At 51.2% G+C, this 115343-nt stretch carries 91 protein-coding genes and 1 tRNA gene (2 of these 92 running past the window's edge); 48 read left to right on the forward strand and 44 right to left on the reverse strand.

Translation table 11 applies throughout. The features are described 5' to 3' along the window. From HJG54_RS01740 to HJG54_RS01755, 4 genes are all read right to left on the reverse strand, one after another. Nucleotides 1–2171: the beginning of a beta-ketoacyl synthase N-terminal-like domain-containing protein gene (locus tag HJG54_RS01740; RefSeq protein ID WP_316433005.1), read on the reverse strand. It extends 4177 nt beyond the left edge of the window; the window shows 2171 of its 6348 coding nt (coding positions 1–2171); the start codon lies at nucleotides 2169–2171; its stop codon lies beyond the left edge, outside the window. Between the two features lie 145 nt (nucleotides 2172–2316). Next, nucleotides 2317–4080 carry an SDR family NAD(P)-dependent oxidoreductase gene (locus tag HJG54_RS01745; RefSeq protein WP_316433006.1) on the reverse strand — a complete coding sequence of 588 codons (1764 nt, stop codon included), beginning with the start codon at nucleotides 4078–4080 and terminating at the stop codon, nucleotides 2317–2319. Nucleotides 4081–4205: 125 nt separating this feature from the next. Continuing rightward, nucleotides 4206–4829: a hypothetical protein gene (locus HJG54_RS01750; RefSeq protein WP_316433007.1), complete on the reverse strand. Its 624-nt coding sequence runs from the start codon at nucleotides 4827–4829 to the stop codon at nucleotides 4206–4208. Nucleotides 4830–5002: 173 nt separating this feature from the next. Next, nucleotides 5003–9865, reverse strand: a complete 4863-nt coding sequence (locus HJG54_RS01755) for a polyketide synthase (protein ID WP_316433008.1) — start codon at nucleotides 9863–9865, stop codon at nucleotides 5003–5005. Between the two features lie 2615 nt (nucleotides 9866–12480). On the opposite strand from HJG54_RS01755, the gene HJG54_RS01760 reads away from it, so the two are divergent. From HJG54_RS01760 to HJG54_RS01770, 3 genes are all read left to right on the forward strand, one after another. After that, the gene (locus HJG54_RS01760; RefSeq protein WP_316433010.1) at nucleotides 12481–13587 is read left to right on the forward strand and encodes an ABC exporter membrane fusion protein; all 1107 of its coding nucleotides are present in this window, start codon (nucleotides 12481–12483) and stop codon (nucleotides 13585–13587) included. A gap of 160 nt (nucleotides 13588–13747) precedes the next feature. Further along, nucleotides 13748–14923 (forward strand): ABC transporter permease DevC, encoded by a 1176-nt coding sequence (gene devC, locus HJG54_RS01765; protein WP_036001158.1) that lies wholly within the window; start codon nucleotides 13748–13750, stop codon nucleotides 14921–14923. A 9-nt stretch (nucleotides 14924–14932) separates the two neighbouring features. Then, nucleotides 14933–15631 (forward strand): DevA family ABC transporter ATP-binding protein, encoded by a 699-nt coding sequence (locus HJG54_RS01770; RefSeq protein ID WP_316433014.1) that lies wholly within the window; start codon nucleotides 14933–14935, stop codon nucleotides 15629–15631. Between the two features lie 23 nt (nucleotides 15632–15654). Here HJG54_RS01770 and HJG54_RS01775 read toward each other — a convergent pair whose 3' ends face one another. From HJG54_RS01775 to psb32, 3 genes are all read right to left on the reverse strand, one after another. Beyond that, nucleotides 15655–17307 carry an ABC1 kinase family protein gene (locus HJG54_RS01775; protein ID WP_316433016.1) on the reverse strand — a complete coding sequence of 551 codons (1653 nt, stop codon included), beginning with the start codon at nucleotides 17305–17307 and terminating at the stop codon, nucleotides 15655–15657. Between the two features lie 201 nt (nucleotides 17308–17508). Continuing rightward, nucleotides 17509–18117, reverse strand: coding sequence for a hypothetical protein (locus tag HJG54_RS01780; RefSeq protein WP_316433018.1), 609 nt, complete (start codon nucleotides 18115–18117; stop codon nucleotides 17509–17511). Nucleotides 18118–18488: 371 nt separating this feature from the next. Beyond that, entirely contained in the window at nucleotides 18489–19223 is a 735-nt protein-coding gene (gene psb32, locus HJG54_RS01785) for a photosystem II repair protein Psb32 (RefSeq protein ID WP_316433020.1), read from the reverse strand. Nucleotides 19224–19356: 133 nt separating this feature from the next. Between psb32 and HJG54_RS01790 the strand changes: the two genes are divergently transcribed. From HJG54_RS01790 to glcD, 3 genes are all read left to right on the forward strand, one after another. Continuing rightward, nucleotides 19357–19977: a DUF3038 domain-containing protein gene (locus HJG54_RS01790; protein ID WP_316433023.1), complete on the forward strand. Its 621-nt coding sequence runs from the start codon at nucleotides 19357–19359 to the stop codon at nucleotides 19975–19977. A gap of 17 nt (nucleotides 19978–19994) precedes the next feature. Further along, complete coding sequence (locus HJG54_RS01795) at nucleotides 19995–21422, forward strand: DUF4335 domain-containing protein (protein ID WP_316433024.1); 1428 nt, start codon at nucleotides 19995–19997, stop codon at nucleotides 21420–21422. A 62-nt stretch (nucleotides 21423–21484) separates the two neighbouring features. After that, nucleotides 21485–22966 carry a glycolate oxidase subunit GlcD gene (glcD, locus tag HJG54_RS01800; RefSeq protein ID WP_316433025.1) on the forward strand — a complete coding sequence of 494 codons (1482 nt, stop codon included), beginning with the start codon at nucleotides 21485–21487 and terminating at the stop codon, nucleotides 22964–22966. Between the two features lie 4 nt (nucleotides 22967–22970). Here glcD and HJG54_RS01805 read toward each other — a convergent pair whose 3' ends face one another. Next, nucleotides 22971–23573 (reverse strand): GNAT family N-acetyltransferase, encoded by a 603-nt coding sequence (locus tag HJG54_RS01805; RefSeq protein ID WP_316433026.1) that lies wholly within the window; start codon nucleotides 23571–23573, stop codon nucleotides 22971–22973. Nucleotides 23574–23863: 290 nt separating this feature from the next. On the opposite strand from HJG54_RS01805, the gene HJG54_RS01810 reads away from it, so the two are divergent. Continuing rightward, nucleotides 23864–24847: a glutathione S-transferase family protein gene (locus HJG54_RS01810; protein WP_316433028.1), complete on the forward strand. Its 984-nt coding sequence runs from the start codon at nucleotides 23864–23866 to the stop codon at nucleotides 24845–24847. Between the two features lie 157 nt (nucleotides 24848–25004). Beyond that, nucleotides 25005–25328 carry a hypothetical protein gene (locus tag HJG54_RS01815; RefSeq protein WP_316433029.1) on the forward strand — a complete coding sequence of 108 codons (324 nt, stop codon included), beginning with the start codon at nucleotides 25005–25007 and terminating at the stop codon, nucleotides 25326–25328. Between the two features lie 100 nt (nucleotides 25329–25428). On the opposite strand, the gene HJG54_RS01820 is transcribed toward HJG54_RS01815, so the two are convergent. Then, complete coding sequence (locus HJG54_RS01820) at nucleotides 25429–27564, reverse strand: TIGR00300 family protein (protein WP_316433030.1); 2136 nt, start codon at nucleotides 27562–27564, stop codon at nucleotides 25429–25431. A gap of 319 nt (nucleotides 27565–27883) precedes the next feature. Between HJG54_RS01820 and HJG54_RS01825 the strand changes: the two genes are divergently transcribed. Then, complete coding sequence (locus HJG54_RS01825) at nucleotides 27884–28732, forward strand: Tab2/Atab2 family RNA-binding protein (protein WP_316433031.1); 849 nt, start codon at nucleotides 27884–27886, stop codon at nucleotides 28730–28732. Nucleotides 28733–28752: 20 nt separating this feature from the next. Here the strand turns inward: HJG54_RS01825 and HJG54_RS01830 are convergent, their stop codons facing one another. From HJG54_RS01830 to HJG54_RS01840, 3 genes are read right to left on the reverse strand one after another with little or no spacing between them, the layout of a single operon-like run. After that, entirely contained in the window at nucleotides 28753–30819 is a 2067-nt protein-coding gene (locus HJG54_RS01830; protein WP_316433032.1) for a tetratricopeptide repeat protein, read from the reverse strand. A 40-nt stretch (nucleotides 30820–30859) separates the two neighbouring features. After that, nucleotides 30860–31768: a Gfo/Idh/MocA family protein gene (locus HJG54_RS01835; RefSeq protein ID WP_316433033.1), complete on the reverse strand. Its 909-nt coding sequence runs from the start codon at nucleotides 31766–31768 to the stop codon at nucleotides 30860–30862. A gap of 18 nt (nucleotides 31769–31786) precedes the next feature. Next, nucleotides 31787–32338, reverse strand: a complete 552-nt coding sequence (locus HJG54_RS01840) for a dTDP-4-dehydrorhamnose 3,5-epimerase family protein (RefSeq protein WP_316433034.1) — start codon at nucleotides 32336–32338, stop codon at nucleotides 31787–31789. Nucleotides 32339–32516: 178 nt separating this feature from the next. Between HJG54_RS01840 and HJG54_RS01845 the strand changes: the two genes are divergently transcribed. Then, nucleotides 32517–33392, forward strand: a complete 876-nt coding sequence (locus HJG54_RS01845; protein WP_316433035.1) for an S-methyl-5'-thioadenosine phosphorylase — start codon at nucleotides 32517–32519, stop codon at nucleotides 33390–33392. Between the two features lie 186 nt (nucleotides 33393–33578). Continuing rightward, entirely contained in the window at nucleotides 33579–34148 is a 570-nt protein-coding gene (locus HJG54_RS01850; RefSeq protein ID WP_316433036.1) for an alpha/beta hydrolase, read from the forward strand. A gap of 135 nt (nucleotides 34149–34283) precedes the next feature. Here HJG54_RS01850 and HJG54_RS01855 read toward each other — a convergent pair whose 3' ends face one another. Further along, a complete protein-coding gene (locus tag HJG54_RS01855; RefSeq protein WP_036001201.1) occupies nucleotides 34284–34481 on the reverse strand; it encodes a hypothetical protein in 198 nt (65 codons plus the stop codon). Nucleotides 34482–35032: 551 nt separating this feature from the next. Here HJG54_RS01855 and deoC point away from each other — a divergent pair. The 11 genes from deoC to HJG54_RS01910 all read left to right on the forward strand — a co-directional run bounded on the left by deoC (nucleotide 35033) and on the right by HJG54_RS01910 (nucleotide 47010). Continuing rightward, nucleotides 35033–35761 carry a deoxyribose-phosphate aldolase gene (gene deoC / locus HJG54_RS01860; protein WP_316433038.1) on the forward strand — a complete coding sequence of 243 codons (729 nt, stop codon included), beginning with the start codon at nucleotides 35033–35035 and terminating at the stop codon, nucleotides 35759–35761. A gap of 46 nt (nucleotides 35762–35807) precedes the next feature. Beyond that, nucleotides 35808–36731 (forward strand): DNA repair protein RecO, encoded by a 924-nt coding sequence (gene recO / locus HJG54_RS01865; protein ID WP_316433039.1) that lies wholly within the window; start codon nucleotides 35808–35810, stop codon nucleotides 36729–36731. Then, a complete protein-coding gene (locus HJG54_RS01870; protein ID WP_316433040.1) occupies nucleotides 36715–38490 on the forward strand; it encodes an MFS transporter in 1776 nt (591 codons plus the stop codon). The genes recO and HJG54_RS01870 overlap by 17 nt, the downstream gene beginning before the upstream one ends. 48 nt (nucleotides 38491–38538) lie before the next feature. Next, nucleotides 38539–39687, forward strand: a complete 1149-nt coding sequence (locus tag HJG54_RS01875) for a glycosyltransferase family 4 protein (RefSeq protein ID WP_316433041.1) — start codon at nucleotides 38539–38541, stop codon at nucleotides 39685–39687. Nucleotides 39688–40047: 360 nt separating this feature from the next. Then, nucleotides 40048–40398, forward strand: coding sequence for a hypothetical protein (locus tag HJG54_RS01880; protein WP_316433042.1), 351 nt, complete (start codon nucleotides 40048–40050; stop codon nucleotides 40396–40398). A 309-nt stretch (nucleotides 40399–40707) separates the two neighbouring features. Beyond that, nucleotides 40708–42213, forward strand: a complete 1506-nt coding sequence (locus HJG54_RS01885) for an AAA family ATPase (RefSeq protein WP_036001215.1) — start codon at nucleotides 40708–40710, stop codon at nucleotides 42211–42213. Nucleotides 42214–42376: 163 nt separating this feature from the next. Next, entirely contained in the window at nucleotides 42377–42730 is a 354-nt protein-coding gene (locus HJG54_RS01890; protein WP_036001218.1) for a DUF1257 domain-containing protein, read from the forward strand. Between the two features lie 375 nt (nucleotides 42731–43105). After that, on the forward strand, nucleotides 43106–43612 hold the full coding sequence (locus HJG54_RS01895; protein WP_316433043.1) for a hypothetical protein: 507 nt from the start codon (nucleotides 43106–43108) through the stop codon (nucleotides 43610–43612). A gap of 229 nt (nucleotides 43613–43841) precedes the next feature. Next, nucleotides 43842–44636, forward strand: coding sequence for an alpha/beta fold hydrolase (locus tag HJG54_RS01900; RefSeq protein WP_316433044.1), 795 nt, complete (start codon nucleotides 43842–43844; stop codon nucleotides 44634–44636). Next, nucleotides 44626–46257, forward strand: coding sequence for a glycosyltransferase family 39 protein (locus tag HJG54_RS01905; protein WP_316433045.1), 1632 nt, complete (start codon nucleotides 44626–44628; stop codon nucleotides 46255–46257). The genes HJG54_RS01900 and HJG54_RS01905 overlap by 11 nt, the downstream gene beginning before the upstream one ends. A gap of 3 nt (nucleotides 46258–46260) precedes the next feature. Further along, nucleotides 46261–47010 (forward strand): 4'-phosphopantetheinyl transferase family protein, encoded by a 750-nt coding sequence (locus HJG54_RS01910; RefSeq protein WP_316433046.1) that lies wholly within the window; start codon nucleotides 46261–46263, stop codon nucleotides 47008–47010. Between the two features lie 147 nt (nucleotides 47011–47157). Here HJG54_RS01910 and HJG54_RS01915 read toward each other — a convergent pair. Next, nucleotides 47158–47231, reverse strand: a tRNA-Arg gene (locus HJG54_RS01915). Nucleotides 47232–47448: 217 nt separating this feature from the next. Here HJG54_RS01915 and HJG54_RS01920 point away from each other — a divergent pair. Then, nucleotides 47449–48075 (forward strand): DUF3172 domain-containing protein, encoded by a 627-nt coding sequence (locus tag HJG54_RS01920; protein ID WP_316433047.1) that lies wholly within the window; start codon nucleotides 47449–47451, stop codon nucleotides 48073–48075. 559 nt (nucleotides 48076–48634) lie between these two features. Further along, nucleotides 48635–49114 carry a hypothetical protein gene (locus HJG54_RS01925; RefSeq protein WP_316433048.1) on the forward strand — a complete coding sequence of 160 codons (480 nt, stop codon included), beginning with the start codon at nucleotides 48635–48637 and terminating at the stop codon, nucleotides 49112–49114. A 60-nt stretch (nucleotides 49115–49174) separates the two neighbouring features. On the opposite strand, the gene HJG54_RS01930 is transcribed toward HJG54_RS01925, so the two are convergent. The 3 genes from HJG54_RS01930 to HJG54_RS01940 all read right to left on the reverse strand — a co-directional run bounded on the left by HJG54_RS01930 (nucleotide 49175) and on the right by HJG54_RS01940 (nucleotide 53642). Then, entirely contained in the window at nucleotides 49175–51463 is a 2289-nt protein-coding gene (locus HJG54_RS01930) for a Tex family protein (protein ID WP_316433049.1), read from the reverse strand. 176 nt (nucleotides 51464–51639) lie between these two features. Next, the gene (groL, locus tag HJG54_RS01935) at nucleotides 51640–53325 is read right to left on the reverse strand and encodes a chaperonin GroEL (protein WP_316433050.1); all 1686 of its coding nucleotides are present in this window, start codon (nucleotides 53323–53325) and stop codon (nucleotides 51640–51642) included. 170 nt (nucleotides 53326–53495) lie between these two features. Then, nucleotides 53496–53642 carry a hypothetical protein gene (locus HJG54_RS01940; protein WP_158672995.1) on the reverse strand — a complete coding sequence of 49 codons (147 nt, stop codon included), beginning with the start codon at nucleotides 53640–53642 and terminating at the stop codon, nucleotides 53496–53498. 405 nt (nucleotides 53643–54047) lie between these two features. Here HJG54_RS01940 and HJG54_RS01945 point away from each other — a divergent pair, with 405 nt between their 5' ends. Next, the gene (locus tag HJG54_RS01945) at nucleotides 54048–55154 is read left to right on the forward strand and encodes a Gfo/Idh/MocA family protein (protein WP_316433052.1); all 1107 of its coding nucleotides are present in this window, start codon (nucleotides 54048–54050) and stop codon (nucleotides 55152–55154) included. A 10-nt stretch (nucleotides 55155–55164) separates the two neighbouring features. On the opposite strand, the gene HJG54_RS01950 is transcribed toward HJG54_RS01945, so the two are convergent. Beyond that, nucleotides 55165–55944 (reverse strand): Uma2 family endonuclease, encoded by a 780-nt coding sequence (locus tag HJG54_RS01950; RefSeq protein ID WP_316433053.1) that lies wholly within the window; start codon nucleotides 55942–55944, stop codon nucleotides 55165–55167. 366 nt (nucleotides 55945–56310) lie between these two features. Between HJG54_RS01950 and HJG54_RS01955 the strand changes: the two genes are divergently transcribed. After that, nucleotides 56311–58137: an aspartate kinase gene (locus HJG54_RS01955; RefSeq protein WP_316433054.1), complete on the forward strand. Its 1827-nt coding sequence runs from the start codon at nucleotides 56311–56313 to the stop codon at nucleotides 58135–58137. Nucleotides 58138–58141: 4 nt separating this feature from the next. Here HJG54_RS01955 and HJG54_RS01960 read toward each other — a convergent pair whose 3' ends face one another. Beyond that, a complete protein-coding gene (locus tag HJG54_RS01960) occupies nucleotides 58142–58594 on the reverse strand; it encodes an SRPBCC family protein (RefSeq protein ID WP_036001253.1) in 453 nt (150 codons plus the stop codon). Between the two features lie 467 nt (nucleotides 58595–59061). On the opposite strand from HJG54_RS01960, the gene HJG54_RS01965 reads away from it, so the two are divergent. Further along, entirely contained in the window at nucleotides 59062–60738 is a 1677-nt protein-coding gene (locus HJG54_RS01965) for a mechanosensitive ion channel (RefSeq protein ID WP_316433055.1), read from the forward strand. Between the two features lie 686 nt (nucleotides 60739–61424). Here the strand turns inward: HJG54_RS01965 and nfi are convergent. The 5 genes from nfi to HJG54_RS01990 form a co-directional block, all read right to left on the reverse strand. Further along, nucleotides 61425–62156: a deoxyribonuclease V gene (gene nfi, locus HJG54_RS01970; protein WP_316433056.1), complete on the reverse strand. Its 732-nt coding sequence runs from the start codon at nucleotides 62154–62156 to the stop codon at nucleotides 61425–61427. Nucleotides 62157–62427: 271 nt separating this feature from the next. Next, nucleotides 62428–63813 (reverse strand): UDP-glucose dehydrogenase family protein, encoded by a 1386-nt coding sequence (locus HJG54_RS01975; RefSeq protein WP_036001256.1) that lies wholly within the window; start codon nucleotides 63811–63813, stop codon nucleotides 62428–62430. A gap of 270 nt (nucleotides 63814–64083) precedes the next feature. Continuing rightward, a complete protein-coding gene (locus HJG54_RS01980) occupies nucleotides 64084–65043 on the reverse strand; it encodes a UDP-glucuronic acid decarboxylase family protein (protein ID WP_316433057.1) in 960 nt (319 codons plus the stop codon). Nucleotides 65044–65180: 137 nt separating this feature from the next. Continuing rightward, the gene (locus tag HJG54_RS01985) at nucleotides 65181–65372 is read right to left on the reverse strand and encodes a hypothetical protein (protein WP_316433058.1); all 192 of its coding nucleotides are present in this window, start codon (nucleotides 65370–65372) and stop codon (nucleotides 65181–65183) included. 247 nt (nucleotides 65373–65619) lie between these two features. Next, nucleotides 65620–66213: a glyoxalase-like domain protein gene (locus tag HJG54_RS01990; RefSeq protein ID WP_036001265.1), complete on the reverse strand. Its 594-nt coding sequence runs from the start codon at nucleotides 66211–66213 to the stop codon at nucleotides 65620–65622. A 183-nt stretch (nucleotides 66214–66396) separates the two neighbouring features. Here HJG54_RS01990 and HJG54_RS01995 point away from each other — a divergent pair, with 183 nt between their 5' ends. Further along, a complete protein-coding gene (locus HJG54_RS01995; protein ID WP_036001268.1) occupies nucleotides 66397–67092 on the forward strand; it encodes a response regulator transcription factor in 696 nt (231 codons plus the stop codon). A gap of 29 nt (nucleotides 67093–67121) precedes the next feature. On the opposite strand, the gene HJG54_RS02000 is transcribed toward HJG54_RS01995, so the two are convergent. Further along, nucleotides 67122–69137, reverse strand: coding sequence for a serine/threonine-protein kinase (locus HJG54_RS02000; RefSeq protein ID WP_316433061.1), 2016 nt, complete (start codon nucleotides 69135–69137; stop codon nucleotides 67122–67124). A gap of 339 nt (nucleotides 69138–69476) precedes the next feature. Between HJG54_RS02000 and HJG54_RS02005 the strand changes: the two genes are divergently transcribed. From HJG54_RS02005 to HJG54_RS02025, 5 genes are all read left to right on the forward strand, one after another. Next, nucleotides 69477–70391, forward strand: a complete 915-nt coding sequence (locus HJG54_RS02005) for an alpha/beta fold hydrolase (RefSeq protein ID WP_316433062.1) — start codon at nucleotides 69477–69479, stop codon at nucleotides 70389–70391. A gap of 160 nt (nucleotides 70392–70551) precedes the next feature. Then, entirely contained in the window at nucleotides 70552–73272 is a 2721-nt protein-coding gene (locus tag HJG54_RS02010) for an NfeD family protein (protein WP_316433063.1), read from the forward strand. 22 nt (nucleotides 73273–73294) lie between these two features. After that, on the forward strand, nucleotides 73295–75106 hold the full coding sequence (locus HJG54_RS02015; protein ID WP_316433064.1) for a YbaK/EbsC family protein: 1812 nt from the start codon (nucleotides 73295–73297) through the stop codon (nucleotides 75104–75106). A 324-nt stretch (nucleotides 75107–75430) separates the two neighbouring features. Beyond that, the gene (locus tag HJG54_RS02020) at nucleotides 75431–78598 is read left to right on the forward strand and encodes an AAA family ATPase (RefSeq protein WP_316433065.1); all 3168 of its coding nucleotides are present in this window, start codon (nucleotides 75431–75433) and stop codon (nucleotides 78596–78598) included. A gap of 399 nt (nucleotides 78599–78997) precedes the next feature. Continuing rightward, a complete protein-coding gene (locus HJG54_RS02025) occupies nucleotides 78998–79405 on the forward strand; it encodes a hypothetical protein (protein WP_316433067.1) in 408 nt (135 codons plus the stop codon). A 148-nt stretch (nucleotides 79406–79553) separates the two neighbouring features. Here the strand turns inward: HJG54_RS02025 and HJG54_RS02030 are convergent, their stop codons facing one another. Continuing rightward, nucleotides 79554–80159, reverse strand: coding sequence for a CPP1-like family protein (locus HJG54_RS02030; protein ID WP_316433068.1), 606 nt, complete (start codon nucleotides 80157–80159; stop codon nucleotides 79554–79556). 433 nt (nucleotides 80160–80592) lie between these two features. On the opposite strand from HJG54_RS02030, the gene HJG54_RS02035 reads away from it, so the two are divergent. Then, complete coding sequence (locus tag HJG54_RS02035) at nucleotides 80593–81306, forward strand: response regulator transcription factor (protein ID WP_036001288.1); 714 nt, start codon at nucleotides 80593–80595, stop codon at nucleotides 81304–81306. Nucleotides 81307–81419: 113 nt separating this feature from the next. Here the strand turns inward: HJG54_RS02035 and HJG54_RS02040 are convergent, their stop codons facing one another. Further along, nucleotides 81420–82433, reverse strand: a complete 1014-nt coding sequence (locus HJG54_RS02040; RefSeq protein ID WP_316433070.1) for a type I glyceraldehyde-3-phosphate dehydrogenase — start codon at nucleotides 82431–82433, stop codon at nucleotides 81420–81422. A gap of 128 nt (nucleotides 82434–82561) precedes the next feature. Next, nucleotides 82562–83260 carry a nicotinate (nicotinamide) nucleotide adenylyltransferase gene (gene nadD, locus HJG54_RS02045; protein WP_316433071.1) on the reverse strand — a complete coding sequence of 233 codons (699 nt, stop codon included), beginning with the start codon at nucleotides 83258–83260 and terminating at the stop codon, nucleotides 82562–82564. Nucleotides 83261–83677: 417 nt separating this feature from the next. On the opposite strand from nadD, the gene murC reads away from it, so the two are divergent. The 3 genes from murC (at nucleotide 83678) to HJG54_RS02060 (ending at nucleotide 86858) form a co-directional block, all read left to right on the forward strand. Continuing rightward, nucleotides 83678–85165 (forward strand): UDP-N-acetylmuramate--L-alanine ligase, encoded by a 1488-nt coding sequence (gene murC / locus HJG54_RS02050; protein ID WP_316433072.1) that lies wholly within the window; start codon nucleotides 83678–83680, stop codon nucleotides 85163–85165. An 85-nt stretch (nucleotides 85166–85250) separates the two neighbouring features. After that, a complete protein-coding gene (gene murB, locus HJG54_RS02055) occupies nucleotides 85251–86291 on the forward strand; it encodes a UDP-N-acetylmuramate dehydrogenase (protein ID WP_316433073.1) in 1041 nt (346 codons plus the stop codon). A 219-nt stretch (nucleotides 86292–86510) separates the two neighbouring features. Beyond that, nucleotides 86511–86858 (forward strand): YbaB/EbfC family nucleoid-associated protein, encoded by a 348-nt coding sequence (locus HJG54_RS02060; RefSeq protein WP_036001303.1) that lies wholly within the window; start codon nucleotides 86511–86513, stop codon nucleotides 86856–86858. Nucleotides 86859–87115: 257 nt separating this feature from the next. On the opposite strand, the gene HJG54_RS02065 is transcribed toward HJG54_RS02060, so the two are convergent. Next, nucleotides 87116–88456 carry an N-acetylmuramoyl-L-alanine amidase gene (locus tag HJG54_RS02065; RefSeq protein WP_316433074.1) on the reverse strand — a complete coding sequence of 447 codons (1341 nt, stop codon included), beginning with the start codon at nucleotides 88454–88456 and terminating at the stop codon, nucleotides 87116–87118. Between the two features lie 344 nt (nucleotides 88457–88800). Between HJG54_RS02065 and dnaG the strand changes: the two genes are divergently transcribed. Next, nucleotides 88801–90756: a DNA primase gene (gene dnaG / locus HJG54_RS02070; RefSeq protein ID WP_316433075.1), complete on the forward strand. Its 1956-nt coding sequence runs from the start codon at nucleotides 88801–88803 to the stop codon at nucleotides 90754–90756. A gap of 33 nt (nucleotides 90757–90789) precedes the next feature. On the opposite strand, the gene HJG54_RS02075 is transcribed toward dnaG, so the two are convergent. The 5 genes from HJG54_RS02075 to HJG54_RS02095 form a co-directional block, all read right to left on the reverse strand. Then, nucleotides 90790–91590 (reverse strand): FkbM family methyltransferase, encoded by an 801-nt coding sequence (locus tag HJG54_RS02075; RefSeq protein WP_316433076.1) that lies wholly within the window; start codon nucleotides 91588–91590, stop codon nucleotides 90790–90792. A gap of 15 nt (nucleotides 91591–91605) precedes the next feature. Further along, nucleotides 91606–91878 carry a hypothetical protein gene (locus tag HJG54_RS02080; protein ID WP_316433077.1) on the reverse strand — a complete coding sequence of 91 codons (273 nt, stop codon included), beginning with the start codon at nucleotides 91876–91878 and terminating at the stop codon, nucleotides 91606–91608. A 199-nt stretch (nucleotides 91879–92077) separates the two neighbouring features. Then, the gene (locus HJG54_RS02085) at nucleotides 92078–92851 is read right to left on the reverse strand and encodes an acyltransferase (RefSeq protein ID WP_316433078.1); all 774 of its coding nucleotides are present in this window, start codon (nucleotides 92849–92851) and stop codon (nucleotides 92078–92080) included. A gap of 66 nt (nucleotides 92852–92917) precedes the next feature. Beyond that, nucleotides 92918–93307, reverse strand: coding sequence for a response regulator (locus HJG54_RS02090; RefSeq protein WP_316433079.1), 390 nt, complete (start codon nucleotides 93305–93307; stop codon nucleotides 92918–92920). Between the two features lie 132 nt (nucleotides 93308–93439). Further along, nucleotides 93440–94114: a response regulator transcription factor gene (locus HJG54_RS02095; RefSeq protein ID WP_036001312.1), complete on the reverse strand. Its 675-nt coding sequence runs from the start codon at nucleotides 94112–94114 to the stop codon at nucleotides 93440–93442. Nucleotides 94115–94268: 154 nt separating this feature from the next. Between HJG54_RS02095 and HJG54_RS02100 the strand changes: the two genes are divergently transcribed. Then, on the forward strand, nucleotides 94269–95702 hold the full coding sequence (locus HJG54_RS02100) for a sensor histidine kinase (RefSeq protein WP_316433080.1): 1434 nt from the start codon (nucleotides 94269–94271) through the stop codon (nucleotides 95700–95702). Nucleotides 95703–95726: 24 nt separating this feature from the next. Here the strand turns inward: HJG54_RS02100 and HJG54_RS02105 are convergent, their stop codons facing one another. Further along, nucleotides 95727–96257, reverse strand: a complete 531-nt coding sequence (locus HJG54_RS02105; RefSeq protein ID WP_316433081.1) for a pentapeptide repeat-containing protein — start codon at nucleotides 96255–96257, stop codon at nucleotides 95727–95729. A gap of 15 nt (nucleotides 96258–96272) precedes the next feature. Here HJG54_RS02105 and HJG54_RS02110 point away from each other — a divergent pair, with 15 nt between their 5' ends. From HJG54_RS02110 to HJG54_RS02145, 8 genes are all read left to right on the forward strand, one after another. Next, complete coding sequence (locus HJG54_RS02110) at nucleotides 96273–96620, forward strand: hypothetical protein (protein WP_316433082.1); 348 nt, start codon at nucleotides 96273–96275, stop codon at nucleotides 96618–96620. Nucleotides 96621–96640: 20 nt separating this feature from the next. Beyond that, the gene (locus tag HJG54_RS02115; protein ID WP_036007912.1) at nucleotides 96641–96985 is read left to right on the forward strand and encodes a histidine triad nucleotide-binding protein; all 345 of its coding nucleotides are present in this window, start codon (nucleotides 96641–96643) and stop codon (nucleotides 96983–96985) included. Between the two features lie 156 nt (nucleotides 96986–97141). Beyond that, a complete protein-coding gene (gene psbA / locus HJG54_RS02120; protein WP_316433084.1) occupies nucleotides 97142–98224 on the forward strand; it encodes a photosystem II q(b) protein in 1083 nt (360 codons plus the stop codon). Nucleotides 98225–98527: 303 nt separating this feature from the next. Continuing rightward, the gene (locus HJG54_RS02125; RefSeq protein WP_316433085.1) at nucleotides 98528–99106 is read left to right on the forward strand and encodes a hypothetical protein; all 579 of its coding nucleotides are present in this window, start codon (nucleotides 98528–98530) and stop codon (nucleotides 99104–99106) included. Nucleotides 99107–99130: 24 nt separating this feature from the next. Further along, nucleotides 99131–99793, forward strand: a complete 663-nt coding sequence (locus HJG54_RS02130; protein ID WP_316433086.1) for a cytochrome b/b6 domain-containing protein — start codon at nucleotides 99131–99133, stop codon at nucleotides 99791–99793. A gap of 373 nt (nucleotides 99794–100166) precedes the next feature. Continuing rightward, a complete protein-coding gene (locus HJG54_RS02135; RefSeq protein ID WP_316433087.1) occupies nucleotides 100167–101822 on the forward strand; it encodes a deoxyribodipyrimidine photo-lyase in 1656 nt (551 codons plus the stop codon). 371 nt (nucleotides 101823–102193) lie between these two features. Further along, nucleotides 102194–105472, forward strand: a complete 3279-nt coding sequence (locus HJG54_RS02140) for a phycobilisome rod-core linker polypeptide (RefSeq protein ID WP_316433088.1) — start codon at nucleotides 102194–102196, stop codon at nucleotides 105470–105472. 370 nt (nucleotides 105473–105842) lie between these two features. Next, nucleotides 105843–106424 (forward strand): hypothetical protein, encoded by a 582-nt coding sequence (locus HJG54_RS02145; protein ID WP_316433089.1) that lies wholly within the window; start codon nucleotides 105843–105845, stop codon nucleotides 106422–106424. Nucleotides 106425–106541: 117 nt separating this feature from the next. Here HJG54_RS02145 and HJG54_RS02150 read toward each other — a convergent pair whose 3' ends face one another. The 3 genes from HJG54_RS02150 to HJG54_RS02160 form a co-directional block, all read right to left on the reverse strand. Further along, the gene (locus tag HJG54_RS02150; protein WP_316433090.1) at nucleotides 106542–107678 is read right to left on the reverse strand and encodes a HigA family addiction module antitoxin; all 1137 of its coding nucleotides are present in this window, start codon (nucleotides 107676–107678) and stop codon (nucleotides 106542–106544) included. A gap of 198 nt (nucleotides 107679–107876) precedes the next feature. Further along, a complete protein-coding gene (locus tag HJG54_RS02155) occupies nucleotides 107877–108131 on the reverse strand; it encodes a type II toxin-antitoxin system RelE/ParE family toxin (protein ID WP_316433091.1) in 255 nt (84 codons plus the stop codon). Between the two features lie 223 nt (nucleotides 108132–108354). Further along, complete coding sequence (locus HJG54_RS02160; protein ID WP_316433092.1) at nucleotides 108355–109197, reverse strand: Uma2 family endonuclease; 843 nt, start codon at nucleotides 109195–109197, stop codon at nucleotides 108355–108357. Nucleotides 109198–109277: 80 nt separating this feature from the next. Between HJG54_RS02160 and HJG54_RS02165 the strand changes: the two genes are divergently transcribed. Beyond that, nucleotides 109278–111722 (forward strand): PhoD-like phosphatase, encoded by a 2445-nt coding sequence (locus tag HJG54_RS02165; RefSeq protein WP_316433093.1) that lies wholly within the window; start codon nucleotides 109278–109280, stop codon nucleotides 111720–111722. Between the two features lie 9 nt (nucleotides 111723–111731). On the opposite strand, the gene HJG54_RS02170 is transcribed toward HJG54_RS02165, so the two are convergent. The 6 genes from HJG54_RS02170 to HJG54_RS02195 form a co-directional block, all read right to left on the reverse strand. After that, nucleotides 111732–112250, reverse strand: a complete 519-nt coding sequence (locus tag HJG54_RS02170) for an ester cyclase (protein WP_316433094.1) — start codon at nucleotides 112248–112250, stop codon at nucleotides 111732–111734. A gap of 121 nt (nucleotides 112251–112371) precedes the next feature. After that, complete coding sequence (locus tag HJG54_RS02175; RefSeq protein ID WP_316433095.1) at nucleotides 112372–112968, reverse strand: GNAT family N-acetyltransferase; 597 nt, start codon at nucleotides 112966–112968, stop codon at nucleotides 112372–112374. A 46-nt stretch (nucleotides 112969–113014) separates the two neighbouring features. Beyond that, the gene (locus HJG54_RS02180) at nucleotides 113015–113446 is read right to left on the reverse strand and encodes a hypothetical protein (protein WP_316433096.1); all 432 of its coding nucleotides are present in this window, start codon (nucleotides 113444–113446) and stop codon (nucleotides 113015–113017) included. Nucleotides 113447–113505: 59 nt separating this feature from the next. Beyond that, nucleotides 113506–114078 (reverse strand): OsmC family protein, encoded by a 573-nt coding sequence (locus tag HJG54_RS02185; RefSeq protein ID WP_316433098.1) that lies wholly within the window; start codon nucleotides 114076–114078, stop codon nucleotides 113506–113508. A 98-nt stretch (nucleotides 114079–114176) separates the two neighbouring features. After that, complete coding sequence (locus tag HJG54_RS02190) at nucleotides 114177–115106, reverse strand: hypothetical protein (RefSeq protein ID WP_316433100.1); 930 nt, start codon at nucleotides 115104–115106, stop codon at nucleotides 114177–114179. A 64-nt stretch (nucleotides 115107–115170) separates the two neighbouring features. Next, nucleotides 115171–115343, reverse strand: the final stretch of a protein-coding gene (locus HJG54_RS02195; RefSeq protein WP_316433101.1) for a homocysteine S-methyltransferase family protein. 811 nt of this gene lie beyond the right edge of the window; only the last 173 of its 984 coding nucleotides appear in the window; the start codon falls outside the window, past its right edge — the gene reads right to left on this strand; it ends in the stop codon at nucleotides 115171–115173.

The following is a 115343-nucleotide window of genomic DNA, read 5'->3' on the forward strand; positions in this document are numbered from 1 at the left end:
CAGCCGCTAGTCTGAGTGTCAAAACCGGGAGTTGCGCCATTATTGATCGGGGCAATTTGTTGGCGCAGCAGCACATTCTCGATGCCGCCGGCCAGATCAACTGCTCCCACCACAACAGCATCAACTTTGCGGTCGGCTAAGAGAATCTGGGCGATTTCCAGGGCTTTGAACGTAGAGTTTTCACCACCAGAAATCGTCAACGATGGTCCGGTAAAGTCCCAGGCCGCCGAGATCCGGCTGGCCATAATGTTGCCGACATAGCTGATATAGCGATTCACCTGAGCCGGCCAGCATACACCTTCTCGAACGGTGTCTTGCAGTTCGGCTAACTTATCAGCGGGAATTTCCAAATGATGATGTGCTAGAGCTTCCGGCACCTGCCAGAGCGAATCGCAGCGAGCGCGGTAGAGGTGAGAATTGCCCTCGGTTTCCATTGCAATAATTACCGCCACGTTGCCCCCTTCCGGCATTTTGGCGTCTTGCAGTGCTGCATCGGCCACTTTCAGGATCAAAAGCTGCTGGGCAATTGGCTGTTCGTATAGATTAGGCTGGATCTTGAAGCGCAGAAAGTCAATCTCAAAGTCCTGAATATAGGCACCGAGGGGCGCTTGGCCGGACTCGAACCCGTAAGCCTGCATCAGTTCAGGCAGCTTTTCCATGCCTTGCCAGCGTTCCGGCGGCACTGGAATAAAGTGCTGCTTGCCTTCATAAATGCTGCGGTCAAAGGCATCCAGGCTGTTGCACTGGCCAAAGAAGGCGTCCATGCCGACAATCGCAATCGGCTCTAGCTGAGGTACCGACAGTTCCTGCTCTGGCTCGGTCGCTCCCTGCTCGACTACCAGATGGGCATTGGTACCACCAAACCCAAATGCACTAACTGCCGCTCGTTTGATTGGCTCCGGGCTGGGCCAAGGCGTCAGGGAAGTCACCACCTGCTCAGTGTCAATCACGCCATTCGCAGAGGCCAGCGGTTCACGCACATTGATCGTGGGCGGAATCACCCCATTCGCCATGCTGAGGATCACTTTGATCATGCTGGGCATGCCTGCGGCTGTCAGCAAATGGCCCAGATTTGATTTCACCGAACCGATCTTGGGTTTGCTACCATAGCGCCCAAAGAAGGCATCCATCGAACTCAGCTCAGTTTTGTCGCCCAAGTCGGTGCCGGTAGCATGACATTCCACGTACTTGATGCTTTGGGGATCAATGGCTGCATCGGCATAGGCCCGCTCAAACGCCAGCATTTGCCCCTTAGAGCTGGGCGTAAGGAAATGCTTGCCCTTGCCATCGTTGGACAGTCCCACCCCCAAAATCGTGGCATAAATTTTGTCGCCATCCCGCACGGCATCGCTGTAACGCTTCAGGGCCAACATCCCGGCTCCTTCACCCGTAATCATGCCGCCGGAATTTTGGTCGAGCGGTCGGCCTACTCCATCGCTGGGATAGGCCCGGTAGAGGGAAAAGCCGATATGGGTGACGAACGGATCCGAGCAGCTCACAGCGCCGGCTAGCATCAAATCCGCTTTGCGAGAAATCAGATATTCGCAGGCCAACTGTACAGCATACAAAGGCGAGGCACAGGCCGCATCCAACGAAAAGCTTGTACCCGACAAGCCCAGCGCTTGCGGAATCAAGGTAGACGGATAGCCAGCGGTAAAGAAATTAAAGGGCGAAACCTGTTCGGGGGTGAGGCGAGGCAGTTCTAGATCGGGCTGATCGAGCAGTTCGCGCAGGGCTGACTCCACCGTTCTGCGGTAAATTGGCGTCACTAAGCGCTGCGACAGGCGAGTTGGGGAAGACAGATTGCCCAGAATCACGCCACACTTGGCTAAAATTTCAGCCCGATTCAGGTAGCCACTGTCCTCTAGCGCCTGCTTCGCCACATAGAGTGACCACTTAAAAATAGCATCGAGACCGGCGAGAAAATCGGCTGGGACTCGATAGCCAGCTGGGTCAAATTGAAAATCGCGAATCAGGCCACCACGCAAACAGTAATAGCGATCGGGAGTACCCTTCTCCGGATCGTAGAAAATTTCAGGATCGACCCCGACCTGCTCCTTAGTGAGCTGGGAAATTACATCCTTTTCAGCAATCAGGTTTTGCCAAAATTGCTCTGGAGTTTGTGCTCCCGGAAACAGGCAAGATAGACCAACAACTGCAATTTTTTCCATGATCCGCTTTTGCTAGATATCCACAATTAAAAAATGATCAAGGTATTGATTCAGTGTGAATAATTTCATATAGGTCTTTGTCACACATCAAGAAAATCAGATTCGTTAGGATTAAAACAAACTAGTTGAACCAAATTGAACCAGATTAAGTAATATAACCAACTGAGCTGGCAAATGCACGATTGAGTTGCTGAGTAATCACTATTTTTATATTGGAGAAGCGAAAATAAATTTTCCCTTCAATATCGTGAGCAATTGCGTTAGCGATGATGCTAGTTTCTGTAGCCGATTGAATTTCAACCGACAGGTAATAGGATTCACCCGCGGTAAGGGACATGAATTGTTCAACTAACTCAAACTCAGACGGCAATCCAACTCCTCGGTGAGATTGCCGCATCCAAACTGCAATGGCCTGATAAACGCTGTCAGCAATATAGGGATCAAAGGTTTTGACAACGAATTGCCCCTTCTGAGCAGCACTCAGCTTCGGCGCGATGCAGTGCAACGTAATCCGCTCTGGGCTGATGTTGAGCACCTGCTGTAAACCCTGGAAACTCCTGCCCTGGAACAGGATACCTGGATAAAGCAACTGACCTGAAGTAGCGGTGGTAGCCAGGTCGGCACCCGCATAGGTTGGGAGCGGACTAGGATCAGATGGAGATGTCAACGAACCGAAGGGAGGAGCAATCGTTATCTGTCCCCGGTAGTGAACATCCACCTGATCGCGGTGCAGTTCGCTCCAAATCAGCACTTCTGAAACAATCTCGCCTGACTCCAGTTTGGCTGTCTCCTGCACATCTACCACAAATTCGTGGGGTTGGCTTTCGTCGAAAATAATCCCCTCTAGAACGTTGAACCGTTCGAGACGACGGAAGCGGTAGCCAGGATAGCGTTGCTCGCAGGTATTAATTAACCAAGAAGCGGCCACCGTAGCCGGTAAAACCGGGCAGTCACCCGTCACATAATCGTGCAGGAACGGGTTAGCTGCTAAGCTCAAGCACCGCCGAATGCGATAGCTGCTGAGCTTGGGGTTGGCGGGTGCCGCTGCCGGTGTAATCGGACTGCCAATCACGACTTGGGCATCGTTCTGATTTTTCTCCGCCAGCTCATTGACCAACATTTGGGCACCTACATCCAATGGGATCACCGCAATATTGCGCTGTGCAAAAGCCCGCTTTAGTTCCGGTGTCACCATACCGCTGTCCCACGGTCCCCAATTAATCGAAACCACATGACAGTCAGGATGCTGCTGCTTGATCAGATGGGCTGACTTGTTGAGAATCTCGTTAGCCAGCGCATAGTCAGACTGCCCAGCGTTGCCATAGAATCCGGCCACCGAGGAAAACAGCACCAAATGCTGAAGCTGATTGATTGGAATGCAGCTGAGCAGATTTTCTAGCCCCTGCACTTTGGCAGCATAAACGGTTTCAAAATCGCGTTCCGTTTTCTTTTCAATCAGCTTGTCTGCTAAATTGCCAGCCCCATGAATGATGCCGGTAATGGTTCCCAAACGCTGGGTGATATCGCTAATTGCCTGTTGAAGTTCGATTTTGTTTGTGATATCAACACTGATATATTCAACCCGACTTCCGGCTTGTCGTATGGCTGCCAATGTCGCCTGAATTTCTCGCTGGCCGATGATCTGGTTGAATACTTTCTGCACGCCCATCGGGGTAGGCTTTTCTCCCTGAGCAATCAACACCTGCATCACCCGCTTCTTCAATTCCGCCTCATCTTCACATCCCTGCGCCCATTCAGGTTCTTGTCCACTAATAGCGGAGCGACCCAGCAAAATAAATTTGCACTGACTGCTCTGCGCCAATTTCATCACGCATTGCGCTGTTACCCCCCGTGCACCACCGCTGACGAGAAAGACCGATTCTGAGCAAATTCGGGCAGTTGTGGTCATTAATGCTCCTCTCATTAGGACTGATTTACAAGAACGTGATGAACCAATTGGGAGTTGGATTGGGAACTGGTTGGGAATCAACTGGGTCGATGGATTCAGCTCAGCCTGTAGGTGATAGTCCAAGCCTAGATGGTCAAGGTCACCCGCCCTTGGGCACCGTAGGCGACTTCAGTCAAGCTGCGATCGGGGTCTTGCAATTCAGCCAAAATGCACTGGACCATCTGATCTGGCTCTAAGCTGGGGCTGAGGTCGATAGCGCGACAGGCCACTGCAGGCCATTCCATTGCCAGGGTTTTGGTGAGTCCAAACAAACCAGCCCCAATGCAGCCGAAGTTGGTTTGGCGAGTGAACCCAAACGCCCCGTCTAGATGAGTCACTGTGTAGAAACAGCTCTGGGCAGACTTGGCCACCTGGTTCAGAGATTGCTTCAGATGCTTAGCCAGGAAGAACACCTGTTTGAGGATAGCTCGGTCTGCGTCTAGGAAGGCAGGACCTTGCGACTGGAGCGCAAACAGCGGATGCAGATGGATAAACGCCCCGATTGTGCCTTTCTGTTGGGCGATCTCGGCTAAGCGCTGTTGCATGTGCTCTTCATTCAGATTGTCCAACATGACTCGACGCACTCCTGCTGGTAATGGAACTTGCTGGGGCAAAATGAACGGCGGAAAACTCAGAACTGTTACGTTCCAGCCCCGTGCCACTAACGCTTCTACAAGCTTCAAGGTGGTGAGAGAGCCATTGTCAGTCACTAAGCAGGTGTAGGACTCAGGCAGCGTGAACTCCAGAACATCGGGAACAGGTAGAGGTTGTAGTTTGACTCGTCTTCGTTCAATGCCATCAATGGCTTCAATGGCTTCGATAATGTCCTCAACCTGTTCCTCGATGGGTGCAACGATGGGTGCAACCGGTGATTCAGGCGGCGCTACACCGTTTTTTTTTCCAGCACCGGAGTAGCCAAAAGCTTTTGGATGACCTCAACTACTTGGCCCAGCGTGCGGATTTCTACCACCTCTTCTGGACTGGGCTTGGGCATCTCTGGCAACGACTCCTGCAGCGAGGTGAGAATCTCCACCCGCTTGATTGAGTCAATGCCTAAGTCCGCTTCCATGTCCATATCCAGTTCCAGCATCTCGGTCGGATAGCCGGTTTTGTCACTCACAATCTGCACCAGCATCTCGCTCAGCTTCGGATCTAGATCCGATGAGCTGGCGGGAACTACAACCGCATCGACAACCACTTCAGTGTGAACTTCCTGAGTCACGGTCTCCACCGAAGTAGCGGTCGTGACAGTCTGTGTGGATACTGTTGTGGTTCCAGCCAAAAGCTTTTGGATGACCTCAACTACTTGGCCCAGCGTGCGGATTTCTACCACTTCTTCTGGACTGGGCTTGGGCATCTCTGGCAACGACTCCTGCAGCGAGGTGAGAATCTCCACCCGCTTGATTGAGTCAATGCCTAAGTCCGCTTCCATGTCCATATCCAGTTCCAGCATCTCGGTCGGATAGCCAGTTTTGTCACTCACAATCTGCACCAGCATCTCGCTCAGCTTCGGATCTAGATCCGATGAGCTGGCGAGAACCACAACAGAGGCAGTATCGGCTGCTTCAATAATTTCAGCAGTTGTCATCTCGGTGTGGGAGGTTGTGACCTCAGTTGTAACCTCTGTGACCTCAGTTGTGACCTCTGTAGTGATCTCGGCATGAATTGTTACTTGGGCAGGGGCAACCGGTTCAACTGGTGCTGAAGTCGGCGCAGGCAGAACGGCAGTATGTCCGTTACGAGTTGAGGGTGCGGTCGTCACCGCTGCAGAGCCACTAGATATCACGGGTTCAGCCTTGAGAATCGGCTGCTGAAGCGCAGACTGCTGAGGGGCAACCTGCTGAGGAATGGGCTGCTGAGGTGCCGCCTGCTGAGGTGTTGGCACAACCGGATCGAGTGGAGCCACTGCCGGGGCTGCTAAGGGCGATTCCACCGTGACTTGATCTCCGGCTAGCAAACCATACTGCTGCTGCAGTAGCGTGAAAAATTGCTTGCCGCATTCAGCATGGTGCATGAGAGACTGTTCATGAATCCGCAGCGTCTCGGCCTGATGGTCGTGCAGTTTGAGAATACTGCGCTCCAGGTTGCCAGCTAAAGTAGCTTGAGTCTCTAGCGGCTGACTGGCAAACGTCTGATTCTGCTGCATCAACTGAAACACGAGCTTGGCATACTCCAGTTGATTACTCAGATACTGGCTATGAACTTTGAGAGCTTCAGCCTGGTGCTGATTAAACTGAGCAAGGTTCTGCTCCAAGCTCTCTAGGGCGCGTTGATAGTTCATGGAAGAATCCGGCATAGGCTGTGTGATAGGTTCAGGTGAATAGACAGAATTGCTGCTGCTGCCGTTCACAGTCACAGCAGCAGTGCTAACGACCGGAGCGATTGCAGGTTCTGTGGCAGATGCAGATATCACTGCCGTTGCAGGACGTTGATGATGCACAGAGCCATTGCGAGCAGCCAATTTATCTGACTGCAAGCCAGTACCATTTCCGTTGATCGCTCCATTAGCATGATTGGTATAGCTAGAGGCATACCCATTTTTGGCTCCACTTTGAGGAATCCAAGCATGTCCATTTTCGGATTTAGCCGCAGGCGTTGCGACAGCTGGGGTCATCAAGGTGATGGGTGAGGTGTTAGCAACCACGTGCCGTGATTCAGAGCTTGCAGCTACGGTTACTTTCTCTTGAGCAGCAACTTGGATCGTTTGCAGAGGTTGCAGCACCGGATGGAATCCATTGCCACCTTTTCCGTTGCCATGACCATTGCCGTTTTTGCCATGACCATTGCCATTTTCGCTAGCAACAAGCTGAATGCGGAATCCATCATTAAGGGCTTTCTCAAACGCCGACCTGGTTTTATCGCTGACGTAATTGCAGCCATTCAAGCGCACATAGAAACCTTTGGGGTTTTTTGGCTCCGGCAAAGGTTTCGGCACCTGATAGGGATCTACATCCTTCAGAGACAAACCGGCAACTCGTAGTCTCGCAATCGCTTCTCGAAACTGGTAGCTGCTATCTTTCTGCCGACTGCCGTTGAGGGCAATTGCCACATAGGGTCGATCGCCCAAAATTTCCTTCACTAAATTGGTCAGGATACTGCGTGGCCCAACCTCCACAAAGAATCGCCCACCCGCGTTGTATATATTTTCGATTTCCTGCTTAAAGGAAACCGGAGAACACATGTGATTTTGCAAATTGCGCTTCACTGCGGCTGGTTCACTGGGGTAGGGAGCAGCCGTCACGTTGGTGTAGGCGGTGATTGTTGGCGCTTTGAAGGTTACTGCCTCAATCGCCTTTGCAAAGGGCTGTTGGGCATGAGCTACGAGCGAGGTGTGGAATGCCCCAGACACCGGCAGCGGTACCGTTGAGAATCCTTTAGACTCTAAAATCTGCTGCACTTTAGCAATCTCAGGCTTGCTGCCCGCCAGCACGACCTGTTGATTCGAGTTCCAGTTAGCAATCGTGACTTGAGGATGAGCTTGCAATAGAACTTCTACCTGCTGAGCATCCCCCGTTACCGCCAGCATCGCCCCCGCATCAAAACCAGGTTGATCTGGAGCTGCCATTGCCTTGGCCCGTGCCTTGACTAGGAAGAAGTAATCTTCTTCGCTAATCGCTTCGGCAGCCCAGAGCGCCGTCAGTTCACCGAAACTATGGCCAGCCACAACATCAGGCTGGAAACCCGCTCGGCGCAGAATTTTATACAGTCCTGCACTCACAGCAGCAATGGCCGGTTGGGCATATTCGGTGCGGCGTAACATCCGCTCGCGCGCTTCCTGCTGCTCTGGCTCAAAGGCAGGCTGGGGAAACACAAGATTGGAAATGCGGTGCATCCGGTCTTTAGCGAGCAGGTCATCCAGATAGCCATAGGTTTGGCGCAGTTCTGGAAAGTCAATTGTCAGCTCGCGCCCCATCTTGAGATACTGGGAGCCTTGCCCAGGAAACAGGGCGACTACCTTGCCAGGTAATTCACCGCTCTGTTGATAGAAAATGCCCAGCGGATGCTCCCAAGCTGAGCCAAGCGGCTTAATCAGTAACCCAATAGCGGTTTGCAACTTGCGGCAAGCATCCTGGAGGGAAGTCGCGGCAAAGCCTAAACGGGCAGCTGCTGCTGGAATCTCTAGTGTCTGACACTCAGCGACTAATTCGGCATAGCTGCATTCACCGTTGTTGGACTTCAATTGGTGCAGGACTGCTTCACAGCGTTCAACTAACTCGGCCGGCGTTGGCGCATGCAGCAACACCACTTGGGCGGCCTGATGCATACGATAGGCCTGCTGATGTTCCTCCTGGTATTCTTCCAGAACAACATGGTAATTTGTGCCACCAAATCCAAACGAACTGACGCCAGCTCGTCGCGGGGGCGCTCCCACAGCTCGAATCCAAGGCCGAGTTTCGGAATTAATGTAGAACGGGGATTGATCCAGCCCAAAATGAGGATTGGGTTTTTTCACATTAATTGTGGCTGGCAAAACCTTGTGGTGCAGGGCCAATATAGTCTTGATTAAGCTGGCTACACCTGCTGCCGCCTTGGTATGACCAATTTGAGATTTAACACTGCCCAGCGCAATGGTCTGCTTTTCCACGGGCAACTGACCAAAGAAAAGCTTCAGAGATTCCAATTCAGCTGGATCGCCCGCCCTAGTTCCGGTTCCGTGAGCTTCAATTAATCCAACGGTTGCTGGATCAACCTGAGTATCGGCATAGGCATCTTGCAGCGCACGAACCTGACCGGCCGGACGGGGAGCATAGATACTCTTATATTTGCCATCGCTAGAGGTGCCTACTCCTTGAATCAGAGCATAGACTCGATCGCCATCTCGTTCCGCATCGCTCAAACGCTTCAACAGCACCATGCCAACACCTTCGCCCAGCATCATGCCATCTGATTCGGCGTCAAACGGGCGAGTTTGTTGACTGCGCGAGAGTGCCGGAGTTTCGCTAAAACACAGGTAGGTAAAGACCGAATTGTCCAAATCGACCCCACCAGTGAGGACCATGTCACAACCGCCCGTCACCAGTTCATTCACCGCCATCTTCACTGCTGCCAAGGAGCTGGCACAGGCAGCATCAATCGTAAAGTTAATTCCACCGAAATCAAGGCGGTTCGCAATCCGTCCGGCAATGACGTTAGACAACATGCCTGGAAAAGCATCCTCAGTCCATTGCAGATAAGCTGCCTTGATCTTCTCAATGATCTTTCGTGTATCTGCTTCATCCAGGCCGCAAGTCTTGAGCACACGTTCCCAAACAGGGTAATGCAATCGCGCCCCTAGCGGACCGCCCAACTGGGTTCCAGCCGCCCCCAAAATTACACCCACCTTATCTCGATTAAAGGATCGCCCTTGCCCACTGGCCGCTTGCTCGATCGCCCGGTAGCCAGCATGCTCCACTGCCCGTTTCGCAACGTAGAGTGACAGCAGTTGAGAGACATCGGTTGACTCCAGCAGGTTGGGCGGCAAACCAAATTCCACCGGGTTAAAGTCAATATCTGGAATGAAGCCACCGCGTTTACAGTAGGTTTTATCGGAAGCTTTTGGATCGGGATCGTAGTAAGCCTCTACGTTCCATCGAGACGCTGGCACATCTCGAATACAATCCGCTTCCTGGTAAATCTTTTCCCAAAATTCCTGCAGGTTTTCCGACTCAGGAAAGATGGCAGCCATACCGATAACGGCGATGGGATCATCGCGCAATCGCCGATTCAGCTGGTTGACATGTAACGACTTTCTGGACTGATCTGACATCGATTCCCCTCTTCCCTGAATAGTCTCCATCACAATTCTCTCAACAGCTTCAAGCTCCTCTTGTAGCTGCATTAAAGCAGCAGCAACTTTGTGAGCGGACATAGCTCATTCTTACCATCGCCAAAAGAGTGAACACAGAATACATAGCAGCTAAAACCTGATGAACATATGCTGAATGATACTCAGGCAGATCACTCAGGCAAATCTGCCAATCAGTCGCGAAGATTTCAACTAAATCCTCGCTTAAGCTCAAATCAGTAAGAGCTGCAAACCTTACAACATCCTGAGCTACATCGACTTCAATAATCTAGGTGACGTATGTGTATGCCTAGACGAGTCATCCAGTAAACAACAGATGCTCCTGTGTGGGAAAGACGTCCGCAAGCGAAAGCAGCAATGTGCGGACAATAACTTTATCGCAAAACCCTGTTAAATCAGTAGCACCAATGCTACATCTCACCAACAACCAAACCACAGGCTTCCTTACCCATGAAAATCTATATTGTTAGAAAACCTTGATATGAGTTAAAGCATACTTGCAGCCTTAGCTGGAAGTGCCGGAACCTCAACCCATTGGTCAAGTCTTAAATGGATGCCTGAAAACCCTGGATCTCAAAACTCGGAGTGAGGAAAAAAGCGATCAAACTTGGGTGTAGGAAGCGGAAGTACGTTAAAAACCTGATTAAAACCTTAACAGCGCCCAGATAACCTACCGCGACTAACGTAACCGAAACCGATCTACAAAGCACAAGGCGAATCGTATCGGACTAAAGCCGTACCGGGCAACATCGCATTAGTCACATCTAACTACAAATGCGAACCAACTCAACTCATAAACCCACTACCGCACCTCCAGCTCTAGAATCATCAAACAACGGAACAAACTACATGAAATCGAATCAGAACAGCAGAAACCTTCATCAGGATGCAGACACTACTGCGCTAAGTAAGCGTTGCCCCTCTGGGTGAGCAGGCGTCATACGTGAATCCACAACTACCAGATATACCTAAGACTCTTGCAAGTTCAAGCGAATGCACTGAACTTCATATACATTTTACATTGCATCCCTGACTTAAATAGGAAGATCAGCAAATTCGGATTGCGCCAAACATGAATTTTCAACACATTTACTTGCCCGTATTTCCACTTAGAAGTGCGGTTATTTGGCATCGAGAGAAAAATTGTTCGCTTCAAGGTGAGAGTGGGTGGTCCGTGACGTAGAAATCTGGGTTTTGTTCCCAGTTTGTCAAGCGGCTTCGCACTTTGTATCACTTATGAACAATTTGAGGTGAAAAATTTCTATCGCAACGGCTGGTCGAAAAAATTGCCGTAACTTATGTTTAAAGTTTCCGTATGATTCCCTATTTTGTACCCAGGATTACAGAAGTCAAATGGGTTGACATTGAATGCTCGTTTTGGGTAGAACTCGTTTGAGTGAGAACAATCTTGGTTCGGGTGTAGCGGTTTTACGGTTTTACTCTGGTTCGCTATTCTGATTCGCGTTTTCAGTTGGTTCTTTTGGTTCGGGTGTGTTCTATGCTTCGGTTACTGGAGACCCACTTGCCCTGTAGCTAGTTGCCCTGAGTGCCCTAGGCTGTTAGTGGTGTAGGAGTTGTTGGTACTGAGTTGACATTGAGTTGGCATCGAGTTGGCGTTGAGGTTGCAGCTATTGGCTTAATCGCCCGATTTTACCAAGCCCAGTTTGTCTTTCTAGACTTCGGCAGTGCCACTTTCGGTCTGAATATGCTTGACCTACTTGACCTATATGATCTCTTCCACAAGATTTCATGAGGATCCGGAAAAGTTTGCCCTTGTTCCTAAAGATTTCGTGATTTTGTCAGCACGGGCAGGTTACTGCCGCAGTGCAAAAGTTGGGGTAGGCCAAGCAATACGGTATCAGTTGCGGTTATTGGTTGATTGCTAATACACAGATCGGAGGTTAGTAAATTTTGCCTGATTGCGGTACTGTTAGGAGGAAATATTGCGTTTAGAACTAGGCCCGGATAAATTTGATATGGGTGCCAGTTGCCAATCTGCATTATCGTGGTGTAGATGTATTGGATTAAAGACCTGAGCTATAAGTTTTCAGGTATACGAGTCTTGAATTACCTTGAATTACTAGGATATTACGCTGGATATTGCACCAGATCGGTGTGTGCAATTCGTCTTGTACGGTTAGTTTTGAGCTGTTAGTGATGGGCCACAGCCGTTCCTCAAGCTAACAGGGATAAGTGGGAGCACTCGTCTTTTTTCGACCTGCTGTGCAGCTTTTTGACACTTTTTGACACTTTTTGAGAATTAAGACTTTAAAAAAAGGCTTTGGAAAAGAGTTTTGCAAAAGTACTTCGTGGAAAACATTGACGGAATTTTAGCAGGATGTTTTGAGGGGTGATGTTTGCGCGGGATTATGTGCAGTTTTGAGCCACCGCACAAATCTTTGACCGGGTTACTTGGACTACATTGATAGCAAAAGGCAGTTGGACTGGAGTGCAGAAGCAATCAAGGTGAACGGCTCGGGATTTAAACAGTAGTCGGAGCATGAACTGGAGCATGAACTGGATCGTGCTGTCTTACAGAAATTTCTAACCATAGCTTCTTTTTAGGAGGTGTCATCATGCCTCGAGATGGGGATCAATCGTTTCGCAGCAATGCCAGCCAGTGGGTCGCTCTGCTATCCGTGTCTGGGATGCTAGCCGTTGGAGCTGCCTACTTTTATAACAGCTACTTCAGGGTTGGATCGGCGGTTGAGAATGCGGTAGCAGCAGGCTCTGCTACACCTGAGCCGGTAGTAGCGAGTCCGGTGCCAGCTAATGTGTCAGCTCTGGGCAGAATTGAACCCCAGGGCAAAATTGTGCGTTTGTCTGCTCCGAGTTCTTTGCAAGGTTCACAGGTGAGGGAGCTATTGGTTCAGGAAGGCCAGCAGATTCAGGCCGGACAAGTGATTGCCATTCTAGACAGCCAGAGTAGCCGTGAGGCCGCGCTAGAGAGAGCTAAGACAAACGTAGGCATTGCCAAAGCTAAGTTAGCTCAGGTCAAAGCTGGTGCAAAGCAGGGGGAAATCGAGGCTCAGCGAGCAGCCATTGCACGACTAGAAGCCGAGCTACGCAACGCTGAGAGTGAATATCGACGAAACGAGCAGCTATTCACAGATGGGGCTATTTCAGAAGTCGATCTGGAGGAAAAGCGTCTGCGAGTCGAAGCAACCCAGGAACAAATCCGGCAGGCTCGCAGTTCGCTGGAAAGCATTGCTGAAGTCCGGCCAGAAGATGTTCAAATTGCTGAAGCTGAGCTGAATAGTGCCATTGCCGCTGTGCGTCAGGCCGAAGCCGATCTGGAGTTGACCTATGTGCGTTCTCCTATGACCGCTCAGGTGATCAAAATTCACACTCGTCCGGGTGAAGTAATTGGTACAGATGGCATCGTTGAAATTGGTCAAACTGATGTCATGAATGTAGTCGCTCAAGTATACGAAACTGATATCAAGCGCGTGCAGCTAGGGCAAAAAGCTACAGTTACCGGAACTGCTTTTTCCGATCAATTGAGTGGTAAGGTGTCTCAAATTGGGCTACAGGTTTCCCGCCAAGATGTGTTTGAAAATAATCCTCTAGCGGACACCGATAATCGCGTGGTTGAAGTCAAAATTCAACTAGACCCTGAAAGCAGCAAAAAGGTAGCCAGGTTGAGCAATCTCCAGGTTCAGGTTTTAATTCAAGGACAATAGGACTACCCTAAGCTGAATTTTCAGAGCTGAATTCTCAGAGCTGAATTCTCAGAAATGTAGCTGTTTAGTACTATATCGATTTGATCCCCATTAGCTTTGGTATTGTTTTCATGCTGCTTTAGACTCGGTTTATTTTTTAGTATCCACTAGGAATCTGGTAATGATTTTTGCGATCCCAGTTGCTTGGCTACAGCTCATCCATCAGCGAGTACGACTTTTCGCAACGCTAGCAGGATTGGCTTTTGTCGTGACGCTATTATTTATGCAGCTTGGGTTTCAAGATGCTCTATTTAAAAGTGCAGTTAGGGTACACCAAAACCTTGCCGGTGATTTATTTATCATTAGCAAGCAATACAAATCGTTGGTGGCCCAGCAAAGTTTTCCCAAGAGCCGCCTTTATCAAACTCTAGCCTTCGATGGTGTGGCAGATGTTACTCCACTCTATTTTCAATTTGGCAAATTGAGAAACATCGAAACGGGGCAAAAGTTTTCTATCTTCATGTTCGGAGTTGATCCCAGTAAACCGATCTTTAATGTTCCTGAGATCAATCAGAATTTGGACATCCTCAAACTCGCTAGCACCGCCCTATTTGATCGTGACTCCCGGCCCGACTTTGGTCCGATTGCACAGCGATTTGAGGAACAGGGTGAAGTTTCCCTAGAGATTACACCGTTTAATTCGATCACCACTGCTAACCGACTTGAAGTCAAAGGGCTATTTACGTTAGGAGCTTCATTCGGTGTAGATGGCAACCTAATTACTAACCTATCTACCTTTGTTAATATTTTTGCCGATCGCAGTACAGAAGCCATTGATATTGGCTCGATTCACTTGAAGCCGGGTGCTAATATTCAACAAGTTCAAAATAATTTGATCACTCATCTCTCACAAGACATTAGGATTTTAACACGACAAGAATTTATTGATTTCGAGAAGCAGTATTGGAATGAGCGTACTCCCATTGGATTTACATTCCGACTAATGGTTTCAATGGGATTTGTGGTTGGGATTGGAATCGCCTATCAGATTCTTTACAGTAATATTTCTAGTCATATTATCGAGTACGCTACGCTCAAAGCGATCGGTTTCACCAACTCGTATTTGTTGTTCGTTGTATTTCAGCAAGCGCTGCTCTTAGCAATTTTCAGCTATCTACCAGGATTTTTCACATCTTCAAGGCTCTTTAATCTCGCTAAAGAGGCGACCCGACTTCCTATCAATATGACTCTTGATCAGAGCTTGCTGGTTCTAGCATCTATTGTGCTTATGTGTTCTGTTTCTGGTGTATTCGCGGTGCAAAAACTACGCTCAGCCGATCCAGCCGACATTTTCTAGATCAATCCCATGCAAGTTGATAAAGTCACGCTACAAGAGCCAATCCTGAGAATCGAAAACCTGAATTTATTTCTGGGGCGACGATCCCTGCGGCGACAAATCCTGTTTGATATCAATTTAGAGCTACAGCCCGGCGAAATTGTAATCATGACTGGACCGTCAGGGGCTGGAAAAACCAGTTTGCTGACGTTAATCGGCGGTCTGAGAACTGTGCGAGAAGGTAGCTTGCAGCTAATGGGCCAAGAGTTGGCTGGCGCTTCATCTCAAAAGCTGGTCAAGATTCGTCGCCAGATTGGTTACATTTTTCAGGGCCACAATTTGCTGCCGTTTCTCACCGCTCGTCAAAATGTGCAAATGCCGTTTGAGCTGTACCGGATCCCGTCTAGGCTAGCTCGTAAAGAGGCCGAAGCGATGCTGCAAGCCGTCAAGCTGGGCGATCGGATGAATTACTATCCGCAGCAGTTATCGATTGGGCAAAAGCAGCGGGTCGCAATTGCGCGTGCGCTTGTTACCCAGCCTCGGTTGATCTTAGCTGACGAACCCACCGCCTCTCTCGACAGTAAAACGGGGCGAGATGTGATCGAACTGATGCAGCGCTTAGCCAAAGATCAGGGTTCGGCAGTCCTGATGGTAACTCACGACAATCGTATCCTCGACATTGCTGACCGTATTATCTCAATGGAAGACGGGCGATTATTAACTCAGTGAACCCTGCAGACTGGAATATCGGCTCAGCGGTTACCAGAACGCAGAATCGTCACAATCAACCACAGCCCCAACAGACTTGCTACGGCAAACAAAACATTGCTGACAATTTGTAATTGCGGCGTTTGTTGGCTAGCCGAAATAATTGCCGCACCAATAATGAGTGCACCAACTACTGTGCTAAACGAACGGCGATTGGCGCCATCGTCTAAGGTTTTACGCAGAGCATGGAGATCCTGTAGCGCTAAATTGAGCGTCAAGGTTTCAGAGGTGAGGCGATTTAGTAAGAAACCTACCTGACGCGGCGAGTCAAGCGAAAGCTGCTTAAATTCCAGCGCGGTTCGCAAGGCGGTTTGGGCCAAATTATTGCCGACCAGCTGCTGACGGAATAGATCGATCATTAAGGGACGCACTTCATCCATGATATTGATCGTCGGATCAAATTCCCGTCCGGCTCCCTCTAGATTGGCGAGGGATTTAGTCAGTAAACCGATGTTGCTAGGCCAGCGCAAGTTATTGCGGCGAGCAGCTTCGATAATCTGGCTAAATGCTTCACTGACATTTACACTCGACAAATTCAGGTTATGATATCGCCGCAGCAATCGATCATAGTCAGCCTGCAATTGGGCCACATTGATCGGCTGGCTGATATCCATCGGCTCAGCTAACTGCAAGGTCAGTTGGGCACAGCGGTCTGGATCAAAATCGACAATGGCCAGCACTAATTCCACCATGATCGACTGCATGCGGGGATTGAGAGTCCCCATCATGCCGCAGTCTAGAATGCCGAGCCGCCCGTCTGTTAGGTAAAACAAATTGCCGGGATGGGGATCTGCATGGAAAAAGCCATCCACTAGATATTGCTGTAAAAATACTCGAAAGGCGAGCGAGGTAAAGGTATGTCTGGCGGACTGCTCGGCCTCGGTTTGTCCAGTTGCCAACCGTGATTTGAGAATCGGCACGCCTTCAATCCACTCCAGCACCAAAATTTTGCGGTTTGACAAGTGGCGATACACCTTGGGAATCACAATCTGCTTTGGATCAAACCAGCGGCTGGTGCTGAGGTTTTGTCGGAGCCGCTCGGTGTAGTTGGCTTCTTGAGTAAAGTCTAGTTCGTTGCGCAGCGAAGCGCTAAATTCATCGGCTAGATCCACCACGTTGTAGCGTTTGCCAAAGTCGGTAGCCGACAGCAGGCCAGCAATTTGCCGGAACAGAGCCATATCTTGTGCCACAACTGCCGCGATACCGGGTCGCTGCACTTTTACGGCTACCGGCTCGCCGTTTTTTAAAACGGCACGGTAGATCTGAGCAATGGAACCTGCCGCAATGGTCTCATGCTCAAAACTGGAAAATACTGTTTCGGGTAGCTCGCCGAGTTCCTGCCGCAGCGTTACCTCGATTGCGTCCCAACCCACAGGTGCAACATTGGCCTGGAGATGGCTTAAGGCTTGAATATAAGCAGATGGCAATAGATCGGGGCGGGTGCTCAAAAGTTGCCCCAGCTTGACATACACCGGACCTAGATCGGTGAGAATGTTGCATAGCACTTCTGGGGCGGGCAACTCTGGCTCATCGCTTTTGCCGAGCGTCAAAAGCTGGCGCATATAGTCCCAGCCGTGGCGAATGAAGACTTCAACGATCTCTCGTTGGCGAGCCGCAGAGCTAACAAGGGCAATCATGGGGGATTTCATGCACGAAGACCAAGACTTTGCTAGGAATACCCTAACAAATTTGGGCTACTCCGGCTCTGGATCAGGCACTGGAGCGAATCCGCGATTGCAAAACACAAAAAACTCAGTGGCTGCTCAAAACAAACCACTGAGTGACCCGGTTAAAGTTCGTGGAATTTTAGTTGGTGCTGTGGTTCAGAGCAGCGCCAATTAATCAATAAAGCCCATCAGCACTTCGCTGTCATCAATCTCGTTAGATGCAATCGGACGGCCCCCCATCAAGAGGCTGGCTTCTAACAGTTTGGGGTCGCTTGCCACAATCGGACGACCGCCTGGCAGCGTCAGGTCATCTCGTACCACAATCTCGCTAGCAAAAATCGGACGATGGCCTGGAATCGAGTAATCCAGAACTCGCAGGTGGCTGGCCATAATCGGACGGTTATTCAAAATCGTGCCGAAAACCTCCATGTGGCTGGCAGCAATTGGCCGTAACCCGGCTGAAGTGAAGGTTTCTGCGACTTGAATATCACCCGACTCAGTCCGCAGGGCCAAGCCGCCGCTCTCTTCTCGTCCATTGGTCTCTGCCTCTGGCTTTTGGGCTAGCTCAATCTTGCCCGGTTTCGTTGCCGTATCACCGTTGCTCGTTGCCTTTTCTTGCTCAGCCATTGTTTCCTCCATTTCAACTGCTTCAACTGCCGTTTCAACTGCTGCTTCAGCTCTATTGCCGCTCGTCCTGTCAACCGTCTTATCAACGCTTGGTTCCCCGCCTGCTTTAGCGGTTCGGCTTCTGCGGCTACTCCTCGCGCCATTTGCTGCCATGTGCCACCAATCCTCAACCTTGCTTGCTGCTGACTCGTTTATCGGGTGGTTGGACCTGTTGTGCCATTAGTTGTGCCATTAGTTGTGCCATTAGAAGGACGATTCCACTCTCTACTAAGGCAAAAACCCGATATTTAATACGCCCTTTTGGTGATTTACCCCTCTAATTTCCCTTTAATTGAAATTGACTAGCTTGACTCGGACTAGTCCAGTCAAACTCATCTGATTAAAGTTCTTAGTTTTATTAAGCTTGATTGCTATTGATACTGAAACCCAACAGGATCGCAACCTAGCTAAATTATACGGGCAAATCTCCCCAACTCTGACTCTGAGTATAGTGGGGAACCAATAGGTATTTCTTAACTCTATGATTAGGATTGGATCGCTTGGTAGAGATAGTAGGTTGCCATTGGGATCACGGTAGCCAGCACCAGCAGCACAACGACTACAATCGTGGCGCTGCGGTCGTCGGTTTCCTCAGCTCGTGCAAAGGTCCCTTCCGTTTGCACCGTGTCGTCTACGACCGGAGGACCTGGATCGGGTTGACCCGACAGAACTGCCACTAGCCGCTCGCTAGCATCTAGAAACGCCTGATTGTACTTATTACCATCCCGTAGCGGCACCATCATAGTTTCCTGAGCCACACTTTCTGCCATCTGATCAGACAAGAGTGCTTTAACACCATCGCCTGTCTGGACTGCAATTGTGTTGGTGACATTGTCGAGGACTAGCAGCACCTGATTGGCTTGGTCCTCAGGCGTGGGAAACCATTTTTGAAACAGCTTTTGCGCAAAGTTTTCAATGGTTTCACCGTAATCAAGGCGGTGAATAGTGACAAACCGCACCTCGGCACCCGTTTGTTTAGCCAACTTGCCTAGCTCACCGCTAATCTGATTGCGCGTGACTCGACTCATCGTCTCGGCTTGGTCAATCACCCAAGTTGGCTCCCCAACTGCCACGTTTGGCATACTGTAAACTCCGGTGGCTCCGGCAGGGGTTGGGGTAAACACCCAGAATTGGAGCGTCAAAAATAGTCCAAAAGCGAGGGTGGAAACGGCCCGTACCAGCGTTCTCCAACCTACAAGCTGAGACAAGCACTTAACCATTGTCTGCATTTCCATACTTTTCTTGACAGTATTATAAGGAGAAACTCGACTGAAATTGCTGTCGTCTTGGTCGTCTGGTTACTAGAGTTGTAACAGCCTGCCCGTTTTCCGTCTAACCTCCTATCTTGGATCTATGCCCTCCTCTGTGAAGCCTTCCACCGACGAACCGTCTGCCTGGGCCGAACTGCCCCTGGCCCGTCAGCCCGATCCCAACCAGTTGGACAACATCAAAGCTCAGCTCGATCTGGTGCTGCTGGCGCTGGAGGCTTTGACGCAAATTAGCTCAGAGGCAATGTTACAGGCGGCAGCGGATTTGCAGCTCACCGATCTAGTGGCCGACCGGGTGGCCCTCTGGCGATTGCGGCAATCGAGTCCTTTGCGGCGAGGGCAGGGGCGCAAGCGGATGGATGTGGAGGAAGCGCGAGCGCTGGTGCTGATTATCTGCCATCTTGCCAAACAGCATCAGGAGCTAATCCGCCGAGCCGTTGCCCTGTTGGAGCAACTGACCGAACAAAACCGCGAGCCGTACCAGGCCGCCTTGCTGGGAGATTATCTGGATAACTTCACCAATGCCTATCAAGAACGCATGGAAGCCGGTGGTTCTCCAAATCGGGCGGAGCAAAATCAACCCCCTTCGACCGATGAACTCAGCTACCTGGCTCTCAAACTCCTGATCGACCTGCTATTTTACAGCGCTCCTGCGGGCAGCCGCCGCCTCTGGATGGCCCTGCTGGATCGCAGCCTCAATCAATAACCTTTCGGATTGGTCCTATGCCTACTGCTGTTCTGCGGCGATACACGCCCCCAACTTGCACGCTAGAAATTGCGGCAGCCCGCTCGGCCCTGTCCCGCTGGACCGAACTGACTGGCGGTCAAAAAAATTGGTCCTACAGCCAGAACAATCGGACAGTGCTGAAGGATCTGCGCTTCCACCTTAGCTTTGACGACCCAAAACTACCGCCAGAGCACCAGGTAACCGTCAGCGGTAACCAAACCCAACTTGAGGCGCTGTATGAGGTTGTGACGACCTATGTGCAATCGCTGCTGGCAACGGCTCCGGAGCAGATACCCTGGGAAACATCACTGCGGCGAACTGAGCCAACCAATGAACTGACAGGTGAGCCGACTGCGACTCTGAACCAGTCTGTGGCAACTACTCCAGAACAGATGGGTATTGCGCTCCAGCCCACAGGCTTGCTTTCCCACGACCTGAAGTTGGGCAGCTTGGCGACCGAGGAGTCGGGGCCAGTCGTGCATCTCACGACCCTCCAGCTATTTGATCTGGCCAATGCACTGGAAGCCTACAATGCTGAAGCCCTTACCTTACCTACCTCGCAGCGTCCAGCTTGGCTGAAGGTTCCTCAGGGCTGGGCCAGCATTGCGGCAGTGTCGGTATTGGCTTTGGCGGCAACGGGAGGCATTGCCAAATTTGTGATCGATGTGTCGCGGCCTACCCAAACGGCCTCTGCCCCCCGCGAACGGCAGGTCGATTCTGAACTCAACTCCGATCTATTTCCAACGCTTTCCCCGCCCCCGGTGGAAGCCTCTCCCTCAATCACGCTCCAGCCCCTGCCGCCGCCGCCACCCTCTGGCCCCCCTCAATCTAGCAGTCCCGGTTTGCCACCCGTGGGAGTTACCCAAGCCCCCCCAGCTCCGGCTCCGGCTCCGGCTCCCGCTTCCGATCCATCTGGCCAACAGCAGGTAACGGTGATTCCCGACCCCAATAGCATCGCGTCGGCTCCGTCCCAGTCCTTGGCAGAAGCAGGCACCCAGGCAGAACCGCAAACCGGCAATAGTGCGCCGCCGCGTTTAACCGGAACGGAAGAGGCTCCCGAAACGGCCAGCCGTGCCCTTGCCCCCAGTAGTACCAGTCCAGACAGCCGCAATACCACGACTAGCAGCACTGCCTTTGACACCATTCCGCAAGTGGCTGAAATTCGCAGCTATTTCCAGCAGAGCTGGCAGCCTCCCGAGGGCTTGACTCAGACGCTGGAATACCGGCTTTTGCTGAATGCAAACGGCTCCCTGCAACGCATCGTACCGCTGGGCCAAGCTTCTGAAAATTACCTGGACCGCACTAATATGCCGCTGATGGGCGAACCGTTTGTATCCCCAACGGGGGATGGCTCCACGCCTCAGATTCGCCTCGTGCTCAAGCCAAACGGCACCGTACAATCATTTTTAGAGTATGCCAACTGATTTTTCTGGCTAACGTTTTACCTGACTAACGGTCAGTATCCTGAATTGGGAGAGAAGATTTTATGGTAGCTGTAGACGCGGCATTGGGTAGTCAGGCGAATTGGCGAGCGATTGCCCGCGAGTTTGAGCAGGTGGTAGGCAAAAACAACGTGGTGCAGCGGCGAGAAGAACTGCTGGTATATGAGTGCGACGGGTTGACCAGCTACCGTCAGCGTCCGGCAATGGTGGTATTGCCCCGCACCACCGAGCAGGTGTCAGATATCGTGAAAATTTGCAACCGCCATCAGGTCCCGTTCATTGCGCGGGGAGCTGGCACCGGACTTTCGGGCGGAGCATTGCCAGTCGAAAACTGTGTCCTGATCGTCACGGCCTTGATGAAGCAGATCCTGGAGCTTGACCTGGAAAATCAGCGGGTGGTGGTGCAGCCCGGTATGATCAACAACTGGGTGACGCAGGCGGTGAGCGGAGCCGGATTTTACTACGCCCCCGACCCCTCCAGCCAGATTATTTGTTCGATTGGCGGCAACGTGGCCGAAAATTCCGGTGGTGTGCACTGTCTCAAATACGGTGTGACGACGAATCATGTGCTGGGGCTAAAGCTAGTTTTGCCCGATGGCTCAATCGTCGATGTAGGCAGCAAGATTCCAGAAATGCCAGGATATGACCTAACCGGACTGTTTGTCGGCTCGGAAGGCACCTTAGGCATTGCCACCGAGATTACGCTGCGGATCCTCAAAACAGCAGAATCGATTCATGTGCTGCTGGCGGATTTTACCAGCGTCGAGGCGGCTGGACAAACGGTATCCGACATTATTGGCGCTGGCATCATTCCGGGCGGTATGGAAATGATGGATAACTTCAGCATCAATGCCGTAGAAGACGTGGTGGCAACGAACTGCTATCCCCGCGATGCCACGGCAATTTTGCTAATCGAGCTGGATGGGTTAGCGGTAGAAGTCGAGGCAAATAGTCAACGAGTAGCTGCCATCTGCCGTCAGAATGGTGCCCGCAACATCACGGTCGCCACTGATCCGCAAGAGCGCTTCACCCTCTGGAAGGGCCGCAAGGCTGCTTTCGCGGCGATGGGAAAAATTAGCCCCGACTATTACGTCCAGGATGGGGTAATTCCCCGCACCAAGTTGCCCTATGTGCTGCGCCAAATTGAAGCCCTGAGCGAAAAGCACGGCTATTGTGTCGCCAATGTGTTTCATGCTGGAGACGGCAACCTGCATCCTTTGATTTTGTTTAACAACGCCATTCCCGGTCAGCTAGAGCAGGTCGAAGCATTGGGTGGCGATATTCTCAAGCTCTGTGTCGAGGTGGGCGGCAGTATTTCGGGAGAACACGGCATTGGAGCCGACAAGCGCTGCTACATGCCGGAAATGTTCAGTGAAACCGACTTAGAAACCATGCTGTGGGTACGGCAAGTCTTCAATCCGCAAGGGCTGGCCAACCCCGACAAAATCTTTCCCACGCCCCGCACCTGTGGGGAAGCAGCTCGCGCCAAAGCCCATGAGCAGTTCCCAAATCTAGAACGCTATTAGCATGCTACAAACCATCTAACGATAGAGCTAGAACTCGCGATCCAACCGATTGGCCCAATCGCAATGTTTTGGTTTCTATAACGTGAAAGCCCAGCGACTCATAGAGTTTTTGTGCTCTAGGGTTGTCGATGTCTACACTGATGTAAACGTGACTCGCTTTGATCGTGGCCGCCTCGGCAATGCAGGATTGAAGTAATTGGGTACCAATGCCTTGCCCTCGGTAAGCCGTATCAACGGCCAGATTAGCAATATAGAAGGTACTGGGAGGATAGTCGTGCCGCACCAATCGATTCAGGATCAAGGCATCAGCGCATTGCAAACGCAGTTGCTGCCAGCGATTCAAGCAAGCTTGGTAATCGGCTGTCTCCTTGAGGACTTCGGCTGCTACCAATGTGGCGACACCTAAAATCTGATTTCTCTGACCACCGGTTAGTTCACCGGCTTCGGCAACTCGTACATAGCGATAGCTAAACCGATTCTGGGAGCGCTGGACCAAATCAGTCAAGATAGGAATTGCCTTACTGCCGAACATTAACCCAAACATAGCGGGAGCAGATTGGTAAATCAGGTTTGCCACCGGTTTAGGCTGGTGAGCCGCAAGAGACATGGCAACGCAGTCAACAGGCAATGATGAAGACATCGATCTCGGAGTATCCTGAAGTTAATTCAGCATCCTGACTGAATGAAAGTTGAAAATTAAATTTCGGTGTCGTGGGCGTCTTGCCCGACGCAGGCCGGATGCTTACCCTACGGAACTACCGGACCATTTTCTTAACTTTGCATATAGTCAGACAAATCAGAGCCTATTTAATTATGGCGAAACAAAAGGGAAAAGCACTGCCATCCAAATTGATCATCCGGTCCGGGCGATGGGTTTGGACTACCATGTGGCATCTCATGATGTCTCAAATGGCTCCCCGTAGTAAAGCAGGAGAATATCTGCGGCCAGAAAGCCAATTTCGCAATCTTGTTCTGCAGTCAGAAACATTGGTCAATCCCTCTACCGATTCAGCCAATTCAAGTGCTGAGGTTTATCCTGCCGCCGCCGGGCGCTATCGCCTAGTGGTGGGCTGGGGCTGCCCTTGGGCACATCGAACGCTAGTGACACGGGCACTGAAGGGGCTAGAAGATGCCATTTCGGTCACATTTGTGGCTCCCTCGCCGGAAGCGGGCGGTTGGATCTTTGAACAGCCAGAGGAGGGCTGTCAGTCACTGCGGGATCTGTACCAGCTAGCGCAACCGGACTATACGGGACGCTGCACCGTCCCCGTTCTCTGGGACACTCAGCAGCAGCAAATTGTCAATAACGAGAGTGCAGAGATTATCGTCATCCTGAACGAGGCGTTTAACCAATTTGCCAAACAGCCTGAACTCGATCTTTATCCTGAAGACAAACGCGAGGAAATCAATAACTGGAACGAAAAAATCTATCACGCACTGAACAACGGTGTCTATCGCTGCGGGTTCGCTCAGAGTCAATCGGCCTATGAAACTGCATGTAATCAGTTGTTTCAGACCTTAGATGAGATCGACACAGTACTAGAACACCAGCGGTATCTCTGCGGTAATACCGTCACGCTTGCAGATGTGCGCCTGTTTCCAACCCTATTTCGCTTCGATAGTGTTTACTACAGTTTATTCAAGTGCAATCGTCGCCGAATTCAGGATTACCCAAATCTAAGCGGCTATTTGCGTGATCTCTATCAGCTTCCGGGCGTGGCCGCCACCTGCAACCTCGCAGCCGTGAAGCGCGACTACTACGGTAACTTGTTTCCATTAAATCCAGGCGGCATCATTCCGCTGGGACCAGATCTGAATCTATCTGAACCCCACGGACGCGACTCGCTGCATCAATCGGCTCAAATTCCTGTTTTAGAGTAGATTTCTCACGAAAAACCGAACCTGCTTTGCCCGATCTGCATTCGTCCCAAACCGAAAAGCTGAGCTAAACTTTCGGGAGAGATAAAATCGCTGGAACGATCAATCAGCAGGTCTGACGGGCAGGACGAGCCAATCACTTTGCAAATGGAAATAGAGTATGAAGCAAACGGCCTTGAACCTGCTTGGGTGTTCTAGTTTTTCAGCCCTTGTTTTGCTAGGGCAGACAGCCCAAGCCGACGTGATGCCCACCCAGGATGGCATGTCCGCTAGCCCACTGTATGCTGGCTATATTACGGCTCTGCAACCTGCTGTTTTAGAGTCATCCCTACCTCAGACGGGCTGTAGCTGCCAGGATGCGTTGTTAGATGCCAATAGCGATCAAGTTGGCGACCTCGCCATTGACCAGTTGGGCTGTGACTGTGCAGGATGCCGCAATATTGTGATGCAAATGGCACAGGCTGAACCGCAGCCTAACCCGTAGCGCTATTCAGTCATGGCGTAAACCAACCAAAAAGGGGCAGCCAACTGCCCCACAGAACTTGAACCAAGCTAGCTAGTAATTGAATTTCCAGCTAGCGCATCTATTGCACCGTTTGCACTATCTGAGCGAGCTGGTAAGGACTGGTCAACTTACCCAACTGCTGCACCAACAGGCTGAGGAACAAGCCGACATCGGTGACAATGCCTACAGACTCTACCGAACCTCGGTCGCTAAGTTTGGTGACTACTGCGGGGTTGATGTCCACGCAAACCATCTTCACACCCGCTGGGGTCATATTGCCAACGCCAATCGAGTGCAGCATCGAGGACAGCATCAGAATCATGTCCGCTCCTTGGATTAAGCGAGCATAGTCGGCTTGGGCTGCCAGAAGGTCCATTTGCGTATCCGGCAGAGGGCCGTCATCCCGAATCGAACCGGCTAGCGAGAAGGGGACATTGTGCTTCACGCACTCGTAAAAAATGCCGCTGGTCAGCACTCCCTGCTCCACTGCCTTGGCAATACTGCCGCAGCGCCGAATCGTGTTGATCGCCTTCAGGTGGTGACGATGCCCACCCCGGACAGAAACGCCCCGCTGCATATCAACCCCCAATGAGGTGCCCATCAGGGCTTGCTCAATGTCATGGACGGCGATCGCATTTCCACCCAGCAGCGCCTGCACATAGCCTTCGCGGATCAGACGAGACAGGTGTTCGGCACCGCCCGTGTGGATCACCACCGGTCCAGCCACCACCACCATCTTGCCGCCCCGGTCGCGGATTTGGCGCAGTTCCCAGGCAATTTGTTCAACGACTAGCTCCACGCGCCGCTCGCTGGAAACCCCCGAACCCATAAAGCTGAATTCCTTGTCGTTGGCAGTCCGCACTTCCCGCGATTCGGTCTTACGCACGGTGCGGATCCCTTCAACCCCAACTACCACGCGGTCTCCCTTACGCAGATCTCGCAGCAGCTTGCATTCCGCTACCACACCTTCTGGAGTTTGAGAAACCACAATTGCTCCGTCCATGCGCTGGTTCTGGACCCGCACCCACTCACAGTTGACCCGCACCTCGGTGGGATAAATCGTGGTGACATAGAAATCATCGGGTGCCACGCCATCCTGAGTCACGATTTCTAGCGGGTTGTCACAAACTTCTTGCGGCGGTGCTACCGCTCCCAGATCGATCAACTGCGACATGATTTTTTCCATCACGTCGTGGGATGGTGCCGTGACCCGGATCTCTGCAGAGGAGGTACTTTGCTTTTGTTCACCCAAATGGAAGTTCAACACCTGGAAGCTACCGCCGCCTTCACTGACCAGATCCAACGCTCGGCTGATCAACCCCGAATCCAGCAGGTGGCCTTGCAGTTGAATCGTGCGGCTCTCGATTGTAGCAGCGGCATGGTGCAAAGGCTGAACCGATTCGGTCACGCGCAGGGTTAGGCATTTGGCGGCTCCACCTGCTTTCAAGAATTCTGTCAGCGGCGTTTCTACGATGCGGAAGCCCACCTGCTCTAGCCGCTGTTTCAGGTCATCGCTGGCCTTGTTCATGATGATGACGCGATCGATGTTGACCGCATTACAAGCAAAATTCACCGCATCAGGTTCATCAACGGCAATTCGCTTGTGCTCAGGAACACGCATTTCGATCAGGCGATTCGAGTAAGAGTCAAACGCGGGCGGATAATAGAGCAAATAGCCATTTGCCAGCGGACAGAAGCAGGTATCAAGGTGATAGAACCGCTCGTCCATCAACCGCAACGACAGCACTTCGATATCCAACCATTTGGCCAGATAGGGATGGGAGTCGAGTTCAGAACGAAATCCATATCCAGCCCAGAGCCAACGGCCTTCGCGGTCGAGCAGGGCATCTCCAGCTCCTTCAAACGGCAAGTCTTTGGGCAGCGTATGAACCGTAAAACCATTCTGTTCAAACCACTGCTGGAAGAACGGTTCTTCGCCTTGACGCTCTTTGTGATAGAAGCGGCTCAAAACAACGGTGTTCTCTAGAACCAAACCAGCATTGGCCGTAAATACCATATCGGGCACACCAAGCTGCGGCTCAACCAAGTCCACGACGGCGTGTTCCTTCATCACATGGAACAATTTTTGCCATTGCTCCACAGCGCGATCGCGAGACGATTTATGCACATTTCCTTCCATCCACGGATTAATCACATAATCCACGTCGTAGTAGGTGGGAGGACACATCAGAAAACGGATTGAAGCTGTACTCATAATCAATTCAGTCGTGTAATGTGGAAGCAGTCATTTGAGAAGCAATGGAACCAACTTTCAAAGGGTCGTCTTGACAGAGACTCGCAGCCAAACTCTGTTACCCGTTTCCATTCATTTGCTTGCTATTCACTTAAGTACCTGAAATCTCGTCTAAGTACTTGAATTAGGAGTTGCAAATTGGTTAAAAAGCTGAGAAAGCCAACTATCTATCTTATTACGGTAGCGAATTTAGATTCGGATAAGATTAGCGTGACGAGTCAGGAATCCATGACGCTAATGGAACGCTGTAGCTGACCGGGAAACCGCGAGGAGTAAATGAATGAGCGTCTGGCAGGTTGATTTTTATCGCCGCCCTTTAAAAGATGAGATGGGAAACCCATTGTGGGAGCTTGTGGCCTGCGATCCGACCCGTAGCTTCACAGCCCAAGCCTTTTGTGCCCAGTCGGAAGCAACCGCAAACTGGCTGACCCAGCAGCTCAAGGAATTTGCAACGCGAACCAATGCCCTACCCCAACAGATTCAAGTGTTTCGTCCGCAGGCTGTGAGTTTGCTTCAAGCTGCCTGTCAACCACTGGAAATCAGCGTCACGCCAACTCGCCACACCCCAGACCTCAAGCAATTCCTGCATCAACGAGCAGCCCAATACCCTACTCTATCGGGCTATACCGGCCAACCCTACCATCCCACCGAACTGGAAAAGCCACCCCCCGTTCCTCTGCCAGAAAACCTTTGGGGAGATCGCTGGCAGTTTGCTGCCCTCGCAGCTGGAGATCTGGTACCCGCTTTTCAAAATCGACCCATTCCTGTGCGAGAAATGCCGGAAGCGCTGTTTCCCATCCACCTGCAAATTCCTTCGACTGCACCAGTTCCGGGAGTCATTATTGAAGCAGGCCGCCGCTCGATGCCGCTCGCTCGTTGGTTGCAGCAGATCCAACCCGTAGCCCTCAACTATATTCCTGGTGATCCAGATGGGTTGATCTTGGAAGCTGGGCTGGTGGATCGCTGGGTGCTAACTACCTTCACCGATGCTGATGTCATTACTGCCGCTAAGACCTTCCAATCGCGACAGCAGGTCGCCAAAGGTTTACATTTTCTACTCGTTCAACCCGACGACTCTGGTATGACCTACAGCGGGTTTTGGTTACTGAACAGCAACGAGGTAATTTAACCGTAGACTAGCCCTTTCCCTCAACCCTCAACGAACGCTTGCAGCACTTTATTATTTGGGAAATAGGATAATCCGACTTGGGCAGCCGCTTTTGCCCGGTCTGGTTGTTGCAACTGGGTCCAGGCTTGGCATTGAAGAATATAGGCGAGAAGTCGTTTAGGATTGGGTTTCAGGGCATGGTCAAGTTCCTGCAATGCGGCCTCATATTCCTCAAGCTGCACGTAACTGTTCGCTAGCTGTACCCGAATTCCCCCATCGTTAGGACAGCAGGATAATCCAGTCAGGGCAACCGCTTTGGCTTGTTCTGGTTGCTGTAAATGAATCAAGGCTAAACATTTGTGAATGTAAGCACCAGACCGGCCTGGATCGTGCTGCAAGGCTTGGTCAAAGGCTTGAATCGCCGCCTCATACTCAGCAAGATGAAAATGGCTAATGCCTAACTGCGTCCGAATGCCCGCATCGTTGGGATAGTAGGCCAGTCCAGTCAAGGCAATCGCTTTGGCCTGTTCTGGTTGCTGCTGCTTGTTGAGCAGTTGACAGGTGTGGAAGTAAGCAAGGGCTTGATGCGGATTCAGTTCAAGCGTTTGAGCCAAGAAGCGCAGCGCCTTTTCGGCCTCTCCGAGGTGAACTGCACTCAGTCCTGCTTGCAAATAGCTTGTTGGTTCATACGGCTGAAGCTGAATCAGTTGTTCATAGGCTACGAGAGCTGCTTGGTGATTGCCCAGTCGGACCTGCAGTTGGGCTAACTGTTGCAGCAGGGGAATCCTACGCTTCCGATCTCGTTCCAACGCTGTTTGAAGAACGGCAATGGCAGCCTCTGGCTGATTCATCTGAAGTTTAATTTCTGCCAGCCGCGTCAGCAAATTTGCCGAAAGGGGCGAACGAGCCAGCCTAGCCTCAAGCACGGGTTCTGCGATCGCCAGTTTGCCTTGGGCAATTAACGCATCGGCATATAGCTCAATATATTCCTCGGTATAAGCTTCCGGCGGTTGGCTGAGCAGCAGCAACTCTTCGACAACATCCCACTCACCCTTTTGTCCAAAGCATCGTGCCAGGGCTAGCCGCACTTTACTGTCCCACGGTCGCTGCCCAAATAGCTTCAACCAGCGGGCCTTGGCTTTGCCAGGACTAATTTGGCCGACATGCTGCAAGCAGTAAAGCTCCAGCGCTGTATGCTGCTCATCCGTGAGGCCAATCAGGGCAGTGCTTAGGTCTGCTCGCTCTAACCATGCTGTTGGAGGCGGTAGCTGATTCACGTCAATCCCCAAACTCTCCAGTCGATGCAGGGACAGCAAATCCGCTAAGGTTTTGACAGGAGAGGTATCAATGTGATTGAGCAGGATGGAGTTATCGTAGGACAGATTCTGCCATAGGTAGGACAGAAAACCATCAGCCCCGCTCTTTTCTAGCCAGTAGGTCAATTCGTTCAGGCGAAAGGCAGGTGAGTCCGTCTGGCGCTCTGGGGCTGCAAAATGAATACAAGTAGGAAACAGTAAGCTAGCACGGTTGGTTCCGGCACGCACAAACTTTGCCCACAGATAGAGATCGGTGTAGCAGCCAACTGGTGTGGTTTCCCAACCTTTGGGCAGGGCGAGGTAGGCCGCCCGCGTATGGCCCCCAAACGATAGACCAAACCCACTTTGAATCAGTTGTCTGATCAGCGTGTTTAAACTCGGTGAATGCAGGTTGGCCAATAGCCCATTTAAGGTGCCATCGACATGCACATTGATGTGCAGGGTATGCACAAAATCAACCCTTTGCAGCGCGCGTGTCATTACCTCTAAGTGATGCGGCAGCCAGATATCATCGTCCGCCAAGTAGCAGATGTAGGGCGTCTTGATCGTGGTGCGGATCAGTTCATCTCGGTAGATCTCACCGTGTCGTGGACCTTTGGGGTAGTCAATGTAGTGAATGCGGGAATCGGCAGCACACAGCTCGGTCATGATCTCCCGAGTGCGGTCGGGTACACCGTCACCCACCACAAATATCTCAAAATCTTGAAACGTTTGCCGTTGAATACTAGCAATCGAGACACGCAGTGTATCTTGATGATCGTGGGTCGGAATGATAACGGAGACAGTGGACATGGACGCTCAATTGAATTGGTGACGCGTGCAAAAACTCGGACTAGCGGGCCTGCCAAGCGAGCTGCCGTAGGATCGTAATCACCTCAATCGAATCAACTGCATCCACAGCAGACGTCAACGGTGGCTCTCCACCTTGCAAAAACTGGCAGAATTGACGCAACTCTAGCCACAGCGGCATTTCTGTAGAAATTGGCAGCATTTCAGGGGCATGATGCTTGGGCAACCCATTCCGGTACAGCTTAATATGATCTGCCAAGGATTCGTCTAAAACCGCAACTCCGGTCTCACAGGCCACACTCACGAGCCGATTAGCAACAGGCTGTCGGGCTGACACCTCAATCACAGCGCCGGGAGTCGTTCCCAAAAAAGCTGTTATGCCTTGCAGTTGTTCGCCAACAAACTCACCAAACGCCGCTCGCGGCGGCGGAATGGCACCCAAAATATGAGCCACGATCGACAGGTCATGGGGAGCCAGAATCCAAACCCCATCGACGTCTCGATGCGGATGGCCCCACTGCACACGCCGCGTTCGGATCAATTGCACCTTACCCAGCGTTGCTTGAGCCACGATCTGCCGCAAGGCTTCTACACCCGGATGATAGCGCCACTTGTCCATCACAAAAATCTGCTCAGGCGCTTTGGCAGCCAGAATCCGTGCCTGCTCCAAATCGGCGGTTAAAGGTTTTTCACAAAAAATTGGACGATTGTAGCCGAGCAGTTGGCTCACCACCTCAAAATGCAGACTAGTCGGAACCGCAACCACAAAGCCATCCAAACTGTCTGGCAGCTCTTGTAGATCTATGATCGCCTTCGCGCCAGCCTGAGTAGCCTTAGCAGCAGCGATCGGATTTGGGTCAGCAACAGTGACTTCACAATCTAGAGACAGCAAATCGCGCAGGATGTTAGCACCCCAACGCCCGCAGCCAATTAATCCAATCCGTAGTGCCATTGTCTGCTCCTCACATCCTCATACTGCTGCATGACAAGCGGCTGTATAATCTAAGCACATTTGCTCGAAGCTACTCGCGGTGGCATCGCGCGCTGACAGCGAGGGATTTTGAGCTGGCCAAGGCAGGTTCAACACTGGATCATCCCAGCGGCATCCCAGTTCATCCCTAATGTCCCAATAATGAGAGACGCTATATAACAACGTGGCCGGTTCCGGAAAGTAGAAACCGTGTGCCACTCCGTGAGGAATAAAAACGCCTTGCAGTTGTTGTCCAGTTAGTTCAATCAGCCAGCGAGCACCCCAAGTGGGGGAATCTTGACGGATATCGCATAGCCCCAACAGCATTCGACCCTGTATCACAATCAAGTAATCTTCATGGATTGGGTGGACATGGACACCTCGCAATACATCGGGTCTTGAATGGACCAAATTCCACTGAACCGGAGGCTGGCCGAGTTGCCATTCCAAACGAAACAGCTCGGTGAGATCGCCGCGTGAATCGGGATGGGTTGTCAATGGAGTAAAGGTCACACCATCAGGTTTACCCCAAGAGAACTGAGGCTGTCGCATGGTTGTTTCTGCTCAGGTCCGATAACAGATCACTACTACTTAATCTATTTAGTTTTACCAGAATCAATTACCGATTGAAGTCCTTTCAAAGCTTAATCAAAAGAGCCTTCCTCTGCCACCGCAGCAAACAAGCGTGTAAAATGACTTGGCATTACCTTGGCATTACAGGAAGAAACTCATGACGGAGCAGGTCAAGATCGGCATTATTGGCGGCAGCGGACTCTACAAAATGGAAGCGCTCAAAGATGTCGAGGAAGTGCAAATTGATACCCCGTTTGGACCACCGTCGGATGCGCTGATTTTAGGAACATTGGACGGAACGCGAGTGGCTTTTCTGGCGCGACACGGTCGGAACCATACCTTGATGCCATCAGAACTACCATTTCGAGCCAATGTCTACGCCATGAAGAGCCTGGGCGTCGAGTATCTGATCTCAGCTTCGGCCGTCGGTTCGTTGCAAGCTGAGGTGAAGCCGCTAGATATGGTAGTGCCCGATCAGTTTATCGACCGCACCAAAAACCGCGTTTCTACCTTTTTTGGGGAAGGCTTGGTGGCCCACATCACCTTTGGCGACCCAATTTGCCCCCATTTGGCTTCAGTCCTAGCCGACGCCATTGCCAGCCTGAACTTGCCCGACGTTGACCTGCATCGAGGCGGCACCTATGTCTGTATGGAAGGCCCCGCTTTCTCTACTAAGGCCGAGTCCAATCTGTATCGCAACTGGGGAGCTACGATTATTGGCATGACCAACCTGCCAGAAGCCAAGCTAGCCCGCGAAGCCGAGATTGCCTACGCCACCCTAGCGCTCGTCACTGACTACGACTGTTGGCATCCCGACCATGACAGCGTCACGGTGGAAATGGTAATCGGCAACCTAACCAAAAATGCCGTCAATGCCCAGCGGGTGATTCAGGAAACCGTGCGGCGGCTGAGCCAGAACCCACCAACCTCCGAAGCCCACTCAGCTCTGAAGTATGCCATCATCACTCCGCTCGACAAGGCTCCAGCCGCCACCAAAGACAAGCTAAAGCTGTTGTTGCAAAAGTATTTGTAGGAAGAGTATTTACTATAGGACTAATCAACTTGTCGCTTAACCAGCTATCGCTCAACCCACTGTCGGCAACAGGTTGAATTCCTTCACCTACCTAGGCTAGGGTGTAAGCTAGTCAACTGGGGGGATGTGGGGCCAGCCTTGGGTGTGTTACCCCAGATGAAGGGATTTACTGCGGAGAACAAAACCATGCTAAAGCTAGGGCATCGATTATGTTTGGCGTTGACTGGCTTGGTAACCCTAGGAACAGTCATCACGACAGCCTTGCCTACCCCAGCCGCTGAGACGGTAGTCTTGCGCTACGGCATTTTTCGCGGCTCGCTACCCGTCTCCGACTTAAACGAATTTGTCGAGACAGGAGAAACGTCCCGCCGGTTGCGGCGCTATCTCCGCTTGGCTGACCTTGAAGAAGAGCAATTCCGCCAAATCCTGACGGAAGAAGTTTCCACGAGTCCCAGGACCCTAAAGCTGCTGCTAGGCAGTCCTGCTGGCGATGTGCTGCTACAGGAAGTAAGCGAGTATCTGTATGTTCCTAATCGGCGCGATGATCAGGACAAACTACGCACAGCTCTCACCACCTCGGCTGAAGACAGCCAAATCAGCCTAATTGAAGTGTTGCAGAACTACCCCAGCGACCGGGTTTACATCAACGTCAATCGAGTTGTATCAACCTATCAGCAATTTGCCTCAATCCAAGAACGGTTTGGGGGAATTCTGAATGGTCGCCTCAGTGAGATTATCGAAGGGCTTGGTCTGTAGCCTGTCTGTAACCTCTGCAGCTTTTGACAAATGGCTGATTCACCCGCACAGGCGAGTCCTATCTATTGATCGTTTCAATGATCAGCATAGACTGACTTAAAACTGCCAGTCCCAGAGCTTCGTTACCTATTAAGCTCAATAGGCCAACGTCTCTAAGGTTTCTCGCAAATACCGGCTAACTAGCTGCTCCAAACTAGAGTTTTGCATCTGCCGGTTGGCCAGTGCCCGTTCTGCTAGCCAGCGTTGAAAACCGGAACTCGCTGCGATCACCTTTTGCAAGCTTTCCCAAGTAGCATCTTCAGATTGGGGGTGAGTGAGAGAAGTCGAAGCCATATAAACCTCAGTAAACGGGAAGGACAATAAACAAAAGTCTCAGCTAGAGAAGTTTAATAAAATTTAATAGATCTTTTTCTAGAATAAATCAACTGCCATTTTGGGCTGTGTTGTAGGACACTAAAGCCAGAGAATTTGGGCTAGATTGCTACAGTCAGCAGCAAAATACCAACCTTTGTACCAACCTTTGTACCAACCTTTGAAAGCATTTGAAAGCCTCAGCGTCTGATTCAAGCTGCCTACCTACAGCTTAGTACGGTCCAAACTAACTAGGAGAAATTTTGAAAGCGATTGAGATAGCAATTTTTATGCTTGCTATGGTTGATCATGCCTAGAAGCCGGCTAACGAACATCCACCAGTTGGATAGTTTTGCAATTCAACGTAGAGTGAATCAACAAGCCGGTGAATTTGTTGCGCCAAGAGCCGTGCTTTTCTGATAAGTAGAACAACATAATTAAACATGAAACCCAAAGGGGGTGTTGGCGCCGCCGAAGGGCGGACAACACCCTGATCTTGGTTTTAATTAAGTTGAATTACTTACAAGATTTTGATGAAAGCAATAGCGAGTAGCGGGGGCAGACAAATGGCCGAAGCCTATGCAGAAATTGACTTGGCGGAATTTATTGATCACGCGCTTCTCGATCCAGTTGCCACACCCAACCAAGTAGCCCAATTCTGTGCTGAAGCAGAGCGGTTTGGCTTCCCCACCGTTTGTGTTTACCCCTGCCATGTGCGTCAGGCGGTTGATTTACTCCTCCGCAAGCGGACTCAAGTCTGTACAGTAATTGGCTTTCCTACCGGAGCCACTACTTCTGCTGTCAAACTCTACGAAGCCCAAGAAGCAGTTGAGAATGGTGCTACCGAACTCGATGTTGTGATCAACTTAGGTTGGTTGAAAACCGGCAAAACCAACGAAGTGCATCGAGAGCTAGCTGAAATTTGCGAAATCACCGGCAAAACTGTCAAAGCGATCTTAGAGACCCATCTTTTGACCGATTCTGAAAAGCAGCTCGCTGCGGAAGTCTGTATGGATGCGGGAGTTGCGTTCCTCAAAACCAACACCGGTTGGTACGGGGCGGCATCGGTTGCCGATGTGCGGCTGCTGAAATCGATCACCAAAGATCGGATTGGCATCAAAGCTGCTGGCGGTATTCGCACAGCGGAGCAGGCGATTGAGTTAATTCTGGCCGGCGCAACTCGATTGGGTACGTCTCGCGGTCCCGATTTAGTCCGCCAACGCGATACCCTGGAAAAGGGGAAAAATTTTGATCCGGATTAATTTCTAGCAGCCCCCTCTAGCAGCATCCAGTTAAGTTGGCCCATTTATGAGCGGAACCTACAAGGCCATTGGTATCAACCTCAAGAGCACACCCTTGGGTGAGGCCGATCGCCTATTGACGGTGCTGACCGACGAATGGGGACTGGTGCGGGTAGTTGCGCCTGGCTCGCGCAAGCACAAGTCTAGTCTAGGAGGGCGCAGCAGTCTGTTTGTAGTGAATCAGCTTTTGTTAGCAAAAGGCCGCACCCTCGACAAAATTATCCAGGCCGAGAGCATTGAATCCTTTCCAGGACTCAGTCAAGACCTCTGTAAACTAACAGCAGCTCAGTATCTCGCCGAATTAACCCTCTATCAAGCCCTGAGTGACCAACCCCAGACCGAGCTGCTCTGTTTACTGCGAGAACATTTAGGCCGAATTGAGACCCTACCTGCTTCAACCGCCCTAGCGAGCCTCATTCATGCCACTTTTCATCTCCTGGCCCTGGCTGGTTTAACTCCACAGCTACATAGTTGCTGCATTAGCAAGCAGCCCTTAGCTCTAGAGCCGGATCTCGATTGGCAGGTAGGATTTAGCGCAGCCGCCGGCGGCACAATTTTGCTGGATCACCTGGATCGAATTCGAGCCACTCCCCCCTCAACCACCACACCCCGCGTGGCCGCTGCTACCGGAGAATACGGCACTCACGAACAGGTGCCCAAATCGCCTGAACTACTGACCCACCTCAGCGCTACAGACCTAGCCTTGCTACAGAAATTGACTCAGCCCAATTTAATCCCCGACCTACTAGAAACTGAGCCAAATTTACTGCACTCTCACTATCAGCAAAATTGGCTGACCATTGAACGAGCCTTGCGGCATTATGCCCAGTATCATTTTGATCGGCCAATTCGGTCAGCGGCACTCATCGATGTCTGCTTTGCTTCTGCCGATGCCCCTTCCTCCCGCGTGAACCATGATGCGATCGTTTAATTCTCACCTGAAATCTTCCAGTACTGAATCCTCTGGCCATCTCGTCTCCATGATGGGAAAGGACGAAAACAGGGGGCGCTATGGAACCGCATCTGGGTGGCGACCCCCGGCTTCCGATTTATCCCCTTCGGTCTGGCAGACAAACACCGAACGCAATGGCAACACCGATGAGACTAATTGGTCGGCCAAATGGCAAGCACCAGCCAGTGAGCAGCCAGCCCTTTCCCCTCCAGAAACAACTGAAACCACTCCACCAGCAGTAGGCAAAACCTACGATCTCGGTAGCTCCAACAATAGCTCTAACAATGGCCTGGTCAATACTGTTAATTCCAAGGCCGACACTGAATCAGATAACACTTTAGATAGCGGCTTTGATGGCCCTTTTTCCAACAATGGCCGAGCCACTCAAGTCGCTTCAACTGAGCCAACCACCGCATTGGAAGAACCCGAGCGAGGCTTACTGCCGGTCCTGCGCAATCGTAACTTTCTCACTCTCTGGAGCGGTCAGGTTTTTTCCCAGTTAGCAGATAAGGTTTACCTAGTACTGATGATCGCCCTGATTGCGAGCCGGTTTCAATCTGAAGGGCAGACGATTAGCGGTTGGGTTTCCTCCTTGATGATTGCCTTCACGATTCCGGCAGTCCTGTTTGGCTCGGTAGCTGGGGTGTTTGTTGATCATTGGCGCAAGCGAGCCGTATTGGTGACGACCAACTTGCTGCGGGGTGGGTTGGTGCTGGGACTCCCCGTTTGGCTCTGGCTCACCCACGGTTGGGCAACCATTGGCGGCTTACCGGTCGGTTTTTTGGTGGTATTGGGGATCACGCTGCTCGTGTCTACCCTGACTCAGTTTTTTGCTCCGGCTGAGCAGGCGGTGATTCCGCTAATTGTGGATCGGCGGCATCTTCTGTCGGCCAACTCCCTCTACACCATGACTATGATGGCCTCAGTGATTGTCGGGTTTGCCCTCGGTGAGCCGTTGTTGGCTCTAGCCGATCAGTTATTCGCGCCCTTGGTTCAGCAGTTGCATATCGGAGCTGACATGGGCAAGGAACTTCTGGTTGGCGGTAGCTACACAATTGCCGGACTGCTGCTGATGCTGCTGAAAACCAACGAGAAGAGCGTGGATGTCCACGAAGAACTGCCCGATGTCTGGCAAAACATAAAGGACGGCGTTTATTATCTGGGACAGCAAGGCCGGGTGCGGGCGGCTCTAATTGCGCAGGTAATTCTGTTTTCCATCTTTGCCGCATTGGCGGTACTAGCTGTGCGATTAGCCGAACTGATGCCGGAAATCAAATCGTCCCAATTTGGCTTTCTACTGGCTGCAGGCGGGGTTGGCATGGCAATTGGCGCAATTCTAGTGGGGCAATTTGGGCAGCGCTTCTCGCGGGCACAGCTCAGCCTCTACGGCTCAATTGGCATTGCTGGCACCCTAGCCGCCGTCTCCTTTTTTGCCCAACACCTTTTCCCGACTCTGCCACTGCTTGTGGTGATGGGAGCCTGCGCTGCGATTGCCGGTGTTCCAATGCAGACAGCCATTCAAGAAGAAACGCCTGAGGAAATGCGCGGTAAGGTGTTTGGGCTGCAAAATAATGCGATTAATATCGCCCTCAGCCTGCCGTTGGCTCTGGCTGGTATTGCGGAAACCTGGTTTGGCCTTCAGGCCGTATTTTTGGGCTTGGCGATCCTGGCGATTGGCGGCGGTATTTTGACTTGGTCCATCTCAAGAGGTCACAATTCCAGTAAAATAACGCCATGAACGCATAAAATCCTTAACATTAGCTAAATTTTCTACTCATTAACCTAAATGCATGTCGCTTGGCTCGGAAAGAAATCTCCGTTTTGTGGCAATGTTACCTATGGTCGGGAAGTAACAAACGCACTGCTGGATCGAGGCTATCAAGTCAGCTTCCTCCACTTTGCACAAGAAGATGTCGTCAGTGACGATTGGCGCGATTGCCAAGAGGTGCCGATTCCTTTCCTCTACAAGTCGCAGATTTATACAATTCCATCTCTTAAATCCAGTAAAGTTCTAACTCAGGCACTGCGCCAGCTCAAGCCCGATTTGGTGCATGCATCTCTGACTCTATCGCCGCTGGATTTTTTGCTGCCCGAAATTTGTGCAGAACTCGACATTCCCCTCGTCGCTACATTTCATCCCCCCTTTGCCCGCAAGCCGCGTAATCTTACCTCTGGTACGCAGCAGTTGACCTACCAAGTCTATGCCCCGTTCCTAGCCAACTACGACCGTGTGATTGTCTTTTCTCAAATTCAGCAGGATTTGCTAGTCCGATTTGGGGTACCGAAGACCCGCATCGCCGTAATTCCCAACGGGGTTGATCCCGACAAGTATTCTCCTGGTCTGTCTAAACTGAAGACCGAACTAAACGCCCAGCGGATTTTTGTCTACCAGGGACGGATCGCGGTTGAGAAGAATGTTGAATCGCTGCTGCGAGCTTGGAAACAGGCCGAAATGGGTGAACAAAGCAAGCTGGTGATCGTGGGCAGCGGGCCGCTACTGCCCGCCCTGATGAGTACCTACGGAGAAGAACAAGGCGTCATTTGGTTAGGCTTCGTAGCAGATGAGCAAGAGCGCATTCAGCTTCTGCGTGGGGCTGATGTGTTCATCTTGCCTTCTTTAGTGGAAGGACTGTCGCTCTCTCTCCTAGAGGCAATGAGCTGTGGTCTTGCTTGTATCGCTACCGATGCCGGAGCCGATGGCGAAGTTCTGGAAGCGGGAGCCGGGATTGTTCTAACCACGCAACGAGTTTCTGCCCAACTGCGCACCCTTTTACCCCTTTGCCAGGATCACCCCGAATTGACAGCTCTGTTGGGGCGCAAAGCCCGTCAGCGGGTACTGGATCGCTATACGCTCAGTCGCAACATTACTCGTCTTGAAGAACTCTATACCCAGGTTCTACAGCAGCACCGCCTCTACTCCAGTACGCCAGTGTAAGAGCGCCACATAAGACTAGGGGCTGATTAGAATTAGTGGTCTAGGTTCTGGTCTGTTGGGAGTCATCTGTAGCATCTACAGCGTTTTTCACTCATGTGAGGTATAGGGAGCGCGGGGGCGCTGCTCCACGCTCCGTTGATCGGGCTGCCTACTAATCAAGCTGCAACCGTTCTCTGACTCGTTTTTCAAAAGCAAACCTCTATCCTTAGCATGATAAATCCGCATCGTTTTCGTAGGTTTAAGCTGCTTTGTAAATAAGTGTAACAATCATGCTGTCATACCGTTCTGCTGTCTTGACAGCCCCCGAAAAAGCAGATTATCCTGTCATGCATACCCGGGTATTAATCACATAGTCGTTCTATGCAAGACAAGCACAAAGTTACCCTATATCTTCCTCCAGAGCTACACCGCCAGCTAAAGGTTCGCTCAGCAGTCGATTTACAACCCATGTCAGCCATTGCGGAGCGGGCGATTATTTTCTATCTGGAGCACCCGGAAGTAGTTGATGAGGTAGATGACGCGAATCACGGGCAAGTACATCGGGTTTACAACTGTCCTAGCTGTTCGACTTCGCTTGTAGTGCGTGAGGGAGAGATGGTTTCTCTTCAAGAGCAATCTACTGTTCTTGACGATGATGCTTCGGTTGCACGGGTGCAGGAGGATTGTTCGAATCCAGATCAGCACGACGAAGGGGAATTGGTTCCCTGCTAGTTCTGGCGGATAGAGCATGCTGAAGGTTAGCTAAGTGAAACTCGTTCACGCACAGTTCTTAAGACAGTTACTTAAGCTGCTGTGAGCCAGCACATATCAGGATAAGTTACTCAGGATAAGTTACATCAGGTAAGTTACAGCCGGGTTACTCAATCAATCGACTCTTGTAGGGTAGGTTTTATCTAGCAAATTGAATAGTAGGTGCTTGCTACTGGTACTTAGTTAAATAGACTTACCAGTACCTCGTACCCTATACCAATATTGAGCTTTTGTATTAGCAGCACCGTCTCTCAATTGGATTTACCGATCATGAAAGAAGAGCTTAGTATTCTTGTTCAGGCTCAATACCCTCTGATCTATCTCGTTACCTCTGAGGAAGAACGAGCTGAGCAGACGATTGCAACAATTGCTCAGACGAAACCTCAACGTCGAGTCTTTATCTGGACGGTGACTCACGGTATCGTTGAATATGGTCAGCCGCGCAACGTGACTCAGCATAACACAGTTTCGCCGCAACCGGCGATTGAATGGGTAATTCGGCAGCGTGAACCTGGCATTTACATCTTCAAGGACCTGCACCCCCTGATGGCTCCGGATGTGATTCGGTGGCTGCGAGATGCAGTTGCCAGCTTTAAGGATACCCACAAAACGATTATTTTGATGTCTCCAGTTCTAGAGGTGCCGATCGAGTTAGAAAAAGAGATCGCGGTTCTAGATTATGCGTTGCCCGACATGGCCGAGTTAAACCAGGTGTTGACTCAGCAGATTGAGCAGAACCGGATGCGTCGCCCCTCTACAGAAACTCGCGAGAAATTGCTGAAGGCTGCCTTGGGTTTAACGCGAGATGAAGCCGAGAAAGTGTATCGCAAGGCCCAGGTAATGGCAGGTCGCCTCACTGAAGCCGAGGTGGAAATCGTCCTCTCTGAGAAGAAGCAGTTGATTCGTCGCAACGGCATTCTAGAGTACATTGAAGAAGATGAAACTCTGGATTCAGTTGGCGGTCTAGAGGAGCTGAAGCATTGGTTAAGACAGCGCTCTAACGCCTTTACCGAACGAGCGCGGGAATACGGTCTACCCCAACCTAAGGGGATGCTAATTCTAGGCGTCCCAGGCTGTGGTAAATCACTAATTGCCAAAACAACAGCCCGCCTGTGGGGGCTACCGTTAATGCGCCTGGATATGGGCCGTGTTTATGATGGCTCCATGGTTGGACGATCAGAAGCCAACTTGCGTAACGCCCTGAAGACAGCAGAATCAATTTCCCCGGCGATTCTATTCATCGATGAGATTGACAAAGCCTTTGCTGGCAGCGTTGGTTCGGCGGATTCCGATGGCGGCACCTCCAGCCGGATCTTTGGTTCTTTCCTTACCTGGATGCAGGAGAAAACTTCGCCCGTATTTGTGATGGCGACGGCCAACCGGGTCGAGCGGTTGCCGGGTGAATTCCTCCGCAAAGGTCGATTTGATGAAATCTTCTTTGTCGATCTGCCCAATGCCGAGGAGCGCAAGGAAATTTTTAAGATCCACCTCTCGAAGCGGCGTCGCGACATTGCTCGTTTCGACCTGGATCAGTTAGTTAGCATTTGTGATGGTTTTTCGGGAGCGGAAATTGAACAGGCCTTGATTGCGGCGATGTACGAAGCATTCGCCCAAGAGCGAGAGTTCACTCAACTCGACATCATTGCGGCCATTAAGGCGACCCTACCGCTTTCCAAGACCATGAGCGAGCAGGTAACAGCCCTGAGAGACTGGGCTAGACAGCGAGCGAGACCTGCCGCCGCCTCTATCGCGGAATACCAGCGATTAGAGTTCTAACAGGCTTTCTCTCCTGCTCCCAACAGGAGGAAAGGCTAGCTCTTGCGGCTAGCAGCTTAACAGACAAGCCGTTGTAGTCGGCATTCCAACCGCTAGGCTGTACGGCGTTTAACACTTCAAACGTTGTCGTTTCTCTCAACTTCTCTACAGGAGGAAATCCGAAATGTCTCACTTTAGCACTCTGCGCACCAAGATCACCGATGCTGAAATCCTCAAGGCTTCTCTGCGGGACCTGGGCATCAACGTTAAGACCGAAGCTGACGTACGTGGCTACAACGGCCAGCGTGTTCGGGCTGACATCGTTGCTGTTCTGGAAGGCGAGTATGACCTGGGCTGGTCTCGTAACGCAGACGGTTCTTTTGACCTGATCGCTGACCTCTGGGGCGTTGCTAAGAAGCACAACCAGACTGAGCTGATCAACTCGATCAACCAGAAGTACGCTGTTAACAAGACTCTGGCAGAAGTCAAGCGCCCTGGCTTGCAAAACGCTAACGTCAAGCTGGTTCTGCAAAAGTAGTCCCTCTCAGCGTTCCCAAATCGGCGGGTTAATCCAGGCTAATAGCGGGTTAGCCCGTTTTCTATTCAATAGTATTTCTCTAAAATTTATTTCCCTAATCTTGAACCAGAGCGCAATAGCTCTGGTTTTTTATTCGAGATTCACAATTTGCGATACACAAACAGTCCAATCAGCTAATCAGAGCCTGCAATGAAACTTCACACGAATACGAGTTCACGGCAGAAAATTATGTATACTGTATACAAATTGTTTTGGATTCTGTATCAAGCAAAACCTACTGTAAATGAGTTTAAGCCTAGACTACTAGCCGCAGAGTGCTTTTTGACATGGCACGATTTGTTATTCGTCAATCTGGTTGAAAGGGATTAGTTGCTTATGTTGAAATTTTTACCTAAGTTCGGGGCATTAGTGTTATCAGCTGTATTAATGCTGAGTGCATTGCTAGGATTCTCCTTCAATGCACAAGCGGCTGCCGTATCAGTGCCCGTATCAGTACCGTCATTGTCTCAACTCTCAACTGGCTATGTAGTCGCTGCGGTTGCTGAGGCTGAGGTGGTCGCTCCAGACCTAGAGGATCCGCTTGCGGCCAAGGAAGCAGAAAAGGAAGCCAAAAAAGCAGCCAAGGAAGCAGAAAAGGAGGCCAAAAAAGCGGCTAAAGCTGAGGCCAAAAAAGCGAAAGAGGCTGCTAAAGCCGAAGCCAAAAAACTGAAGGAAGCCCAGGAAGCTGAAGAAGAAGCCCAAGAAGCGGCAGCGAAGGAAGCGAAGAAGGCTGCTAAAGAAGCAGAAAAGGCCGCTAAGGCTGAAGCGAAAAAGGCCAAAGAAGCCGCCAAAGCTGAAGCTAAGAAACTGAAGGAAGAGCAAGAAGTCGAGGATGCTGCCTAGCCCAATTGCTAGTTGATCGCTTAGCTGCCAATCAACTGACAGAGAAAATAAACTCAATTTTGCCTCACTCTGGTTGCTTCTATAGCACACTAAGAGCGAGGCATTTTCGAATAAGGACGCCTGAGCGATGCGCAAGTCAATAAGGCAGAAATTAAGTTTGACCTTGGGCGGATTGGTAGTTGGCTACCTAGCCCTCTGCCTATTATTACGTTGGGGACAGACAAGGCTAATGTTCTTTCCCTCAACGACGTTGAAGGCATCTCCAGACTTGGTTGGTTTAGCCTATGAAGAGGTTTGGCTACCGATGCCAGAAGGCCAAGTGCACGGCTGGTGGATTCCAGCAACAGATCAGGCTCCTGTCCTGCTGTACCTCCACGGCAATGGCAGCAACTTGGGCGATCTGGTAACGCGAGCCAAACGGTTCCATCAGTTAGGTCTATCGGTACTGCTAATCGACTATCGCGGCTATGGACGAAGTCAAGGGCCGTTTCCTAGCGAAGCGAGCGTTTACGCCGATGCCGAAGCGGCTTGGCAGTATTTGACCCAAACGCGCCAAATTTCGCCTGAACGGATTGTGGTGTACGGTGAATCGATCGGTGGGGCTGTCGCGATTGAGCTGGCTGTTAGACATCCAGATGCTGCTGCCGTAATTGTGGAAAGCTCGTTCACCTCTATGCGAGCTATGGTGGCGCGCAGTATTCCAGAATTTTTGCTGCCGGTTGACTGGCTCTTAACCCAACAATTTGATTCCCTTTCTAAGGTACGATCGCTACAAGTACCGATTCTGCTGATTCACGGTACGGCAGACACCACGATTCCTGCAACCATGAGCCAAGAATTGTTTGCAGCCGCTCCTCCCCCTAAGCATCTACTTTTGATTCCCAATGCCAATCATGACAACGTAATGCAAATTGGGGGTAAGCCATATAAGCAAACAGTCCAACAGTTTATTGTGCAAATGACTCAGCACCTGTCTTCGATTACCAGCCTATGGTTGTCTTTAGGGTTTGTTTATGAGATCTGAAGACAGTCATTGGCAAATTCCTGGAATTGTTCCACTAATTATTTTCTGTCTAATTCTAGGGTTGATCTTTCGGGTTGGCTATTTGGATCGCAAAGTATTTTGGGTAGACGAAGTAGCAACGGTTTTGCGGGCGGCTGGTTATACCAAACAGAAAGTCACTGCAGCACTAGCCACTGGCGCTCTGCATACGCCAGAAGACCTGTTGCGCTATCAGCAACTTACGCCCGAACGCTCCCTATCCGATGCAATAGCCGCCTTCCAAACCAGCCCAGAACATGCGCCGCTCTATTTTCTGTTGACTCGCGGCTGGATGCAGATATGGGGCAGTTCTGTCATCGCGATTCGGAGTTTCTCGGTGCTGTGTAGCTTGTTAGTATTGCCGGGAATCTATTGGCTGAGTCGGTTGTTGTTTGATCACAAGGGGGCGGCTTGGCTGACTGTGGGATTGATGGCAATCTCCCCCATTTTCATTGCCTATGCTCAAGAAGCGCGTCCCTACAGTTTGTGGGTGTTGCTGCTCGTCTTGAGTGGAGCAACGTTACTGCGAGCCATGCGGCACAATGCGATTGGGAACTGGGCACTCTACGGCCTGATGCTCAGCCTTAGTTTTTACACCTCCCTGCTGTCGCTGCTGGTAGCCGCTGGACAGGGGCTATATGTGGCAGCTACTGAAAAATTTCGCTGCAGTCAACGGACTCGACGATTTAGCATGATCTTGGCAGCAGCGCTAATTGCCTTACTGCCCTGGATTTGGTTAGCTGCCCAGTCCTGGCAAACGATCCGGTCCAATACCACCTGGATGCGGTTACCGCTTAGCAGTTTTGCCAAGGTTACAATCTGGTTTTACAGTGCCGCAATTCTGTATTTTGATGTGCCGGTGATTACCGAACCTTGGCTGATCGCAGCAGTAGAAATTACTGTGGCATCTGGTGTCGTAGCAGTGCTTCTCTATGCATTTTACAATCTCCGTCAACAGTCGAGGCAGCAATGGTTATTTGTGTTATCGCTGTCGTTGCCGGTACCATTTACGCTAATTGTGATTGATGCTATCAGCAACGGACGTTACTCAACTGCACCTCGCTATTGGCTACCCTTTCATTTAGGAGCACAGCTAGCTGTGGCCTATTTGATCAGTAATCGATTGAGTCATCAGCATCAGGGATGGAAATGGCAGAGTATAACAGTTTTTCTGGTCGGATTATGCGTATTGTCTAATTCAATTCAATTCAATAGTTCACCGCGCTATCTCAAAAGCCGTAGTTTGCATAATCTACCAATTGCCGAAATCATCAATCGAACTGATCAACCTCTGGTTCTTTCTGAGGCGGAAAATACGATTGATCTGCTTTCTCTCAGCCATGTGTTGAACAACAATGTTCAGCTTAGGATTCTACCCACCCCCCAGCTCATTCAACAGTTGGCAAACAATTTTACGGAGGCATCCCTCTTGACCACCGAACCACTGCACGGCAGCGAGGTGTTTCTGTTCAATCCTTCTGTCGATTTGCTGCAGCAGGTTTCCCGCACTTGTGCTCAGTTCCAACCTGCCTACTCTCCCAGCCTGTTGATGGGTGAACTTGCCCTATCGCTTTGGCAACTCAAACTATCCCATTCCTGTTGATCTATGGAATTTTGTCCATCTCCTGCCCCACTCACCTTACCGATTGATGAAGTCCACATCTGGCGAGCTGAATTACAGACGCTGCACAGCCTGATTCCGACCCTCTTACCGCTCTTATCTGAGGATGAGCAGGCACGGGCTAACCGTTTTTACTTCCGGAAAGACCACGACCGCTTTATTCTGGCTCGGGGAATTTTGCGTGTGCTGTTGGGGCGCTATTTGGATCTACCGCCCCAACAGTTGCAGTTCCAGTACAATCCAACCGGCAAACCCTTGCTCAATTCTCAGACCCAGCTCTGTTTTAACCTGTCGCATTCGCACCAGCTCGCTCTGTACGCAGTGGCCTGGAATCGTGACGTGGGTATTGACGTAGAGCAGATCAGCTTAGAGCGAGACTATGAGTCGATTGCCGCTCGTTTCTTTGCACCTCAAGAGCAGGCAACCCTGAATCAACTCAACCCCGACCTGAAGCTACAGGGATTTTTCAACGGTTGGACCCGTAAAGAAGCGCTGCTGAAAGCAATCGGTAAAGGATTGACTCTACCGCTCGATCAGTTTGCCGTTTCGCTCAGTCCGGGTGAACCAGCTCGGCTGCTGCAGGCAGCCTGGAATTTGCCGCAGTCGTTGGATGAGTGGACACTTCAGGATCTGCAAGTCGGTGAAGGCTATGCAGCTGCCGTTGCTGCTGTTGGCAAGGATTGGCAGTTGAGGGGTTGGCAAGTGGATGCGGAAGTTTTAATGGCGATAGGTTAATAGACGAGGTGAATACAACACTGAAACCATCTGACCTGGATACTGGCCTAAATCTCTGGCAGTTTCAGGAGATCTTTAGACATTCAGACTGTGCCAAAGCTTGCAACATGAAGGCTCCATCTGCTGTATGTCCAACTTTCAGGCCCACAGGGTTGGCGCGATTCGAACGCGCGGCCTACCGCTTAGGAGGCGGTCGCTCTATCCTACTGAGCTACAACCCCAGAATACTCGCCATGATAGCAGATTTGGCGAAAGCCGACCTTGTAGCAGAGCGAGGAGAACCAACCCAAGTCCGCATCCAGCCTGCGCCAAAGGCGGTAGATTGCAGCAGCAGGTCAAACACTTTGGTGAAGCCAAAGACCTTGCGCCTATACTAGAGGTAATGCCTGCTAACCTGTGGCAACTGTTTGTAGCATTTCGTTACCAATCCCCTTTTCTATGAGACGTAAACCCAAAGTGCCACCCCGTCCACCCCGTTACTCCGATTCGCGTGATCGCTATTCTGATATGCCTCGCTACTCGAATGACTACGACGATCGTCCTGCTGCGAGTCCGGCAAAGACTCCTCCGCTGTTATCAGCGCTGAATTGGGGCACGGGCGCACTATTGGCTGCCGTGCTGATTATCGGCATTGGCCTGGGAATTCTGTTCAGCTCTGGGACTACCTCGGATGTGGGGAACGTGGCAACCCGCTACGATATTGATCGCAGTGCCCCAAATCCAGAAATTTGCGTTCAGTTTGGGGCGAGTGCCATCGCAGTTGATTTGCGAGCATTTGTCACCCTCAACCCTTTTAGTGTGTTCATCTCCCAACCCACGATGCTGCCCGGATGCGTCTTGCGTAGCAGTAACTGGGAAGTGTTGCAGAGCCGCAATTTGATCTCGTCAGAAGACGTGAACCAATGCCGCAGACGCATGAATACATTCGGCTTCACGGGCGATATTACCAACGCTGCCGAAAAACCCAAGATTGACTGTATTTACCAAAACGATGCTGCTCGTAACCTGTTCCTGCCGCAGACAGGCAACAATGCCGCACCGCCAGAAATTGAGCGCTTCAAGTAAGGCCAGCTAAATGCTATGGGGTTTGAGCTAGTCAGCTAAGTAGCATCTAGAATACTGCGCAACGGGGATGTAGTAACGCATCCCTGTTTTTTGTTGATGTTGATTCTGAGCAGCCGATCAACCCAGTGATTTGACAAACTCCCAGCGCGGTTGTCTTGTTCGCCAGCAGATAGCATGTCTGCCCTAGATTAAGATTTGGTTTTGCGATTCAGTTGATTTGCTGTTCATTTGCCATGTTTAGTGAGCGATTTGTCCAGTCGGGTGATGCCGCAACTAGTGAGATCTTGAATCCTTAAAAGGGACACCACCGGTCAACTCAAATTCCGCCCAAAGTCAGCGGCAAAATTATCAGACAATGTAGCAAAACAATGTAGCGAATAGGGAACCGAACCAGTCAGTTTTAGTCATGGAATGCATCACCTCGGCATTCTTTTTGGTGGATTCGCAACTAGTTGCGGCTGAATTGAAAGCTGAATCAAACCATAACTTAATAACTTGCCATCCTTGAGGGCGATTCGGCTCTAATCTGATGAATTTGATGGATGTTAGGAGATTCAACATGAAGGATCGAACGCTGAACGATTTTTCTGCGCGTGCTTTGAATAGAAACTCGGCCTTGCTGAACACCAGAACCAGAAACCGATTGCGGGAAGACATTGGTACACTGCGCAACCGATTTCGCGCCTCTGGAGAAGTTAACAAAGACGAATTCGATACTTACCGATTTCAATTGAGGCAGACCGCTACGATCAAGGTTTCCCTAGAAAATGAAGAAAACCTTGGCTTTTTCGATGTCTTTGGCACTAAAAAGCGAGTGCAAGCAAAACTGCTCAATGGTAATGGCAGCACCCTGCGTTCTACCGATCGAGTCCGCCCAGAAGGAGAAGATGATTTCAGAATTCGCCTCCGGGCAGGCACCTACTCGATTAGGGTTACAGGTCGCAGCGAGAAGGATGTAGAGTACGAACTGGAACTCGCACGGAGTAACAGAAATAGCGACGATGATGACGACTTTGATGATGATTTTGATGACAACTAAGTATATTCACTTCCTAGTCAATCCAGAATCAAGTTAAGCATCATCTAGGAGTAGAATCAACTAAGTTCGCCGATTAAATTTGGCCTTTAAATCATCCAGGGTAGGGGCAGCCGGTTTCGCTTGAGAATTAGCCTGCGATTGCTTTTCCTTCGATTTTCCAGAGTTCCCTTGAGTCGGACGTTTCTCGTTGGGGGCATCGGCAGAACGCATCGACAGGCTGATTCGCTTCAACTGTTCGTTGACCTCTACAACGCGCACCTTCACGACCTGACCCACTTTGACAATTTGCTTCGGATCGCTGACAAACCGATCGGCGAGCTGGGATACATGCACTAAACCATCTTGATGTACGCCAATATCCACAAAAGCGCCGAAATTGGCCACGTTGGTGACTACGCCTTCTAACTCCATCCCTGGCTTCAGGTCGCTGATTTCCTTAATACCTGCTTTGAAGGTGGCGTACTTGAATTCGGCTCGCGGGTCGCGTCCTGGTTTTTCCAGTTCGGCCAAAATGTCACGCAGGGTCGGTTCACCGATGGTGTCTGTCACGTATTTTTTCAGATCAACCTTACGGACCTGCTCGGCTAGTTGGGTCACTTGCGTTAACGGTACATTCAGGTCTTTGGCAATGGCCTCCACGACTTTGTAACTTTCTGGATGCACTGCCGTATTGTCGAGTGGATTGTTGCCGCCCCGAATTCGCAAAAAGCCTGCCGATTGCTCAAACGCTTTGGGTCCCAGTTTGGGCACCTTCATCAGCTCGCGTCGGTTCTGAAAGGCGCCATTTTGGTTGCGGTAGTTGACGATGTTGTTGGCAACCGTGGCGTTAATTCCAGATATAAAAGTCAGCAGTTCCTTAGAGGCGGTGTTCAGGTCAACCCCCACATAGTTGACGCAGCTCTCGACTGTTTCATCCAGTTTTTTCTTCAGCAGCTTTTGATCCACATCATGCTGGTACTGCCCAACCCCAATCGATTTGGGATCGATTTTGACTAACTCGGCCAACGGATCCTGCAGCCGCCGACCAATGCTGATTGCACCCCGCACCGTCACATCCTGATCGGGGAATTCGGCAATCGCTACGTCACTAGCTGAATAAACCGAGGCTCCAGCTTCATTGACAATCACCTTGATCGGCTGGCGGTCCAGTATCTTGAGAACTTCGCCGACAAATTCGTCGGTTTCGCGGCTGGCGGTGCCATTGCCAATCGCAATTAATTCAACCTGGTACTTATTAATCAGGGTTTTCAATGTATTGGCAGCTTGGACTCGTTGCGCCTCGGCCTGATGAGGGTAGATCGTCTGATATTCCAAAAACTTGCCGGTCTGATCCAGCACACACACCTTACAACCTGTGCGGAACCCCGGATCGATTGCCAGCGTAGGCTTCATGCCAGCCGGAGCCGCTAGCAGCAGCTCGCGCAGGTTTGCTTCAAAAGTTTTGATCGACTCAATATCAGCCTCTTGCTTTTTCGCGGCTCGCACTTCGCTGATCAAAGAATTCTTCATCAATCGGTTAAAGGCATCTTGCAGCATCGCGCGGTAGAACTCGCGGATCGGGCGCTGTTTGCTGCGAATTTCCTGAGACTCCAGATACTCCAGCACCGCTTCTTGATCAAACTCTAGATCGAACTCCAAAATGCCTTCGGCCTCTCCCCGGTAGAGGGCTAGCAAATTATGGGGCGCAATCGCCTTCACTTTTGCCTGAAACGCCCGATACATCTCAAATTTAGTCGAGCCTTCTGGATAGTCGGGCTTCACCCGCGAGACAAACAGCCCTGACTGAATCAGGTAATCTCGCAAATAGGCTCGCAAATTGGCTTTCTCGGCCACTTCTTCAGCCAGGATATCTGACGCACCCTGAAGCGCGTCTGCGGCAGATCTGACGCCTCTTTCCTCGGAGACATACTTGGCGGCTTCCGGTTCTAGCGCAGTAGCTGGAGCCTGCGGCTGATTCAAGGATTTGATCCACTCAGCTAATGGTTCCAACCCTTTTTCGCGGGCAATGGTGGCTTTGGTGCGGCGCTTCGGACGATAGGGCAAGTAGAGGTCTTCTAGCTCGTTCTTTTGCAGGCAATTCTCGATTTGGGTTTGCAACTCTTCGGTCAGTTTGCCCTGCTCGGCAATCGATTTGAGAATAGCGGCCTTGCGTTCCTCTAGCTCAGTCAGATAGGTGTAGCGATCTAACAGATCCCGTAACTGCACCTCGTTCATTTCGCCGGTGCGTTCTTTGCGGTAGCGAGCAATAAAGGGCACCGTTGCTCCTTCGGCAAACAGTTCGAGGGCATTCTGAACTTGAGATGGCTTCAGGGACAGTTCAGCAGCGAGGAGTTTAGGAATATCGAGCATTGCCTATTGGGGATTTAGGGAATACGAATCGGCTTTTCTAGGATAATCCAATCCTTTGTCGGTGTTGCACTGGCGATTCAAAACAGAAAGGGCAGACCAATGTCTGCCCGATGCAATTCCTTAGATTGAGATAACACAGCTTAGGTTTGAGTCAGCTTAGGCTTAAGTCAGCGGGCCTACATCATGCCCATACCGCCCATACCGCCCATACCACCCATGCCACCCATACCACCCATGCCGCCCATGCCGCCCATGCCACCCATGTCGGGTGCAGCCGCCTTCTTCTTCTCCGGCTTTTCTACGACGAGTGCTTCGGTGGTAATCACCATGCCAGCGATCGATGCCGCATCCTGAAGGGCCGAACGGACCACTTTCGCCGGATCAATGATCCCAGCCGCGACCAAATCTTCAAACTGATTGGTCAAGGCATTGTAGCCGTGGTTGAAGTCCATTGCCTTGACTTTTTCCACCACCACCGAACCTTCGACACCGGCATTCTCGGCAATTTGCCGCAGCGGTGCTTCGAGTGCCCGAATCACAATATCGGCCCCAATCTGTTCGTCGGTGTCTAGAGTTTGCTTGAAGTCCTGCATTTTCTGCGCCAGATGCAGCAGGGTCGTGCCACCACCGGGCACAATCCCCTCTTCGACAGCCGCCTTAGTTGCATTGAGGGCATCTTCGAGGCGCAGTTTGCGATCCTTAAGTTCGGTTTCGGTGGCTGCTCCTACCTTAATGACCGCAACGCCGCCAACCAAGCGAGCCAATCGCTCTTGCAGCTTCTCAGAGTCATACTCAGAATCGGTTTCGGCCAACTCCCGGCGAATCTGGGCAATCCGGGTCTCCAGCGCATGTTTATCGGGCGCTTCGGCCACAATTGTGGTGGTGTCTTTGGTAATGGTCACCTTGCGGGCATTGCCCAATGTCTCTAACGTCGCCATATCGAGACTGAGGCCAATATCCTCTGAGATCATTTGCCCACCTGTCAGAACGGCGATATCTTGCAGCACCGCTTTACGCCGCTCGCCAAACGAAGGAGCCTTTACGGCCACTACATTTAGCACACCCCGCAGTCGGTTCACCACCAGTGTTGCCAATGCTTCGCCTTCCACATCTTCAGCGATAATCAGCAGCGGCTGACCGGCGCGGGCAATTTTTTCTAGAACGGGAACCAGATCTTGAATGTTGCTAATTTTCTTATCGGTCAGCAGAATCAGCGGCTTTTCCAGTTCGCAAATCATCCGCTCAGTATCGGTAACAAAGTAAGGAGAAATGTAGCCGCGATCGAACTGCATCCCTTCGACGGTTTCCATCTCGGTGGAAAGCGACTTCGATTCTTCTACCGAAATCACACCATCTCGGCCAACTTTGCTCATCGCTTCGGCGATCATCGCGCCCACTTCCGGATCGCTGCCAGCAGCCACGGTTGCCACTTGCTCGATCTCATTGCCCTCGATCGGCTTCGCGATGGCGGCAATTTCTGCCAAAATTTGTTCCACAGTCTTCTCAATGCCGCGCCGCAAACTGACCGGATTGCTACCTGCTGCGACGTTTCTCAGCCCTTCGCGAATCATGGCCTGAGCCAGCACCGTTGCAGTGGTCGTGCCATCTCCAGCCAAATCTTTGGTTTTAGAAGCCACTTCTTGAATCAAACGAGCACCCGTATTTTCCAACGGATCTTCCAGCTCAATTTCTTTGGCAATCGTGATGCCATCGTTCACGATTTGAGGGGCACCATACTTTGCCTCCAGAACAACGTTGCGGCCCTTAGGTCCCAGAGTAATCCGCACCGCATCGGCTAGGGCATTAACACCACGCTCCAACGCCTGACGCGATTCTTCATCAAATACAACAATTTTGGGCATAGATTTCGGTTCCGATCTCTCCACTGTAGACTTTAGCACTCAAGTCGATCGAGTGCTAAAACCCGACTGGAGGGAATCCCGAACTCCAACCACCCAACAGGATGTTGGTCCAGAAAATTCTGGGTTCAACCGCTTTTTAGCTCGAACACTGCCAGGAGCTAAAATAAAACCTAGTTTAGTTGAAGTACACAACTTAATGTTTTCTGCCCCATACTGCGACACACATCCAATCGCGCCTGAGCCTGCCCCACCAGAAACACCAGGCTGACTACCACCACCATCAGCAATACCTTTTCTCCATCAATTCTCAGCAGCATTTGGCCATGTCCAAAGGAAGAGCAACAAAGGTACACATAACTTTACCGATTGGTAACATGGCTTTTGTGAAGTCGAAACCCGATTGTTGTGAAGCTCTAGTAAAGAAGCGCTTAAATCGCCCAGAGGTGGATCGCTCAGTTTGAAACCTTATGCTTTTGGAGGAACACTGCACCTTAGCATTATTGAGCCATCGCAATCTTTTGGCTGTTGACGCAGTGCAATGTTATCAACTGTGTCAGCAATATTGAATGTCATGATGTTTTGTCATATTGTGCTGCCGAGGCGAGTATTTACAGTCATGCGTAGCTGAAATCCCACTGACTTCGTAGCTCCTGACTCCTGACTCCTGACTCCTGACTCCTGTTCTGCTGTACGATCGCTCTGATGATTGAACTAAATCAGGCATGGCAGATTCTCGAATTGGTGTTGCTGTCGTTGGTACCGGCTTTGGGCAGAAAATTCACATTCCCGGCTTGCAAATTCACCATCGTACAGAGGTTGTAGCAGTCTACCACCGAAATTTGGACAAAGCGCAGGCGGTAGCGCAGTCGTTTCAGATTCCCCATGCGGCGCAAACCGTGGAAGAAATTGTCTGCTTGCCAGCAGTAGACGCAGTGGCTATTTCAACGCCTCCTTGCTTGCATTACGAGATGGCAAAAACGGTTCTGGAAGCCGGCAAACACCTACTGCTCGAAAAGCCCATGACTCTGGATGTAAAAGAAGCCATTGAGCTGTACCAATTAGCTCAGGCTCAAGGGGTGGTGGCGATGATGGACTTTGAGTTTCGGTTTGTACCCGCGTGGCAGCACTTGGCAGAACTGTTGGCGGAAGGCTATGTGGGGCAGAAGCGGCTAGTGAAGATAGACTGGCTGGTTTCCAGTCGAGCCGATGCAACTCGCCCTTGGAATTGGTATGCTCGCCGGGATCAGGGAGGTGGAGCATTAGGAGCCATTGGTTCGCATCTATTTGACTATATAGCCTGGTTATTTGCTCCGGTTGCGCGGTTGTGTGGTCAGCTCAGCACTACGATTGCCACTCGTCCCGATCCCATTACCGGCGAAGCGAAGCCAGTTGATGCCGACGACACCTGCACACTGATGCTGGAATTGACCGATGGAACGCCCTGTCAGGCTTGTCTCAGTGCCGTCACCTATCAGGGGCGAGGGCATTGGGTAGAGGTGTATGGCGACCGTGGCACGCTGGTTTTGGGCAGTGACAATCAGAGTGACTATGTGCATGGCTTCAAACTGTGGGGCAGCCAAGCGGGTCAACCATTAACCGAACTGGAGATTCCAGCTCGCCTCGCGTTTCCCACTACCTATCCCGACGGTCGCTTAGCGCCGTTTATCCGAGTAGTCGATCAATGGGTCCAAGGAATCGAGCAAGGCCGATTACTAGCACCCTCGTTACAAGAGGGGGTGTATTCTCAGTTACTGATGGATTTGACTCATCAATCGCACCAGACCAAGACTTGGGTAGAGGTGCCTCCACTAGATTCAATCCTCTCCTAGAGATATCGGGCTAAAGCTGATTGGGATCGATACCACGTTGCTGCAATTGGTCCATTAGTGCTTGCAGCTTAATTTCAGCTTGTTCAGCTCGCTGGCGTTCTTGTTCAGCGCGTTGACGTTCTTGTTCAGCGCGTTGGCGTTCTTGCTCGGCTTGTTGCCGCACTTGTTCAGCCCATGCTTCCGCTTGTTCGGCACGCTCTTCAGGAGTGGGAATTCGCTGGCCAGACTGGTCATACCAATACAGCCATTCCCGCTCGATGCCTTGGTACACGCCCCGGTCCCGTCCTAGCCCCAACCCAACTTCGGGCAGCCAGACTGGTTCTCCAGTCAGTAAGTGATATTCCTGGTCCACAAGCTCGTACACCTCTAGTCGGGGCTTGCGTCGGCGTCGCGATGAGTAGATGGCGTAATACTTCACACCCATTTGGGCATAGAGGGCCTTTTTACTGCTGTATTCACCTCGATGCCGCCGCGAAACCACTTCTAGCACAAAGGTCGGTACCCGGCGTTCTTCCCACAGCACATAACTCAGCCGCAACTCTTCATCGATGACGCGAGGAATTCCGATGCTCAGAAAACCATCTGGCACAATCGCAGGCAGGTCTGGGTCATAGTAAATCCCCATATCCACCCCAAAGAACCAATCCCATCGATCGCGCCAGAGCCAGGCCAAAATTGATTTTAAAAGACCGGGAATCAGGTCTTGCAGCTCATTATCCACAGGAGTGTCGTCGGAATCAGGCAGTTCCTCAGAAGAAGGCAGGCAAAGAGTGGGATCGTAGAAAAACATCGCCAGTCACCAATCCTTCACCCGCATCATAGCAAGTGCTGCAATTAGAATCCCAGACACAGAAGCAATTCTGACTCCTGACTCCCGACTCCTGACTCCTGACTCCTGTCTTCTGACCCTGACGCACAACCTGATGATGAGAAGAGCCACCAGCAATTAGAGGCTCCACTTCACCCGACGCTCCCTGGGGTGAGGCAGAACCTCTGTAGAGATTATGCTCACAAGCCGGATGTTAGAGCAACCAGTCGCAGTTAAGTATAGTTAAGTGAACCCATAGAATCTAATAATTTATCTACGATTGCTCTTCAGGTCTGTTACCTTTATTAGGTTGTAGAGATTTAAGCAAAAGCCAGAGTAGGCGGCACTATGGCACTGATTGTCCAGAAATATGGCGGCACTTCTGTTGGTTCGGTGGAGCGGATTCAAGCAGTCGCTCAGCGAGTGATTCAAACGGCTCAAACTGGTCATGGGCTTGTGGTCGTGGTTTCAGCGATGGGAAAGACCACCGATGGCCTGGTGAAGTTAGCGCACGAGATTTCTGCCAATCCCAGCCGGCGGGAAATGGACATGCTGCTGTCTACTGGCGAACAGGTGTCAATTGCCCTGTTAAGTATGGCGCTGCAAGAGTTGGGGCAGCCAGCTATTTCGATGACCGGCGCGCAAGTGGGGATTGTCACCGAAGCAGAGCATACTCGCGCCCGCATTCTCAGCATTGAAACCGAACGGATCGAGCGCCACCTCCAATCGGGACGAGTTGTCGTCGTGGCTGGATTTCAGGGCATTTCCAGCCTCTCTGATTTGGAAATTACAACCCTGGGGCGCGGTGGTTCCGATACCTCGGCAGTGGCATTGGCGGCAGCACTGCGGGCCGATTGCTGCGAGATTTATACTGATGTACCCGGAATCCTCACCACCGATCCGCGCATTGTCCCCGATGCCCAGCTCATGGATGAAATTACCTCCGACGAAATGCTGGAACTGGCTAGCCTGGGGGCAAAGGTACTGCATCCACGCGCGGTGGAGATTGCGCGTAACTATGGTGTCACGCTGGTTGTACGCTCCAGTTGGACCGAGGATCCGGGTACGAAAGTGATTTCTCCTATCCCGCAGCCGCGCCCCTTAGAAGGACTAGAAATTGCCCACCCAGTTGATGCAGTTGAATTTGATACCGATCAAGCCAAAGTCGCCCTCTTACGGGTTCCGGACCGGCCCGGAATCGCTGCCCGTCTATTTGGTGAAATTGCCTCTCAGGATCTGGACGTGGACCTGATTATCCAGTCGATCCACGAAGGCAACACGAACGACATTGCCTTTACCGTCACCAAAAATTCCTTGAACCGAGCGGAAGCGGTGGCCGCTGCGATTGCGCCTGCCTTACGCAACCAAACCGATCCCATTGCCGGTGAAGCCGAAGTCATGGTGGAACGCCGGATGGCGAAAGTCAGCATTGTCGGCGCGGGCATGATTGGCCGACCGGGTGTGGCGGCTCAAATGTTCACCACTCTGGCCGAAGCGCAGGTAAATATTGAGATGATTTCCACCTCGGAAGTGCAGGTGAGCTGCGCCATTGCCGAAGAAGACTGCGACCGAGCCATCGCGTCCCTGTGTCAAGCTTTCAATGTCACCAGTTCTCCGGCCAAATCGGGAGCCGGACGCCGTGAGCCAAACACCGAGGCTGCTCATAACCTACTACCTCCGGTTCGGGGGGCAGCTCTCGACCTGAAGCAAGCTCGCTTAGCAATTCGGCATGTTCCAGATCGGCCAGGGATGGCGGCTAGGATCTTTACTCTGTTAGCCGAGCGCAACATCAGCGTCGATATGATCATTCAATCGCAGCGCTGCCGCTTGATCAACGGAGTCGCCAGCCGCGATATTGCCTTTACGGTGGCCGCGATCGATGCCGATGAAGCCCAGTCAATCCTTCAGTCCTCTAATTTGGGCTTTGGGGAAGTAATCGTTGATCGCTCGATTGCCAAAGTCAGCATTGTCGGCACCGGCATGGTGGGTCGTCCGGGCATTGCCGCTCGCATGTTTGAGGCGCTGGCCCAAGAGCAAATTAACATTCAAATGATTGCCACCTCTGAAATTAAGGTGAGCTGCTTAGTGGCCGAACAAGACGGAATGCGAGCCTTGCAAATTGTTCATGCTGCCTTTGGACTGTCGGGCAATCAGCGGATTGTTGTGCCAGCGTGAAACCTCAAACTTCAGTATCCCGATACACCTCTTCTGCCACTCGCTTCAGGCGTCGCAGTTGGGCTTGCATGTCTTGTTTAGTCCAATTGAGGGCAAAACGCTGAAAGCCGTAACGGACGATCGCATTAGGAATATCAAATTCAAACCGATTCAGCAACGTCGTTCCCTGCTCAGTAGGCTGGCATTCCCAGCGATCGCGCCCCTTAAAGAAACCCTTGAACTCCCAAACAACCAAGCCAGGCTGCCGCTCAACCACCGTACTATTGAGTGTGGGTTGCAGGAACGGAATCTGAATCACAAATCGGCTTTTGCTGCCCTTGGCCGTGCTCCAATCACCGATGGGTTCGCAGCGCAGCACTGGATTTAACCAACGGTGCATCAGAGCTAGATCAGTAAAGCACTGCTCGACAGCTGTGGCGCTGGCTTTGATGTGAATCGATTGTTCAAACACCTGCATTGACATCGAAAAGTTAATTTTTGTTCACATTGGTCTCCTGTACTCTAGCAGTCAAGCAGAGTGTAAGGAGGACCTATTTGAAAAGGGTAGATAGATGATCAGCCACAGGGCAATGCTGACTGCCAAGCGCTCTCATCAACAGGTACTGGACCTCATTTCTGCTTCTGGGATTTGCACTGGTATTTGTAATTGTTACAAACCATTTGCACGCTCTTCAAAACTCTCTCCAGGAACTTTATTCTTTAAGTGACCTGAATTAATCACCAAACTGCTAACTTACTTGACCTACTAACTCAGTCTAAAGTCTGAATATCAGCACCGAGATGCCGAACTAGAAGGCATTTCGTATTGCCGCAGACGATGTATTTCCCCTAAAGCAGTTTATTTTCGTTACTACCTGACTTTTTCACCAGACTCAGAGATATTTTTTCACAAGCCCAAACTTGTAATTTCTTACGAAGACGATCATGAATTCTATTTGGTGCGTCACCTGTGGACTGGGGCCAGCCAGAGCACAACTTCCCCCTACGTTGGCTCAGGCAAACCCGATTGAAGTCACAGTGAATACAACTGGACAGTTTCTTTCTAGCTTGGCTGCGTTTCTGCCTAACTTGCTAGGTGCCATTGCGATTTTGATCATTGGCTGGCTTGTTGCCTTGATCGTGGCCGCTGTGGTGCAAGGGTTGCTGAAACGGACAAATTTTGACAACCGCATTGCGGCATGGGCCGGCGGGGGTCGGGGAGCCGAGAATAGAATTCCCATTGAAAAATGGATTGGTACGGCTGTTTTCTGGCTGATCATGGCCTTTGTGCTAGTGGCTTTCTTTAATGCCCTACAGCTAACAGCCGTCTCTGCTCCCCTCGATTCCTTTTTGCAGCAGGTGTTTATTTATCTGCCGCGAATTGTTAGTGCTGCTGCCTTGTTAGGGGTAGCCTGGTTAGTTGCAACCTTAGCGAAAGCGATTGTGGTTCGTGGACTGGGACGATTCAACTTAGAGTCTCGAATTGCCCAACAAACTGGGGAACCACCAGGCGCTGCTCCCCTGATGCTGAATGAAACCTTTGGCAATGCGCTTTATTGGTTTATTCTGCTGTTCTTTTTGCCCCTGATTCTAGATGTTTTGCAACTGCAAGGGCCATTGGCACCGGTGCAAAATTTGCTGGATCAGATCCTGTCAGCCTTGCCTCGGATTCTGACCGCTATTTTGATTGGGGTAATCGGCTGGTTTATTGCCCGGATTGTCCGAACTATTGTCACTAACTTCCTAGCCGCCATTGGCACCAACCAGGTTGGAGCGCGGATTGGTTTGACCCAGACTACAGGGGGGCTGTCCTTATCGGCTCTTCTGGGCACAATTGTCTATGTGCTCGTGCTGATTCCAACGGCAATCGCGGCTCTAAATGCGCTGCAAATCGAGGCAATCTCGGCACCGGCCATTACGATGCTGGGCCAAATCCTGAATGCGTTGCCCCGGATTTTTACCGCCATTTTGATTCTGGCCATTGCCTATGTGATCGGACGATTTGTGGCGGACTTGGTGGCTCGCGTTTTGACCAGCATTGGGTTCGACAATATCTTTAACTGGCTCGGATTTCCGACCACTCCCCCGGCGGTGAATCCGTTCGCTGATGTGCCGCCACCTCCCGAAGATCTGTCCCTGGGACAGTCCAACGTCATTCCTCCAACTCCCAGCCTACCGAAGCAAACTCCATCTGAAATTGTCGGCATCATCGTGCTGGTTGGGATTATGCTGACCGGCGCTGTGGCTGCGGTTGAAAAGCTGGAATTTGCTGTTCTGACCGAAATTGTCAACGGGATTCTGGCGGTACTGGGTAATGTGTTGATTGGCCTGGTTGTGCTAGGAATCGGGCTGTATTTGGCGAACCTAGCTTTTAATGTGATTGCCCGCTCAGGTGGTCAGCAGGCGCGGATCTTGGGACAAACGGCTCGGATTGCCATTATTGCGTTTGCCGGGGCAATGGCGCTGAATCGCATGGGTGTAGCTCCCAATATTGTGAATTTGGCGTTTGGTTTGCTGCTGGGCGCGATTGCCGTGGCGATTGGAGTTGCCTTTGGTTTGGGTGGTCGCGGCGTAGCCGACGAGCTTTTGCGCGATTGGCTCAGCTCGTTTAGGCGGCAGTAACCCGTCCTCCAACTAAACTGATTCTGCGTTATGTGGATCCCCCGCTTTGGGGGATTTTTTTAGTTATCGCATGACGTAGCAAACAGCCGATTAATATCAGATCCGACTAAACACCCCAATTTAGACGCTGTATTGTACAGGCGTTTCGCATAGGTGTAGCCTTTCCGCAGGAAATAACGCCTCTACACGGATTCTGGCTGATTAACCAGATTCTGTATTGTACAGGCGTTTCGCAAAACGCCTCTACGCGGATTCTGGCTGATTAACCAGATTCTGTATAATTATCCCAACCTCTTCTCTCTGTGTCCTCTGTGCCTCTGTGGTTCAACCGTTTTGCAATGTTTGAAATGTCTGCAAGTTTTTGGTGGAATTGTTCTCAGCCAATTTTGTCACTTGTTCTGGTGGTTCAGGTTCTCAATTTCCTGATTTCACAACGTCCCAGCCCTTTAATGGTGGTATGGGCTTAAGCGGAGCAGCAGAGTGGTAGAGGCTGTTCTGAGATAAATCAGGTTTTTCTTCAAAGACATAGGGCTAAGTTCCATGATGCTGGTTCTTTCCCTGCTTCCTATCGATCTTGCCAGTCCTGGTTCATACTATGTACTGCAATAAAAGTACTACAGCAAAACCCGTATCGTTGCACTGCTGAACGCTTCCCAGCAGAATCAAGCAATCGATCTGCAATCGATCTAGAGATTCAGGCGCAACTGCTGATCGGCGATCACGGCATCAATCACTGCTGCAGGTGTCTCAGAGGCTAGGTTATGGGCCTGACGGGTGGTTTCCGGTAGGCGATACTTAGTCGTGCAGCGCATCACATACTCAATCGCCGTTGCTAGGCTAATCCGATGACCGGGTGAGATAAACAATGGCTTTGTACCCACTCGCGTCCGCACAACGGCTCCAATCGTTTCGCCTTTATGCTTCAGCGGTACCCAGGCTCCCTTTTCATCAGGTACCGCAGGATGAGTTCCCACTAACAGCGACTTGCCAACGCCAATCGCTGGCAGATTTGTCAGCAAACCGATATGGCAGGCAATCCCAAATCGCCGCGGATGGGCCGTACCCTGTCCATCACACAGCAGTAAATCTGGCAGTTGCTTTAGTTTCGCCAATGCTTCCAGCACCGCAGGCACTTCCCGGAATGACAGTAGCCCCGGCACATAAGGAAAGCTAGTCGGACGGCGAGCCACGGCTTGCTCGATTACCTGTAACTGGGGAAAACTCAAAACCGCAACTGCAGCGCGAGTGGTTTCACCGGCATCCTCGAATCCCACATCTACCCCAGCCACAGTCTGCACCTCGTCAAACTGATCAATCGTGATGATTGCTTGCCGCAGCGACTGCTGTAACGCCACGGCTGCCTCCGGCGTTAGGTTCCAATCATGCTGATGCTGAATTTCCATAACAAAAACAGGCAAGGCGTTTGTTGTTACCTTACCTGCTTTCAATGCGTGAGAGGAGAGCTTTAAGTTAGAAGTTTTGAGTTCTGAGTTTTGAGTTTTGAGTTAAGTCGCTAACCTCAGCATTCAGCAGAGTCTTATGGTTGGCGCTGAAGATACTTATGCTCCACATAGGCTACGCGAACGCACGCTATATTTGTGATTTGGTTCAGGACTTCAACAAATTGATAGTTTGGGTCAATTCAACCCTCAAAACTCAACACTCAAAACTCAACACTCAAAACTAGTTTTAGCTACAGCGTCCGATACCGACATACCGGAAACCAGCTGCCTCCAACATCTCTTGATCGAGGAAATTGCGGCCATCGATCATGACTGGGTTATTCATTAGTTTTGCCATCTTGGCGTAGTCGAGTGAGCGGAATTGCTTCCAGTCGGTCACCAGCACCAGAGCATCGCAACCATCGGCCAAGCGCTCAGCGTCAGTTTCGACAATCACGTTGGACAAGCCATGGCGCATACCGCTCTGTGACACCAACGGGTCAAAGGCTTTGATTTTGGTACCCAGGCGATGGAGCTGTTCGATTAGATCCAAAGCAGGCGCATCGCGCATATCGTCGGTGTCGGGCTTGAAGGTAAGGCCCAGCAGCCCAACGGTTTTGCCTTTGAGGATTTTCAGCACTTGCTGCAATTTCTCTAGCGCAATCAGGCGCTGACGCTGGTTTACGGTCACCGCTGCCTTGAGCAACTGCGCTTCGTAACCGTAATCATCTGCCGTGTGAATCAGAGCTGACACATCTTTGGGGAAACAAGAACCGCCCCAGCCAATCCCAGCTTGCAAAAACTTGCTGCCAATCCGAGAATCTAGACCAATGCCCTTGGCAACTTGGGTCACATCTGCCCCAACTCGGTCGCAGATATTGGCAATTTCGTTGATGAAGCTAATCTTGGTGGCGAGGAAGGCATTGGAAGCATACTTGACCATTTCTGCCGAACTGAGGTCGGTCACCACCACTGGCACAGTGGGCAATGACTTATCTTCTGCCATTTCACGAGAGATAATCGGGGCATACAATTCCCGCATCATGGCGATGGCTCGTTGGCTGTTGCTGCCCAACACGATCCGATCTGGATTGAAGGTGTCGTAAACAGCGCAGCCTTCGCGCAGAAACTCGGGGTTGCTAACCACATCAAAATCGATTTGCGGTTCAGTCATGGTGCCGCCGCTGGTAGAAACCAAAGCCTGTTGCCGCTCTGCAACGCCATCCAGAACCAGCATCCGCACCCAGTCACCGGAGCCAATTGGCACCGTGGATTTGTTGACAATCACTTTATAGCCACCATTCAGGTGAGTTCCAATCCCTCTTGCAACTGCTTCCACATAGCGCGTATCGCTCTCGCCCGTCGGCAGAGGAGGTGTGCCAACCGCAATGAAGAGAATTTCACCGTGATTCACGCCAGCCGCCAAATCGGTAGTGAACTCAATCCGTCCGGCTTCAATCACACCCTTCATCAGTTCAGATAGCCCAGGCTCAAAAATTGGAGATTGCCCGGACTGCATTAGCTTCACTTTCTCTTCGTTATTGTCAACGCAGATGACATGATGTCCAGTATGAGCTAAGCAAACACCAGTCACCAAGCCAACATATCCAGTACCGATGACACAAACACGCATAGGGATAAGTCCTTAACTACATTAAAGTGAATGGAACGATATCAGGGGCGATGGAATCGAAACGAAACATCATAGACACACAAAAAGGAAAATCAGTCAAAAACTTAACTGCTCCGGCTCCTGATATCAAACAATGGGATCTAGATGTAACTTGATTGTGCACACCCGTCTGTGCTTAATTGAGCTGCTTTACTGTTCTGCTGATTCGCGCTACCCAACACTCTCAGCACAGCCTACCTGTCAGCTTTGCGCCAAATGTGCAGATGCTGTTTAGATGATTTGCTCAGCTATGCTGGGAACCGTATCGGTCAACCGTGCCCGAAAATCTTCGATTGTGAGCTGAAGTCCTTCTTGCAACGGTACAGTTGGCTGCCAATTTAACCAAGTCCGCGCTCTAGTAATGTCTGGCTTGCGGCGACGCGGATCATCTTGGGGTAAAGGGCGATAATCAATTTCGATGCTGGGATTCACCATTTGCTGGACGGCTTTTGCAAGTTGCAAAATGGTGTATTCATCGGGATTGCCCAAATTGACTGGACCGATGTACTCTCCATTCATTAACCGCATCAAGCCTTCTACTAAGTCAGAGACAAAGCAGAAGCTGCGCGTCTGAGAGCCATCACCATAAACCGTCAGCGATTGACCTCGTAAGGCCTGCACTACAAAGTTGCTTACCACTCGACCATCATTCTCTAACATGCGCGGGCCGTAGGTATTGAAGATGCGAGCGACTCGGATCTCCACATCATTTTGGCGATGGTAGTCAAAGGCAAGCGTCTCTGCGACTCGTTTTCCTTCGTCGTAGCAACTGCGAATCCCAATCGGATTGACACTGCCGCGATAGTCCTCGGTTTGAGGATGAACTTCTGGATCCCCATAGATTTCAGAAGTAGAAGCCAACAGAAATCTAGCTTTGACCCGCTTTGCCAAGCCCAACATATTTAACGTTCCCATCACATTGGTCTTGATGGTTTTGACCGGGTTGTATTGATAATGCACCGGAGAGGCAGGACAGGCCAGATGATAGATTTGGTCAACCTCAAGCCGAATTGGCTCGGTAATATCATGGCGGATTAATTCAAAGTAGGGATGCTCGATCCACTTCAGAATATTCCGCTTATGGCCGGTATAAAAGTTATCTAAGCAGATAACTTCATGTCCTTGCTCCATCAATCGATCAATCAGGTGAGAACCGATAAAGCCCGCACCACCTGTAACTAGAATCCGCATAGTTTGACGCTTTGTATTGACAGGTAATTGCTCACAGCAGAGCCAGACCACCCTAGAGTTCCCTAGTCATTTTTGATTCTCTACATGCAAGCTAAGTTGCATAAAATCACACTGCCTCAAGCAGGCTAGCTTAGGACTCATAGAGTTATAGCTCCAAAACTAAAAGCTATTTTTGCAAACAGTTTATAGCTTGAAGCCACTTTTCGGTAGTTGTGCTGCATGAACTTGCTACAGAAAATATCAGCGTTCTGATCGTTGGCCAGTGATTCTGGAGCAAATTTCATTAAATCTTCAATTGCGGGCTGAATCACAACAGAAAAGCCTGACATCTGAGTCAGTTCAGTCTTCTAACACCTACTGGTTCTGGTTGATCTGGGTGTATTGTTTGATTTGATTGAATTATCCAGAGCAAAGAACTTAAGCACAAAAACGAGTGCAAAAGTCAGTGTAAAACGAGTGCAAAAACTGGAATAGAGGCCAGTGCAAAAACTCGTACAAAAAAAGGCACTCTAGAGGAATGCCTAGGAACAATTTACAAGATTTTGACACCGCCCTGAGGCTAAATTTGAGGCTCGATCAGTTGGAAACCTCAGCCATTTCAATAATCCGGCCATCCAGGTCTTTCACCAGGAAATTGAGGGGTTTGTCGCGGCGAATTTTGTGTTTTACCCCGTAGGACTGTACCCGCATCAGCAACTGCTCCAGACAATCGTGATCAAAGCAGACATGGCGCTGGCGGTTCTTCAGCCCCAGGCTAGCGCCCGAAATTACATGCAGTTGCGTATTTTTCTTCAACTGATACCAAAGTCCAGATGAAGATTGGTAGCTCTGGGTCATGGGGCGGCCTAAGGTCGCCGTAGAGGCATAGAGAGGATCAATACTGGCGGTGCCCAGGGTTTGCTCATAGTTGTAGTAGTAATGCAACGGCACATCGGCAACAGGTAGACCCAGCAGCCCTTCATAAAACTGTCGTGCCAGTTCTAAGTCCGACACCATGATGGTGTGAACTTTGGGGGCGCTAGTGAGAAACATCCACATGGCTCCGGCATAGGCAACCAGCAGCAGCACCATAATGCCTTGAGTCGAAAGCAGGCTATCTAACGGCAAGGAAGGCAAAAACGACCCCAGAATGGGCAAAGATGATGGTAAAACGTGACCTAGAATAACCATGAATACTAAACAGTGACTAATAGCGACAGATGATGGCCGAAGTTGTGCGAAATTATAGAGGCTTGGGAGAATTTGTCAATCTCTCTATCTTCCCTTCTAGTCTATCAACCTGCCACTGCCTCGTCTAACTCCCGCAGGTATCGCAAAACTTATAATTAGGGTGAATCGCAAGGAGAAAACCGCATGGCGACTGGACAATTGCTACTCGTCGATGATGAACCGGGGCTACGTCAAGCCGTTCAAGCCTACCTGGAAGATGAGGGCTTTAAGGTGCATGTCGCCAGTAATGCCCGCGAAGGGTGGGAGTTGTTGCAGCAGACCTCGCCCGATTTAGTGATTTCAGACATTATGATGCCGCAGGTAGACGGCTATCAATTCCTGAAACAACTCCGGGAAGATCCCCGCTACCAAGCTCTACCAGTGGTGTTTCTAACCGCACGGGGTATGACAACCGACCGAATTCAGGGATATAACGCCGGCTGTGATGCCTATTTGTCTAAACCGTTTGATCCGGATGAACTGGTCGCCATTGTCACCAATCTCCTCGACCGGCGGGCGGCTGTTACCAAAGCGGCGGGCGATGGCGAAACTCCTGATATTGCCGAAATGGCGCGGCAGATTGCCCAAATTAAGGCAATGCTAAGTCAGCGGAGCAGCATTGCCCAAACTCCAGCCCCAATTAACCTCGACCTGACGCCACGGGAACAAAGCGTGCTAGAACTGGTGGCCGAAGGCTTGATGAATAAGGAAATTGCCCGTCGGCTCGATACTAGCGTCCGGAATGTGGAGAAGTATGTCAGTCGGCTGTTCAGCAAAACTGGTACCAATAGCCGTACTGAGCTAGTTCGCTATGCTTTGGAGCATGGGCTGACCAAATAATCTCAAAATTAACCTAAATGCTCTTTTACCTAATTTGCCCGACGAGGCAGTTGAGCAATTTTGACTGTTGTTTCTACAGCTACCGCCACCGATTGCCAGTTGGGGCTGGGAGTAAACTGTTTGATGTGGGCATTGAACCCAGTCAGCGACCGCAGTAGATTTCCGGTCCTGAGATCCCACAATTTCAGGGTTTGATCGGCACTACCGCTGAGTAGGTACTGCCCATCGGGGCTGATGGCAATATCTTCGACAAAGCTGATATGGCCTTTAAGCAGGCGTTCCTCAGCTCCGGTTGCTGCATTCCAGACCCGAATGGTTTGATCGGCACTGGCGGTGATTAGATTCGCTCCATCGGGCGTAAACACAATGGCATTGACATAGCTGCTGTGGCCTTCGAGCGTGCGCAACAGTTCGCCGGTTGCCACGGCCCAAAGTTTGATAGTGCGGTCGGCGCTAGCGCTCGCCAACAGTTTGCCATCGGGACTAAACACCACCGAGTTGACATAACTACTGTGGCCGCTGAACAGGCGTAGCTCTTGCTTGGTGCTCAAATCCCAAAGGCGCATGGTTTGATCGGCACTGGCGCTAGCGAGCAGTCGTCCGTCGGGGCTGATGGCCACTGCATTCAAATAGCTGGTATGGCCCTTGAGGGTGCCGATTTCCTGGCCGTTGCCTAAATTCCAGAGTTTGATTGTCTGGTCGTCGCTGCCGCTAACCAGGGTTGAACCATCGGATTTGACAGTCAAGCTTCTAATGGCGCTGGTGTGGCCGGTGAGGGTAAATAGCAACTGGCCGGTATCCACATTCCAGACCTTGATTGTTTGGTCATTACTGCCGGTAATCAGCCGTTGCCCGTCAGGTGTAAAGGTTAAACAGCGGACCGTACCTGCATGTCCTTCTAGGGTTTTGAGCATAGTGGCCTGCTCGGTGCGAGTGGCCTGTAGAAAATGTTCTGGTTTGAGTTGCCAAAGGGTATATCCTCCTGCCACTAGCAACAGAGCCAGTGCTCCACCCCAGAGCCAGCGGCGGGATCGCAGACCAACTGGCCCTAGGTGAGTAGAACCCAATCGAGCCTGATCTTGAACCAGCGTCGATACAACAGCCTGAGGCGAAGCTGGTTTTTTTTCGGACTGCGCCTTCTCCACGCGGGCCAGCATTTGCAACAGTTCTTCTGTATTCTGGGGGCGTGCACTGGCCTGAGGTGCAATCAACCGATCAATCACGTAGGCGAGGGCGGGAGAAACCTGGGGAGCAAACCGGTGCCAGCGCAGTTCGTTATGCAGCGAGTCGTACATGTCTGGATCGGTGGGAGGCTTACCGGTCAACAGATAGATCAGGGTATAGCCCAGGGCGTAAAAGTCAGATTGGGGAACGGCTCGGCCTTTTTCCTGTTCGGGAGGTGTATATCCGGCAGAGCTGATGCGGGTGCCGCCGGTGTTACCCATCTGGGCCAGATAGGTATAGGTCATCTCACGAGCCGCACCAAAATCCACCAGCACCAACTGTCCGTTGGCCCGCAGCATGATGTTTTCTGGCTTGATATCGCGGTGAAAGTAGTTTTTGCCATGCACCAGGTGCAGAATTTCGGCCAACTGCTTCAGCCAATTGAGGGCTTGCTTCTCGCTGATTGGGTTATTGCCCTGCTGCTGCATCCATTCCTTCAGGTTGGGGCCTTCGATTTTCTCCATAATGATGCAGTGCAGTGGCTCAGAACTGCCCTTGGGATAAAACTCGAAATAGCTCTGGGGTTCAATTGCCGGAATACCCGGATGGGGCAACTGACCCAGCACAATCGCCTCTTGCCGAAACAGCTCGACCGCCTTGACATGATGGCTGTAGTGCTCCTTCAGTATTTTAAGAATCTTAGGCGTGCTGCGATCAAACGCCTCATACACCCGCCCAAAGCCGCTTTTGTCGCTCAGCAGGCGCATGACTCGGTAGCGTCCCAACAACAGTAAGTCAGACCCACAACTTCGACAAAATTGGCTACCATCATTCCCAGGATGATCGGACTGAGGGCAGTGAGGATTAATGCAAAGACTCATAGGGAACTCAAAGGTAAATGCATCCTTAAACAGCGAATCGCGGTCGCGCTCAGTTGGGTCTTGTGACGATTATGCCCACGTCAATCAGGCAATAGAGTAGAGCAGTTGCAGTATAGTCGCAGCCCAGTTTAGGATAGCAAACTGACTTTCTGACTCCCGTCGGCTGACGCTCTGGGAAGCCTGACTCCTGACTCCTAATTTCTAACCTGTCGCAGCCCAGTCCAAGATAACAAGCCCAAGGTAACCCTTAAACCACTTGAATCACCCTAGGATCACTGTAGGTTTAATTGGTCGATTCAACGCAACTTGAAAAAATTTCGTAAACCGTCGTAAACCGTGATGAAGTTGACGCCATTACAATCGGGGCATTTGCAGCTAGGATTTCAGCGCGACTGGATCTGGCGCGGCTGGAAAGTTCGCTATACGTTTGCCTGGAGCGGTCAGGCGCGATCCGGCGAAGAGGCCACTCCTCTGCTGCTGCTACATGGCTTTGGTTCTGCCCTAACCCAATGGCACGAAAATATTTTGCCGCTGAGTCAGGCCCATCCGGTCTATGCGCTTGATCTGGTAGGATTTGGCGTCTCGGAAAAAGCATCCACAACCTACAAGGTTGGGCTGTGGGTCGAGCAGATCTACGAATTCTGGCGCGTGTTTATCAATCGTCCGATTGCCTTAGTGGGACATTCGCTGGGGGCCTTGGTGGCTTTATCGGCAGCAGTAGCCCATCCAGAAATGGTTGAGCGTCTGATTTTGATTACCCTTCCAGCCGCGCGTCAGGAGATCTTACCGGGATGGTTGCAGCCGTTGGTAGCTTCGGTTGAAGGACTATTTACCACGCCCTTGCTGGTGCGTCCGCTGTTCAAGCTGGTCCTGCGTCCTGGCGTGATTCGGTCGGTGCTGCGCAAGGTTTACATTAACCAAGAGCGAGTCACCGAAGCCCTGATTGAAAGTTTTTTGCAGCCCGGATATGACCGTGGGGCGTCTAGAGCCTTCTGTCGCTTAGCGCAAGCCCGCACTCAGACGGATTTTAGCCGCGCTACAAAAGAATTGCTGCAAGAAGTAGACGTGCCAATTTTGCTGCTTTGGGGAGAGCAGGACCGGGTGATTCCCCTCACCTGGGGTAAGCACATTGCCAACGCACTTCACAGCCAACTGCAGCTCGTCGAAATCCCGGATGCGGGCCACTGTCCCTACGACGAATCCGCCGAGCGGGTAAATGCAGAAATTCTCGCCTGGTTGGCGACGGCAGTATAAGACCCAAACAAGACCTTAGCAATCCCATAGAAAAACGCTCCTGGCTTCTGACTCCTGACTCCTCAATCAATTTCACCTCTCATCTAGCACAGCTATATAAATAAATTTGCATGATTCTGTAATTTCACCGAGTTTGGGCGTAGAACTAAGCTAAATGTCGATGCCCCCACTCGTCACGGCAAGGATCACGGTGCAGATGAATCATCAGAATGCATTCAATCAGGCCCAGCATGACGCCCAATTGCCCTCATCAGGTCAGAAAGATACTAGTTCCAGAGATCTCCAACTCGCTTGGCGCAACTCAGCTCAAGCCAACCTGATCGGGCTGGAGGGACAAGCCATCGTTGAACAACCGATTCAGCCGGACAAAAAAGGCCGAGTCAAATTCAAAGCCTCCTGGTGGTCGGCCCGCTGTTTGGAACCAATTACGATTCCGGCTGGGGAACTGGTAGACATTGTGGCAGTGCAGGGGATTACGCTGATTGTAGAGCCAACCATCCTGCTGAAAGCCTCTCCGTCTGGGCTAGCTAAGATTCAGCAGGCATGGCAGCAAAAGGGGTGGACGCTACAAGCCGCAGAACCTAGAGCAAAAGCCGCGATTGTTGTGTTGGCAACTGGTAACGAAACGGCTTCCAACGACATTGCCCCCGAAACCTGGCAGCGGTTTATTCAGGGCAAACCGATTTACATCAAAACCTTCAAAGCCTGCTGCAAAATTCTGAACTTAACCTGGCAAGAAATTGTAGAAACCAGTGCTCAAACTGTAGCTCCAACCGTAGCTCCAACTGGGGTGGCCGATGGGGCGCAACCAACTGTGATTGATCATCTATTGCCGACCATCCACCCCAACTTTGTCGGACGCGCTCAAGCAATTGCCGATCTGCATCAGTTGGTTCAAGCCGGAGCTAAGCTGATTACGATTCTGGGTCCGGGCGGTTTGGGCAAAACTACCCTGGCGCGGCAATACCTGAGTCAGCAAGGCTTTGATCTGGTGCTGGAATGCTGGATGGCTAAGGAAACCCACAACCTCACTTCTGCCGAAAGTGTCGTGCAAGAGTGGCTACAGCGCTATTTCAGTGAACAGCCCGGACGCCAGTTTAGTGTTTCGTTGGAACGACTGCGGCAACAACTACGCCAAGCCACCGTGAACGGCAGGCCGGTCAAAATTGGCGTGCTGATTGACAATCTGGAACCCGCCCTCGACCGCAACGGTCGCCTAATTGAATCCCAGCGTCAGTATGCTGCCCTGCTGGAGGTTCTGACCGATCCGCATGTGCAATCAGTTAGTTTGGTCACGAGTCGGGAACCGCTGCATGAGGTGAATGTCACCCCGCAGCCCTATGTTTTGCCCAGTTTGGATGTGACGGCATGGCGGGAGTTTTTCAACCGCTGTCGGATTGCCACCACATCGCCGGCCCTAGAGCAAATGCATCGGGCATACGGCGGCAACGCTAAAGCCATGACCATTCTTAGCAGTGTGATTCGTGTCGATTGCGATAGCTGTCTAAATACTTACTGGCGCGAGCACCAGTCCGATCTACTGAGTGAAACCAGCTTAGAAGCCTTAGTAGACAGCCACTTTACCCGCCTGCAGCAGCTCTATCCGGAAGCTTATCAATTGTTGTGTCGTTTGGGCTGCTATCGCTATCAAGACATTGCCAACGTGCCAATCGCTGGGCTGCTGGCGCTTTTATGGGATGTCCCGGAAACCGAACAACGGCGGGTCATTCGGTTTCTCGGCGATTTGTTTCTGGTGGAGGTGGGCGATGAGGGATACCGTCTGCACCCCACCATTCAGGCCAGAGCAGTCGAACTGTTACACCGTAGCCAGGAATGGCAGCTCGCTAATCGGCAAGCCGCTCAATTCTGGCAAACCGTTCCGACGATTGCCACGATTGCTGATGCCTTGACGGCCCTGGAAGCATACCACCACTACGTCCAAATTGGTGATTGGGAAGCGGCGGCCGCCGTGATTCTGCAACAGCGGAGCGGGGACCAAATCGAGAACGAACCGCTGGGAGTTTCGTTTTATCGGCTGGGTTTGCTACAGCCAATGATCGCCGCCATTACTCAGATCCTTCAGCGGCTTCAGTCTGGAGGAACACTGGGCCACCTGTACCGGATTTTAGGCGATTTGCATTGGCTCACCGGCAGCGTGCATCAAGCAATTCATTGCCATGAGCAGGCCCACGCCATTGCCCTGGAGCATCGAATTTCAGATCTAGAGCTGGTTTCCTTGTTCAACATCGGCCTGTGTCGCATTGATTTGTGGGAACTCGATGAGGCACTTCAGCTCTTTAATCTAGTGAATACCCGTGCTGCCCAAACCGAGCACCATGTCTATGCGGTGGGTTCTTGGTTTTGTTTGGCACTCCTCCACTCCCATCAGGGCAACCGCAAAGCGGCGATGGACTTCATGGAGCATGTGTCGCAGGAATTCACCGCGATTAGCTTTAGCTCCTGGAGTCGCTGCTATAGCTTGCTGTTTTTAGGGTTAACAGCCAAAAATTTGGATGAACTGGACAACGCTCGGCGGCTGTATGAGTTGGCCCAGCATTTTGCCGAGCGGAGCTGTTATCCGCAGGTGAAGGCCAGAGCATTGAGCGGTTTAGCCGAACTCTGCCGGCAGCAGTCTGACTTTCAGGCGGCGATTGCCAAGCTACTAGAGGCCAAACAGCTGCTCGATCAGCTGGAAGCCCGCGGCGACTTAGCAGAAGTTCACTATCAGTTGGGCTTAACTTACTATAAGCTGAATGAACTTGCCGCTAGCCAAGCCAATTTTGCTGCCGCAATTCAGTTATTTGAACAAATGAATGCGCCGAAACAAGTCGAGCGAGTTCAAGCGACCCGACGAGCGGTGGCAGCTTCATCAGAACGCTGAAATTAAGCTATGAAACAAAGCAATGAAACTGAATGTTCCGCACATCGTATCGACGATTGAAGCCAAATTTGAAGCGGAAGGATTAGTCAATAAATTCTTCAAATTGAAGCCCTATCATACGAACGACCATAGCGGCTTATTATCATTACATGGCAAGAACTGTTTGTTGTTAGAATTCGCGACGCCCCAGGACGAATTTCCTGGCACCTATGCATCGTCGGTCTATCGAGTGCTGGTCATTTTTAGCCTCTATGAAGAGACAGATTTTCCGCCTGCGTTACAGTTTGCGTTTCGGCGTTTGCGGGATTACATTGACCGGATTGTGCTCTGGTCTACCGTAACGGTGGATCAGAATATTGTCCAGCTTTTCAAAGATGCCAGAGTTGACATTATTAGAACTGAAATTCCTAGCAAAGATGAGGTTCTCAAAACTAAAGCGATCAATTATTTTATTCCGATTGAAAGCGGTGATTTAGCCTATTCCTTAATGGTGAACATGATTGCAGAGCAGCTGATCAAACGCCTGCGCAAATTGTTTCATCTAGTTCTATCTGAGATGGCGGCACCGATTTATGACAAGTCCTACGGCAAAGCGAAAATTGCTACCCATGAGTTCATGGAGTATGAGAGCGAAAAACTGAATAAGCTGATCAAAAAACTAAAACAAGACGGCAACGATCAGATTGCCATTGATATTGGCTGCGGTACCGGAAGACACAGCTTTGTGATGGCACGGCATTTCAAAACTGTGTTTGCCTACGATTTTTCGCCGAACATGATTGATGAAGCCAATCGAATTCGCCGCGATCGAGAAATTCAAAACATCTGCTTTTTTGTCAATGATTTTGAGTATGAAAAGTTAATCGATGAGCAGCAGTTTTATGGAAAATGCGATCTGGTCGTCGCCAGCTTTGGTATGGGCAGCTTTGTTGAAGATAGCAACTCGATGCTACGGCGTTTTTATGATTGGCTTAAACCGGGCGGCTATCTGTTTATTTCCTTTTATAATGCCAATTCGATTACGCTGAATGTCACTCCAACCTGGCGCGATTCTGCTTTAGTAGCACAAATTGATAAAGACAATAATTCATTGGAGGTTAACTTAACTCCGAAAACTAGATTTAACATTTTTTGCAAGCTGTTTGATACAGGTATCGAAGGTCCAATCAATCGCATCTTTAATGTGGATTCCATCAGTACCTATCCGATGATCATGGCGCTGTTGCCAAATAATTTGTTAGAAAACGAGTTTGCTCATGCGGCCTTTGTTGCTGCTGACAAAACCCTAGCCGAAAACAAAGCCGGACAAAACGGTTACTATGTGATTGTTACGGCCCATAAGCCCCCTCAAGCCACCAGCGGTTACAGTAATGTAGAACGAATTCTTCAGGACTTGAACGCTGAATATGAAGTGTTAGAGCATCAGCCAGTTTTGTCGATGGAGGATGTGAAGCGAGAGGTTGGTCCGTTAACCAAATGCATTATCAAAACTCTTTTGATTCGCCATAAAGACACCGAAGAATTTGTGGCTGTGTTACTCCAATCCGAGAAGCGGCTTGATATCAATCGAGTCGCAGATTTATTAGGCGTGAATCACTATCACATTCACTTTGCCCGCGAAAAGGAGATTCTGCAATTGGGGTTTCCCCTAGGTGGGATTGCTCCCTTTGGGTTTGAAGCCAGCAACACGGTGCATAAATATGTTGATTCCGCCATCATTAGCCACCGCTGCAAATGGCTTTATACAGGCAGCGGCGATAACCGCAAAACTTTGAAAATTAGGAAACAAGATTTTTTGCGGATTATTGCAGATTATCAACGAGTTGACTTCTAGAAAGCAGCTTGATTGGTTGAGGCAAACGGCGAAAATTTTTAACCGCAAAGCCTAATTTTGCCGGAAAACAAAAAAATCGAGTTTAAACTGAAGCTTTGTTGATTTCTTGGCTTGATTTCTGCTGTTTTTGGCAAATTCCCCTGTGGGCTGAAGGTCAAGATTGAACCGCTTTGCTGAGTTCACTACAGGGCTGAAACCGAATTTTTGAACGAAAAACCGCTAGCTGCAGAAAAATAGTTCGTAAATACTAAAGTTCGATCGTATTAAAGTGCAACTGTACTGCTATCTTAAGATCACGAGTTAAACGATTGCAGCGATAACTTTGTGATTCCGCTCCAGATAACGCTGAAAAACTTTCTCAGTTACCGAGAAGCGTGCCTCGATTTTCGGGGCCTGCATGTCGCCTGCATTTGCGGTGCCAACGGAGCCGGAAAGTCTTCGCTATTAGAGGCAATGGCCTGGGCAATCTGGGGCGAAAGTCGGGCACTCACCGAAGATGATGTGATTCATCTGGGAGCCACTGAGGCGCTGGTGGATTTTAGCTTTGCTTGCCATCAGCAGACCTATCGCATCATTCGCTCGCGGCATCGCGGTCAGGTGAGCACGCTGGAGTTTCAAATCCAAACGCCAAATGGGTTCCGCTCTTTGACCGAACGCGGTATCCGCGCCACACAACAGTTAATTTTGCAACACCTGAAGCTGGACTACGAAACCTTTATCAACTCAGCTTATCTGCGGCAGGGGCGGGCCGATGAGTTCATGCTGAAGCGGCCCAGCGAACGAAAACAGATTCTGGCTGATCTGCTGAAGCTGGATCAATATGATGCTCTAGCGGAACAAGCCAAGGAGCAAGCCCGCCAGTTCAAGGCCGAATTGACCATGCTGGAACGTCAGCTCGACAGTATCAGCACCCAACTCCAGCAAGAAGCCACGCTAGCGGCCCAGCAGGATCAGCTCAGCGCTAGCCTGCAGCAAATGCAGCACCAGCAACAAATCGATGCCGAATTGCTGCGAGAATTCCAGATCGCTCAGCAACAGCACCAAGCGAGTCTGCAACAGTTAGCCTTGCACCAGCAACAGCAGCAGCACCTCAGCCAGGAATGTCAGAGGCTACACCAGGAACGACTAGCCGCCCAGCAGCAGCAGCAGCAATTAGAGGCAATTCTGCGTGAGGCTGATCAAATTACCAGTCATTACACGCAGCTGCAGCAGTTCCAAGCTGAAGAAGAATCCCAAACGGCTAAATTTCAGATCTATCAAACTCTGCAAGCCCGCAAGCAGCAACTCCAGCAGCAGCAGGCCGAGCAAGTGCATCAGCTCAAGGATCAGCTCCGCCAAGCCCAAACTCGCTGGGAATGGTTGCGGCAACAGCAGCAGGACATTCAGCAAACGCTAGCCAAAACCGAGGATGTGGAAGCCGCACTAGAACATTTGCGCCAAGCTCGCCTGCGGTTGAGCGAGTTAGATCAACGCCAGATGCAGGTAGCTCCTCTGATTCAACAACGCCAGCAGGTGCAAACCCAGATCGACCGGCAGCAAGCCCGCCTCACAGCCCGCCTCGAAGAACTGCAATCTCTGCGGCAGCAATTAGAACAGCAGCAGCAAATTCAACCCCAGCTGCAACAGGCTGCCATCACCATTGCCGAACGCATCGAGTATCTAGAACGGCGTCGCCTCTATCAGCAACAGGTACGCGAAAAAGGTATGGAACGCCGCACCTTTATGGAACGCCTGCACGAGCAACAGCGGAAATGCGAACGAGAAATGGCTGAACTCGATCACAAACTGTTGATGCTTCAGCAGGAGCGGGTTACCGCTGGAGAGGAACACCCCGGCGATGAGGAAATCGGCAATTGGCGAGATGGCAAGATGCAAGGAGAACTCCAGCTAGAGCGAGTTGAGCGGTCTGTGCCACAGGTTGTGACTCTCAGCTCGCCGCTGCTAGAGGCATCTAGCTATCCACCCTGTCCATTGTGCAGCCGTCCACTGGATGAGCAGCATTGGCAGTTGGTGCTGGAACGGCATCAGCAGGAAAAACAGGAGATTCAGGATCAGCTCTGGGTAATTCGCGAACAGTTGACCACCTCGGATCGGGAAATTCGCGTGCTGCGGCAGGAGTATCGGGAACTGGAGCACGAGCTGGCCGAGTACGGCAAAGTACTAGAGCAGCGGGGCCAGCTTCAGGAGCAGATCCAAGGGGCTTTGCAAGGGCACCAGCGGCTGCAGCAAGTGGTGACCGAACAGATCGAACTGGAACAGTCGCTGCACCACGGCGACTACGCGACAGACCTGTATGAGGAATTGCGATTGCTGGATGATAGCTTGCGCCAACTCAACTACGATGACCGCGATCATGCCTTAGTGCGGGGACAGGTGGATCGCTGGCGCTGGGCTGAAATTAAGCAGGCGGAAATTCGCCAAGCGCAACGCAAACAGGCGCAGTTAGCCGAACAGCAGCCCCAGCTCGAAGCCACAATCGCTGAATTACAGCAGCAGCTCGACAGCTTGCAGTCTTCTCCCTTACGGCAAGCGCTGGATCACCTCGACCGCCAGCTTCTCGAACTCGACTATAACCCCGATCAGCATACCCAGTTGCGCCAAGTTCTGCGCCAGTTCCAACCCTGGCAACTCCGCTACCAATCCTTGCTGCAAGCCGAGCAGCACTATCCCCAGCTTCAGCAGCGTCTGCAGGAATTGACCGACCTCTGGGTGAACCGCAGCCAGTTGCTAGAGGCGATGAATACCCAAATTGCCACCCTAACTCAACAGCTTCAGCAGTTCCCCGATCCAGCCGCTGCCATTCAAACTTTGGAGCAACAAATGCAGCAGCGTCGCGCCCAGCTCGATCAATGCTTGGCCCAGTTGGGACGATTGCAGCAACAGCAGCAGCAGTTTGCAGAGCTGCAGATCCAAGCCGTCCAGTTCCAAACCCGGCAGCAAACGGTGCGGCGTCAGTTGCGCGTCTACCAGGAATTGGCCCAAGCCTTTGGTAGAAATGGCATCCAGGCATTGATGATCGAAAATGTGCTGCCCCAGCTCGAAGCCGAAACCAATCAAATTTTGGGTCGGTTGAGCGCCAACCAGCTCCATGTCCAGTTTGTCACCCAGCGGGCCAGCCGCAAAACCAATCTGGCTGCCACCAAGATGATTGATACGCTAGATATTTTGATTAGCGATGTGCAGGGCACCCGTCCCTACGAAACCTATTCTGGCGGAGAAGCCTTTCGGGTCAATTTTGCAATTCGATTAGCGCTGGCGCGGTTGCTGGCTCAGCGGTCTGGCATGGCCCTACAGCTATTGATCATTGACGAGGGCTTTGGTACTCAGGATGACGCCGGCTGCGACCGCCTGATTGGGGCGATTAATACGATTGCGGCGGATTTTGCCTGTATCCTCACCGTTACCCACATTCCCCATCTCAAAGAAGCCTTTCAAACCCGGATCGAAGTTTGTAAGACCGAGCAGGGGTCTCAGTTGAGGTTGACGGCTTAGCGAGTCAGGAGCTAGACGTTAGGTTAGGTTTGATTGGTTTGGCGTCGGCTCAGTAAGGGCGAAGCATTTGCTCAGTAATTCAGAAGACAATCAGATAGATCTGGGAGCGAATGCTTCGCCCTTACCTGTGCCACGCACAGGCAATGCAAACGCATATGTGAAGGGTAAACCACTGCCTAAATTGCTGAGCTGCTGTACTCTGGATAACGCTGCTGAATTCTCCGTAAAAATCTGTAGAGCACCAGACAAGTTGCAAAACTTTCCGGAACAACTCCCGTCCGAAGTGCGTTAAGTTTACTAGACTGGTAGCTTGAGTGCTGCAACTTACTCGATCAAGTTGGGCAGTCTACATAGGGGATTCCACAGTGGATTCAATCGGTATTCATGAGGCTTGAGACTGTGAAACACAGAAGACATCGATCGTTTAGTGAAGCAACGAATGAACCAAACTGGCCACGCAAACAGACTGCTGTAGCGCTAACGGTTCAACCTGCTTCTGCTCTAGCAAAGCCCGTACTGGCAAAAACGAGCCAGCTATCCCAACTGCCACCCTCCCCCTCAGCGGTAGCGTTGCAATGGCTTGCTTCGGGTAAAAACCTGGATTTTTGTTTGTTAGCCTTCTGTTCCTGCGTGCTGGCAATCCTTTGCCATCAGACCGTTCACTTGCCAACCTCGCTGTCAGCTCCCGCTTCGCAGTTAGCGGCTTCTTCTAGAGTTCTGCCTGCCGATCTGGACTTTACCGTAAAAGCAGGATTGTTTACCTCTTCGCAGTCGCGTTCCGATCAAGACGAAGAGGCGGCAGAATAGAAGCGCAATAATTAGGGTACAAACCTGGATTTGGCCTGTACCCAGTAGAGTCGATTTTTCTGACTGGATGACAATTTGCAGCGTTTGCTGAGTAGAGTGCTTGCGTTAGGGTTAACTTCTAGAGCCGATTTTGAACAGTACGCGACAACTAGCGCAGGAAGCTGCTAATCAGCCAGAGGACAAAGAACGTAACCAGCGCTGCAAACGAATTCAAGTTCAACGAAATTTGCTGTAGTTGCGGAAGGAGGAATTGTCCAATCTGTAGACCCAACACGACCCCAACGATCAAGCCGATCAGCGTCAGCAGAAACGCCCGACCAAACTTGTGCTCTTTGCGATTGAGGAAATAGAGGCTAACGCCTACCCCCAACGCTAATGCTAAAGGCGGAGCACTCAAGCTCAGCAGCCCGGTACCCACAAAAATTGCCGCGGGCCAGAGAATATCAGCCCGACTGGGAGTATCAATCAGGCGCTGGAGCCAGTCTGGAGTCTGCTTTGGCGGAGTGGGAGCGAAGTCTGGCGGTGGTTCAACCAATCGTTCCGGGAAGCGGATCCGATCGGGAACTTTGATTTTGCCTTCTTGGCGTAACCGCAGGCGGTCCATCAAAATGGCTTCATAGGCCGCTTCAATGGCCTCAAGCTGCTTCCGGTCGCCCGCATGTTCCTGCACTAGACGGTTGCGAGTTGCTTGAATCTCATCAAACGGTGAATTTTCATCTATCCCAAGTGTTTCGTAGGGGTTTTTGTCACTCATCTACAACCTCCAGAAGACTCCCTCTGCACAATTCGATTATGATCGGCATAGAAATTCAAGAATATCAGCCAAGATAAACGGCATCTACCCACTTCTTCGCCAATTGATCCCACTAGCCAATAGTGTAACCATCCGGTTGAGCTTGATAAATAAAATTGATGAGAGAATTATGATCAGTAGGGCAACCGACTCTAAGACTCTAAGATTACTGTCAGGCTAACAAATATAGACGGTTTGCGTTACTAATTTCTAGATCGATAATGGTTTCAATAGCCACACCTGCGGCAAGTGTATATATTTATTGTGAATCCAAATCATGGCCAAGCTAGTCGTCCAGGCGGAATTTTTCACTTAGCTTTAAATATCGAAAGATTAACAAGTTCGATTGCCTACTCCTTATCCACGCTCACTGATTATCGCTAAGGTTATCCCTATGGCCCCAGCCAAGATTCTCGTTGTTGATGATGACCCCGCTATTCGGATGTTAATCCACCGTTTTCTCTCAAAGCAGAACTATCAGATGGAGTCCGCCGAAGATGGGAAAAGCGCGTTGGCTATTTTTGAGCAGTTCAACCCCGATCTGGTGATTCTGGATGTCAACCTGCCAGATGCCACTGGATATAACTTGTGTCAGGAAATGCAAAGCCGGACTGGGGTATTTGTGCTGATGCTGACTAGCCGCAGTGACGAAGCCGATAAGATTCGCGGGTTTTCGCAAGGGGCCGACGATTACTTGACCAAGCCCTTCAGCCTCGGTGAGCTAGAAGTACGGGTGGGCGCAATTTTGAAGCGGCAGCGTCCGGTGACAACGGCTGAGCAGCAATGTCTCACCTTCGACAATTTGGTGATCGATCCGGTGCGGCGAGAAGTCACCCTGAATGGCAACATTGTGCCCTTGACCGCTCTAGAGTTCGATCTGCTGCATTTTCTGGCCAGCCATCCGGGACGGGTCTGGCGGCGGGCCGAACTGATTCAAAAAGTATGGGATTACGAATATGTGGGCGACCAGCGGGTAGTGGATGTGCATATCGGTCAAATTCGCAAGAAGATCGAAATCGACACGTCACAACCTGCCATGATTCAGACAGTGCGAGGCGTTGGCTATAAGTTTGAAGCACCCTCAAAGGAAGGTGAATCTGAGTCCTAGTATCAAATCCATCTGACCTAAATCAACCGGCACAACGAAAAGGGTTGACAGGCATATCTCTGCTCATCAACCCCAGTGCTCACCAATTGGCCTTAACTCAATCAAATGCCAGGCTAAGCCACCCAACGCTGGGCGACCACTTCAGCCAAATCCACAACTCGCTGGCTGTAGCCCCATTCGTTGTCGTACCAGGCTACGACCTTCACCATGTCGCCGCCCATCACCATCGTCAAGTTAGCATCCACGATCGAAGACTCATCCGTGCCCCGATAATCGCAGGATACTAGCTCCAGATCGCTGTAGGCCAAGATGCCTTTGAGCGGACCTTCTGATGCGGCCTTAAGGGCTTCATTCACCTGTTCCACAATCGTTGACTTCTCAACCTGCACCACCAAATCCACAATCGAAACGTTGGGTGTGGGAACCCGCAGCGCGATGCCGTTCAGTTTACCCTTCAGATCAGGCAGTACTAGAGCAACCGCCTTGGCAGCGCCAGTAGTGGTGGGGACAATGTTGAGCGCAGCTGCCCGTGCCCGACGCAGATCTCGGTGGCTGGCATCGAGCAGACGCTGGTCACCGGTATAGCTGTGGGTGGTGGTCATTGTGCCTTTGATAATGCCAAAGCTTTCATGCAGCACCTTGGCAATTGGAGCTAGACAGTTGGTCGTACAGCTAGCGTTGCTAATAATCGTATGCTTGCTGTGGTCATAGTCGTCATGGTTGACTCCGACCACAAAGGTGCCGTCATCGTTTTTACCAGGTGCCGTAATCAGAACTTTTTTAGCGCCCGCTTCTAGATGCTTAGAAGCTCCTTCACGAGAGGTAAATACGCCAGTTGATTCAATAATTAGATCAATATCCCAAGCGCCCCAGGGTAAGTTAAGCGGATTGCGGTCGGATGTACATTTAATCGTTTTGCCATTCACCGTGATGGTGTTGTCATCGGCGCTAATATCAGCGCCGAACTTACCCAGCATCGAGTCGTACCTTAAAAGGTGAGCATTCGTTCTAGGGTCAGAAGTATCGTTGATAGCAACAACTTCAAAATTGCTGTTTGTTCTGGTTGCCCAACACCGCAAGAAGTTGCGCCCAATCCGTCCGAAACCGTTGATCGCTACTCTAATCACTGCGTCTCGCCCTCTGTTGTAATACTAAATAGGTAGTAATACTCCCCATAATACCGCTTAAGGGTATCGCTCTCAAGTTCACTGTGCAGGTTGGGGATCAAGAAAGCAGTGAAGGGTGCAGGAGGCGATTAAGAATGGGGATCAGAGGCTTCAGCGTAGAGCTGGTGCTGCAAAATGTAGAGCCGGACTGATTCGGGCACCAAATAGCGAATGGAGCGCTGTTGGCGGCAGTATCGGCGAATCAGGCTAGAGGAAATTTCGACCAGCGGCATTGGCAACACTTGCCAGTGCATCTGAATCGAGAGAGTCGCTAAAGCGTCAGCGACCCGCGCACAAACCGTTTCGGTAGATTTAATTGCGATGGATTCGACTCCATCTGCTGGCGACGAGCCTGCCGTTAACAGATTGGCATCGAGCCGAGGGGCCACCAGCCAACGGCAATGTTGAGCTAGCTCTCGCTGGCCATACCAGCGCGGCAAGCTTTGAAACGCATCTAAACCAATGATCCAGTACCAGAGCGCGTCGGGATAGAGCAATTGCAACCTGCGCCAAGTGTCAACAGCATAGGACTTGCTAGACTGCTCCTGTTCTACCTCTTCTATCTGGGAAACCTCAAAGTTAGGATGCTGATCGAGCGCAAGCTGGACCATTTCAAGGCGGTGGTCATAGCTCAGCAGCATTTCTGCATTTAGTTTGTGGGGCGGGTGATAGGTGGGAACCCAAATAATCCGATCCAGTTCGATCTGGCTCAACGCGGTTTCTGCCATCAGCAGATGCCCCCAATGAATCGGATTAAATGTACCGCCGAAGATGGCTATTTTTTGCATAGAAGCAACCTGGGTTGCTTTCCGGAATTGGATCGATTGCGAGTGAAGTTACCCGCTAATTCAATTTTGCTCAACTTTGATTGAGGATTTGCTTGAGGAATGGCTACAGAGATAACTTGCGACAGCTACTTGATTCGAGGCAAATCTATGATTTATCGGAGGAATCCGGTAGAATCCAAAGCATCCTAAGTATTTGGGTACAAAGATTGCTGAAAAAATGCTTCTAAATCCTGGATACTGGGTAAGATTAACCATCCGGTTCGGTTAACTGACTGACCGACTGGTTCAGCTAAATTTCGGACAAGGGGGTATACCACAACTGAGGAAATTTGAGCAAGAAAATATATCGCACAAAAAGCAATTCTTGCTATGATATCGCGTGTTGTTTGGTGTGGTGTGGTGTGTTAAGGAGCTGTGATGCTGAATTCCATAGACTTCAGCGGGAGACCCTTCCATTTCATCGGTATTGGTGGAATTGGCATGTCGGCTCTCGCGTACGTATTGACCAAACGTAAGCTGCCTGTTTCTGGCTCTGATCTCTGTTTGAATCATATTACGCAGCGCTTACAAGAGAATGGAGTTCATATCTTTTGGAGTCAAGAAGCGGCCAATTTAGCAGCGTTTCAAACTATCTCTCCAGCAATTTCTGCAAGTGCCAAACCGGAAGCAAAATCCACTGTTGCCCAGGGCTTGCTACCGCAGGTCATTTGTTCAACTGCCGTGAATGCAGCCAATGCGGAATATCAGGCCGCCCTGGATCTGGGTTGCCCCATTTTTCACCGCTCGGATGTGCTGGCGGCCCTAATTCGGGAGTCGGATGGGATTGCAGTTGCAGGCACCCACGGCAAAACGACAACCAGCAGTATGATTGGCTATTTGCTGTGGCAGGCTGGCCTCGATCCAACGATTGTGGTGGGCGGAGAAGTCAACGCCTGGGAAGGGAATGCCCGCGTTGGTCAAGGCTCCTACTTGGTGGCAGAAGCCGATGAGTCGGACGGATCGCTGGTGAAATTTGCTCCCAAGATTGGCGTGATCACCAACATTGAACTGGATCACCCCGACCACTACGCCAGCCTCGATGAAGTGATTCAAATTTTTCAAACTTTTGCGGTCCAGTGTCAGACGCTGGTGGGCTGTATTGACAGTCCTGCCGTGCAGCTCTTGAAACCAGCGGTGAGCTACAGCCTCCAGCCCAATTCCTCCGCCGACTACACTGTCGATCAGGTCAGTTATGGCGCTGATGGTACAACGGCCAGAGTTTGGGAGCGAGATGTCATTTTAGGAGAGTTGAATCTGAAACTGCTGGGGCAACACAACCTCAGTAATGCGCTAGCAGCCGTTGCGGTAGGGCGACTACTGGGATTGGATTTTGCTGAAATTGTCGCTGGTTTGGCGACCTTCGAGGGAGCACGGCGGCGGTTCGAGCGGCGAGGTGAAGCGAATCAAATTCTGTTTATTGATGACTATGCTCATCATCCCAGCGAAATTCGGGCCACGCTAGCAGCAGCTCGGCTGCGAGTTCAAGATAGCACCGGTTACAGGCGGGTCGTTGCCGTGTTTCAGCCCCACCGCTACAGCCGCACCATTGCGTTTCTCGACGAATTTGCTCAAGCATTTGCCGATGCCGATTTAGTCATTACGACCGATATTTATAGCGCTGGAGAAGCCAATTTGGGACAAGTGACCGGACAGCAGCTTGCCGATGCAATTGCGGCTCATCAGGCTTCAGTGATCTATCAACCAACCTTGCCAGAAGTTTCGGCCTACTTGATGGAAACGCTTGAGCCGGGAGATTTAGTTCTATTTCTGGGTGCAGGCAACCTGAATCGGGTCATTCCAGAATTAGTGACGTTTTATCAGCAGGTGGAACAAAGTCGCTCGCAGGTTTACTGTGGTTCGGCCTAGTGTCGAGTTATAGTCAGCCGATAAAGCGGTGATCTGAACTTCATTGACCTAATTTACTTGTTACATCATTTAATTCGATACGATCATGGCTCTTTCCCAAGACTCACCGAGCATTCATTCCTCTGCTGCAAAGGTAACTAAATCGCTCATGGTAGATGCGGGCCACTCCTGGTTTGCGCCGTTGGGGCGGCAGCTTCAGGCAATTCGCCTCCCTGGTACAGATTGCTTGATTAAGCCCCAGGTGCCACTTTCTACACTCACGTCCTTCAAGGTTGGTGGTCCGGCTGAATTATATGTTGCGCCTCGCTGTACTGAAGATTTGCAAGCCAGTTTGGACTGGGCCAACTCACGCGGCTTGCCGATTACCCTGTTGGGAGCAGGCAGCAATTTGTTGATTAGCGATCGGGGGCTACCCGGATTGGTAATTGGCACGCGGCGACTGCGCTACGCCTATTTTGATGAGGCTAATGGTCAAGTGATCGCAGCAGCGGGTGAACCGATTGCACGTTTAGCTTGGCGAGCCGCAGAACGGGGTTGGCGGGGTTTGGAGTGGGCTGTCGGCATTCCGGGAACCGTTGGAGGTGCGATTGTCATGAACGCAGGTGCTCACCAATCCTGTGCCGCCGACATTCTGGTTGACACAGAAGTGCTATCGATTGATGGCAATTCAACAATTCTAACCCCCAACCAACTAGACTTCGGCTACCGCACATCCGCCCTACAGCTTCAGTATCCTTCCAAAGCCCAGATGATGAAGCTGGTCGCTCAAGCGACGCTGCAACTCCAGCCCGGTCACAGCCCCGAACAAGTCATGACCGAGACGGTAGCCCACATGACTCAGCGTCGTACCACCCAACCCTATCATTTACCGAGCTGCGGTAGCGTCTTTCGCAATCCGACTCCCTATAAGGCCGGTTGGCTGATTGAGCAAACAGGGCTGAAGGGCTATCAGATTGGCGGAGCGCAAATTGCTCAGCGACATGCCAATTTCATTCTCAACTGCGGTGGAGCCAGCGCTAGCGATATTTTCCAGTTGATTCATCACATTCAGCAGAAGGTAGAACAACACTGGTCGCTGCAACTCGAACCAGAGGTGAAAATGCTGGGTGAATTTCAGTTGGCTTGAGTCGGTCAGCAGTTCACTTATGATTTGGCGGCTGTGGGCAAGCTGTCTGCGCTCTATTGGCTGCACTTTGTCTGCTGGCAATTGATAGTAAATAGGTAGTAAATAGCTAGTAAATAGCACTATTTCTTCCGTTGCGGTAAATTACACAATTTAGCGGGATCTGTCGTTCCGCGACGATCGTTGTTAAGATAACAGTCGAACCACACTCAGCAAAACGTTATGTCAAAACAAGGACAAGGCTTTGGCTTCGGTTTGGGCAAAATGAAGGAACTGACCGAAGCATTTAAAAAAGCGCAGCAAGTCCAAGAGGGGGCAAAGAGGCTGCAAGAAGAATTAGAAGTGATGGAGATCGAGGGCGAGTCTGGCGGCGGCCTAGTCAAAGTTGTTTTGAGCGGCAACCAAGAACCTCGGCGGGTAGAAATCGCGGCGGATGCCCTAAATGAAGGTGTAGAAGTGCTTTCTGACCTGGTGTTGGCTGCTATGAAGGATGCCTACAATAAATCAACCGCAACGATGCGGCAGCGCATGGAAGAACTAACAGACGGCCTGAATTTGCCTGGACTGTAGAGAGCGGGCTGCAGCTAGAGTTCGCGCTACTTCTTTAGCATCATTTTTAGCATCAGTAGTTTAATTGGGGCTGTTATGGCCCCCTATTTTTTGCGTTTGTTCATTGTTTGTGTCGCGGTACTGCATCACTCGCTCGTCAATGAATTGCGCACTAGCGGAGTAAGTCCACTCAAGCGCACTAAAGAAAGCGAGATAGTCACAAAATTCTAAACAGACTTGGGTTGCGCTGCATTCCCAGCTCGTCTCCCTGATAGGGGCTACAGGAAACCAGCCGATTCGTACAGCAACCGCAGCACCGCTTTGATCTTGTCCCCATAGTGCCGATCGGCAGACCAGCGCCCGCTCAACTGATCCAGCAACGGAGCTACGCCTCGCCGCACAAACCGGAAACGCGAATCGACGCTCTCTTGTACCAGCGGCTCCGTACTGGCATAGGCTTTGAGGTGCTGAATTTGTGCCCTTACCCCAATTCGAGCATCCCGGAAACTGGCTCCTTCAGGGGCATCACCGATGCCGCCCAGTCCAGCAAAATTATACTGCTCTGGTTTCATTAGCCGGTCGAATCGCAGAAAATCGGTCTCCACGCACATTTGCGCAAAGGCAATATCGGCATTCACACCCTCGATGGCTGCCTCTTCCCGATAGAGTTTGGGCAGTTCTACAAAAGGGGTGAACCCTTCTGAGTTATGGCTTTTGAGAAACATCAATAGCTGCACTTCCGAAGCAGAACCGCGCCCCATAATTCGATCCAGTTGTCCAGGGTAGGCGATTGGCATCGAGCGCAGAATCAGCGTGTGGCTATCTTTGTCAGGATGGAGCGATAGGTTGAATTCGCGTAAATCTATAGCGCGGACATAGACGATATTGCGGTAGCTGAGGCGGCGAATCGAGGCATCGAGCGGTAAATCAATCCCCAACTGATCGACGAGATCCATCGGAATATAGAAGTTTCCATTGGCAATGATCCCTTCCCCATAAACTAAGGCACCGTTCAGGTTGATGTTGATCGCCGGATAGGTGGGCACCGGATTCAAAGCTGCCGTCCCAGCCACCGAACGACTCCAAAGGGCCAATCCTTCTGCAATGCCTAACGCTACGTCCTGCCGCTGGGCTTGCAGAATTTGGTAGTCCTCCGGATTGGTCATATATCCAATGTTCAGGACCAGAGCCGGAATCACAAGCTGGCGACAAAAGGCTGCATATCCCAAAGAGCAAACGGTATCGGGCTTGACGCCTTGGCTGAGGATTTGAGGCGCACGGCGCAGCAAGGTTTGTAAGAGCTGGTCGGCTTGGGCACGGCGCTGATCGTTAGCTGTAATGTAATAAAGCCGAGTACCCCGCAGATTGGGGTTGATAGCGCTGCTGATTTGAAGCTGAATCGCCACATCGCCAGCCTCAGCATAGCGATTGATCCAGGCGATAGTTTGCTCTGGCGTCAGTTCTTGAGGTACGGTTGCGGCTTCGTATTGATTGGCTCGCAGATATTGCACCACTAGATCCTGCATCAGGCTCACGGCTTGAACGGCAGCCGCTAGATTGACGCCACTCAGATGCTCTCCAGGCTCCTCGTATCCCACGGCTACAAAAACTCGTCCCATCTGACTTCCTTCCACATCTAGAACTACCAATCTAATCCTTAAAGGGATAGCAGTTTTCCGGTGAATTGGCGCAAATGCTGCTGTTGATTTTGGCAAAATCTTGGCCGAAGTCTGGGTGAACCGCTCCTCGATCACGCAAAACTTCACAATCAATCTCCAACCTTGCCGCAACTGTGCCGTTCGATATCAGCGTGTTAATTGGCACTGCGAGCAGCGTTGAGTGCAGCTGTTGAGTGCAGCTGTTGAGTGCAGCTGTTGAGTGCATCATCCAAACTCTACAGATTTTAGACACTAGATGTAGTAGAATCCCAGTCTGCCTCTCCGATTTGCCACTAAGATGGGTTATGGACATTCCCCGCCTGCATCCAGACACGGTTGAAGCCGTGAAGCAACGAGTAGACATTGTTGATGTCATCTCGGAACATGTTGTACTGCGCAAACGCGGCAAAGACTTTACCGGGCTATGTCCGTTTCATGACGACAAATCGCCTAGCTTTAGCGTCAGTCCGGGAAAACAGTTCTATTACTGCTTTAGCTGTGGCGCGGGCGGCAACGCGATCAAGTTTTTGATGGAAATTGGCAAGCAGTCGTTTGCCGATGTGGTACTGGAGTTGGCGCGGCGCTATCAGGTGCCGGTGAAAACGCTAGAGCCGGCCCAGCGGCAGGAGCTTCAGCGGCAGCTATCCTTGCGTGAACAACTTTACGAAGTGCTGGCTCTGACAGCCAAATTCTATGAGCACGCCCTGCACCAAACCGATGGTCATGCCGCCCTCACCTACCTGACCGAGCAGCGGCAGCTAAACCAGGAAACGATCCAGCAGTTTCAGCTTGGCTATGCCCCCGCCGGTTGGCAAACCCTATATGGCTATCTAATTGAACAAAAGCGGTTTCCAGTGGAGCTAGTCGAACAGGCTGGCCTGATTGTACCGCGCTCAGAAGGGCGAGGCTACTACGACCGTTTCCGCGACCGACTGATGATTCCGATTCATGACTTACAGGGGCGCGTGATTGGATTTGGCGGCAGAGCCTTGGGCAACGAGCAGCCCAAATACCTGAACTCGCCAGAAACCGAACTGTTTGACAAAGGCAAAACCCTATTTGCCCTCGATAAGGCCAGAGCCGCAATTGCCAAACTAGACCGAGCTGTAGTCGTGGAGGGTTACTTCGATGTGATTGCCCTGCATGCAGTTGGAATTACCAACGCGGTTGCCGCCTTGGGAACGGCCTTGAGTGCAGTTCAGGTACGGCAGTTGCTGCGCTATACCGAATCGAAGCAAATTGTGTTTAACTTCGACGCTGATGCGGCTGGCACCAAAGCCACCGAACGGGCAATCGGAGAAGTTGCCGATCTGGCTTACCAGGGGGAGGTGCAATTGCGCATTCTCAACCTGCCGCAGGGCAAAGACCCAGATGAGTTTCTCAAAACCCACACTGCCGCCGAGTATCAGACTCTGCTCGATCAGGCCCCGCTGTGGCTAGACTGGCAGATTCTGCAGCTTTTGGCCGAGGCCGATCTGAACCAGGCGGACCAGTTCCAGCAGAGCAGCCAAGCCATCGTCAAACTGCTGGGCAACCTCCCCAATGCCACCCTGCGCACCCACTACATTCACCGCTGTGCTGAGTTGCTGAGCCAAGGTGATGCCCGACTCACTCTGCGGATCGAAGAAGATCTGCGCACCCAAGTACGGGGACAACGCTGGCACGGACGGTCCCAGAAATGGCAGCGACCGGGAGATCGCACCCTGCTGGAAGAATCGGAAGCACAGCTTTTGCGGCTCTATCTGCATTTGCCCGACTACCGAGCGCTGATCAAAGCCTCCTTAGAAGAGCGCGATCTCGACTTTAGCCTGTCGCATCACCGCACGCTGTGGCAGCAGATCCTCAACCTAGAACAAACCGAAACTGCCGTTGATCTAGTTTCTCGCCTACAGGATTATGATGCCGAACTGACCGAATCCACGGCTGCTCAACATCAACTTGCGGCAGTGCAGCCATTGTTTCAACTCGACGAAAAGAGTCAGCGGGATTTACTGCGGGCACCGTTAGTCGTGCGCACGGCAATTGCTAGCATGGAGCGGGTAATGTGCGAAAAGCGGCGGCGGCATTTCCTCGATCTGTGGAAGCAAACCGACGACAACCTTACATCTGATCTGGCTCAGTATTACCAGCAGCAAATTTATGCTGAGACCCAACGCATTGAAGAACTCGACCGTCAGCAGCGGCAAGTGACGTTTGAAGATCTAGCTCAAATTCCCTGGATTGGTGAGTTTCAGGAAGCACTTGGGCTGTCACAGCCTTGATTTGAACCACTACTCCACCTATTGCCTATTGGCCTACCAACTGGTAATCGACCAACGACGGGTCGGTGCTTGGAGCCAGGCAATCGTGTCCACTGCCACTTTCGCCAAACTGTAGCCCTGCTCAGCCAAAAACTGGAAGCAGGCTTGTTGCTCAGCAGGAGACAGAAAACTATGCTCAAAATGGATAATCGCAGGCTTAATATGCTCAAACGGCACCATCTTGAGAATCTCATAGTCGAAGCCCATCGTGTCAATCACCAGCAGGTCAACCCGATCCACTCCATGCTTGTTCAGCAGCGACTCGAGCGTCAATGCCGGTACAGCTATTTCCTGAATCATCGATTCTAGATCCTCTGGAATCGCCTCCAATTGCTTAACGTTGCGCCAGTAGTAGAGGGCACCCCACACCACCTCTTTGCTCAAGCTTGCAGATTGGGAGAGCCAAAACGGCAATTCACCTCTATCAGAACGAACCGTATAGAAGGTGACGGTGCCATCTTCCGCACTGATTGCAGCGTTCTCAAACTTTAACTGCGGCTGGTCTTGGTAATTCTGCTGCAAGCTCTGGAACGTCTGGGGTTGGGGTTCAACCAGGATGCCGCGCCATTGGCAGTTACGAACCAGTTGAGAGATGGGGTCAACCGAGGAGCCATCATGGGCACCAATCTGAATAAAGAACATCTCTGGATTGTGCTGCTGATAATCTCGCACAATTAAATCCAGCAGGTCGATAAAGGGAAGTTCGATAGGTGGAAAGCCAACCGCTGAGGCGGACTGTTTGGTAATCTGGTAGCCCAACCGACTAGCAAGCTTCGAGATGAATGGAAACAGCATATAGGTGGAGTGCCGCTAGCGGGCTGACATCATCGTTGAACCATCAATCATTGAGTTATTGAGCAGCAAATCACTCGCGGTAGATTCATCCAAAATTGGTGCTTGACCATCCAGCGGATAGATCGCGAATGTTACATTAGTGTAGCTACTTGCGTAGTACGCGACGGCTTCTTGAGCGGCCGACAAGGTCAGGTACACTGCTGCTAGAGAACGAAGCGGGGTTGTAGTCAGCCATCCCTTCGAGTCGCCTACGAGCCAATCTTGATGATCTACGCTGATGATATACATTCTGATGCCCTCTTGATTGTGTTGAAGTCGAGAATAGTGTGTCTAAATTGATATTGCGGACCGTGTTTTTTTGCTCTAAGCCGCGTTCTAGCTAATTAGATTAGTACGTTGTTGAGTGGAACTCAGGTTGAAGTTGCAAAAAAATCAATTTAATGTTTCCAACCGCCCTATTTCAGGATTGAATCGAAGGTTAAGTTAGCTATTTATTCCGCTGAGAAATCACCATGGCAGGAATACCGACCGCAACCGAATAAGGCGGGATATCCTTGGTGACAACAGCACCAGCCCCAATCACGCTACCCCGACCGATCGTGACCCCATCTAAGACCTTGACTCCTGTTCCGAGCCAGCAGTCATCTTCGATCACAATGCCTTCGTTTGTAGTGCCCTGATCCTTAATCGGAGTCATTGGATCGACAAAAATGTGATTATTAGCGTAGATGCCAGAATGGGCAGCAATCATGCAATTCTCACCCACTTTGATGTGGCCCGGCCCAGCTAAACAGACATAGGGACCAATATAGCTCCCAGAACCAATTTCAACCCGACCTCCATGGGCTTTGATATCCACACCCCGGTCAATGCCAACGTTCTCACGCACAATTATCTTGCCGTACTCAAGGTGGCAAAACATCCGCACATTATCGAGAATATAGGTATCATCATTGATTTGAATCTGGCCGCCCCGCACGTCAGCATCGAGACAGATTGTACGTCCTAGAAATACATTGTTGCCAATCTCGATTTGCTGTGTTCCCCGGTAATCGCTGCCCCATTCCACGCTGACAGCCTTGCCCATCCGAGCAAACAGCCGAGGATATAGCAGACGCCGCAGCAGAATACCTGGTTTTTTGGGCAGCCAGCCCGCCAATCCCGTAATTAGCTCCTGCTGCACTCGCGACCACCGGTTAGAACGAGTTTGCCGATGAATTTTAGGTGCGAATTGGGCCGAAACAGACTGAATAGTCACCATGATTTTTGATAGTTTCACTGCAATAAATTTCGAATTCTGTAACCTCGGTAAACCAAAACTGGCCTCCTAAGTTTGTTGCGCTGGAGTTGGGTTACCTTCGATTTGAGTTAAAACTGTGCGAATGAGTCGGACCAGATCAAATGGCTTATGAAGAAAAGCAGATGCACCCTGATTGAGAGCCAAATGATGCGTATTCCGATCGGTTTCGGAGCTACACACAATAAAAGGAATGGCGGCAGTGATCGGGTCTTGTTGCAATACTCGCAACATCTCTAAACCATTGAGGCGCGGCATGTCCAGATCTGAGATAATTAGATCCGGGAGTTGCTGTTTGATTTTGTGCAGCCCCATCATGCCGTCGTTGGCGCTTACGACTTGAAATCCGTAGCTTTCCAACATGTCGCACAGCAGATCCTGCACGAGCGGATTGTCCTCAACGACGAGAATGATTGACACCGAAACACTCCCTGCGAATTCCTTTACTCTCAAGGTATCGAGTCGAGGTTAGGAATTTGGGGGCGAAGTGGGAAGATTTCGGGGGGATATGCTTGCAAATCTAGATTCAGGCTGCAGACTCAGAACCGAGGTTCAATCAAGCTGCTTCATGCGGTAGCCCAAACCGTGAACTGTTTCGATGAGATCATTGGGGGCACCAGCAGAACGGAGTTTTTGACGCAGGGTTCTGATATGGGTTTTGACGGCTTCTTCGGTAGGCGGATCCTCTGAAGACCAGATGCGCTCAATAATCCCAGGCCGACTTAACACCCGCCGACCGCTAGTAATCAGCAGTTCCAGCAGGGTAAATTCTTTCGGCGTCAGCGTCACGGGCTGATCGTCGTAGGTGACTTCATAGGTGCTAGGGTTGAGACGCAAACTGCCCCATTTGAGGTTGGGTTGAATTGAGCCGCCGCGTCGCAGCAGTGCCCGCACTCGCGCCATTAGCTCTTCTAAGTCGAACGGTTTGACCACATAGTCATCCGCTCCAGCATCGAGGCCGACAATTTTGTCGGCAATCGTATCGCGGGCAGTTAGCATCAGAACAGGAATTGCAGAATTACGCTCGCGCAGACGGTGACACAACTGAATCCCATTCAGCTTCGGCAGGGTGACATCCAGCAAAACCAGATCATACTCAAAGGCCCTAACCCAATCCCATGCTTCTTCACCATCTTGAGCCACATCGACTGCATACTGACGGCTGGTCAGTGCTTCCGACAGCATATCGGCAATTTGGACATCATCTTCAACGACCAAAATACGCATGGCAAATTGGGGTTCCGGATCGGGGTTGGTCAGGATAGATCTTTCATCTAATCAGTTCTTTTTTGATATTGGCCTACTGATCATCAGTCTTTGATCTATTCTGCCGGTTTCTTCTGTACAGCGCCTATATTCTAAATCCTGATGCAGCAATCATATGTCTACTTACGGCCTAATTGAACGGATAAAAGCCAAACTGCCACCCAGACTATTAAGAATCTATCAGCGCTATTCTCTAGGTGGAAAGCGAGTCACCGTGGGTTATGCCGTAGCGCTGATGCTGCTCGGAGGATTGGGCCTGATTTCGCACCTCAATACGAGCCAACTCAGGCAAAGTGCTCGACAGGTCAACCAAACTCAGGTGGCGGTTCAAAACCTCAACGATCTGTTGCTTGCTCTTTCCGAAGCTGACTACAGCCGCAGGGGCTACTACCTCTACAGCGATACTACAGAACTAGAAACCTACCAAACTGCCGTAGAACCCATCAAGTTGCTGCTGGGCCAACTGCACCAGTCTCTAGGTCCCTTTCCCGATCAGCTAGAGCAATTGGAGCAACTCGAACCGCTCGTGGCTGAATATTTGACGCTGAGTGAACAGGCAATTGCCCAGTTTCAGCAAACTCAAGTGCCCCTGACGGCTCAAGATCCAGTTATCATCCAAATCCGGCAGAAGCAACGCCAAGTGCGGCAGCAAATTATTGCCCTCCGAACTGTGATTGAACAAACTTTACAATCTCAGGTGGAGCGTGCTCAGACAGATTTGCAGTCGCGTCTGTTGATCGAGACTCTAGGGGCTGCCCTGACGCTGCTGATCTTTTCTGGCATCTATCTCTTGCTTTACCGACAGAAGCGACGGCGAGAGTTTGCCGAAATGCAGCGACGCATCATGGCCCATGCCAAAGGGCTGAGTGAAATGAAGCTGCAATTTTTCTCCATGATTTCGCACGAGTTCCGCACCCCACTCAGCCTCATCCTCGGCTCGGCTCAACTGCTGGAGCAAACCCTGCGCCCTCAGCTTGAACCCACAAAGCTGAAACATCTACACCGAATTCAATCCTCGGTCAAAATGATGACCCAACTGCTCACGGATGTGCTGACGATCGCGAGGGCCGACGCAGGCGAACTCGAATGTGATCCGGTTCTAGTAGAAATGCAAACCTTTTGCCTCAACCTGATCGAAGATTTTCAAGCCGTTGCCGAAGGCAAGCGAACCATTCGGTTTGCTCAACGCGGGAGTGCCACCCATGCCAAAATTGATGAACGTTTGGTGTACTCTATCCTCAGCAATTTGCTTTCCAATGCACTGAAATACTCTCCAGCCGAGAGCACCGTTTACTTCACTTTGATCTGTGAACCAGGGGCCGTTAGCTTTGAAGTGAAAGACAAAGGCATCGGAATTTCGCTGGCCGATCAAGAGCTGCTATACGAACCTTTTAAGCGAGGTACGAATGCTGCCACAATCAGCGGCACCGGACTGGGCTTGGCTCTCGTGAAAAAATGCCTTGACCTGCATCAAGGCGAGATTGCGATTGAGAGTGAAGTTGGAGTTGGAACTACGGTAACTGTGACAATTCCACAAGACCAGCTTTAGGATTGCTCAGCTAGCACCAACCCGTTAAAAGCAGCCCAACGTTTCGCGGGTGGCTCGCCCGGTAGTGGGATTAACGCCCTTGGCCGTTTCGCACAATAGCTCCTGCATGTCTTCCCGCAACAGCACCTCTGTGAAATCGGCTCCTTCAATTTCAGCGCCATTGAATTTGGTGTTAAAGGCAAACGCGCCTTCCAAGACGGCATTCTTGAGGTTCGCATTCACAAATCGGGCCGAATCCAGCGTAGTAGAGCTGAGGTCGGCCCCTTCCAAGTTGGCCCCTTCCAAATTGGCTCCAAAAAAACTGACGCCGCGCAAATTGGAGGCACTGAAGTTGGCTCCGCGCAGGTTGGCCTTGGTGAAGCTGTTATCGGTTAAATCCTTGCCGGAAAAGTCGGCATTGACGAGAAACTCCCGATTGTAATCAACCGCGACGGCACTGGGAATGTAAAGCCAACCCCAAGCCAATGTCAGCGCCAGCAGCAGACTACCGAGCCAGGTGCAAACTCGCCGCCAGCAATGCTGCCATTGAATCCAATTCAATCCTTCAGGAATCATGCTAAATCGAGCGAAATGGCTGCCTTATTCAACGCACTGCTACAACGCAGACTCAATGCGCTCTCCAGTGCAAACACTTCACTAATCCTACCTGAAAGGCTGGCGCAGATTGATTTGTTAAGGAATGCTGCTGCCAACAAAAATTTCCCTAAATATCCCCACAAAAAAGCTCCCACACCGTTGTTCACCGCTGGAGAGCTTAAGCACTCATCGAAATATGAGACAGACCAGAGACCAGTTTGTCATCGCTCATCCCACGTACTTGCATCGCTTGGAGACCAGGAGAGCAAATTGACTAAAGTTCCAGTCTTCCTCATCTTTAGAATGGCAGCAAATTACCGTTTTTTTGGTTTAATTTTGTGAACTGCTATGAGCGAACTGCTATGAGCAATGACACGATTTTCGGCAAGATAATCCGCCGCGAGATTCCAGCCGACATTATCTATGAAGACAACCTCTGTCTGGCCTTTCGAGATATTAATCCGCAGGCTCCGGTGCATGTACTAGTGATTCCCAAACAGCCGATTGCTAAACTCTCGGATGCTGAGTCTCAAGACCATGCCTTAATGGGGCATTTGTTACTAACTGTAAAGCGAGTGGCCGAGCAACTTGGGCTAGAGAATGGCTATCGGGTGGTGATCAACACCGGCGAGGATGGCGGCCAAACCGTGTACCACCTGCATTTGCACCTATTGGGCGGCAGAAAGATGACCTGGCCTCCAGGCTAAATGATTGCAAATTGTTAAGGAAATCTTGGGAGTAGTAATAAAGATCCTGACGGTACTTTACAAATCTCAACATATTCCTTAATATTAAAGACATGAGCTGAGGCAACTCGCTCACATACATACATCTCAGTTGTTTATTAAGCACTCATCGGAATTATGACAACAACACTACAGCGGCGCGAAAGCGCCAACCTGTGGGAGCAGTTTTGCAACTGGGTCACCTCCACCGACAACCGCCTCTACATCGGCTGGTTCGGCGTGCTGATGGTCCCCACCCTCTTGACTGCTACCATCTGCTACATCATCGCCTTCATCGCCGCCCCTCCGGTAGACATCGATGGCATCCGCGAACCCGTGGCTGGCTCCTTGATGTATGGCAACAACATCATCTCCGGCGCTGTGGTACCCAGCAGCAATGCGATTGGTCTGCACTTCTACCCGATCTGGGAAGCTGCTTCGCTGGATGAGTGGCTCTACAATGGCGGTCCTTACCAGCTGATTGTGTTCCACTTCCTGATTGGCGTGTTCTGCTACATGGGTCGGGAGTGGGAGTTGAGCTACCGCTTGGGCATGCGGCCTTGGATCTGCGTGGCCTACTCGGCTCCGGTAGCTGCAGCGACTGCAGTATTCCTGATCTACCCGATTGGACAAGGGTCCTTCTCGGATGGCATGCCTCTGGGCATCAGCGGCACCTTCAACTTCATGTTCGTGTTCCAGGCAGAGCACAACATTCTGATGCACCCGTTCCACATGCTGGGTGTGGCTGGTGTGTTCGGTGGTTCGCTGTTCTCGGCGATGCACGGTAGCTTGGTGACGTCGTCGCTGGTGCGTGAGACGACCGAGACCGAGTCGCAGAACTATGGCTACAAGTTTGGTCAAGAGGAAGAGACCTACAACATCGTGGCAGCGCACGGCTACTTTGGGCGGTTGATCTTCCAATATGCCAGCTTCAACAACAGCCGCAGCCTGCACTTCCTCTTGGGAGCGTGGCCGGTAGTGGGCATCTGGTTCACGGCGCTGGGCATCAGCACGATGGCGTTCAACCTGAATGGGTTCAACTTCAACCAGAGTGTGTTGGATAGTCAAGGGCGAGTGGTGAACACGTGGGCGGATGTGCTGAACCGTGCGAACCTGGGGATGGAAGTGATGCATGAGCGGAATGCGCACAACTTCCCGTTGGATTTGGCAGCAGGTGAAGCGACTCCGGTAGCCCTGACGGCTCCTGCTGTCAATGGCTAATTCTGTCTCAGCTTTAGTCTAGACAATGCTTTCCTGAGCACTCCCTGCGGGGGGTGCTTTTTGCATCAATACAGACTTTTTCAGGCTAGTGAAGTATGAAAAACGGGGTGTGGGGGCAGTGCTCCCACACCTCCCATACCTCAAATAAGTGAAAAACGCTGTATCGTTACTAAGGTTAATAAGACTACATTTTTCGATCGATTTCCGATACGCTAGCAATAATGTCGGTTAGTCGCTGAACGAGTCGTTTAACCACGAAATTTAATGGCACAGCGAGTTTGAGGATTTGGTGGGAGTGGAACTATGGAAACGTTAGACACAGCATTGACCTATTTGATCGACATAGTGATGGCGTTGGGCGGCGGCTATATTGGCACCTCGTTAGTGCTTTATTTGGCCGATCGCTGGAATGAGCTAGAGCCCAGACCCAAACTCCAGGAATCCCAAAAGGTGAATATTCCCCTGACGCTGAAGGCGACCAATGCTGTGCCGTTAGAACTGGAGCAGGAATTAGCCGTGGCTATGCCGGTAGAACCGTTGGTAGCTCCAGCACCTGAGCGTCAAGAAATCCGGACCGTTGTACCTGACCAAACCGATTTTGAAGTGCTTGAAGCACCCACCCTACCGAAACCATCGCTGGCTGAAGAATCCGACCTGGAAATGGCGTCCCAACCTGTGACACCGGAAACTCCTTCGTCTGATGAAGCCGCAATTGCAGAATTAGAAGCAGAATTAGAACCAGAGACAGACACCTCTGCATCAGAAACGACTGAATCAGAACTTCACAATCATGAAGATGAGTCTGGAATTGAGGCAATCCCGGCTGAATTAGCTCCAGAAGAGGATTTGGATCGGGATATAGTTCAAGAAACATCTGATTAGAATTCTGATTGAGATTAGCTCTCTATGCGGCTCCCCTATCAACCTGCGCTTCTCCGGCTTCTTCATGGTGCTGCTGCGATCCTGGTCATTTTGGCATTGATTACCGGCTTTTGGGTCTACAACACCTACGACAAACGCTGGGGCAGTCTTGCCCTGCCTACCCTAGAAGATATTCAGGGCATTCACGGCACCATTGCGCTGACGTTTCTCCTGCTGCTTCCCGTTTTTGCCCTATATAGCTTCCGCCTCGGCCAGCGTCGGCTATTGGAAGAGCAATCGCTGCACCAGTTGAAACAAATGAATCGGCCCACTGGGTGGGTAGCCCTACACCGACTCGCAAATACCGTGATGCTGCTAGCCACCACCTTTGCCGTGATCACAGGCCGGATGATGAAAGAAGAATGGCTGCCGGCTGGAGAGATAAATCGCGCTTGGTACCAGGCTCATTTAGTCGCGTGGCTTTGTGTGTTCATCAGTCTGGCCTTGCATGTGCTGCTCGGCGCGAAAGTGGGCGGTGTGCCCTTACTGCTGTCGATGTTTAAATGGAACGTTCGGGATGACGATCAGCCCCGTTCCTGGTTGCGAGGCTTCAAACTTAACCCTGCCAGTTCGCTGCTCAAAGGCATTGAAATCATCGTGTTTGGCGGCATCGGCTTGGCCTTCCTGCTGCCGGTTTTCAACTCCTAGCAATCCGTTCGCAGCTGAGACAGGCGCTGAGACAGGCGCTGAGACAGCAATGGGGCAGCCAGTGGATAGCCAAATCGCCTAGGAATCGATTGGGTCCAAGGTTCAGTTCCAACAAACCTGAAGGCTCAGATTTGGGGGGCTGAAGGAACTGAGGGCGGCTGCACACCATTCTGCCTACTTCCTGTCGAGGTGAACTTCACCTAAGGGTCTATTGGATCAGGTTGGGTGGTTTATTCAGATCTGGTCAGATCTGGTCAGATCTGGTCGGGTGATTGTGCGAAATAGGTAAAGAAATCGTTAGTCGTCAGCCTGGTACAGCATGGATGCGATCGCTACAGTGAAAGGGTGTAGAAATCGCCTGAAACTGCCCTAGATGAATCGCACTATCGTCTGGTTTCGTCGAGATTTGCGGATTGCTGACCACGCCCCTCTGTATCGAGCGGCTCGCCGGGGTGCAGTTATTCCTGTATTTGTGCTGGATCGAGCCTTGTTGCACCATCCAGAAACGGCACCAGCTAGGGTGGCCTTTATGCTGGAATGTTTGCATTGTCTGGATCAAGATTTGCGGGAGCGGGGAGGCCGCCTGATTATTCGCTTTGGGGATCCGGTCGAGGTGTTGCCACAACTCATCCGGGAAACCCAAGCCGACGGAATTTACGCCTACATCGACTATGAACGCATCTATGGCCGCGTCCGCGATGCCCGCCTGCATCGAGTGCTGGCCGAGCAGCAGATGCAAATTCGCTGGTTTGAGCCAACCGCAGGTACCCCTGAGCTGATGCTGTATCCTCGGTACCGCGACTTCTGGTACCAAGAGATGCAAACCGATCTGACGCCTACACCGACTCGGATCGAAGTCCCACCAGACATTGCCAGTGAGTCGATTCCAACCTTAACCGAACTGGGACTGATTCCAGACAATAAACCCCTGCCACCTGCAGGAACCAATGCCGCTCGCCAACTGCTAGCCGAATTTCTAGATCAAAACATCGATCGCTATTACTGGCAGCTTTCCTATCCGGGAGCAGAAGCCACAACCGGCATTAGTCCCCACATCAAGTTCGGCGCGATTTCGGTGCGGGAATGCGTCCAAACGGCCCAGGGTTGGGAATTAAGCAACCCCAAAGCCGAGCGCAGCCGCAAACAGTTGATTTCCCGCCTCCGCTGGGGGAGCGGCTTTGCCCAACGCTTTCGCTATCTGCCGCAGCTCGAATTGCGCTCGCTTTACACGGTGTTTGACCAAGAAGGCTGGGAGATAAACGAAGGGCTGTACGAGGCGTGGCAACAGGGACAAACTGGCTTTCCGATTGTGGATGCCGCTGCTCGATGCCTTCAGGCGACCGGCGGCTGGAAGCAGCTCAACTTTCGCACACGGGCTATCTATGCTAGTTTTCTCAGCAACCTGCTTGGCATGGACTGGCGCTTGGGGGCGCTCCACTTTATGCGCCATCTAATCGACGGAGACTGTCCAATTGATCACTACCAATGGGCAATGCAGGCAGGCGTCACCCACTGCGTCGATAAATCCTGGACGCGGATCTATAACCCAGAGCAGGTCGCTGTGGATCGGTGTGATCCAGACGGCCAATTTATCAAACGCTGGGTACCCGAAGTCGCCGATTTACCACCAGAATTGCTCGGCAGCCCGCCCCGCGTATCGAATTACCCGGCCCCGATCTTGAACTACCGGCAAGCCCGACAGCGTCGTGTTAAGCAGCTAGAGCAACAGCGGCAGAGCTTTCGCCAGCAGCAGAACATCCTGCCCTACATTGCCCGTATGCCAGACTCCTGGGCACCCTTTGGCAGCGAGCGGTTTGCCAGCGAAATTGGCTGGGCACTCTCACCCCATCTAGACCTGTTTCCAGCAGCCATTGATCTAGACCAGCTAGACCTCGAAGCGGCAAAAATGCTGCGCACCTGGTTCGTGGCTCATGTGGAGATCAAACCTCATCCAGCGACCAAGCGGCAATCGAGACGTAGACACAAAAAGCAGGCGGATGGGTTTATTCAGTTGAGTTTGTTGTCTTAACTCCTTGGCTCACTGATCAACTCTCCCTCCATGTCAAGATCCCTTGAGAAAGTAACAAAACTTATACCGACTCTCAGCTTCTGCCCCGTAATCTTCTATGATCTGCTCTGTAAGGCTGGTGGGAAGGCTACACATTTTTTAACAAACGCCGTGTAGGATCCCGAAACATTCTAAGTTAGAAACTAGCCGGTTGACCCTGGGCAGTCGTTCTGGTGGAGCCTTCACCAAAGAGTGCTCGCTGAGAATCAAGCTGAGAATCACTTGGAGAATTACCCTCTAGCTCTCAGTTTGTGTGCAGCGGAGCGATCTGATGAGGCGGCTCCTTGGGCAGGTCTAAATGCAATCACTATTTAAGGAGCTTTTGAAATCCAATGAGTCTTAAAGCGAGTGGTGGAAGCTCTGTCGCGCGTCCGCAGCTATATCAAACCGTACCCGTCGCAACTATTTCCCAAGCTGAGCAGCAAGACCGTTTTCCCGGGCGGGGAGAGCTGAGCGAGCTATCCAGCTACTTTAGTTCTGGTCTGAGGCGTCTAGCAATTGCCCAAACTCTGACTCAAAACTCGGAGCTGATTGTTTCTCGTGCTGCCAACCGGATCTTTGTCGGCGGTTCGCCCATGGCCTTCCTTGAGAGACCCCAGGAAGAAGCTCCTATGCTCGTCCCCGCAGGTGGCGCTACGGCTGATACTAGCGAGGCCATGAAGTTGGGCACAGCAACCTATGTTTCTACGGGTGGCGGCTTTTTGGAGGGGCTGCGTTCCCTGTTTAGCGCCAGCGGCGGTGGTCCTGTGCCAGCTGGCTTCCGTCCGATTAACGTGGCCCGCTATGGTCCCCGCAACATGCAGAAATCACTGCGTGACCTGAGCTGGTTTCTCCGCTACACGACCTATGCGATTGTGGCGGGCGATCCCAACATCCTGGTGGTGAACGTGCGTGGGCTGCGGGAAATCATCGAGAATGCCTGCTCTGGCGAAGCCACGATTGTAGCGCTGCAAGAAATGCGGGCTGCGTCGCTCAACTACTTCCGCCAAGACCTGGAAGCTGCGGAAATTGTTAACCAGTACTTTGAAGTGCTGCTGAACGAGTTCCGGGCACCGACGCCCGCCAACAAACTGCGGCAACGGCCATCCATGGATGTACAGGGTCTGGAATTGCCCCAGATCTATTTCAGTGCCGCGGAGCGCCGACCCAAGTTTGTGATGAAGCCTGGTTTGTCGGCAACGGAAAAGAATGATGTCGTCAAGGCGGCCTATCGGCAGGTATTCGAGCGGGACATTACTCGCGCCTATTCGCTGTCTGTCTCCGATCTGGAGTCGAAGGTGAAAAACGGCGACATCTCGATGAAGGAATTCATCCGCCGCTTGGGCAAATCGCCCTTGTACCGCAAGAACTTCTACGAACCCTACTGCAACAGCCGGGTAGTAGAACTGGCCTTCCGGCACTTCCTGGGTCGCGGTCCTAGCTCGCAGGAAGAGTTCTCGCGCTACTTCGATATTGTCACCAAGGGTGGTCTGTCCAAGCTGGTTGATGCCCTGGTCGATTCGAGCGAATACTCGGATTACTTTGGCGAAGAAACGGTTCCCTACCTGCGCGGTCTGGGCCAAGAGGCACAAGAGTGCCGCAACTGGGGTCCCCAAATCGACCTGTTTAACTACAGTGCACCGTTCCGCAAGGTGCCCCACTTCATCACCACCTTTGCCCGCTACAATCAGCCACTGCCCGATCAGCATGTGTATGGCTCTGGCAACGATCCGCTGGAAATTCAGTTTGGGGCGATCTTCCCGAAAGAAACCCGCAATCCCAGCGCCAGTCCGGCCTTCTTCAACAAGGATACTCGCCGCATCCTGATCGCACGCGGTCCGGGCATCAACAACCAGGTCAGCAATCCTGGTGCCCGTGGTGTGGCTCCTGGTTCCCTTGGTCCAAAGGTGTTCAAGCTGGATCAGCTGCCTAGCTTTACGGGACTGCCAGCCAATACCGGTTTGTTCAGCACCAGCCGGTTCTCCGGTTCCGATACCCGCGGCGTTAGCACCAAGTTTTCGGAAAGCTCGACCCAAGCGGTGATCCGGGCAACTTATCTGCAAGTGTTTGGGCGGGAGGTGTATTCCGGTCAGCGGCAGACGGTGGCCGAAATCAAGCTGGAGAACGGCGAAATCACCGTGCGCGAGTTTGTCCGAGCGCTGGCCAAATCGGATGTGTTCCGTAAGATGTACTGGACGCCGCTCTATGTGGTGAAGGCAATTGAGTACATCCACCGGCGGCTGCTCGGTCGTCCTACCTACGGTCGGCAGGAGATCAATGCCTACTTCGATCTGGCGGCCAAGAAAGGCTTCTATGCCGTGGTGGATGCGATTATCGACAGCATGGAGTACAGCCAAACCTTTGGCGAAGATACGGTGCCCTATGAGCGCTATCTGACTCCGGGCGGTGTGGCGCTGCGCACGAACCGGATTGGCAGCATTGTTGACAAGAGCAGCAAGGTTGAAGTTGCAGAAACCCCGCGCTTTATGGAGCTGGGGATGGTGACGGAAAGCCGCACAACGCCAGATGTGGAATTCCGCGTCAACCAAGGTGTCAACCGCAAGCGCGAGCAGACCAAGATCTTCAAGCTGACAACGTTGGCCCCCACCGACGTGAAGAACGTGACCCGCGCTGCCTACCGGCAGATCTTCGAGCGTGACATTGAACCCTACATCATCACAAACGAGTTCAGCGCCCTCGAAAGTAAGCTGGCGAATGGCGAAATCACTGTGAAGGAGTTCATTGAAGGATTGGGCACGTCTAGCCTCTACATCAAAGAGTTCTACACGCCCTATCCGAACACCAAGGTGATTGAACTGGGCACCAAGCACTTTCTGGGACGGGCACCGCAGGATCAGGCAGAGATTCGCAAGTACAACCAAATCCTGGCATCTCAAGGCTTGGAGGCGTTTATTCGCGCCATGACCGGTACGCCAGAATATGCCCAGTACTTCGGTGAGGATACGGTGCCTTACCGGCGCTTCCCCACCCTGCCAGCGGCCAACTTCCCGAACACCAACCGGCTGTACAACCAGTTGACCAAGCAGAACAAAGATGTGGTCGTTCCCAGCTTTGAACCTGTGAAGTCGCGCATGGACATCAGCAAAATGCCGTTGATGAGCCAAGCCCTGGCAGATGCAAAAAAGCCGAATGAGCTGGTTGAATTGGGTCGTTCTTCCAGCTCGCCCCTTGCCCTTGACCTACGCCGTAAACCTTGCCGCATCCATCGTCTGCTGCCCTACAGCAGCCAGTCTGAAAAGCAACAGGTGCTTCATGCCCTCTATGCTCAGGTGATGGATGAGGTGGGTGATGTGATTCCCGACGAGGTACGCTGCCTCGATGTAGAAGCCAAATTCTACGGCGGCGACCTCTCGGTACGGGACTGTGTGAAAGCGTTGGCGACTTCGGCGGTCTATGCCCGACGCTACTACACCCCCTACCCCAGCGCTAAGGTGGTCGAGTTGCTATTCCGCCACCTGTTGGGACGCCTCCCGTCTAGCTCAGAGGTGGATCAGTATGAGCGGTTGCTGGCCTCAGGTGGCCTCAATGCAGCGGTTACTGTCCTCGTGGACAGTGCCGAATACGCCCGCTACTTCGGAGATGATGTGGTGCCCTACAAGCGCGAAGCCTAAAACCAGGAACGGTATTTGCCCTCCTGACTGCATTTAAGACCAATTAAATCTGGTGGTTCTCCCTCAGCTTCCTCAGGAGGTTGGGGGAGTTTTCATATGTTTTTACTTTGATATAAGTTGTTAGGGTTGTGTAGTTTGGATCTGAGGTTTTTCCCTTTGGTCTGCCTCGGCCACGTTTTTGCTCTTTCTGCTCTGCCATGTAACACCCTGAAACTCGTTGGGGTCAGAATGTCAGAATGTCAGATTACTGAAATGGTGAATTATCAGTATTTTGGCTAATCAAATTTTTAGAAAATCAGTGATCTAAAAAGCTGATTAAACTTTTTATCGCATTGGGCACTTTGAGGTTGTACTGGACAGCAATTCGACGATGAGTGCACTATTTGTTCTAACCTTGCTGGCCTCAGTGCCAGCGTTTGTTCTGGGACTGGTTAACCCCAAGTGGGTATTGCCTGGGGTGAAAGCGCCGACCCGGAAGCTGGCAGCGGGTATCTATAGCGGCAGCTTCTTTGGCAGTTTGATTTCGTTATTCGTTTCTTTGGCCGTTAGCAACCCACCAGAGTCAGTGGCAGAGCAGCCAGTGGTAGAGCCAGTGGCCTCGCCTCAAGCGGCCCCGGCTGCCAAACCCGATTGGAAAACCTACCTTCCTTCACCCGATGCCGAACTGCGAGCCAAATATGAGGCAGATCCCTATCTAAAGGGCTGGCTCTCGACTCAAGATGTGTGGATTGGGCGCAGCACCGAGGAGGATCTGCTAAAGAGTGGTTTCTTTGTCAATGCTCAATGGCGACACAATGGCATTGGCACAGAGCCAGAGGGCACTACTCGTGGCTCCTGCTCTGCGCTCGACTTTGAGGATGGGTTTATCTGCGGTGTGGGTGCGTTTGGCTCACCTAGCTGGGGCGTGCAAGACGAGACGACCATTCGCGCCTTTCAGCAGTACATGAACTGAGTGTATTTGGAGAAAACTGAGGTGATCAGCAAAGCCGCCGATCTGCTAAAGAAAGGCGGCCTTTTTGTAGCTTTTGGAATCAATCTAGAGTGCCCAAATCCGCAACGGTTGCGGGAATTAAGTCTGTATCTTCTGCTTTGTGTCGGATTGGTTTGCAATCGGAATGTCAATCCAACCTTTAAGATGATTTTTCACAGGAACCAACAATTTGCGGCGATGTTGATAGGGTACCTCGCCCTCAAAGTGAAGACGACCTAGAACAATGCCTGGATGCCGTCCCTGGTTTTTCGCAAAGCTCTCAATTTTCGACTCTGCAAAGTAAGGTTTAGTGTGTTCAACAAATTCTTTAAACGCGACTGGCTCAAGCAACCAATCCCGTGCTTGCCGATTAGCGGCTTGTTCATCTTCGTTGACATCTCCTTCATCAAGGTTGTCTAAGATAATGCCTTCATGCCCTAGAACAATATGAGCAAGTTCGTGCATCAGGGTGAACCAAAACGAATCAATGCGGTTATGCCGCAAAGTTAACGCAATCGTTGGCTGGTTGGGCTTGTTATCGAGATAAAAGGCGGCTCCGTCAATATAAGTCTTGGGTAGATGCGGCACGATCACAAAACGAATGCCCTGCTCTAACAAAAACGCGGGGACTTTGTCCACATCTCTAGCCTTAGCGCTGTAGTGCAACAGACAGGGGATGGCTTGAGTGAGTTGCTTGCAATCGTAGGGTGCAACAGGTTGTTGTTTCGCCAAATGTTCTACACGCTTGAGCCAAGCGATTTGAGCATTCGCTTCAGGTTGGCGGCTAGAAGTGTAGCGAAAATTGATCCCGATCTGCTTGGGATGCTGGTCTAGAGATGGAATACCCAGAAAACGACAGACCTCCTGCTCTAACTCCTCAGTTGATTTTGTGGCTGCCATCCAGTTTCGTTTGATCAGCTCTGGAATTGGCAGTAACTGATAAATCTGACTGCGGCGACCGATCTGCTGGTTAAATCGGTCCTTGTGAGCTAGATGCAACCGATAATTGTTTTCGAGGTTCAGCCAAAATTGCGGAGAAGTTTCAAAAACCTCGGCTAGCTGAATGGCAGTTTCTGGAGTGATTTGTTTAACTCCTTTAACGATTTCATTGATTGTTTGGACAGGACGCTGCATGATTTCTGCTAGGTCTTTTTGCGTCCAGCCACGAGCTTCAAGTTCTTCAATCAAAATGTCTCCAGGTGGACAAACTTCTGCTGGTACAAGCTGCTGACTCACGCTTTCCTCCCTTTTCGCCCGATGATGGCGGCGACCCTTCAAGGCTCTGTCTTTCGTCTGAGACATTAGACTCATAAGCCCACAATCACCCAATACCAATGGCAATTGTTGAATTCCACTTGCCAATTTAGCGGTTGACTCGGTCGCTGCATTGGGCTAGTGGTAGTCTACGATCTCTACAATCAGCAGATAGTTCCTTTATGCCTCCTCTCTGATTTCTAGAATCAGACGATATTGGTCATTTAATCGCATAGAATATTGCCCCTCCCGATCACCACAAAGCTTTTCAAACCTTCGGCTCTTGAGTGCAATAAAGTCTTGCACATCGGTAGCAGACGCGATGATTGTCATGACCCGAAAGAAGCTGCTCACGACTCCTTCGGGATAACGCTTTGCGCCCTTTTTAGAGGTGAACAGTGCTTCTAGTTTTTTAGATTTGAAGCGATAGTCCAAGACCGTTCTCCCACTACGTAATCGGGATGACAGATCATAATAACTGATTCGGTCTTGGGGTGAATCGCTGAATTCAATTTCAGAATTATTTGTGCTAAATATCTGTATCAAAGCGATACTTTTTGACTTATTTAACGCGATGTACAACTAATTTTTGAAAAGAAAGTCCCACAGGCAATACTAGAAATACAACTCTTCTAGTTCGAGGTGGGACATATGTTTTCTATGAGGGTTCGATTTCTTCTATGGGTACACCCAATGCCTCGGCTACCTGCTCTGCACTCAAGCCCATTGCGAGTAAACGGCTAATGGCATTTCGCTGTGTCTGCTCTGCCTCTTGCCGTATCTGCTCTACCTCGTGCTGCATCTGCGCTAATTTAGCTTCGGCTTGTGCGGCCCGTTCGCTACCAATTAATAAAAGATTTCCTGCGGTATCCCACCAGCGCAGCCAGAGCCGAGTTTGGTTCTGGTAGCTGCCGTACCATACGCCCAATTCTACTCCCAGCGGTGTGATCGGGTAGCGGCCTTGGGCAGTGGCGACCATCGGCTGGTAAGCGCCATCAACCAAGTGATAAACCTCCAGGTTGCCGGTGTTCACCTCAAAAATGCCGTAAAAGGGAATCCGAATGATTCGCTCATAAACCCAAAACTTTCCAGGTTTGCGACTAGGTTGATCGATCCGCAGCGGCGTGCGGTCCCGTTCTTCCGAGCCATTGCCGCTGGCAAACTCCAAAGCAACCAACGGTGCAATGAATTCTCGCCACAGTACATAAGAACGCCGAAACTGTCCATCGATTGTGGCCGGTACATCCGCGACATAAAACCAGTCAGGTGCTTCAGCTCCTTTCTCAGGCGGATCGGTTTCGCGCCAGTAGATGCCGCAGTCTTGACCAATCACATAATCCCCGTTGGGGTGAAGCCGCTCTAAAACCGGGCCAAGCGAATCCGTTAACAGTAAACTTTGAGGATGCTCCTGAAAATTCTTCACAAACGTACCATCCGACTCTGGAAGCTGCGTGTGGTCGGGAAAGGGAGTGATAACAACCGGCTCCAGACTTTGGGTCACAGGCTAATTCCCCTCAAGCGCTTGCCTCTATTCTGGCAGAATTACCGCTGGTCAAATTAGCCTAAGCTAGGGAAGGACGTTTGCCCACTGAACCTATGCCCTGGATTCCGTTACAACAACGGCTACATCAATTGCCTTTAATCTTGGCCGGACCGATTCTGCGTCGAACGGAATCCACGAGTGTGACGGTTTGGCTGGCTCTGCGCCGAGCTTGCCGGGTAACGCTACGGATTTATGCCACCGAATACGGCAATGGCCTGGTGATTGGGTCTACCGTTGTGACCGGGGAACGGTCCACCATCGCGCTGGGCAAGCATTTGCATGTGGTCGCGGTTACGGCTCAGCCAGACGCGAATCAACCGCTGCAATCGGGGCAGATTTACGCCTATGACTTGAGCTTTCAAGCCGATCCAGACCGCGAACCGCTTACCCTCCAGCAAGCCCTCAACACCGAGCATAAGCCAGCAGTACCGATTAGCTATTTCGAGCATCAGTTGCCCACCTTTCTGCTGCCACCGCAAGACATCAACGAACTAAAGCTAATTCACGGCTCTTGTCGCAAAACCCACGGAGGCGGCATTGATGCCCTACCAATTGTGGATGACCTGCTCGAACAGTCGGCTCGCTTTCCGCAGCAACGCCCGCATCAGCTCTTTTTTACCGGCGACCAAATTTACGGCGACGATGTGGCCGATCCCTGGCTGTTTGCCCTCACCGATGCGGGGGATACCCTGCTGGGCTGGGAAGAAGAACTGCCGATTTATCCCACTCCCAATCCTACGATTCCGCCTCTGAAAGCCAAACACCTGCCGCCGGGAGAACGCACCAGCGTGGCCGAAAATTTGGCGGGCTTCACGGCTGGCTTGTACAACAAACCAGATCACACCAACAGCCATCTGCTCAGTTTGGGTGAATACAGCACTGCCTATCTGTTTGCCTGGTCGCCTGTGCTGTGGAATGAAGTGCCTGAAGGTCACGAACGGTATCGGGATGCCAAACGCATTCGCATCTGGGACCAGGAAGTAGCGACGCTGCGAGCCTTTTGGCATTCGCTCTGGAAAGTACGCCGCGCTATTGCCAATATTCCCACCTACATGATCTTTGACGATCACGACATCAGCGACGACTGGTATCTTAACCAAACTTGGTGTTTGCGAGTGCTGGGCAAACCGCTAGGCAGACGTGCCGTCCAAAACGGGCTGTTGGCCTATGCCATTGCTCAAGCCTGGGGCAATACGCCGGAACAGTTCGCACCCGGCACCAGAGGTGAACAATTGCTGCTAGCCGCTCAAGCTTGGTCTGTCTCGCAGGGGACCGATCAATCCGCTGCTGCCACGCTTGCTCGCTTGCTGGGTATCCCCGATTTAGACCGCTCCGGCCAACCCAAATTCAGGCGTGATCGGCAGGTTTGGATTCTCGATCACCACCCCGATGCGTTGCAGTGGCACTACACGATTCGCAGCGATTGCCATGAAGTTGTCGTACTCGACACCCGCACCTGGCGCGGCTACCCGATTGCAGAAGACAATACTGCTCCGCCGATGCTGCTCTGCCCCTCCGCCTTTGATCAGCAGATCCGCGCCCCATTGCAGCAATCCCAAGCGCATAATCTCCAAACCCTCGTGATCGCGCCAACGAATTTGATTCACCTGCGAATTATCGACTGGGCGCAACAGTGGAGTTTACGCAACGGTAAAGTATTTAGTTTTGACGTGGGCGATGCTTGGAATCTGCATAAAGAGGCATTGTCAGAACTGTTAGCAGCCCTGTTTGAAACCCGCGATCGGGTGGTGGTTCTGTCCGGCGATATTCACTATGGCTTTGCGGCGCGGCTCAGCTACTGGACCCGTCATCCTGAAGAGAAAACCAAAGCGCAGGTGCTAGTGCAGCTCACGGCCAGCGCCTTCAAAAATGCCGAATTCAAAACTCAAATCATTCAAACCAAACTCAAGTCAATTGCCCCTGAGCCACCGCAAGAATGGGTAGGCTGGAACCACACGCCCGAACTGTGGGAGCTGCAATCAATCTCCGGTTTAGTGCGATGGCTGAAACTACGGCCAGTACCGCCGCCCCTGATTCGACAGTTGCACCCCACAAGCGGCAACCCCATCGTGAATTGGACGATTGCCGCCCGCGATTCCCATTCCTTGCCCGACTGGCACTACCGGATCGAATGGATCAAACGCCAATCGGCTCACTATCCTGCTTGGGGCAAGAATTTGGCATGGCTGAAGCTCGGAAAGTTTCGTAAAACAGGTGGCTCGCCCCTATTGGCTGCGCTGCGCTGGCTTTGGTGTAATCGCTGGCTACAAGAAGGCGAAGAAGTGGTGGGAGAAAGTAACCTGGGAGTTGTGCAATTTCGTGACTTTACGGAACAAAATCCCTACCCCACGGTTTATCAAGACCTCTACTGGTGCCCACCTTGGCGGCCCAATAGTATCGTCAACAGCCGGTTTGATGCCATGCTAGCGCCCGAATCGGCAGCGATGCCATTTCCACTCTTACCCAAATCGCTACGTCGATAACTTCGATATTCAATTATCTATACTTTTACATTCATTGACATATTGCTGGGTATGTTCTGATACTTCAACGGATTGAGAGGGAGCAACATAATGTCCTAGTTGGATTAATCCATTCAGGTTATCCCACTCGACCCAGGCTTCAACAATACGGCCTGCTTCCAAGCGATAGATGGCAAGATAGGTGGCTGTCATTCGTTTTCCAGAAGCAGGGAACAGTCCCATCGGCCCAGTTTGGGTGCCAGTAAACCGCTGACGAGCCGCCACTTTTTGCCCTTCTGCAATCAAGTCTTCGATGGTTTCGTGAGCGTCAGGAAAGATGGTGAATTCGTTAGACAAAAATTTAATCAGATCCTCACGGCTCTTGATTCCGGGCTGGCCAGCCGCCGAGCTATGCCGAACAAAGTCAGGAGTCACGACCTGAGCCAGTTTTTCCCAGTCTTGATGATTGATTGCCGCAACAAATTCTCGAATAATTCTTTTATTCTCTGCGGCTTGCTTGCAAGCATCCAATTCCGAGTACATTGCCATCTAGGCCGAAAAACATATAGCTTATCCTACAGCGTTTTATCACTCATGTGAGGTATAAGGGGTGTGGGGCGAAGTCCCCACGCAGGGGCACTGCCCCTGCACCCCGTTTTTCGCATCTTCACTAGCCTGAAAAAGGCTGTATCTCTTTCACCATTAGAACGGCATTGCCTGAGTAGTGGATTAACGGATGCGGCACGATTGGCTCACGCGCAACTTCGTGATAGCCCAGACGTTCATACAGCCGCTTAGCAGCAACGTTCTGCTCAAAAACAATCAGGCTCAATTTGGTCAAGCCTTTGGCAACAGCGTCAACTTCTGCCTTCCGCATCAACTGAGTGCCAATGCCACGATTGCGATAGTCTGGAAACAGGGCAATGCCACAGATGTAATAGCTATTGTTTTCTTCGAGCTTGCTGTAGGGGACTAGTACCGGATCATCTTCTGGTTCTGCCGTCTCATCGACAATCATGGGAAATGCAACTACCATTCCGGCAATTGTTTCTGCATCATCCTGGCTTAGCGTTGCCAAGGTACAATTTTGATAGCTAAATAGGGAGTTCTCCCGTTCATAGCGTCGTTGTCCTACATCCAAAATGTTTTCACCCGGCTGAGCCAATTTTGTCCAAATATAATCCGCAACTCCATCGGAAGAAATGCTGTAGAGAGACGCGATTACTCGACAATCTGATTTTTGAGCAGGGCGAAATTGGATTTTCATGTTAGCTGCAAGATTCATAGAATCATACTTCTCCTAAAGCATATGCTTAATAACGTTCGTCAGAATGAGCAGTTATCCTTTTGATCGGATAGAGCCAACTTGCCAGGATGCCATAGATACAGAATTCCACTAGTCCTGAGACAAACCACTTCATCACTAAAGATGCAGGTAACGGATACAGTATATATTGATTCAAATTCACTAGAAATCCTGCAAGAACGGCAAAGAATAAACCATGAGCTATGCCTTCGCGCAATGTGCCGTGTTGAGCTGTATACGCATAGCTCCAAACAAACAGGAAAGCCAATCCAGCAGTTAAGAGAAGTGCTAATCCCATGTTGCGTTCAGCGGCGGGCCGAGCCACGTTCACTAGGGCAGCATTCGCATCTTGGAGAACCACAGCGTGAATTAGCCCATTCCAAAGCAGAGCAACGATAAAGATGGCAACAGAGGTTGTTATCAGCCGTATGTAATTCATGGCTACTCCTAGCCTAGCTGTCCAGAAGTGATTGAAAGAGTTGAGGAATACCTCAGAGATCACAAAACCCGTAACTCAGGCTTGATCGGCACCGGATGAGCTAAATTCCACAGGTTAGGAGAGGCAGCCATGGTTGCCTCATAGACCTGCTGAAATTGTTCCGGGGTAGCGTTTCCCTTGACGTTTAATTGCCAACTCAAATCTTGATAACCGGCTGAAATGGTTTCATCTAATCCAAAGAAACCACGCAGATCAAGTTTGCCGATGCTGGTGATTTCTACTTTTTCTAGTTTGATGCCCTGCATTGAGCACAAATTAACAAACGTTGCCATCAGGCAAGCATTCAAAGCCGACAATAGCACTTCCTGCGGATTGGGTCCCATATTGGTCCCTCCCCATTCTTCCGGCTCGTCGATCGTCAAAGTAAAGTCACGCGCATAGGATTGGCCCGCCCACTCAAAGGACTTGATCTGGGTTTGCGAGCGGGTTCCATCAACCCAAGCTGTAGTTGCTTGAAACGCCAATTGACCTTGATTAGCATCTTGTGCAACGGAATCGATCAGCTCCTGTAATGCACTGGGCACAACGCCGTTAATGGATTGTTCATTGATAGATTGCTGCTGAATACTCATGATCAAACTCCTTGATTAATAGAAATAAAACAATTGAACTGAAATCATTTGGTTGAGGGGCACGAATACGGTGACGCAATTTTTTATCAGCACTTACTTTAGGAAAACTGGGCTGCAATTGCTGAGATTTTGGCAAATCCTTCTCTGCTTAACGCTTGTACGCTTTCGACAAAATTGGGATGCGTCATGCCAGCGCCGAGGAATACCTTTTGGTAAGATTTTTCCTGAATCTGCTGAATTTCGTGGCGTGCAGTTGCGGTTAAGTTCCGTCCGATGGCCTGCTCCAGGCTGATCAGATCAAGCTGTACCTGGGTTTTCAACCCTTCATTCAGGTACTGAACAATTGCAATGTAATCATCCACTGCTGCTGCAATGGATGCTGCATCTAGAGTGCGCGCTAACTCCTGCACCATGAGTGCATCTAAACGAGCATGTTGGGCTTCTTCTTGCCAATGGTGTTTCAGCAAACTGCAAAACTGCGGGTCGAGTGGTTCGCCTTGATGATTCCGCACGCTATCCAAAAAATGCCGCTGCGTCATCCATTCGATATGCAGGGTGACTAATGCCACTCCCAACGGGCTATGCTGTAGAACAAAATCCGCAATTGCTGACGCGGGTCCAATTACCTCACAGCGATGCCCAAACCCGGCTGCAAATGCCGCTGCAAACTGACGAAACAGATGAATGTGCTTGCTCTCTTCCTCAGCAAAACCGAGGTAAGCCTGGGTCGCTTCAATGTTGACACAGCCAATAGATTGCACATGCTCCACGACCAAAGGCAGAATAAACTCCTCAACCAAACCAAATAGATGCAGATAGCTATTACCTCGGATATGATTCAGAGCTAATTGCTCATCGGCTGTTAGGCAAGTAATGGCGCGGGTGTGGGCCAGTGCTTCCGGCAAAAAAGGTTTGCTAAAATCTAACGGTTTATCAGCACCGAGCAAATCCTCTACCCGCCAGTTGATCTTGGCTGCATCCTTCAGAATGTCTGCATAGCTATGCTTCGCTATTACTGTCGCTGTCATAATTCTCCTGTAACCATATACTGACTTGCAATCAGAAAAATCAGAAACGTTTTTGTATACGGGCCTATAAAAGAGTCAGTACTGGGTTGACCAGCGATGCCCAGGCAATCGGCAGACAAGCTTGACAGATTGCTTCGACATGGCGGTGATCGGTACCACAACAGCCGCCTAGTACCGTCAGATGGGGGAATCGGTTGCGCAACGCTCGATACTGACTGCCGAGTTCGTTTGGGTTGC

The organism is Leptolyngbya sp. NK1-12, from assembly GCF_032598965.1.
GTDB lineage: Bacteria > Cyanobacteriota > Cyanobacteriia > Elainellales > Elainellaceae > Elainella.

Bases quoted from the DNA above. Each gene is read 5' to 3' on its own strand.
- HJG54_RS01745 (WP_316433006.1), bottom strand. From the start codon at position 4,080: ATGACCACAACTGCCCGAATTTGCTCAGAATCGGTCTTTCTCGTCAGC.
- HJG54_RS01755 (WP_316433008.1), bottom strand. From the start codon at position 9,865: ATGTCAGATCAGTCCAGAAAGTCGTTACATGTCAACCAGCTGAATCGG.
- HJG54_RS01760 (WP_316433010.1), top strand. From the start codon at position 12,481: ATGCCTCGAGATGGGGATCAATCGTTTCGCAGCAATGCCAGCCAGTGG.
- devC (WP_036001158.1), top strand. From the start codon at position 13,748: ATGATTTTTGCGATCCCAGTTGCTTGGCTACAGCTCATCCATCAGCGA.
- HJG54_RS01770 (WP_316433014.1), top strand. From the start codon at position 14,933: ATGCAAGTTGATAAAGTCACGCTACAAGAGCCAATCCTGAGAATCGAA.
- HJG54_RS01775 (WP_316433016.1), bottom strand. From the start codon at position 17,307: ATGATTGCCCTTGTTAGCTCTGCGGCTCGCCAACGAGAGATCGTTGAA.
- HJG54_RS01780 (WP_316433018.1), bottom strand. From the start codon at position 18,117: ATGGCAGCAAATGGCGCGAGGAGTAGCCGCAGAAGCCGAACCGCTAAA.
- psb32 (WP_316433020.1), bottom strand. From the start codon at position 19,223: ATGGTTAAGTGCTTGTCTCAGCTTGTAGGTTGGAGAACGCTGGTACGG.
- HJG54_RS01790 (WP_316433023.1), top strand. From the start codon at position 19,357: ATGCCCTCCTCTGTGAAGCCTTCCACCGACGAACCGTCTGCCTGGGCC.
- HJG54_RS01795 (WP_316433024.1), top strand. From the start codon at position 19,995: ATGCCTACTGCTGTTCTGCGGCGATACACGCCCCCAACTTGCACGCTA.
- glcD (WP_316433025.1), top strand. From the start codon at position 21,485: ATGGTAGCTGTAGACGCGGCATTGGGTAGTCAGGCGAATTGGCGAGCG.
- HJG54_RS01805 (WP_316433026.1), bottom strand. From the start codon at position 23,573: ATGTCTCTTGCGGCTCACCAGCCTAAACCGGTGGCAAACCTGATTTAC.
- HJG54_RS01810 (WP_316433028.1), top strand. From the start codon at position 23,864: ATGATGTCTCAAATGGCTCCCCGTAGTAAAGCAGGAGAATATCTGCGG.
- HJG54_RS01815 (WP_316433029.1), top strand. From the start codon at position 25,005: ATGAAGCAAACGGCCTTGAACCTGCTTGGGTGTTCTAGTTTTTCAGCC.
- HJG54_RS01820 (WP_316433030.1), bottom strand. From the start codon at position 27,564: ATGAGTACAGCTTCAATCCGTTTTCTGATGTGTCCTCCCACCTACTAC.
- HJG54_RS01825 (WP_316433031.1), top strand. From the start codon at position 27,884: ATGAGCGTCTGGCAGGTTGATTTTTATCGCCGCCCTTTAAAAGATGAG.
- HJG54_RS01830 (WP_316433032.1), bottom strand. From the start codon at position 30,819: ATGTCCACTGTCTCCGTTATCATTCCGACCCACGATCATCAAGATACA.
- HJG54_RS01835 (WP_316433033.1), bottom strand. From the start codon at position 31,768: ATGGCACTACGGATTGGATTAATTGGCTGCGGGCGTTGGGGTGCTAAC.
- HJG54_RS01840 (WP_316433034.1), bottom strand. From the start codon at position 32,338: ATGCGACAGCCTCAGTTCTCTTGGGGTAAACCTGATGGTGTGACCTTT.
- HJG54_RS01845 (WP_316433035.1), top strand. From the start codon at position 32,517: ATGACGGAGCAGGTCAAGATCGGCATTATTGGCGGCAGCGGACTCTAC.
- HJG54_RS01850 (WP_316433036.1), top strand. From the start codon at position 33,579: ATGCTAAAGCTAGGGCATCGATTATGTTTGGCGTTGACTGGCTTGGTA.
- HJG54_RS01855 (WP_036001201.1), bottom strand. From the start codon at position 34,481: ATGGCTTCGACTTCTCTCACTCACCCCCAATCTGAAGATGCTACTTGG.
- deoC (WP_316433038.1), top strand. From the start codon at position 35,033: ATGAAAGCAATAGCGAGTAGCGGGGGCAGACAAATGGCCGAAGCCTAT.
- recO (WP_316433039.1), top strand. From the start codon at position 35,808: ATGAGCGGAACCTACAAGGCCATTGGTATCAACCTCAAGAGCACACCC.
- HJG54_RS01870 (WP_316433040.1), top strand. From the start codon at position 36,715: ATGATGCGATCGTTTAATTCTCACCTGAAATCTTCCAGTACTGAATCC.
- HJG54_RS01875 (WP_316433041.1), top strand. From the start codon at position 38,539: ATGCATGTCGCTTGGCTCGGAAAGAAATCTCCGTTTTGTGGCAATGTT.
- HJG54_RS01880 (WP_316433042.1), top strand. From the start codon at position 40,048: ATGCAAGACAAGCACAAAGTTACCCTATATCTTCCTCCAGAGCTACAC.
- HJG54_RS01885 (WP_036001215.1), top strand. From the start codon at position 40,708: ATGAAAGAAGAGCTTAGTATTCTTGTTCAGGCTCAATACCCTCTGATC.
- HJG54_RS01890 (WP_036001218.1), top strand. From the start codon at position 42,377: ATGTCTCACTTTAGCACTCTGCGCACCAAGATCACCGATGCTGAAATC.
- HJG54_RS01895 (WP_316433043.1), top strand. From the start codon at position 43,106: ATGTTGAAATTTTTACCTAAGTTCGGGGCATTAGTGTTATCAGCTGTA.
- HJG54_RS01900 (WP_316433044.1), top strand. From the start codon at position 43,842: ATGTTCTTTCCCTCAACGACGTTGAAGGCATCTCCAGACTTGGTTGGT.
- HJG54_RS01905 (WP_316433045.1), top strand. From the start codon at position 44,626: ATGAGATCTGAAGACAGTCATTGGCAAATTCCTGGAATTGTTCCACTA.
- HJG54_RS01910 (WP_316433046.1), top strand. From the start codon at position 46,261: ATGGAATTTTGTCCATCTCCTGCCCCACTCACCTTACCGATTGATGAA.
- HJG54_RS01920 (WP_316433047.1), top strand. From the start codon at position 47,449: ATGAGACGTAAACCCAAAGTGCCACCCCGTCCACCCCGTTACTCCGAT.
- HJG54_RS01925 (WP_316433048.1), top strand. From the start codon at position 48,635: ATGAAGGATCGAACGCTGAACGATTTTTCTGCGCGTGCTTTGAATAGA.
- HJG54_RS01930 (WP_316433049.1), bottom strand. From the start codon at position 51,463: ATGCTCGATATTCCTAAACTCCTCGCTGCTGAACTGTCCCTGAAGCCA.
- groL (WP_316433050.1), bottom strand. From the start codon at position 53,325: ATGCCCAAAATTGTTGTATTTGATGAAGAATCGCGTCAGGCGTTGGAG.
- HJG54_RS01940 (WP_158672995.1), bottom strand. From the start codon at position 53,642: ATGCTGCTGAGAATTGATGGAGAAAAGGTATTGCTGATGGTGGTGGTA.
- HJG54_RS01945 (WP_316433052.1), top strand. From the start codon at position 54,048: ATGGCAGATTCTCGAATTGGTGTTGCTGTCGTTGGTACCGGCTTTGGG.
- HJG54_RS01950 (WP_316433053.1), bottom strand. From the start codon at position 55,944: ATGTTTTTCTACGATCCCACTCTTTGCCTGCCTTCTTCTGAGGAACTG.
- HJG54_RS01955 (WP_316433054.1), top strand. From the start codon at position 56,311: ATGGCACTGATTGTCCAGAAATATGGCGGCACTTCTGTTGGTTCGGTG.
- HJG54_RS01960 (WP_036001253.1), bottom strand. From the start codon at position 58,594: ATGCAGGTGTTTGAACAATCGATTCACATCAAAGCCAGCGCCACAGCT.
- HJG54_RS01965 (WP_316433055.1), top strand. From the start codon at position 59,062: ATGAATTCTATTTGGTGCGTCACCTGTGGACTGGGGCCAGCCAGAGCA.
- HJG54_RS01975 (WP_036001256.1), bottom strand. From the start codon at position 63,813: ATGCGTGTTTGTGTCATCGGTACTGGATATGTTGGCTTGGTGACTGGT.
- HJG54_RS01980 (WP_316433057.1), bottom strand. From the start codon at position 65,043: ATGCGGATTCTAGTTACAGGTGGTGCGGGCTTTATCGGTTCTCACCTG.
- HJG54_RS01985 (WP_316433058.1), bottom strand. From the start codon at position 65,372: ATGTCAGGCTTTTCTGTTGTGATTCAGCCCGCAATTGAAGATTTAATG.
- HJG54_RS01990 (WP_036001265.1), bottom strand. From the start codon at position 66,213: ATGGTTATTCTAGGTCACGTTTTACCATCATCTTTGCCCATTCTGGGG.
- HJG54_RS01995 (WP_036001268.1), top strand. From the start codon at position 66,397: ATGGCGACTGGACAATTGCTACTCGTCGATGATGAACCGGGGCTACGT.
- HJG54_RS02000 (WP_316433061.1), bottom strand. From the start codon at position 69,137: ATGAGTCTTTGCATTAATCCTCACTGCCCTCAGTCCGATCATCCTGGG.
- HJG54_RS02005 (WP_316433062.1), top strand. From the start codon at position 69,477: ATGAAGTTGACGCCATTACAATCGGGGCATTTGCAGCTAGGATTTCAG.
- HJG54_RS02010 (WP_316433063.1), top strand. From the start codon at position 70,552: ATGCCCCCACTCGTCACGGCAAGGATCACGGTGCAGATGAATCATCAG.
- HJG54_RS02015 (WP_316433064.1), top strand. From the start codon at position 73,295: ATGAAACTGAATGTTCCGCACATCGTATCGACGATTGAAGCCAAATTT.
- HJG54_RS02030 (WP_316433068.1), bottom strand. From the start codon at position 80,159: ATGAGTGACAAAAACCCCTACGAAACACTTGGGATAGATGAAAATTCA.
- HJG54_RS02035 (WP_036001288.1), top strand. From the start codon at position 80,593: ATGGCCCCAGCCAAGATTCTCGTTGTTGATGATGACCCCGCTATTCGG.
- nadD (WP_316433071.1), bottom strand. From the start codon at position 83,260: ATGCAAAAAATAGCCATCTTCGGCGGTACATTTAATCCGATTCATTGG.
- murC (WP_316433072.1), top strand. From the start codon at position 83,678: ATGCTGAATTCCATAGACTTCAGCGGGAGACCCTTCCATTTCATCGGT.
- murB (WP_316433073.1), top strand. From the start codon at position 85,251: ATGGCTCTTTCCCAAGACTCACCGAGCATTCATTCCTCTGCTGCAAAG.
- HJG54_RS02060 (WP_036001303.1), top strand. From the start codon at position 86,511: ATGTCAAAACAAGGACAAGGCTTTGGCTTCGGTTTGGGCAAAATGAAG.
- HJG54_RS02065 (WP_316433074.1), bottom strand. From the start codon at position 88,456: ATGGGACGAGTTTTTGTAGCCGTGGGATACGAGGAGCCTGGAGAGCAT.
- dnaG (WP_316433075.1), top strand. From the start codon at position 88,801: ATGGACATTCCCCGCCTGCATCCAGACACGGTTGAAGCCGTGAAGCAA.
- HJG54_RS02075 (WP_316433076.1), bottom strand. From the start codon at position 91,590: ATGCTGTTTCCATTCATCTCGAAGCTTGCTAGTCGGTTGGGCTACCAG.
- HJG54_RS02080 (WP_316433077.1), bottom strand. From the start codon at position 91,878: ATGTATATCATCAGCGTAGATCATCAAGATTGGCTCGTAGGCGACTCG.
- HJG54_RS02085 (WP_316433078.1), bottom strand. From the start codon at position 92,851: ATGGTGACTATTCAGTCTGTTTCGGCCCAATTCGCACCTAAAATTCAT.
- HJG54_RS02095 (WP_036001312.1), bottom strand. From the start codon at position 94,114: ATGCGTATTTTGGTCGTTGAAGATGATGTCCAAATTGCCGATATGCTG.
- HJG54_RS02100 (WP_316433080.1), top strand. From the start codon at position 94,269: ATGTCTACTTACGGCCTAATTGAACGGATAAAAGCCAAACTGCCACCC.
- HJG54_RS02105 (WP_316433081.1), bottom strand. From the start codon at position 96,257: ATGATTCCTGAAGGATTGAATTGGATTCAATGGCAGCATTGCTGGCGG.
- HJG54_RS02110 (WP_316433082.1), top strand. From the start codon at position 96,273: ATGGCTGCCTTATTCAACGCACTGCTACAACGCAGACTCAATGCGCTC.
- HJG54_RS02115 (WP_036007912.1), top strand. From the start codon at position 96,641: ATGAGCAATGACACGATTTTCGGCAAGATAATCCGCCGCGAGATTCCA.
- psbA (WP_316433084.1), top strand. From the start codon at position 97,142: ATGACAACAACACTACAGCGGCGCGAAAGCGCCAACCTGTGGGAGCAG.
- HJG54_RS02125 (WP_316433085.1), top strand. From the start codon at position 98,528: ATGGAAACGTTAGACACAGCATTGACCTATTTGATCGACATAGTGATG.
- HJG54_RS02130 (WP_316433086.1), top strand. From the start codon at position 99,131: ATGCGGCTCCCCTATCAACCTGCGCTTCTCCGGCTTCTTCATGGTGCT.
- HJG54_RS02135 (WP_316433087.1), top strand. From the start codon at position 100,167: ATGAATCGCACTATCGTCTGGTTTCGTCGAGATTTGCGGATTGCTGAC.
- HJG54_RS02140 (WP_316433088.1), top strand. From the start codon at position 102,194: ATGAGTCTTAAAGCGAGTGGTGGAAGCTCTGTCGCGCGTCCGCAGCTA.
- HJG54_RS02145 (WP_316433089.1), top strand. From the start codon at position 105,843: ATGAGTGCACTATTTGTTCTAACCTTGCTGGCCTCAGTGCCAGCGTTT.
- HJG54_RS02170 (WP_316433094.1), bottom strand. From the start codon at position 112,250: ATGGCAATGTACTCGGAATTGGATGCTTGCAAGCAAGCCGCAGAGAAT.
- HJG54_RS02175 (WP_316433095.1), bottom strand. From the start codon at position 112,968: ATGAAAATCCAATTTCGCCCTGCTCAAAAATCAGATTGTCGAGTAATC.
- HJG54_RS02180 (WP_316433096.1), bottom strand. From the start codon at position 113,446: ATGAATTACATACGGCTGATAACAACCTCTGTTGCCATCTTTATCGTT.
- HJG54_RS02185 (WP_316433098.1), bottom strand. From the start codon at position 114,078: ATGAGTATTCAGCAGCAATCTATCAATGAACAATCCATTAACGGCGTT.
- HJG54_RS02190 (WP_316433100.1), bottom strand. From the start codon at position 115,106: ATGACAGCGACAGTAATAGCGAAGCATAGCTATGCAGACATTCTGAAG.